Annotated in this window: 113 protein-coding genes and 5 pseudogenes (2 of these 118 only partly in view); 59 read left to right on the top strand and 59 right to left on the bottom strand. The window is 71.9% G+C overall.

The genetic code is table 11. The features are described 5' to 3' along the window. Together OG556_RS39340 and OG556_RS39335 are read right to left on the bottom strand one after the other, a co-directional pair. Positions 1-336, bottom strand: a pseudogene (locus OG556_RS39340) (amidohydrolase) (it extends 1,136 nt beyond the left edge of the window). A 202-nt stretch (positions 337-538) separates the two neighbouring features. Next, complete coding sequence (locus OG556_RS39335; RefSeq protein ID WP_331745212.1) at positions 539-1,759, bottom strand: hypothetical protein; 1,221 nt, start codon at positions 1,757-1,759, stop codon at positions 539-541. Positions 1,760-2,072: 313 nt separating this feature from the next. Between OG556_RS39335 and OG556_RS39330 the strand changes: the two genes are divergently transcribed. Together OG556_RS39330 and OG556_RS39325 are read left to right on the top strand one after the other, a co-directional pair. Next, positions 2,073-2,588, top strand: a complete 516-nt coding sequence (locus OG556_RS39330) for an AAA family ATPase (protein WP_331745210.1) — start codon at positions 2,073-2,075, stop codon at positions 2,586-2,588. 175 nt (positions 2,589-2,763) lie between these two features. Further along, positions 2,764-3,399 (top strand): hypothetical protein, encoded by a 636-nt coding sequence (locus tag OG556_RS39325; RefSeq protein WP_331745208.1) that lies wholly within the window; start codon positions 2,764-2,766, stop codon positions 3,397-3,399. A 146-nt stretch (positions 3,400-3,545) separates the two neighbouring features. Here the strand turns inward: OG556_RS39325 and OG556_RS39320 are convergent, their stop codons facing one another. Continuing rightward, entirely contained in the window at positions 3,546-4,100 is a 555-nt protein-coding gene (locus OG556_RS39320; protein ID WP_331745206.1) for a hypothetical protein, read from the bottom strand. 329 nt (positions 4,101-4,429) lie between these two features. Then, positions 4,430-4,978, bottom strand: a complete 549-nt coding sequence (locus tag OG556_RS39315; protein ID WP_371523150.1) for a TetR/AcrR family transcriptional regulator — start codon at positions 4,976-4,978, stop codon at positions 4,430-4,432. A gap of 159 nt (positions 4,979-5,137) precedes the next feature. Here OG556_RS39315 and OG556_RS39310 point away from each other — a divergent pair, with 159 nt between their 5' ends. Beyond that, positions 5,138-5,950 carry a leucine-rich repeat domain-containing protein gene (locus tag OG556_RS39310; protein WP_331745203.1) on the top strand — a complete coding sequence of 271 codons (813 nt, stop codon included), beginning with the start codon at positions 5,138-5,140 and terminating at the stop codon, positions 5,948-5,950. Positions 5,951-6,052: 102 nt separating this feature from the next. On the opposite strand, the gene OG556_RS39305 is transcribed toward OG556_RS39310, so the two are convergent. Next, entirely contained in the window at positions 6,053-7,600 is a 1,548-nt protein-coding gene (locus tag OG556_RS39305; protein ID WP_331745498.1) for an ISL3 family transposase, read from the bottom strand. Between the two features lie 207 nt (positions 7,601-7,807). Between OG556_RS39305 and OG556_RS39300 the strand changes: the two genes are divergently transcribed. Then, positions 7,808-8,551, top strand: coding sequence for a DUF6193 family natural product biosynthesis protein (locus tag OG556_RS39300; protein ID WP_331745201.1), 744 nt, complete (start codon positions 7,808-7,810; stop codon positions 8,549-8,551). 19 nt (positions 8,552-8,570) lie between these two features. On the opposite strand, the gene OG556_RS39295 is transcribed toward OG556_RS39300, so the two are convergent. Both OG556_RS39295 and OG556_RS39290 read right to left on the bottom strand, forming a co-directional pair. Beyond that, complete coding sequence (locus OG556_RS39295; protein WP_331745200.1) at positions 8,571-9,419, bottom strand: IS5 family transposase; 849 nt, start codon at positions 9,417-9,419, stop codon at positions 8,571-8,573. A gap of 246 nt (positions 9,420-9,665) precedes the next feature. Further along, positions 9,666-10,067, bottom strand: a complete 402-nt coding sequence (locus tag OG556_RS39290) for a DUF6368 family protein (RefSeq protein ID WP_331745199.1) — start codon at positions 10,065-10,067, stop codon at positions 9,666-9,668. Between OG556_RS39290 and OG556_RS39285 the strand changes: the two genes are divergently transcribed. Continuing rightward, on the top strand, positions 10,032-10,544 hold the full coding sequence (locus OG556_RS39285; RefSeq protein ID WP_331745197.1) for a DUF5959 family protein: 513 nt from the start codon (positions 10,032-10,034) through the stop codon (positions 10,542-10,544). The genes OG556_RS39290 and OG556_RS39285 overlap by 36 nt on opposite strands. Positions 10,545-10,550: 6 nt before the next feature. Here the strand turns inward: OG556_RS39285 and OG556_RS39280 are convergent. The 8 genes and pseudogenes from OG556_RS39280 to OG556_RS39245 all read right to left on the bottom strand — a co-directional run. Beyond that, positions 10,551-10,901 (bottom strand): annotated as a pseudogene (locus OG556_RS39280) (transposase); the annotation flags it as partial. Positions 10,902-11,133: 232 nt separating this feature from the next. Then, on the bottom strand, positions 11,134-12,528 hold the full coding sequence (locus OG556_RS39275; RefSeq protein WP_331745196.1) for a M14 family zinc carboxypeptidase: 1,395 nt from the start codon (positions 12,526-12,528) through the stop codon (positions 11,134-11,136). Positions 12,529-12,688: 160 nt separating this feature from the next. Further along, positions 12,689-13,603 (bottom strand): transglycosylase family protein, encoded by a 915-nt coding sequence (locus OG556_RS39270; protein ID WP_331745193.1) that lies wholly within the window; start codon positions 13,601-13,603, stop codon positions 12,689-12,691. Between the two features lie 37 nt (positions 13,604-13,640). Next, a complete protein-coding gene (locus OG556_RS39265) occupies positions 13,641-13,964 on the bottom strand; it encodes a hypothetical protein (RefSeq protein WP_371523147.1) in 324 nt (107 codons plus the stop codon). Next, the gene (locus tag OG556_RS39260) at positions 13,961-14,764 is read right to left on the bottom strand and encodes a hypothetical protein (RefSeq protein ID WP_331745191.1); all 804 of its coding nucleotides are present in this window, start codon (positions 14,762-14,764) and stop codon (positions 13,961-13,963) included. Before OG556_RS39260 ends, OG556_RS39265 begins: the two co-directional genes overlap by 4 nt. 105 nt (positions 14,765-14,869) lie before the next feature. After that, positions 14,870-16,117: a hypothetical protein gene (locus OG556_RS39255; protein ID WP_331745190.1), complete on the bottom strand. Its 1,248-nt coding sequence runs from the start codon at positions 16,115-16,117 to the stop codon at positions 14,870-14,872. 169 nt (positions 16,118-16,286) lie between these two features. Further along, positions 16,287-16,628, bottom strand: a complete 342-nt coding sequence (locus tag OG556_RS39250) for a hypothetical protein (protein ID WP_331745188.1) — start codon at positions 16,626-16,628, stop codon at positions 16,287-16,289. A 7-nt stretch (positions 16,629-16,635) separates the two neighbouring features. Beyond that, on the bottom strand, positions 16,636-16,770 hold the full coding sequence (locus OG556_RS39245; protein WP_331745187.1) for a hypothetical protein: 135 nt from the start codon (positions 16,768-16,770) through the stop codon (positions 16,636-16,638). 339 nt (positions 16,771-17,109) lie between these two features. On the opposite strand from OG556_RS39245, the gene OG556_RS39240 reads away from it, so the two are divergent. Both OG556_RS39240 and OG556_RS39235 read left to right on the top strand, forming a co-directional pair. Continuing rightward, positions 17,110-18,081 carry a helix-turn-helix transcriptional regulator gene (locus OG556_RS39240; RefSeq protein WP_331745185.1) on the top strand — a complete coding sequence of 324 codons (972 nt, stop codon included), beginning with the start codon at positions 17,110-17,112 and terminating at the stop codon, positions 18,079-18,081. A gap of 167 nt (positions 18,082-18,248) precedes the next feature. Next, positions 18,249-18,983, top strand: a complete 735-nt coding sequence (locus OG556_RS39235) for a DUF4232 domain-containing protein (protein ID WP_331745184.1) — start codon at positions 18,249-18,251, stop codon at positions 18,981-18,983. A gap of 28 nt (positions 18,984-19,011) precedes the next feature. Here OG556_RS39235 and OG556_RS39230 read toward each other — a convergent pair whose 3' ends face one another. From OG556_RS39230 to OG556_RS39200, 7 genes are all read right to left on the bottom strand, one after another. Beyond that, positions 19,012-19,440, bottom strand: coding sequence for a lasso peptide biosynthesis B2 protein (locus OG556_RS39230; protein WP_331745183.1), 429 nt, complete (start codon positions 19,438-19,440; stop codon positions 19,012-19,014). Continuing rightward, positions 19,437-19,694, bottom strand: a complete 258-nt coding sequence (locus OG556_RS39225; RefSeq protein WP_331745182.1) for a lasso peptide biosynthesis PqqD family chaperone — start codon at positions 19,692-19,694, stop codon at positions 19,437-19,439. The genes OG556_RS39230 and OG556_RS39225 overlap by 4 nt, the downstream gene beginning before the upstream one ends. After that, positions 19,695-21,527, bottom strand: a complete 1,833-nt coding sequence (locus OG556_RS39220) for an asparagine synthase-related protein (RefSeq protein ID WP_331745181.1) — start codon at positions 21,525-21,527, stop codon at positions 19,695-19,697. It lies immediately after the preceding gene. Positions 21,528-21,538: 11 nt separating this feature from the next. Continuing rightward, positions 21,539-21,679 (bottom strand): lasso RiPP family leader peptide-containing protein, encoded by a 141-nt coding sequence (locus OG556_RS39215; RefSeq protein ID WP_331745180.1) that lies wholly within the window; start codon positions 21,677-21,679, stop codon positions 21,539-21,541. A gap of 281 nt (positions 21,680-21,960) precedes the next feature. Continuing rightward, positions 21,961-23,187 (bottom strand): cytochrome P450, encoded by a 1,227-nt coding sequence (locus tag OG556_RS39210; protein ID WP_331745179.1) that lies wholly within the window; start codon positions 23,185-23,187, stop codon positions 21,961-21,963. Further along, positions 23,168-24,376: an acyltransferase family protein gene (locus OG556_RS39205; protein WP_371523143.1), complete on the bottom strand. Its 1,209-nt coding sequence runs from the start codon at positions 24,374-24,376 to the stop codon at positions 23,168-23,170. The genes OG556_RS39210 and OG556_RS39205 overlap by 20 nt, the downstream gene beginning before the upstream one ends. A gap of 250 nt (positions 24,377-24,626) precedes the next feature. Continuing rightward, the gene (locus OG556_RS39200) at positions 24,627-25,601 is read right to left on the bottom strand and encodes a WYL domain-containing protein (protein WP_331745176.1); all 975 of its coding nucleotides are present in this window, start codon (positions 25,599-25,601) and stop codon (positions 24,627-24,629) included. Between the two features lie 90 nt (positions 25,602-25,691). Between OG556_RS39200 and OG556_RS39195 the strand changes: the two genes are divergently transcribed. Next, positions 25,692-26,297 carry an NIPSNAP family protein gene (locus OG556_RS39195; RefSeq protein WP_331745175.1) on the top strand — a complete coding sequence of 202 codons (606 nt, stop codon included), beginning with the start codon at positions 25,692-25,694 and terminating at the stop codon, positions 26,295-26,297. 182 nt (positions 26,298-26,479) lie between these two features. Here the strand turns inward: OG556_RS39195 and OG556_RS39190 are convergent, their stop codons facing one another. Then, the gene (locus tag OG556_RS39190; protein WP_331745174.1) at positions 26,480-27,526 is read right to left on the bottom strand and encodes a glycosyltransferase; all 1,047 of its coding nucleotides are present in this window, start codon (positions 27,524-27,526) and stop codon (positions 26,480-26,482) included. A gap of 329 nt (positions 27,527-27,855) precedes the next feature. Here OG556_RS39190 and OG556_RS39185 point away from each other — a divergent pair, with 329 nt between their 5' ends. Both OG556_RS39185 and OG556_RS39180 read left to right on the top strand, forming a co-directional pair. Further along, on the top strand, positions 27,856-28,464 hold the full coding sequence (locus tag OG556_RS39185) for a helix-turn-helix domain-containing protein (RefSeq protein ID WP_331745173.1): 609 nt from the start codon (positions 27,856-27,858) through the stop codon (positions 28,462-28,464). Further along, positions 28,461-29,771: an MFS transporter gene (locus OG556_RS39180; protein ID WP_331745171.1), complete on the top strand. Its 1,311-nt coding sequence runs from the start codon at positions 28,461-28,463 to the stop codon at positions 29,769-29,771. Before OG556_RS39185 ends, OG556_RS39180 begins: the two co-directional genes overlap by 4 nt. A gap of 51 nt (positions 29,772-29,822) precedes the next feature. Here OG556_RS39180 and OG556_RS39175 read toward each other — a convergent pair whose 3' ends face one another. Both OG556_RS39175 and OG556_RS39170 read right to left on the bottom strand, forming a co-directional pair. After that, a complete protein-coding gene (locus OG556_RS39175) occupies positions 29,823-30,140 on the bottom strand; it encodes a hypothetical protein (RefSeq protein ID WP_331745170.1) in 318 nt (105 codons plus the stop codon). A gap of 244 nt (positions 30,141-30,384) precedes the next feature. Beyond that, complete coding sequence (locus OG556_RS39170) at positions 30,385-30,969, bottom strand: GNAT family protein (RefSeq protein ID WP_331745168.1); 585 nt, start codon at positions 30,967-30,969, stop codon at positions 30,385-30,387. 189 nt (positions 30,970-31,158) lie between these two features. Between OG556_RS39170 and OG556_RS39165 the strand changes: the two genes are divergently transcribed. The 3 genes from OG556_RS39165 to OG556_RS39155 all read left to right on the top strand — a co-directional run bounded on the left by OG556_RS39165 (position 31,159) and on the right by OG556_RS39155 (position 32,708). Then, positions 31,159-31,533 carry a hypothetical protein gene (locus tag OG556_RS39165; RefSeq protein WP_331745166.1) on the top strand — a complete coding sequence of 125 codons (375 nt, stop codon included), beginning with the start codon at positions 31,159-31,161 and terminating at the stop codon, positions 31,531-31,533. A 215-nt stretch (positions 31,534-31,748) separates the two neighbouring features. Then, positions 31,749-32,234: a hypothetical protein gene (locus OG556_RS39160; RefSeq protein ID WP_331745164.1), complete on the top strand. Its 486-nt coding sequence runs from the start codon at positions 31,749-31,751 to the stop codon at positions 32,232-32,234. Positions 32,235-32,567: 333 nt separating this feature from the next. Further along, on the top strand, positions 32,568-32,708 hold the full coding sequence (locus OG556_RS39155; RefSeq protein ID WP_331745163.1) for a hypothetical protein: 141 nt from the start codon (positions 32,568-32,570) through the stop codon (positions 32,706-32,708). A 77-nt stretch (positions 32,709-32,785) separates the two neighbouring features. Here the strand turns inward: OG556_RS39155 and OG556_RS39150 are convergent, their stop codons facing one another. Then, positions 32,786-33,547 (bottom strand): TetR/AcrR family transcriptional regulator, encoded by a 762-nt coding sequence (locus tag OG556_RS39150; RefSeq protein ID WP_331745162.1) that lies wholly within the window; start codon positions 33,545-33,547, stop codon positions 32,786-32,788. Positions 33,548-33,645: 98 nt separating this feature from the next. On the opposite strand from OG556_RS39150, the gene OG556_RS39145 reads away from it, so the two are divergent. Next, the gene (locus OG556_RS39145; RefSeq protein ID WP_331745161.1) at positions 33,646-34,509 is read left to right on the top strand and encodes an NAD(P)H-binding protein; all 864 of its coding nucleotides are present in this window, start codon (positions 33,646-33,648) and stop codon (positions 34,507-34,509) included. A gap of 279 nt (positions 34,510-34,788) precedes the next feature. Here OG556_RS39145 and OG556_RS39140 read toward each other — a convergent pair whose 3' ends face one another. After that, positions 34,789-37,464: an MXAN_6230/SCO0854 family RING domain-containing protein gene (locus OG556_RS39140; protein WP_331745160.1), complete on the bottom strand. Its 2,676-nt coding sequence runs from the start codon at positions 37,462-37,464 to the stop codon at positions 34,789-34,791. Positions 37,465-37,836: 372 nt separating this feature from the next. On the opposite strand from OG556_RS39140, the gene OG556_RS39135 reads away from it, so the two are divergent. Continuing rightward, positions 37,837-38,079 carry a hypothetical protein gene (locus OG556_RS39135; RefSeq protein ID WP_331745158.1) on the top strand — a complete coding sequence of 81 codons (243 nt, stop codon included), beginning with the start codon at positions 37,837-37,839 and terminating at the stop codon, positions 38,077-38,079. A gap of 225 nt (positions 38,080-38,304) precedes the next feature. Then, positions 38,305-41,103: an SdrD B-like domain-containing protein gene (locus OG556_RS39130; protein ID WP_331745156.1), complete on the top strand. Its 2,799-nt coding sequence runs from the start codon at positions 38,305-38,307 to the stop codon at positions 41,101-41,103. Positions 41,104-41,264: 161 nt separating this feature from the next. Here the strand turns inward: OG556_RS39130 and OG556_RS39125 are convergent, their stop codons facing one another. Beyond that, on the bottom strand, positions 41,265-41,840 hold the full coding sequence (locus OG556_RS39125; RefSeq protein ID WP_331745154.1) for a hypothetical protein: 576 nt from the start codon (positions 41,838-41,840) through the stop codon (positions 41,265-41,267). 195 nt (positions 41,841-42,035) lie between these two features. On the opposite strand from OG556_RS39125, the gene OG556_RS39120 reads away from it, so the two are divergent. Further along, the gene (locus tag OG556_RS39120) at positions 42,036-42,539 is read left to right on the top strand and encodes a helix-turn-helix transcriptional regulator (RefSeq protein WP_331745152.1); all 504 of its coding nucleotides are present in this window, start codon (positions 42,036-42,038) and stop codon (positions 42,537-42,539) included. A gap of 106 nt (positions 42,540-42,645) precedes the next feature. Here OG556_RS39120 and OG556_RS39115 read toward each other — a convergent pair whose 3' ends face one another. The 9 genes and pseudogenes from OG556_RS39115 to OG556_RS39075 all read right to left on the bottom strand — a co-directional run bounded on the left by OG556_RS39115 (position 42,646) and on the right by OG556_RS39075 (position 53,112). Continuing rightward, positions 42,646-43,248, bottom strand: coding sequence for an ATP-dependent Clp protease proteolytic subunit (locus OG556_RS39115; protein WP_331745151.1), 603 nt, complete (start codon positions 43,246-43,248; stop codon positions 42,646-42,648). 1 nt (position 43,249) lies between these two features. Then, positions 43,250-43,888: an ATP-dependent Clp protease proteolytic subunit gene (locus OG556_RS39110; protein ID WP_331745149.1), complete on the bottom strand. Its 639-nt coding sequence runs from the start codon at positions 43,886-43,888 to the stop codon at positions 43,250-43,252. Positions 43,889-44,122: 234 nt separating this feature from the next. After that, positions 44,123-46,057, bottom strand: coding sequence for a PIG-L family deacetylase (locus tag OG556_RS39105; protein WP_331745147.1), 1,935 nt, complete (start codon positions 46,055-46,057; stop codon positions 44,123-44,125). Positions 46,058-46,487: 430 nt separating this feature from the next. Next, positions 46,488-47,789, bottom strand: coding sequence for a nucleotide disphospho-sugar-binding domain-containing protein (locus OG556_RS39100; protein WP_331745145.1), 1,302 nt, complete (start codon positions 47,787-47,789; stop codon positions 46,488-46,490). Between the two features lie 221 nt (positions 47,790-48,010). Beyond that, positions 48,011-50,083: a glycoside hydrolase gene (locus OG556_RS39095; RefSeq protein ID WP_371523142.1), complete on the bottom strand. Its 2,073-nt coding sequence runs from the start codon at positions 50,081-50,083 to the stop codon at positions 48,011-48,013. Positions 50,084-50,200: 117 nt separating this feature from the next. Next, entirely contained in the window at positions 50,201-50,812 is a 612-nt protein-coding gene (locus OG556_RS39090) for a transposase (RefSeq protein ID WP_371522728.1), read from the bottom strand. Continuing rightward, positions 50,707-51,258 (bottom strand): annotated as a pseudogene (locus OG556_RS39085) (winged helix-turn-helix domain-containing protein); the annotation flags it as partial. The pseudogene OG556_RS39085 and the gene OG556_RS39090, both read right to left, overlap by 106 nt. A gap of 211 nt (positions 51,259-51,469) precedes the next feature. Further along, entirely contained in the window at positions 51,470-52,216 is a 747-nt protein-coding gene (locus tag OG556_RS39080) for a tRNA-dependent cyclodipeptide synthase (protein ID WP_331745143.1), read from the bottom strand. A gap of 200 nt (positions 52,217-52,416) precedes the next feature. Further along, positions 52,417-53,112 (bottom strand): TetR/AcrR family transcriptional regulator, encoded by a 696-nt coding sequence (locus tag OG556_RS39075; RefSeq protein WP_371523141.1) that lies wholly within the window; start codon positions 53,110-53,112, stop codon positions 52,417-52,419. A gap of 106 nt (positions 53,113-53,218) precedes the next feature. Between OG556_RS39075 and OG556_RS39070 the strand changes: the two genes are divergently transcribed. The 9 genes from OG556_RS39070 (at position 53,219) to OG556_RS39030 (ending at position 64,063) form a co-directional block, all read left to right on the top strand. Continuing rightward, positions 53,219-54,262, top strand: coding sequence for an NAD(P)-dependent alcohol dehydrogenase (locus OG556_RS39070; protein WP_331745141.1), 1,044 nt, complete (start codon positions 53,219-53,221; stop codon positions 54,260-54,262). 98 nt (positions 54,263-54,360) lie between these two features. Further along, positions 54,361-55,347, top strand: coding sequence for a sensor domain-containing protein (locus OG556_RS39065; RefSeq protein ID WP_371523140.1), 987 nt, complete (start codon positions 54,361-54,363; stop codon positions 55,345-55,347). After that, positions 55,344-57,302 (top strand): DNA/RNA non-specific endonuclease, encoded by a 1,959-nt coding sequence (locus tag OG556_RS39060; RefSeq protein ID WP_331745138.1) that lies wholly within the window; start codon positions 55,344-55,346, stop codon positions 57,300-57,302. Before OG556_RS39065 ends, OG556_RS39060 begins: the two co-directional genes overlap by 4 nt. 53 nt (positions 57,303-57,355) lie before the next feature. Next, positions 57,356-58,489, top strand: a complete 1,134-nt coding sequence (locus tag OG556_RS39055; RefSeq protein ID WP_331745137.1) for a hypothetical protein — start codon at positions 57,356-57,358, stop codon at positions 58,487-58,489. Between the two features lie 230 nt (positions 58,490-58,719). Beyond that, entirely contained in the window at positions 58,720-58,983 is a 264-nt protein-coding gene (locus tag OG556_RS39050; RefSeq protein ID WP_331745136.1) for a hypothetical protein, read from the top strand. A gap of 94 nt (positions 58,984-59,077) precedes the next feature. Further along, positions 59,078-60,523, top strand: a complete 1,446-nt coding sequence (gene gndA / locus OG556_RS39045; RefSeq protein WP_331745135.1) for an NADP-dependent phosphogluconate dehydrogenase — start codon at positions 59,078-59,080, stop codon at positions 60,521-60,523. 126 nt (positions 60,524-60,649) lie between these two features. Further along, positions 60,650-62,413, top strand: coding sequence for an amidohydrolase (locus OG556_RS39040; RefSeq protein WP_331745134.1), 1,764 nt, complete (start codon positions 60,650-60,652; stop codon positions 62,411-62,413). Between the two features lie 114 nt (positions 62,414-62,527). Then, a complete protein-coding gene (locus OG556_RS39035; RefSeq protein WP_331745132.1) occupies positions 62,528-63,268 on the top strand; it encodes an SDR family oxidoreductase in 741 nt (246 codons plus the stop codon). A 231-nt stretch (positions 63,269-63,499) separates the two neighbouring features. Continuing rightward, the gene (locus OG556_RS39030; RefSeq protein WP_331745131.1) at positions 63,500-64,063 is read left to right on the top strand and encodes a hypothetical protein; all 564 of its coding nucleotides are present in this window, start codon (positions 63,500-63,502) and stop codon (positions 64,061-64,063) included. A gap of 117 nt (positions 64,064-64,180) precedes the next feature. On the opposite strand, the gene OG556_RS39025 is transcribed toward OG556_RS39030, so the two are convergent. Further along, the gene (locus tag OG556_RS39025) at positions 64,181-64,423 is read right to left on the bottom strand and encodes a hypothetical protein (RefSeq protein WP_371523139.1); all 243 of its coding nucleotides are present in this window, start codon (positions 64,421-64,423) and stop codon (positions 64,181-64,183) included. A gap of 337 nt (positions 64,424-64,760) precedes the next feature. Here OG556_RS39025 and OG556_RS39020 point away from each other — a divergent pair, with 337 nt between their 5' ends. Beyond that, positions 64,761-65,432: a hypothetical protein gene (locus OG556_RS39020; protein WP_331745130.1), complete on the top strand. Its 672-nt coding sequence runs from the start codon at positions 64,761-64,763 to the stop codon at positions 65,430-65,432. A 120-nt stretch (positions 65,433-65,552) separates the two neighbouring features. Here OG556_RS39020 and OG556_RS39015 read toward each other — a convergent pair whose 3' ends face one another. Further along, positions 65,553-68,348, bottom strand: coding sequence for an AAA family ATPase (locus OG556_RS39015; RefSeq protein ID WP_331745494.1), 2,796 nt, complete (start codon positions 68,346-68,348; stop codon positions 65,553-65,555). Between the two features lie 197 nt (positions 68,349-68,545). On the opposite strand from OG556_RS39015, the gene OG556_RS39010 reads away from it, so the two are divergent. After that, on the top strand, positions 68,546-69,106 hold the full coding sequence (locus OG556_RS39010) for a TetR family transcriptional regulator (RefSeq protein ID WP_331745129.1): 561 nt from the start codon (positions 68,546-68,548) through the stop codon (positions 69,104-69,106). 52 nt (positions 69,107-69,158) lie between these two features. On the opposite strand, the gene OG556_RS39005 is transcribed toward OG556_RS39010, so the two are convergent. After that, entirely contained in the window at positions 69,159-70,559 is a 1,401-nt protein-coding gene (locus OG556_RS39005; RefSeq protein WP_331745128.1) for an FAD-dependent oxidoreductase, read from the bottom strand. 609 nt (positions 70,560-71,168) lie between these two features. Here OG556_RS39005 and OG556_RS39000 point away from each other — a divergent pair. From OG556_RS39000 to OG556_RS38990, 3 genes are read left to right on the top strand one after another with little or no spacing between them, the layout of a single operon-like run. Further along, positions 71,169-71,852 carry a trans-aconitate 2-methyltransferase gene (locus OG556_RS39000; protein WP_371523138.1) on the top strand — a complete coding sequence of 228 codons (684 nt, stop codon included), beginning with the start codon at positions 71,169-71,171 and terminating at the stop codon, positions 71,850-71,852. After that, positions 71,849-72,868: a terpene synthase family protein gene (locus OG556_RS38995; protein WP_331745126.1), complete on the top strand. Its 1,020-nt coding sequence runs from the start codon at positions 71,849-71,851 to the stop codon at positions 72,866-72,868. The genes OG556_RS39000 and OG556_RS38995 overlap by 4 nt, the downstream gene beginning before the upstream one ends. Then, the gene (locus OG556_RS38990; RefSeq protein WP_331745124.1) at positions 72,852-74,171 is read left to right on the top strand and encodes a cytochrome P450; all 1,320 of its coding nucleotides are present in this window, start codon (positions 72,852-72,854) and stop codon (positions 74,169-74,171) included. The genes OG556_RS38995 and OG556_RS38990 overlap by 17 nt, the downstream gene beginning before the upstream one ends. Positions 74,172-74,250: 79 nt before the next feature. On the opposite strand, the gene OG556_RS38985 is transcribed toward OG556_RS38990, so the two are convergent. After that, positions 74,251-74,901, bottom strand: a complete 651-nt coding sequence (locus tag OG556_RS38985) for a dihydrofolate reductase family protein (protein WP_331745123.1) — start codon at positions 74,899-74,901, stop codon at positions 74,251-74,253. 133 nt (positions 74,902-75,034) lie between these two features. Next, a complete protein-coding gene (locus tag OG556_RS38980) occupies positions 75,035-75,916 on the bottom strand; it encodes an EamA family transporter (RefSeq protein WP_331745492.1) in 882 nt (293 codons plus the stop codon). Positions 75,917-75,985: 69 nt separating this feature from the next. Here OG556_RS38980 and OG556_RS38975 point away from each other — a divergent pair, with 69 nt between their 5' ends. Continuing rightward, positions 75,986-76,897, top strand: coding sequence for a LysR family transcriptional regulator (locus OG556_RS38975; protein ID WP_331745121.1), 912 nt, complete (start codon positions 75,986-75,988; stop codon positions 76,895-76,897). On the opposite strand, the gene OG556_RS38970 is transcribed toward OG556_RS38975, so the two are convergent. Beyond that, positions 76,898-77,368, bottom strand: coding sequence for an NUDIX domain-containing protein (locus tag OG556_RS38970; RefSeq protein ID WP_331745120.1), 471 nt, complete (start codon positions 77,366-77,368; stop codon positions 76,898-76,900). Further along, a complete protein-coding gene (locus OG556_RS38965; RefSeq protein WP_331745118.1) occupies positions 77,365-78,114 on the bottom strand; it encodes a helix-turn-helix transcriptional regulator in 750 nt (249 codons plus the stop codon). Before OG556_RS38965 ends, OG556_RS38970 begins: the two co-directional genes overlap by 4 nt. A gap of 390 nt (positions 78,115-78,504) precedes the next feature. Here OG556_RS38965 and queC point away from each other — a divergent pair, with 390 nt between their 5' ends. The 14 genes from queC (at position 78,505) to OG556_RS38895 (ending at position 88,519) form a co-directional block, all read left to right on the top strand. After that, positions 78,505-79,215 (top strand): 7-cyano-7-deazaguanine synthase QueC, encoded by a 711-nt coding sequence (queC, locus tag OG556_RS38960; RefSeq protein ID WP_331745117.1) that lies wholly within the window; start codon positions 78,505-78,507, stop codon positions 79,213-79,215. Then, complete coding sequence (locus OG556_RS38955; protein WP_331745115.1) at positions 79,212-79,613, top strand: 6-carboxytetrahydropterin synthase; 402 nt, start codon at positions 79,212-79,214, stop codon at positions 79,611-79,613. The genes queC and OG556_RS38955 overlap by 4 nt, the downstream gene beginning before the upstream one ends. Further along, positions 79,610-80,323, top strand: coding sequence for a 7-carboxy-7-deazaguanine synthase QueE (locus OG556_RS38950; protein ID WP_331745113.1), 714 nt, complete (start codon positions 79,610-79,612; stop codon positions 80,321-80,323). Before OG556_RS38955 ends, OG556_RS38950 begins: the two co-directional genes overlap by 4 nt. A 244-nt stretch (positions 80,324-80,567) precedes the next feature. Continuing rightward, the gene (locus OG556_RS38945) at positions 80,568-81,266 is read left to right on the top strand and encodes a reverse transcriptase domain-containing protein (protein WP_371523137.1); all 699 of its coding nucleotides are present in this window, start codon (positions 80,568-80,570) and stop codon (positions 81,264-81,266) included. Positions 81,267-81,277: 11 nt separating this feature from the next. Next, a complete protein-coding gene (locus tag OG556_RS38940; RefSeq protein WP_331745109.1) occupies positions 81,278-81,841 on the top strand; it encodes an SUMF1/EgtB/PvdO family nonheme iron enzyme in 564 nt (187 codons plus the stop codon). Then, positions 81,838-82,281, top strand: coding sequence for a hypothetical protein (locus OG556_RS38935; RefSeq protein WP_331745107.1), 444 nt, complete (start codon positions 81,838-81,840; stop codon positions 82,279-82,281). Before OG556_RS38940 ends, OG556_RS38935 begins: the two co-directional genes overlap by 4 nt. Beyond that, positions 82,266-83,315 carry a glycosyltransferase family 2 protein gene (locus OG556_RS38930; RefSeq protein WP_371523136.1) on the top strand — a complete coding sequence of 350 codons (1,050 nt, stop codon included), beginning with the start codon at positions 82,266-82,268 and terminating at the stop codon, positions 83,313-83,315. Before OG556_RS38935 ends, OG556_RS38930 begins: the two co-directional genes overlap by 16 nt. Then, on the top strand, positions 83,312-84,259 hold the full coding sequence (locus OG556_RS38925; RefSeq protein WP_331745103.1) for a radical SAM protein: 948 nt from the start codon (positions 83,312-83,314) through the stop codon (positions 84,257-84,259). The genes OG556_RS38930 and OG556_RS38925 overlap by 4 nt, the downstream gene beginning before the upstream one ends. Then, positions 84,256-84,813, top strand: coding sequence for a phosphoribosyltransferase (locus OG556_RS38920; RefSeq protein WP_331745101.1), 558 nt, complete (start codon positions 84,256-84,258; stop codon positions 84,811-84,813). The genes OG556_RS38925 and OG556_RS38920 overlap by 4 nt, the downstream gene beginning before the upstream one ends. After that, positions 84,810-85,943, top strand: coding sequence for a glycosyltransferase family 4 protein (locus tag OG556_RS38915; RefSeq protein WP_331745100.1), 1,134 nt, complete (start codon positions 84,810-84,812; stop codon positions 85,941-85,943). Before OG556_RS38920 ends, OG556_RS38915 begins: the two co-directional genes overlap by 4 nt. After that, complete coding sequence (locus OG556_RS38910) at positions 85,943-86,806, top strand: 5'-3' exonuclease H3TH domain-containing protein (protein WP_331745098.1); 864 nt, start codon at positions 85,943-85,945, stop codon at positions 86,804-86,806. The genes OG556_RS38915 and OG556_RS38910 overlap by 1 nt, the downstream gene beginning before the upstream one ends. Next, positions 86,803-87,420, top strand: coding sequence for a PIG-L family deacetylase (locus OG556_RS38905; protein WP_331745096.1), 618 nt, complete (start codon positions 86,803-86,805; stop codon positions 87,418-87,420). The genes OG556_RS38910 and OG556_RS38905 overlap by 4 nt, the downstream gene beginning before the upstream one ends. Before the next feature lie 51 nt (positions 87,421-87,471). Continuing rightward, positions 87,472-88,062: a GTP cyclohydrolase I FolE gene (gene folE / locus OG556_RS38900; protein ID WP_331745094.1), complete on the top strand. Its 591-nt coding sequence runs from the start codon at positions 87,472-87,474 to the stop codon at positions 88,060-88,062. A 34-nt stretch (positions 88,063-88,096) separates the two neighbouring features. Next, positions 88,097-88,519, top strand: a complete 423-nt coding sequence (locus OG556_RS38895) for a hypothetical protein (RefSeq protein WP_331745092.1) — start codon at positions 88,097-88,099, stop codon at positions 88,517-88,519. 147 nt (positions 88,520-88,666) lie between these two features. On the opposite strand, the gene OG556_RS38890 is transcribed toward OG556_RS38895, so the two are convergent. The 4 genes from OG556_RS38890 to OG556_RS38875 form a co-directional block, all read right to left on the bottom strand. Next, positions 88,667-89,389, bottom strand: coding sequence for a class I SAM-dependent methyltransferase (locus tag OG556_RS38890; RefSeq protein WP_371523135.1), 723 nt, complete (start codon positions 89,387-89,389; stop codon positions 88,667-88,669). A gap of 260 nt (positions 89,390-89,649) precedes the next feature. Next, positions 89,650-90,246: a leucine-rich repeat domain-containing protein gene (locus OG556_RS38885; protein WP_331745088.1), complete on the bottom strand. Its 597-nt coding sequence runs from the start codon at positions 90,244-90,246 to the stop codon at positions 89,650-89,652. Positions 90,247-90,524: 278 nt separating this feature from the next. Beyond that, on the bottom strand, positions 90,525-91,928 hold the full coding sequence (locus OG556_RS38880; protein ID WP_331745489.1) for an SMI1/KNR4 family protein: 1,404 nt from the start codon (positions 91,926-91,928) through the stop codon (positions 90,525-90,527). A 171-nt stretch (positions 91,929-92,099) separates the two neighbouring features. Further along, the gene (locus OG556_RS38875) at positions 92,100-92,729 is read right to left on the bottom strand and encodes a TetR family transcriptional regulator (RefSeq protein WP_331745085.1); all 630 of its coding nucleotides are present in this window, start codon (positions 92,727-92,729) and stop codon (positions 92,100-92,102) included. Between the two features lie 68 nt (positions 92,730-92,797). Between OG556_RS38875 and OG556_RS38870 the strand changes: the two genes are divergently transcribed. The 3 genes from OG556_RS38870 to OG556_RS38860 all read left to right on the top strand — a co-directional run bounded on the left by OG556_RS38870 (position 92,798) and on the right by OG556_RS38860 (position 96,499). Next, positions 92,798-94,321, top strand: a complete 1,524-nt coding sequence (locus OG556_RS38870) for an FAD-dependent monooxygenase (RefSeq protein WP_331745083.1) — start codon at positions 92,798-92,800, stop codon at positions 94,319-94,321. 98 nt (positions 94,322-94,419) lie between these two features. Continuing rightward, positions 94,420-94,998 carry a TetR family transcriptional regulator gene (locus tag OG556_RS38865; protein WP_331745082.1) on the top strand — a complete coding sequence of 193 codons (579 nt, stop codon included), beginning with the start codon at positions 94,420-94,422 and terminating at the stop codon, positions 94,996-94,998. Positions 94,999-95,122: 124 nt separating this feature from the next. Then, a complete protein-coding gene (locus OG556_RS38860; protein ID WP_331745080.1) occupies positions 95,123-96,499 on the top strand; it encodes a hypothetical protein in 1,377 nt (458 codons plus the stop codon). A 68-nt stretch (positions 96,500-96,567) separates the two neighbouring features. On the opposite strand, the pseudogene OG556_RS38855 reads toward OG556_RS38860, so the two are convergent. Next, positions 96,568-96,714, bottom strand: a pseudogene (locus OG556_RS38855) (short-chain dehydrogenase); the annotation flags it as partial. 147 nt (positions 96,715-96,861) lie between these two features. Here OG556_RS38855 and OG556_RS38850 point away from each other — a divergent pair. Next, positions 96,862-97,290 carry a DUF4240 domain-containing protein gene (locus OG556_RS38850; protein ID WP_331745078.1) on the top strand — a complete coding sequence of 143 codons (429 nt, stop codon included), beginning with the start codon at positions 96,862-96,864 and terminating at the stop codon, positions 97,288-97,290. 134 nt (positions 97,291-97,424) lie between these two features. Here the strand turns inward: OG556_RS38850 and OG556_RS38845 are convergent, their stop codons facing one another. Further along, on the bottom strand, positions 97,425-98,540 hold the full coding sequence (locus OG556_RS38845) for a hypothetical protein (protein ID WP_331745076.1): 1,116 nt from the start codon (positions 98,538-98,540) through the stop codon (positions 97,425-97,427). A gap of 50 nt (positions 98,541-98,590) precedes the next feature. On the opposite strand from OG556_RS38845, the gene OG556_RS38840 reads away from it, so the two are divergent. Genes OG556_RS38840 through OG556_RS38830 form a run of 3 tightly spaced genes read left to right on the top strand, consistent with a single transcriptional unit; the run spans position 98,591 to position 100,193 of the window. After that, the gene (locus OG556_RS38840) at positions 98,591-99,184 is read left to right on the top strand and encodes a hypothetical protein (protein WP_331745074.1); all 594 of its coding nucleotides are present in this window, start codon (positions 98,591-98,593) and stop codon (positions 99,182-99,184) included. 42 nt (positions 99,185-99,226) lie between these two features. Then, positions 99,227-99,676, top strand: coding sequence for a transposase (locus OG556_RS38835; RefSeq protein WP_331745071.1), 450 nt, complete (start codon positions 99,227-99,229; stop codon positions 99,674-99,676). Between the two features lie 40 nt (positions 99,677-99,716). Continuing rightward, a complete protein-coding gene (locus OG556_RS38830; RefSeq protein ID WP_331745069.1) occupies positions 99,717-100,193 on the top strand; it encodes a hypothetical protein in 477 nt (158 codons plus the stop codon). Between the two features lie 279 nt (positions 100,194-100,472). Here OG556_RS38830 and OG556_RS38825 read toward each other — a convergent pair whose 3' ends face one another. The 4 genes from OG556_RS38825 to OG556_RS38810 form a co-directional block, all read right to left on the bottom strand. Further along, a complete protein-coding gene (locus OG556_RS38825; RefSeq protein ID WP_331745067.1) occupies positions 100,473-101,165 on the bottom strand; it encodes an SDR family NAD(P)-dependent oxidoreductase in 693 nt (230 codons plus the stop codon). Between the two features lie 102 nt (positions 101,166-101,267). Then, complete coding sequence (locus tag OG556_RS38820; RefSeq protein ID WP_331745064.1) at positions 101,268-102,104, bottom strand: helix-turn-helix transcriptional regulator; 837 nt, start codon at positions 102,102-102,104, stop codon at positions 101,268-101,270. Positions 102,105-102,300: 196 nt separating this feature from the next. Continuing rightward, on the bottom strand, positions 102,301-102,537 hold the full coding sequence (locus OG556_RS38815; RefSeq protein WP_331745061.1) for a DUF6296 family protein: 237 nt from the start codon (positions 102,535-102,537) through the stop codon (positions 102,301-102,303). 85 nt (positions 102,538-102,622) lie between these two features. Beyond that, positions 102,623-102,952, bottom strand: a complete 330-nt coding sequence (locus tag OG556_RS38810) for a helix-turn-helix domain-containing protein (RefSeq protein WP_331745059.1) — start codon at positions 102,950-102,952, stop codon at positions 102,623-102,625. Between the two features lie 382 nt (positions 102,953-103,334). On the opposite strand from OG556_RS38810, the gene OG556_RS38805 reads away from it, so the two are divergent. Continuing rightward, positions 103,335-105,509, top strand: coding sequence for a catalase (locus OG556_RS38805; protein ID WP_331745055.1), 2,175 nt, complete (start codon positions 103,335-103,337; stop codon positions 105,507-105,509). Between the two features lie 32 nt (positions 105,510-105,541). Here OG556_RS38805 and OG556_RS38800 read toward each other — a convergent pair whose 3' ends face one another. The 4 genes from OG556_RS38800 to OG556_RS38785 all read right to left on the bottom strand — a co-directional run bounded on the left by OG556_RS38800 (position 105,542) and on the right by OG556_RS38785 (position 108,788). Continuing rightward, positions 105,542-106,351 (bottom strand): YhjD/YihY/BrkB family envelope integrity protein, encoded by an 810-nt coding sequence (locus tag OG556_RS38800; protein ID WP_331745053.1) that lies wholly within the window; start codon positions 106,349-106,351, stop codon positions 105,542-105,544. Between the two features lie 264 nt (positions 106,352-106,615). Further along, positions 106,616-107,041 carry an ATP-binding protein gene (locus OG556_RS38795; protein WP_331745050.1) on the bottom strand — a complete coding sequence of 142 codons (426 nt, stop codon included), beginning with the start codon at positions 107,039-107,041 and terminating at the stop codon, positions 106,616-106,618. 77 nt (positions 107,042-107,118) lie between these two features. Beyond that, on the bottom strand, positions 107,119-107,547 hold the full coding sequence (locus OG556_RS38790; protein ID WP_331745049.1) for a hypothetical protein: 429 nt from the start codon (positions 107,545-107,547) through the stop codon (positions 107,119-107,121). Positions 107,548-107,792: 245 nt separating this feature from the next. Next, on the bottom strand, positions 107,793-108,788 hold the full coding sequence (locus tag OG556_RS38785) for a SigB/SigF/SigG family RNA polymerase sigma factor (RefSeq protein WP_331745486.1): 996 nt from the start codon (positions 108,786-108,788) through the stop codon (positions 107,793-107,795). 291 nt (positions 108,789-109,079) lie between these two features. On the opposite strand from OG556_RS38785, the gene OG556_RS38780 reads away from it, so the two are divergent. Both OG556_RS38780 and OG556_RS38775 read left to right on the top strand, forming a co-directional pair. Beyond that, positions 109,080-109,403, top strand: coding sequence for a plasmid stabilization protein (locus tag OG556_RS38780; RefSeq protein ID WP_331745047.1), 324 nt, complete (start codon positions 109,080-109,082; stop codon positions 109,401-109,403). Positions 109,404-109,413: 10 nt separating this feature from the next. Continuing rightward, complete coding sequence (locus OG556_RS38775; RefSeq protein ID WP_331745045.1) at positions 109,414-109,662, top strand: hypothetical protein; 249 nt, start codon at positions 109,414-109,416, stop codon at positions 109,660-109,662. Here the strand turns inward: OG556_RS38775 and OG556_RS38770 are convergent. Beyond that, entirely contained in the window at positions 109,653-110,177 is a 525-nt protein-coding gene (locus OG556_RS38770) for an ATP-binding protein (protein ID WP_331745043.1), read from the bottom strand. The two genes, OG556_RS38775 and OG556_RS38770, sit on opposite strands and share 10 nt — an antisense overlap. 468 nt (positions 110,178-110,645) lie before the next feature. Here OG556_RS38770 and OG556_RS38765 point away from each other — a divergent pair, with 468 nt between their 5' ends. The 3 genes and pseudogenes from OG556_RS38765 to OG556_RS38755 all read left to right on the top strand — a co-directional run. After that, on the top strand, positions 110,646-111,032 hold the full coding sequence (locus OG556_RS38765) for a hypothetical protein (protein WP_331745041.1): 387 nt from the start codon (positions 110,646-110,648) through the stop codon (positions 111,030-111,032). Continuing rightward, a pseudogene (locus OG556_RS38760) lies at positions 110,972-111,148 on the top strand (class I SAM-dependent methyltransferase); the annotation flags it as partial. The gene OG556_RS38765 and the pseudogene OG556_RS38760, both read left to right, overlap by 61 nt. After that, positions 111,149-111,247, top strand: the start of a protein-coding gene (locus OG556_RS38755) for a hypothetical protein (protein ID WP_331745039.1). Its footprint extends 321 nt past the window's final position; the window shows 99 of its 420 coding nt (coding positions 1-99); the start codon lies at positions 111,149-111,151; its stop codon lies off the right edge, out of view.

Below are 111,247 nucleotides of genomic sequence, written 5' to 3'. Positions count from 1 at the left end.
CTGCCCGTCCGGGACCCGGCCGACGGCCTCCCGCACCGCCTCGGCCACGTCCGCGAGAGAGGACACGGCGGGGTGGCCGAGGTGGAGGGAGAGCGGCGGCGACGCCGTGCCGAAGGCGCATCCGTGCAGATGCGAGTCGTTGATGCCGGGAAGCAGTGTCGCCCCCCGCAGATCGACGACCCGGGTGCCCGGTCCGATGAGCGGTGCGACGTCCTCGCGCCCGCCGACGGCACTGATGAGCCCGCCGGTCACCGCCAGGGCCGAGGCGACGGAGAACTCCGCGTCGACCGTAACCACGTGTCCGTCGAGGAACACCAGGTCCGCATACGTGTGCACAGAAAGGCCCCTTTCGAAGACCGGGCGCACCACGGCCGCCCGGAAACACTCTCCCGAGGACTATGGCCGTGCCTCCGCCCCTCGCACATCGGTCATCCCACCGATACGCGCTCCTCCGGTGGCGGGGTGACACCCCGTGCCCTATCCGACCCGACGCGGTTCGGGTCGGGTCGGGTCGGACAGGCACGGGGCCGTGCAGGGGCTACATGGTCCAGCGGATGGTCAACGGCTTGCCGTAGCCCGCGAGGCCTCGGAGGAGGAGTTCACCCAGGACGATTCCGCTGTTGGTGACGAAGAGCGGCATGGAGTACGGGAAGTCCTTCGACCACTCGGGAAGCGCGATGACGGACCCGTCGGGGTTCCAGCGCTGCGCGTGGAGCTGGGCGCGGGCCGGCCACGGGTCGCTGGTGTACCCGACGACGACGCCCTGGTCGTTGATGCCGGTGGCGACGCTCGTGACCGTGGTCGGCGCGAGCGGCAGAGGCGTGCCGTCGACGGCCCAGCGCGCTGCCTGTCCTCCCAGGCCGCCCACCACCGTGCCCGCGTTGTTCACGGCCGTCGCCTGGCTGCCCGCACCCAGGTCGGAGACGGCGCCGGCGGCGTTCCAGACGAGGGCGTGGTCCACGCTCGGCTCACCGCCCGGCCGGCCGGCCCCGATCACCACGCCGGAGTCGGTGATGCGGGCCGCGCTGCTGGTCACGTACCCCGCCGGCACGTCGAACGCGGTGACGGTCCCGTCGGGGCTCCACGCCACCGCCCGACGGGAGGCGAGACCGCCGGCCGGGTACGAGTAGCCGACCGCCGTACCCGAGCTGTTGACGGCGACGGCCTCGCTCTCGGTGTCGCCCGGCAGCGGCGGCAGGGCGACGGGTGCACCGCTCGCCGGCCACGCGACGGCGTGCTTCGTGTCCGCCGCGCCCGCCGCGCCCCAGGAGGACCCCACCGCGGTGCCGTTGTCACCGATCGCGGCAGGAGCCGCCGTCGTGTCGCCGGGCAGCGGAAGCATTTCGGTCGGCGTGGACGGGGAAGTCCATCGCACCGCGTGCTGCCGGCCCCCGACCTGCGCGGCGGAAGTCCCCACCACGGTACGGGCGTTGTTGATCCCGACCGGACTGCCACCGGCGTCCCCCGGCAGCAGTGTGAGTGATTCGGTCGACCAGTCCGCCCTCCAAAGCAACATGTACGTCCTGATGTTGTCGTTATGGGCGAGGTCCCCCACGATGACGAAGGAGACGCTGTCCCCGTTGCCGTTGGCCGCCTTGAGCTCACTGGAGTAGGTACCGGGCTCGATGGGCGGCGACCCGACCGAGATACCCCCGGGGTAGGGATCGGCGGCCGCCACCGGTGCCGAACCCACGGCCAGGGCCGCGGCCGTGACGGCGGCGACGGCCGCCGCGACTGTGCGAGAGGTGCGCTTGCTCATGGGTGTGCAGCTCCTGTCTCTCGTTGACGTCACGGAGGCACCGCCGAGCCGATGGCACGCCGCTTCCCCGCCCCCGTGCCGCGCACCAGTCTCCGTCAGCCCGGTCGCGACGCGCAGCCCGATCGGTGATTTGCCCCCGACCGGTTCGTCGCCGGATCAACGCGAACTCGCCGACAGGACAAGCGTGTTGCGACACCGGGGGCGGCTCGCGGCCGGATCATGGGGGACGAGGGGCAGGTATCCCACTATATGGTCGCCTGGGCACTCGGGATCCGGGGTACCGGTCATCGACGGAAGCGGGGCTGGAATCGTCATGGTCAGGTCTGTGGTGCGGTTGATCACCGGGGCATCGGGGGCGGGCAAGTCGACACTTCTGGGCCGGCTGCGGGAACGGGCCGTCACGGTGGTCGACTTCGACGAACTGCCCGACGAGGACGGTCGGTTGCTCGGTATCGACATCACCTCCCCGGACGCGTCCGGCATCTGGCCCGACTACAACCGCCTGTGGGTGCGGATCGCGGGCATGCTCGCGCGGGGAGGCGGGCCTGTCCTCGTCTCCTGTCCCCTCACCCCGGCCGAGTGGGAGGCCGCCGCGGCCGATGTGCCGGACGCCCCGGAGGTCGTCTGGGCGCGGCTGGACTGCACGGACCACGACCGCCGCGTCCGGTTGGCCGCCCGCGGCTGGAGCGCGGAGCAGGTCGAGGAAGCGCTCCAGGACGCCGACGAACTGCGCGGACTCGTCCCCACGGCCTTCAGCAGCTCCGACCGTGCCCCGGTGGAGGTCGCCGAGGACGTCCTGCGGTGGATCACCGGCTCCCCCGACGCCTGATCCGGCGGCGATCGGAGCCGACTCCCCCTCCCCCGGCCGACTGACGGGTGTCAGGTGCCCGGGGTCGGGTGCCGGGTGTCGGGGGTCGGGTTGACGAGATCGTTCGTACTCGGGAGCATGTGTCGCCGCGTGCGTGCGCGGGTGTGTGCAGACCGGATTCGTGGGGTGTGGGGTCATGAGGTTCGTGGTGTCCGAGCGGTGCGTGGGACGGGTCGGGCTGGCCGTCGGCGCGGCACTGGTGTTGGCGGCCTGCGCGGCAGGCGGGGGCGATGCAGCGTCGGCCGGTAGGCCGGGGGCCGCCAAGTCGGCGTACGGCCCGGGCCCCACCGAGGCGGTCGACTCCGGCAACGCCGTCAACTCCGTCAGGGCCGCGTTCGACAAGGCCGGCGCGCCCGCGACCACCCTCTCGATCACGGAGGGCGAGGTCGGCGAGGTGGGTCCGCACGGGACGATCACCTACCCATCGGTGACCAGCTGCCTGGTCGTCACCGTCTACCTGCGGGACGGCGGCAAGGTCGGCGGCCATGTCAGCCTGTTCCAGGTCCCGGGGAAGTACTACTCGGACGAGGTCCTGCCGGCCATCAAGCGTGCCGTCGGTGGCCGACGGGTGGCGTCCGTCGACGTCAGCGGGGCCGTCGGGGCCTGGAACCCCTCGTACCTCCAGAAGGCCATCGAGCGGTACACCGACGGGTCGGTCCCCGAGCCGACGGGCGACGCGAAGGCGATCGGTGACGCGGTGGCCAGGATCCTGGGCGGCAAGCGCGGGCAGGTCACCGTCCAGGACGTGCCGGACGGCGACATCGTCAGGTGAGCACCACGTCGACGGCCCGGCCCCGTACGCGAGGCGAATGACCACGGCCCGCGCGCCATGGCCTCCGAGGAGAACACTCCGACGGGGCACCGACCACCGGGGCGCGGGCCCGGCCTTCGGCGGGACGGGACACCCGCCGGCTCCGCTCAGAGCGCCAGTTCGACCAGGCCTGCGAGCAAACCGACCACGATGCCCAGGACCACCACGGCCGTAAACCCGATGAGGAGACCGACCACCAGGGTCATGAACTCCGGGGCCTCACCACGCCGGACACCGACCAGCAGCCAGCCGGCCGGCACCGCGCCCATGACGAGGGCCATGCCCGCGCCGATGCCGTACTTCACGGCGGGCGCCGACGACGGCTCGTAGGCCACGCCCCGCACCAGCCGCACCGGGAGCCGGGTGCCGGCCCGGTGCTTGCCGGCCGTGCCGCTCACCACGATCGGGCGGGCCTCGTCGGCGGAGGCGCCGACCGGCGTGAACTGCCCCTGGCAGTCGGTGCCGTCGCTGTTGCCCTCGCTGTCGGACACCTCGTAACAGTGGTCCACCAGCACCACGCCGTCCGGCGGGCCCAGCCCCATGGCCGCGCCGATCCGCTCCGCGCTCAGCCACCAGGCCAACCACACCGCCCCGGTCAGGAGCGCCACCGCCAGCAGCCCCGCCACCGCGCGCACCGCCACCCGCGCTGCCACACCCCACACGCCGCCTCCCCGCGCACGCACCACCGCCGCCCCCCGTAGTTGCTGCCGCGCCCACCGCCCCACCGCGAAGCCGCGCGAACCGAACGGACCCCACAAGCCACGCGAGCCACGCGAGCCGCACGAGCCGCGCCCGTGGTGCAGGTTCTGCCCGACCGCCGGGACCGGCGCGGCCAACTGAGGATGTCAGCAAGGGAGTTGACACGCAATGCCTCACCCGGGCCCGGCGGCACCCGACGCCGGTGAGCGGCGCGGCGCCGGACGAGCGCGCCCGTGCGTACGCGGAGGCGGTGCCGACGTGGCGGAGGCCGCGGCCCAGTCCGCTCCTCTCCTCAGTTCGGCGCGGGCGCCGCACCGTCGAGGACGAGGTCGATGATCCGCCGGCTCGCCCGTTCCGGGTCCAGCTGGTCGGTGCTGCCCGATGCCATGCGGGCGAGGAGGGGGGACACGAGCAGTTCGGAGACCAGGTCGAGGTCGATGTCGGGGCGGATCTCGCCTCGTTCCACGCCGCGTCGCAGGACATGGTTCATGGCATTCCGGCGGGGAGCGACGATCTCCTCGAAGTAGCGGCTGTGCAGCCGCGGGAAGGTTGCGGCCTCGGCGTTGAGAGCGCGCAGCATGCTGCTGGCCCGTTCGTCGACGACGCGCTCGGCCAGGGCCCGGAGAAGGACCGCGAGGTCGGCGCGGGTGTCGGCGTCGACATCGGCGTCGGCATCGGCGTCGGCCGGCAAGGGCCGCGGTTCGTTGATCGTCTCCAGCACGTCGAGGTAGAGCTCGTCCTTGGTCTTCCAGCGCCGGTAGACGCTGTTGCGCGAGACACCGGCCTGCTTGGCGATGGTCACCAGCGACAGGCCGCTGAGGGTGGCGCCCGAGGCGACCATGCCGAGGACCGCATCGATGATGGCCGTGTCGGTGGCGGGGTCACGCTGCCGGCCGCCGCGGCGGCTGGGGAGTTCCGGGCTCTGGCGCTGATCTTGTGATCGGGCCAAGCCGCAGGCCCCACTGATCCGTCTCGCCCGCGTCTTCGTATCTTTGGTGCCATGGCGAATGAAGCAGAGCCGGCATCGCACACCAATCGGTGGGGCAACACGGCGAATTCGGTCCCGGGCAGCAGCGAGTCCTACCGGGACGTCTGCACGTGCTTCGACCAGGGCCGGGTGAGCAACCGGCGACGGGTGGGCTTCCACAGTGAGCGTCAGGACACATCTTCGCCGGCCTGGCAGCATCTCCTGGCGCTGATCGAGGAAGCCGCCGCCGACGGACGGGAGGTGTTTCGGCCGTTGGTGGAGATGAGTCCCCGAGAGCGACGTCAGATCGTCACCCTGCCGCCCAGCATCGCGAAGCTCACCGCCGTCAAGCAGTTCATCCTCTACGGCAGCAATCTGGTTCGGATCCCTCCGGAGATCGGTGCCATGAGCAGCCTGCAGGAATTTACCCCGTACACCTCCTACCGACTGCACTGGTTCCCGTACGAGCTGATCAGGTGCCCGAGCCTGAAACGCAGCACTGTGAGCACACGCGCTCTGTACGGCAACGAGAAGCTCCGCCCACCGTTCCCCCCGCTCCAACCTGGCGGCGTGGAGACCGCAGACCTCAACCTCGACGACGTCGACCCCGGAGAATGGGGTGCTACGGCACTCCGAAGGTGCAGCGCGTGTGACCGGTCGCTGGAGGGAACCAAGATCCACCAGGCATGGATTTCGCTGCGGGTTGCCACCGACGTCTTGCCGCTCCTGGTCAACGCCTGCTCCGCAGCCTGCCTGCAGATCCTTCCCAAGCCTCCCGAGGACTACATTCGGACCCCACACACGGGTGGCCCCAGACTTGCCCAACCCACTGCTGACTACGCCTGACTTCCCATCATGCCAGCGAGCTGCGGCTCAGCTGCCGGGTGCCGGCCCAGGTCGACATCCGGGCCGTCACAAGATCAGCGCCGATCCTGTGACGTAGTCGGGTCAGGGCATCAAGAGTGCACGCTTGCGGAGGAAGTCAAGGTTGGCTCGTCCGAATCCTTGCCTTTTGAGCAGTTTCACCCTTGTGACCTGCCCCTCGACCTGTCCAGAGCTCCAGAGCCCGGCCGTGACGGCGTCGATGTCGCGGCTCAGTCCATTGACGAGGGAGTGCAGGGCGGGCAGGTCGTCGGCGAGGACGCGTTCCATCCAGGCGGGCAGTCGGTCGCGCCGCAGGTCGCGCATCATGGCGGCGAAGTCGCGGACGTGGTGGGTGACGGCGTCGAGTTCGGGGCAGCCGGCCTGGATCTCCTTAAGGTCGACGGCATCATCGGCTGTCAGGTTTGCGGGGTCGATCATGATCCAGCGGACGATGCGGCGGGGCCGTGGAGCCGGGCGGGGCACGGGTGGTGCGGCGGTGGTGGCCTCGAAGGGGCGGAGGTAGCGGCGGACGGTCTGGATGCTTCCGGCGAAGCCCAGGGTGACGATCTCCTGGTGGAGCTCGGCCGTGTTGTGACAGCCCTCGTTCCACCGCTGGTGGAGGTAGGGCTTGTACTCGTCCAGGATGGTGGAGCAGTTCGTCGCTTTGACCAGCAGTTCGTCAATGCTGGTGGCGCGCGCGAAGCGGCGCACGGTGGACCGGTCCAGCTGCAGTGTTCGGCAGATGTTCTCCAGCGTGCTGCCGCCCTCCCGGAGGTGTCGCACGGCGGTGTGGCGTTCCTTGGTCCGGGTCACCAGGCGGCGTTCTCGTCCGCAGACGTCGAGCATCCCCGCATCCGGTGCCGACTGAGGGGGCGTCAGCCAGATGTCGTCGCTGGTCGGTGAGGCAGCCGGTACGCCATTCTCGAATACGGTCCGGACGCAGACGTGGCGGGAGGAGACGGTCTTATCCACGGCCTCGCCGAGGTTGTGCCACAGATGCCAGGCGTCGGCGACCTGCACCGCTTGCGGGGCTCCGCCGCGGGCGCCCTCGGCATAAGCCCCGGCCCGGTCCCTACATATGATCTCCACTTCCGGATGGCCCTTCAGCCAGGCGGCCAGCGGTTCGGCATCCCGGCCGGGCAGCACGTCCACCGGGCGGCGTGCCTCCAGGTCCACCAGGATCGTGGCGTACGAGTCGCCCTTGCGTAGCGCGAAATCGTCGACACCGAGCACGCGGATCTGTCCGACGGGACCTTCCGGCGTGGCACGGACCAGGCGTAACAGGGTGTCCTTGGCTACACGCAGGCCCAATACCCCGGCCAGACGGGCGCCCGCGCGTCCGGCCAACGCGAGAGCGATCGAGGTCAACTGCTCACGCGCCAGTGGGGTGTACCGGGCATGCGGGCTGGTCAGCCCCGTGATCTGCTCGGCGAACGTCACCGCCCGACACGCCGGGTTCGGGCACTTGAACCGCCGAACCAGCAGCTCGATCACCACGCTGGTACCACCGACCGCGGCATCCGCGAGCCGTCGCATGTGCCGGCCGTGCACCCGGTCCGACGCACTACCGCAGTGCGGACAGTCCGCACCCGCCGAGCGGGCTCGCGCATGCATCGTGACCGCCCCGGCCACAGCCCGCTCGACCAACTCCACCACGACACCAGCGAGATGAGGGAACAGCACCTCGAAGCTCCGCGAAGAACACGCGAGCCATAATCACCGCTGTCACTGACATCGGCAGCGTCACAAGATCAGCGCCAGAGCCCGTTTTCCGCCTCCCTTCCAGCCACCTATGATGGCCGACCCCGCGCACCACACCGGCATGAGGATCGGAACGTCATGAGCCGCGAACCAAACCCAGCCGTCCTCTACCCGGACGTGGCCGCCCACGGCAGCCTGGCCGCAGCACTCCAAGCCGAAGCTGCGGCCCAAGGCATGTCCCTCCCCCTGGTCGTCACCTCGTCCGATCCACTGCGTCATGCCACGATCACCAGTGTCGTCCCGCATCGACACTCGTCCTACGTCGCGGCGTGGCATCACGAGCGGACCTGGGCCTTCTGGGGCTCGTCCAACGACAGACTCATGATCTGCGGCAGCACCGAAGACATACGCGAACTTCCCCAGGTGATCCGAGGCTGGGCCGAGGGGGCCAGCCTCGACGAGATCAGGAAGACCGCGACCTTCGACCTCCTGACCGGTCGTTTCGAGGTGCCCGACAACAACCCCGCCGACGTCATCGCCTCGGAGTGGCAGTGGCTGCTGAAGGAGGCCGATCGCGCCGACTGGCCGCAGTACCAGGCGCTCGTCGAGTCCGCCCACGCCGAACCGAAGCTCCGCAGGCTCTACCCCTACACCAGCCACTGGGCTCTGGGTTTCGCCGAGAAGCCTGACGGCCCGTACACCCCGTCCTTCGTCTCCATCGGGTCACCCCACGGAGCCGGCGACTACACCATCAGAGAGTGCTGGAACGGCCCCGCCCTCCACCACGTCACCACAGCCGCCGAAGCGATCGCCATCGCCGTCGAACGGATCCCCGCCGACCTGCTCCAGACGTCTTCCGAGCACCCTGTGCGAGGCTTCTGAGAGGGCGTTCGATACCGATTTAGGCTTCCGCAGGCGATTTCGGGCGGAGGTATTGCCCGATTTTGTCGGGGCTGGCGGTCAGGCGAGTGGTCATGGAGTTGACCATGGCCCAGTGGATCATCGAGCGTGACCGCTCCGGCAGTTCCTCGTAGTCGCGATGGAGCCGCCGGTACCGGGACATGATCCCGAAGGTCTGCTCGACCCGCCAGCGGATCGGCTGGACGACGAAGCCCTTCTGCTCCTTGTCGCGGGCGACAACCTCGACGTCGATGGACAGAGCGGCACCGTACCTGACGACGGCGTTGTTGTAGCCGGCGTCCACCCACGCTTTGGTCACCGTGGGCCACCTGGAGGCGAGGGTGTCCAGGACCTGTTTGCCGCCGGCGGAGTCCTGGACACCCGCGGCAGTGACGATCAGCACCAGGAGCAGGCCCAGGGTGTCGGTGGCGATGTGGCGCTTGCGGCCCTTGACCCGTTTCCCGCCGTCGTAGCCCTGGCTCTCCGCTGGGGCGTTCGGCGAGGCCTTCACCGACTGGGCGTCGATGACCGCGGCGCTCGGCAGGATCCGACGGCCCTTCTTCGCCCGCAACTGGTCACGGAGCGTGTCGTGGATCTGCTCGGTGGTGCCGTCGCGCTCCCACTCCTTGAAGTAGCCGTAGACGGTGGTGTGGGGCGGGAAGTCGTGCGGCAGATAGCGCCAGGCGATGCCGGTCCGCGCGACGTAGAGGATCGCGTTGACCACTTCACGCAGTTCGGTGGTCGGCTCGCGCCCTTCGGCGCGAGCCGACCTCCAGCGCAGCAGCATCGGCTCCACGAGCTGCCACTGATCGTCCTTCAGGTCCGAGGGGTACCGGCGTCGTTCCGTCACAGTCGATCCATACCGCTGACACGGGCCCGGCCGCTACAGGATCCTGGAACAGCGTCCGTGCCGAGCCCGCGAAAGCCGGACAGTTGGGGGGATTACCCTATCGAACACCCTCTGAGAGCGACATCAGCCACCCAGAAGGTGGTCAGGATGTCAGCAGGACTCGTTTCCGCAAGAGGCCGGGCTGGCTTCGCCCTCCTGCGGAAACATGTTCTGCTCGCATCCTGAGCTGATCAAAGAACTCGCGGATCACGTGAGTAGCCGGAATCCGGATTGCTTTGACCATGCCCTGAGGAATTCTGCGGAGCCATACACAGCCGGCCACGGCCAGGTACCCGTCGTCGTGGCGACCATCCCCGGAAGGCCGTCCACGATCGCTCTCTGCCCCTGGGCCAACTCGGCGTTGGCGACACCCCCGATCACATCCATAATTGCCACGGTCAGCAAGGCGGTCGCGATGTGGTCGATCGGCTCGTTGGCAAGAGCGATGACATCGACCGCATGCGTTGGTGTGAAGCCGATGAGAGCTTCCTGATCGACCTCGTCGGGGTGCTCAGCCTCGAAGATCGACTCGTCGCCGACACCAGGCCCCATGAGCGAGACCAGGAACGGCCGATGGCCATCGACTTCACCGGCGTCCGTAATGCCCAAGCTCTCCACCTGGAGCTGGATCTCGTACTCGCCGACGAAAGGGCAGCAATGGGCGACAGGTCACCGAGGGAGCTCATCCACCTCGCTGATGACGAGGGGAACAGCGTCACGGTCAACGTTCTGGGACGTAACCTCAGGTGGTCCGCCGGGCTCGACGCCGAGATCGTCGTCAAGACGCCCTTCGTGTCCGGCCGCATCGACCTGGTGTTGTCCGTTTCGAAGCTGGAGAGCTGGACCGACGCACTGGACCGGCTCGACGCCGGCGAGGACGTTGCGTGGATGGAGATGAGCAGAGGGCCGTCCATCTTCATCCAGCTCACCGGCGAGCGTGACTGTCCGGAAGTGGTCGTAGAGGACGAGTCCAGATCCATGGTCACTGTGCGGGTCCCGCTCGTCCCGCCGGACGACTGGATCGCCGACCATCGCCAGCGTCTGCGCCAGGTGATGGATCACTGGGTTCCGATGCTGTCGAGGTAGGAAGACAAGCTGCCGCCGGCAGATGAGTGCGCATCCGAGAGTGAGGAAGGCTTCGTAGATGCGTCGCGGATCTCCCAGCGGATCCGCAGACGGCGAGACCAGCGCAAGTGGGCGAACCAGCGGTCTACGAGCCGGCGTTGAGTGCCGAGTCCGGAGCCGTGAGAGGTAGCGCGTCGGGCGATCACCGGCTTCACCCCGAGGGCCCGGACGAGGCGGCGGTCCTTGTCGTGTTCATAGCCGCGGTCGCCGAGCACGATCTCCGGGCAACGTCTGGGGGCGTCCGCGCCTGCCGCGTACCGGCGGCACGACATCGAATAGTGGGATGAGCTGGGTGACGTCGTTGCGATTGCCGCTGGTCCGGATGCCGCTTGTGCCCGGGATGCCGAACCCGACGCTCGACCTTGGACAGCAGTGGCTCGACCACTACCCACAACTCGTCATCGACGTTTCACGGCTTCGGTCGGGCCATCCCGCACCCCCGGATCAACGCTCCCGGGGTGCTCCAACCGCCTCGGAGGTCATTTCGTTAGGAGTTCTGAGGCGGCTTCGGCCAGCGGCCGCAACCACGGTGCCGAAGAGACAGAGTGCTCTACCGATCGGGCCGGGCGCCGGGCATCGTCGGGTGGCTGAGCGCCACGGCGGCCTGGACGGTGTTCGCCTGGTGCTCTGCCTGGCGGGCGACGGGGAGCCAGGTCGGCTGGAAGCGCCGCTGGTACTGGGCGCACCAGGTCTGGAGGAGGTGGTCGAGTCGGGCGGTGGCCGGTGTGGTGGGGGCCTTGGCCGCCTCGGCGGCGCGGCGGAGCAGTGCGGCCGCGCGGACCGGGATGCGGTGGGCCCACAGTTCGATGCCGACGAGCTTCGCCTCCGTCATGGGCGTCGGGTGGAGGAGGCGCTGTCCGGCGGCCCGCGGGTCCCATTCGTGGGCCAGTTGTCGCGCTGCCGTCAGCGGCGTGCGCGCGGCCCGGAGCAGGGCGGTGTCGTCCAGGTGGGGCAGAGCTTCGTCCAGCAGGTCGGTGAGCAGGCGGCCTCGTTCCCGGACCTGGTCGGCGCAGGCGGTCAGGCGCGCGTGGGGGTCGTCGGCCGGGCGGGTGTCCCCGAGGTGGGCGCTGGCCCAGGCCGGCGTCTCGACGATGACCGTCTCGCCGCCGTAGCGCTGGGGGGCGAACCAGGTGGTGGCGCGGACACCTCCTGTCGCCTGCTGGGGCTGGGCGGGGTGAGGTTGGTCGAGGTGAGGTCGGTCGGCGTGAGGTGGCGCCAGCATTCCGGTGCTGCTTTCCTGCTGGTCGATGTGGTGCGGCGCCATCATGAAGACGCCCGGGCCCGCTTCGCGCAGCCAGAAGGCGTCGTAGGGGCCGGTCTCGACCGGGATCCCGAGTCCGGCGGCGGAGGTTGCGAACGGCTCGGCGAGGCCGGCCGGATCGCAGGTCGACTGGAGGAAGGTCCCGCCGACGTCGGCGCTGTGGAGGGAGAACTGGAGGGACGGCCGGAGGTCGTCGATCAGGTCGAGGAGGATCCGGCTCTCGGGAAGTCTCCCGCCGATCGCCGGCGCCCACTCGGGCTGTTCCTCGGCGGCGGGACGGAAGTAGTGCTCGAAGTACTCGGGCAGGCTTCGGGTGCCGGCGCCGACCGCTGCGAGGCGTGCCCCGTCGGGGTCGAGGCAGAGCAGGAAGTTCCAGGTCACCGCCTGGTGCAGGGACGGCCGCGCGAGGACGCGGTGGGCCAGTTCCACGATGCCGGCGCGGCCGGAGAACTCGTCGGCGTGCGCGCCCGTCACGATCAGCACGTCGGCGGTGGCGGTGGCGCGGCCGATCGTCAGGAGCACCAGCGGCCGGCCGGCGCGGGATGTCCCGACGGTGCGCACGCGGCAGAGTTCCGGGTGTCTGGCGGCCAGCAGGTGTGCTGTGTCGGCGAGTTCTTCCAGCGTGGGGTACCGGTCGTGGAGCAGGACCGCCCTGCCGGCGCTGGTCGACGTATCGGTCAACATCGGTGCCCTCCCTTGTCTGACCGTCCAGTCTCGCGCCAAAAGCGGCGGCCCGCACCCAGTGGTGCAGGCCGCCGCCCGGTGTGTGCGGCGTTGTCAGGCCACGGTCCTCAAGGCCCGCCGTCAGCCCCGGGTCGCGTCCGGGTGAGCCGGTCGGGAGCGGTTACCAGCTTCCCTTGAGGGGGATCCAGCCCGGGTTGCCGAACGTCGTGGTCACGGCGGCGGTGCTGTTGTCGTTGCTGAGGTAGAACGTCGCGGTGGCCGGGTCGTAGCCGCCGATGCTGTCCTTGCCGGAGCCGTTCCAGTCGCCGACGAGGGGCTTCCAGCCGGGGTTGCCGAACTTGGTGGTCACGGCGGTGGTGCTGTTGTCGTTGCTGAGGTAGAAGGTCTGGGTGTTCGGGTCGTACGCGCCGATGCTGGTGACGCCGTCGCCGTTCCAGTCACCGACCAGCGGGGTCCACCCCGGGTTGCCGAACTTCACCGAGCCCGCGACGGTGCTGTTGTCGTTGCTGAGGTAGAACGTGGCAGTGGCCGGGTCGTACGCGCCGACGCTGGTGACACCGTCGCCGTTCCAGTCGCCCACCAGCGGGATCCAGCCCGCGTTGCCGAACTTCACCGAGCCCGCGACCGTGCTGTTGTCGTTGCTCTCGTAGAAGGTGGCGGTGGCCGGGTCGTACGCGCCGATCCGGTCCGAGTACGGCTTGGCGTGGTCGGTGCTCAGGCCCGCGTTGCAGCTGGGCCAGGCGCCGGGGCCCTGGCCGGCGAGGATCTTCTCCGCTACGAGGATCTGCTGCTTCTTGGAGGCGAGGTCGGGCCGGGAGGCGTAGGCCAGGCCGCCGTAGGCCTTCCAGGTGGGCAGTGTGATCTGCAGGCCGCCGTAGTTGCCGTTGTTGGTGTTGATGCTCCAGTTTCCGGTGCTCTCGCACTGGGCGACCTTGTCCCAGGTGGCCACCGAGGCGGCTTGGGCCGGTGCCTGGGAGGCGACGGACAGGACGGCCGCCCCCAGGGCGACAGCGGCGAGCGAGCGGGTACGACGGGTGTGACCGGTCTGACGGGCGGTCGACTTGTTCTCAGGCATGCTCGACTGACTTCCTTTCGTGTGGGTTGGGGGCGGACTACCAGCGGCCGGCGATCGGGACGTCGCCGGGGCTGCCGTAGACGAAGCTGGTGGCGGTGGTGCTGTTGTCGTTGCTGAGGTAGAAGGTCTGGGTGTTCGGGTCGTACGCGCCGATGCTGGTGACGCCGTCGTTGTTCCAGTCACCGACCAGCGGGGTCCAGCCCGCGTTGCCGAACTTCACCGAGCCCGCGACGGTGCTGTTGTCGTTGCTCTCGTAGAAGGTCTGGGTCGCCGGGTCGTACGCGCCGATGCTGTCCTTGCCGTCCTTGTTCCAGTCACCGACCAGCGGGATCCAACCCGGGTTCCCGAACTTCGCGGTCACGGCGGCGGTGCTGTTGTCGTTGCTGAGGTAGAACGTCGCGGTGGCCGGGTCGTACGCGCCGACGCTGGCGACGCCGTCGTTGTTCCAGTCGCCCACCAGCGGGTCCAGCCCGCGTTGCCGAACTTCGCCGAGCCCAGCGTGGAGCCCGCGTTGTCGCCTTCGTAGAAGGTCTGCGTGGACGGGTGGTACACGCCGGCCTTCGTGGCCCGGGTCTGGACGTCGTCGACGATGTTCTTGTAGCGCAGGGCCTTGTACTCGTTGTTGGGGTGCGAGTCGAGGGTGCCGTTGATGGAGGCGCCGGTGACGTGCTTCACCGAGGTGGACCCGAAGGAGTAGTACGAGAAGGTGGTGTGCGCGGCGTCGTCCCACTTCTCGAAGAGGAGGACGTGGTTGTAGTAGCTGTTGAGGACGTCTCCGGCCTTGAGCTCGCTGCGCGGGATCTCGTAGGTGTAGGAGTCCGCGATGCCCTGGGTGTTGGGGTTGGGACTGGCACCCAGGTGCCAGGCCATGGAGACGTAACCCGAGCAGTCCGTACGGTAGTTGCGGCCGCTGGAATCCGGGTACGAGCCGCCCTGGCTGTAGGGGATCGACTTGCCCAGCCAGTACTGCGCCCGCTGGATGACCTCGCTACGGGTCACCTTGCCGTCGATCGAGGACGAGGCGGAGACAGCGGCGGTGATGGTGGCCGTGGCCGCGTGGGCCGCCGTGGTGGTGACGGCGGTCGCGACTATCGCGCCGGAGGCCGCGAGGGAGGCGGCGAGGGCGACGTGGGCGAGCCTGGACAGCGTGGACGAAGGCATGGCGGAACTCCTCTTGCCGGCTGCGGGTACGCGTTGCTGGTTTGCGAGTTCGAGACGGCATCGCATCGGATGCCGGAAGGCGTTGTACGGGTGCGGCGGCGCCGGTCACCAGCCGCCGGTGATCGGGGTGTCGCCGGGGTTGCCGAAGCGGGCGCTGTAGATGACCGTCCCGGAGTCCTTGGCCGCACCGAAGAAGTCGGAGGTGTCGGGCCGGTACACACCCACCTTGTCGGTGCCCGAGCCGTCCCAGTCACCCTTGATCGGCACATCACCCGGGTTGCCGAACATCACCTTGTGATCCACCGAACCAGAAGTGGTGGAGTCGGTGAGGTAGAACGTCTGGTCCGAAGGACGGTACACACCGACGGTGTCCTTGCCGTCGCCGTCCCAGTCACCCACGATCGGCTTGTCGTCCGGATTCCCCATCTTCACGGCGTACGACACCGTGGCGTTGTCGTTGGAGAGATAGAACGTCTGGTCCGAAGGACGGTACACACCGATGGTGTCCGTCCCGTCGCCGTCCCAGTCCCCCGTCACCGGCACATCACCCGGGTTGCCGAACTTGCGCGCCTGCGCCACCGACCCGTTGTCGTTCGACAGGTAGAACGTCTGGTCCGAAGGACGGTACACACCGAACGTGTCACCGTTCTTACCGTCCCAGTCCCCCGTCAGCGGCACATCACCACTCGCCCCGAAACCCGAGTAACCAGCCAACCCACCACTGGCGTTGCTGATGTAGAACACCGACTCACCCGAGCGGTACACACCCGCGGTGGAGCGCGTCTTCGAGTCGTCGACGATGTTCTTGTAGCGCAGGGCCTTGTACTCGCTGTTGGGGTGCGAGTCGAGGGTGCCGTTGATGGAGGCGCCGGTGACGTGCTTCACCGGGGTGGAACCGAAGGAGTAGTAGGAGAAGGTGCTGTGGGCCGCGTTGTCCCACTTCTCGAAGATCAGGACGTGGTTGTAGTAGCTGTTGAGGACGTCGCCGGCCTTGAGCTCGCTGCGCGGGATCTCGTAGGTGTAGGAGTCCGCGATGCCCTGGGTGTTGGGGCTGGCGCCCAGGTGCCAGGCCATGGAGACGTAACCCGAGCAGTCCGTACGGTAGTTGCGGCCGCTGGAATCCGCGTACCAGCTGCCCTGGCTGTAGGGGATCGACTTGCCCAGCCAGTACTGCGCCCGCTGGATGACCTCACTGCGGGTCACCTTGCCGTCGATCGAGGACGAGGCCGAGACGGCGGCGGTGGCCGCGTGGGCCGCGGTGGCGGTGACGGCCGTCGCGGCTATCGCACCGGAAGCGGCGAGGGAGGCAGCGAGGGCGACGTGGGCGAGCCTGGGCAGCGTGGACGAAGGCATGGCGGAACTCCTCTTGCTGGTTGCGGGTTGCGAGTGCGTGACGGCATCGGATGCCGGACAGCGTCGTGCGGGCGCAGCGGTGGTGCGGACGCAGCGGTGGTGCGGGTTCAGTCGCGGTGTGCTCAGTAGCGGCGTGTTCTGCCGCGGTGTGTTCAGCGGCGGTGTGGTCTCAGCAGCCGGGGAGCGCCGGCGGCTGGTAGCGCCGGCGCATCAGGGGTGAGGCCTGGTGGCCTCGGGCGATCAGGACGTGGGCCCGGCTCAGGGTGTCCTGGTCGGCGGCGGGGTCGCGGCTGGCGAGGTAGACGAGCAGGTCGACGCGGTCGGTCTCGCTTCGGACGGTGATGTGCTGGAGGCCGTCGTCGGGGCGGGCGTGGGCCCACAGGACGGCGCGGACCTCGGCCGCCTCACCTGCCTTGTCCACCTCGGCCACCTCGGCCACCTCAGCTGCCTCGCCGGCCGGGACCGGCCCGGCGTTCTGCCTGCGGTGCAGGGCGGCGTAGATGACGTCCATCCGCGGGTCAGCCGCCCCAGCCGAAGCTGGCGTTGACGGCGGTGTCCGGGGTGCTCACCGACAGGACGGCGGGGGCGGCGAGCAGCGCGCCCAGCGAGATGGCGATGGCCGCGGCGGCCTTGGCGAGACGGTTCTGGATCACGATCGACTGTCCTCAACTGTTGCTGACACGAAGGGATTTCTCCGATCGGTGCGTCCCGCGGTCGACGCTCCGTCCGGCTGCCGTCCGGGGCTGTCGTCCTGGCGGCGATCACTAGCTTTGCCGGTCGGGGGGCGGCTCGGAAGGCCTTGCGGGTGTCGCCAACCGGCCTGTCCGACTCCGGACATGCAGTCATGGACATGACGAAAACCAGATGACGCGGTCCGCCTTCGAGGGCGGAGATTCGACCTTGAGGGCCGTGTCATCCCATGAAAGGATCATGAAGCTTCGTGTGCTGTCACAGCCACGAGAGGCCACGGATCATCACACAAGGGGGACACCATGTTGCAGGCGCTTGGACTATCGGCCCGCGCCGAGCAGGTCTACCAAGCCCTGCTCGACCACCCCGCCGACGACGTCGAAGCGATAGCCGGGCGCTGCGCGACCACCGCCACCCAGGTCCACGACTGCCTCGACGAACTCGGCGCCCTCATGCTCGTACGCGCCTCCGCCGACCACCCCGGCCGGATGCGCGCCGTCGACCCGGCCGTCGGCCTCGCCGAGATGCTCGCCCGCCAGGAAGCCGACCTCGCCGCCCGCCAGGCCGCCCTCGCCGCGTCCCGCGCCGCCGTCACCCGCATGGTCGCCGAGCGCGCCGAGCACCACGCCGCCCACGGCGAACGCCTGCTGGGCATGGACGCCGTCCACCACCGCCTGGAACAGATGAGCCGCACCACCACCACGGAAGCCCTCAGCAGCCAGCCCGGAAACCAGCGCCCCGAGGACCTCGACTCCTCCCGCCCCGGCGACGCCCGCGCGCTCGCCCGCGGCATCACCATCCGCACCCTCTACCAGGACTCGACCCGCCACCAGCCGCACGTCACCGGGTACGCCCACTGGCTGCTCAGCCAGGGCGGCGAAGTCCGCACCGCCCCCACGATCCCCCAGCGCATCGTCATCGCCGACCGCCGCGAGGCCCTCGTCCCCATCGACCCCGAGGACCACCGCAAGGGCGCACTGCACGTCACCGAACCCGGCATCCTCACCGCCCTGCTCGACCTCTACGAGCAGGCGTGGAACACCGCCGTCCCGCTCGGCGCCGCATTCCCCGGCGACCCCACCACCGGACTCACCGCCACCGAGCGCGAACTGCTGCGCCTGCTCGGCAACGGTCTCACCGACGACACCGCCGGCCAGCGCCTGGGCATCTCCTCCCGCACCGTCGGCCGCCACATGGCCTCCATCATGGAGCGGCTCAACGCCAGCAGCCGCTTCGAGGCCGGCATCAAGGCCGCCCAGAACGGCTGGCTCTGACCGGCCTGAGCGCGCCGTGTCAACCCGCAGCTCCCCGATGGATTGTCACAGTCCCGTCCTCGCGATGTCCTGGTGATTGTGACGCCGTGCCTGCCACCAAAAAGTGCTGACCGACCGTCATGGTGGGTGTCCAGCAAGCCAGCACGCACTGTCATCGGGGAGCCACCATGTCCGTCCGCCGCCGTCGCCCGCTGCTCGTCACCGCCGTCCTCGCCGTCGGCGCCGGACTCGTCCTGACCGCCTGCGGGCCCGACAACACCGACCAGGCCGCCGGCCCGAAGGCCTCCCCCACCACCGCGGCCGTCACACCCGCCCCCACCGGCGCGGCCCCCGCAGCCGGGTCACCGACCGCCCCGGCCACCGCGGCCGCGTCACACACCCCCACCAGCGCGCCTCACACGCCGTCCGCCTCCACCAGTGCCCGGCCCGGCGGCGGCAGCGCCCCCGCCGACGCCACCCCCTGCGACATCAACAACCTCTCCATCCACGTCACCGCACGCCCCGGAGCGCCCAGCCAGCGGGTCATCGAAGTCCACAACACCGGTGCCAAGGCCTGCAGCCTCAGCTCCTCCCCCGGCGTCAACCTGGGCAACTCCACCGCCCGCGACCAGAGCAACAACATCCGGCCGGTGCTCGCCAGCGGCACCCTGCGCTTCCCCGTCCCCGCCGGCCAGAACGCCTACGTCGTGATCGACCTCAACCCCAGCGGCGCCACCACCGGCACCACCCCCGACATCAACGAAATCAACGTCCTCGCCGACCAGGACGACACCAACATGCCGCTCGCCGCCACCCACAACTTCCCGCTCACCCCCGACACCCGCGTCCTCAACCCCCACATGGGCAACTACCGCGCCACCGTCGCCGAGGCCGTCACCTCCATGGCAGCCGCCGGCAAGTGACCCCGGCGCCCCCAGCGAGGCCGCGAGGTCACGGGCCCGGCCGGTGTTCCGGTGCGACGGTGATCAGCGGGTGGAAGTGGGCGAGTTCGGCGGGCTCGTCGACGGGTTCGCCGTCGGCCTCGATCCACGCGTGGGCGCGGAACGGGGCGGTTCGCACGCCCGTGCGCCAGGTCGGCCAGGTGCCGCGCGTGCGGCACAACAGCGCTGCGGCGATGGAGCGTTGGAGACACCCCTGGCCGGCGCAGCGCATGCTGAGGGCAACCACGGCCTGCCGGGCGGCCAGGGCCTCGGCCCGGCCGGCGGGGCGGGCGCCGCGCCGCAGTGCGCTCATCAGCCGGCGGATCCGGGCCGGGGGGAGCCGTTCGACCAGCCGGGCCGCGCCGATCGCCGCGAGCACGGCCGGCCGCAGGTGCCAGGGCGGACGGCCCACATGGTCGGCGTGCGCGTGCAGGCTCATCCGGTGACCAGCCCGGCGGTGCGCAGGCTCTCGTGCAGCCGGTCGACGTCGGAACGTGCCCGGGCCGCCGTGACCGGGAACCGGCCGCCGAGGTCGGCGGCGATCTCGTCGGCGGTCCGGTCCTCCAGCAGGGACTGCAGGATGAGCAGCCCGGTGCGGTTCAGCTGGAAGTAGCGGCCGGAGCGTTCGTCCAGGACGACGGCGCCGTCGTCGGTCGGGGTGAGCGTCACGTCGGGGCGCAACCGGGTGGCCATTCAAGCTCCTTGAACGGTGGTCGGGGAAGCGGGGCGCGGGCTCGCCCCGTGGGCGCGCAGCCAGTGCTCGCAGGCGAGCGTCGCGTCCAGGGCCGCGTAGGAGGTGCCGGGCGGGTACAGCCCGAGGCAGGCCTGCCGGAGGGCGTCGGGGTCGACCAGTCCGGCGCGGGCGAGGGCGCTGTCGTCGATGAGCGCGGCGAGTTCGGCGCGGTGGCGGGCGAGCCCCTGGTGGGTGTCCGGGCTGAAGTCGCCCTTGCCGGTGCGCCGGAGGAGGTCGGCCGGCACGTCGGGCGCGACGGCCTCGGTGAGCAGCGGCTTGTACGCGAAGGGCGTTCCGCGGGTGGCGGGGTCGGCGGCCAGGCAGGCGTCCAGGACCCGGTCGTCCAGGAAGGGCACGCTGTACGGCGTTCCCGCGCGGGCGGTGGCGTCGATCAGCTGCCGCATGGCCGCCGCGCTGTGCCGGACCATGCGCAGCGCCTGGTGCTGGGCGTGCTCCGGCGCCAGCGGTTCCGAGCCCTGGGCGGCCCGCAGCTGTTCGCGTACCAGTTCGGCGGTCCGGGCGGTGGCCCAGGGCGGCAGCCGGGGTGTGATCCCCCAGCCGAGCAGTTGGGTGGTGCGCGGCGGGTCGGGGTGGGTGAGGCGGTCGGCGGCGCGGGCGAGCCAGGCCGGGTACGGCCGGGGGTCGGTGAGGGCGCTCAGGGCGTCCGGCAGCGTCCAGCGCAGGCGGGCCCGGTGTCCGCGCAGGTGGCGGGCGGCGGTGGCCGGGTGCCGTGGGGCGACGGTGCGCAGGTAGGCGGGCAGGGCCTGCAGTACCTCGTCGCCGCCCTCGCCGCTGATCCGCAGCCGGGCGCCGTGCGTCGCGAGCAGCCGGGCGACGGCTTCGTCGCGGGCCCTGGTCCGGGTCCAGGCGAACGGTTCGTCGCCCTGTGGTCCGGGTGTGTCGATGTCCGCGAACATCGCGGGAACGTCCTCGGCCGCCAGTACGAGGCGCCGGCCGGGCAGGTGGTGCGTGGCTCGCTGCGCCCAGGCGGCGTCCTCGTGGTGGGGGTCGACGGAGCCGATGGTGACGGTGAGCAGTTCGGCCGGGCCGGTGGCGGCCAGGAAGCACAGGGGTGTGGAGTCCAGTCCGCCGGAGAGGTCGGCGGCGATGAGCCCGCCGTCCCTGGTCCGGGTGTCGACGGCCCGGTGCAGGGCCTGGCCGAGCGCCGTCGCGGCTTCGGGCCGGGCGCGCCGCGGGGCCGGCGGGTGCCAGTGGGCGAGGGTGCGGGCGGGGCGTCCGGGGGCGAGCACGGCCGCGTGGTTCGGCGGCACGGCGGTGACTCCCGGCCACAGGGGCAGCGCGTCGACGGGGTGCGGCAGCGGGTCGGCGAGCCTGAGGGCGAGCCGGTCGAGGGACGGGGCGAGGCCGGCGGCAGCGGCCAGGACGTCGGCCCGGTCGGACAGCACGGGGACGCCGTCGACCTCGGCCAGGTGGAGTCGGCGCAGTCCGGACAGCGAGCCGCGCGCGGCCACGGTGCCGTGCACGGTGGCGAGGAGATGGAAGCTGCCCGCGAGGTCGCCGCCGAGGGCGAGCACGTCCCGCGGGTCGCGAACGCGTTCGGCATGGCGGCGCAGGCGCTGCGGGTCGGCGTCGGAGGTGCCGAACACGGCCAGCGCGACCGGTCCGGCCTGGACGGTGACCGGTTCGTCGGCCGGCCAGTGGCCGAGGATCCAGGGACGCCCGCTGGGGTGGTGCAGGGCACGGCACTCGGCCGTGCCCCACACCGCGGCCGTCGCGGCCCCGGCTTCGGTGTCCGGAAGGACCACGAACCAGGTCCGCGGGTGACCGCTCATCGGCCGGTTCCTCAGGGAGCGAGGTAGTAGCCGTGGACATCGGACTGGTTGCCGATGTCGAAGCCCCGGGTGAGGTCCGCGAAGTCGCCGAGTTCGATCAGCATCGGGGGCTCGTACACGTCCTGCGTCGGGGGCTCGTACACGTCGGTCATGACGATGTCCTCTCGTTCACAAGGAATGGGACGCGATCACCGGCCGGTCGAGTACAACTCTTCTCTGCCGACTCCCCGATGGACAAGCGGTGCCGGAGGCTTCGGCCGGAACCTGACGGTCTCCCACCTGGGGGGCCGGGGCCGCTGCCGGGGCTGCCGGGCACGTGAGTGCCGGTCCGCGCGCACGGAGGGCGGAGGGGCTGGATCCGGCCAGTGGGGAAGGCGGGAGAAGGCGGGCCCGCCGCTGGCGTGGCCGCCGCGAGCTCTTGAAGCCCCGGGCGTCACCAGAGGACCGGCATGCTCCGCAGGCCGAAGACGATGTCGTTGTGCTTGAACGCGGACGGCGCCAACGGCCCGGCCAGCCGTAGCCCCGGCATGCGGCGCAGCAGGGTGGCCAGCGCGACCTGCAGCTCGATCCGGGCCAGCTGCTGGCCGATGCACTGGTGCGGACCGAACCCGAACGCCAGGTGTGCGCGGGGCGGTCGGCGCAGGTCGACGGTGTCCGGGGCCGGGAACACCTCCTCGCCCCGGTTGCCGGACGGGATCGCGGCGACCAGCCAGCTCCCCGCCGCCACCTCGGTGCCGCCGACGGTGACGTCCTCGGTGGCGTACCGCAGCAGCCCGAACTGGATCACGGACAGGTAGCGCAGCAGTTCCTCCACGGCCGTGCCGATGGTGTCCGGGGCGGCCCGCAGCGCGGCCGTCCGCTCCTGGTCCGCCATCAGCACCAGGGCGCTGAGCGCGATCATGTTGGCCGTCGACTCGTGCCCGGCGACCAGCAGCAGTACGCCGAGCGTGGCCAACTCCGCTACGGTCGGGGGGTTTTCGGTCGCCTCGCCGCGGACGATCAACCGGCTCAGCAGGTCGTCCTGCGGCTCGGCCCGGCGCCGGACGACCAGCTCGCCGAGGTAGCCCTCCAGCCGTCGGGTGGCCGCGTCGCGGGTCGCCGCGTCGGCCTCGAAGCCGATCAGCACCTCGCTGTCGCGCTGGAAGGACTCGTGGCCGTCGTAGGGCACGCCGAGCAGCTCGCAGATCACCAGCGACGGGATCGGCAGCGCGAAGTCCCGGACCAGGTCGGCGCTCGACCCGGTGAGCATCGCGTCGACGTGCCGGTCGGTGATCCGCTGGACGGACGGTCTCAGCGCCTCCATCCGCCGCATGGTGAACTCGCCGATCAGCAGCCGTCGCAGCCGTGCGTGCTCTTCGCCGTCCAGCTGGATCATCGAGCCGGGGGCCGGGTCGCACCGGTCGTAGGAGGGCAGCATGTGCATCGATCCGGCGCCGCGGGAGCTCAGCCGGGGATCCGTGAGCACGCTCCGGATGTCCTCGTGGCGGCTGACCAGCCATGCGTCCATCCCGGCCGGGCAGCGCACCGGTGACACCGGCGCGTGGGCGCGCAGCCGGGCGTAGGTCTCGTCGGGGTCGAAGGGGCGGGAGTCCGGCCGGGTGACCGGGAATTCGGGGAGTCCGGAGGCTTCTGATGCCTGGTCAGGACTGGGTTTCGTCATGGGAGGCGGCTCCAGGATGACGGAGGGAGAGCTCATCGCGCCGACGCGTACGGGACCGACGCGTACGGGGCCCACGCGCAGGGGGCCGGCCGTCCTCGCGGACCGGGGCGGGTCCGGCGCGGCGGCCGCGTGGCCGGCTGAAGCGTCGGACCGCCGGGCGTTCGACCAGTGTGTAGAGGGCCGCCGCGAGGACGAGGCTGATCGCGACGGTGAGCAGGATGTGCACCAGCCGCGTCGACGCGGCGCCGCCCGCCGCCCCGCCCGTGGCGTGCACGCCGTCGATCGGGCCGTACTGGATGACGAGGTAGTGCACGAGGTAGAGGGCGAACGAGATCTCGCCGAGCCACACCATGGTCCGGCCGCTGAACGGGGTGCGTGCGGTGCGTACGTCGGCCGCGGCGCCGGCCGCGATCAGCAGGGCGAGTGCGGCCGCGGTCGGTCCGGCGCAGAGGCGGAACACGCCGGGCAGCTGGGACTGGACCACCACACAGGCGAGGGTCAGCAGGAACGCCGGCGTCATGCCCAGGCGGATCCACTTCCCCGAGATCACGATGCGCGCCATCAGGATGCCGAGGACGAATTCGAGCATCCGGGTGAAGGGCAGGCTGTAGGCGAACCAGGACTGCAGCTCGGCGATCGCCGGGTCCCATGAGGTGGCCGGCCGGGTCGGCAGCAGCTGGGCGGCGAAGGGGACGGCGATGATCGCGATGGCGACGCCCGCCGCCCACGACCACAGCCGCTCCGGCCGGATGCGCCCGATGAAGCGGATGAGCCAGGGGAAGGCGAAATAGAAGACCAACTCGCAGCCGAGGGTCCAACTCGGCACGTTGATTCCGGTCAGCCCGCCGAGGGCGTCGAAATCGGGAATCCAGGGCTCGATCAGCAGCAGCGGCGGAATCGTGTTGATCGCCATGATCGGAACGCCCGCGGCGGCCATCAACGCCACGGTGGCCGTGAAGGTCGTCAGGTGGTTCGGAAGGATCTTCACCAGGCGTCGGCGCCAGAACAGTGGGGCGGTGTCGTTCGGGTCGGCGACCCAGGTGAGGATGAAGCCGCTGAGCACGAAGAAGAACGCCACCCCGACCGGTCCGAGGGTCGTGATCAGGTACGGAAGACCGGGGTGTATCGATCCGACGATCTGACCGGCCAGGTGGGATACCAGCACGGCGAACGCCGCGATGAACCTCATACCGGTCAGCGACGGCAGGCGACTCGGACGAGCGGACGGTTCCGGCGACTGCATCACCGCTTCCCTGTCGATGACGATATCCACGACACCAAGGCCTCGTGTGGAATCCGAGCCTGTGCGCAGAGTGTCCTGTGCGCAGAGTGTTTGGGCCACTATCAAATGGCCCCGCCGGAACGGTCAAGCGGATTTTCTCGATGCACCGCATCGCCTGTCTTCCAAGACGCAGGGCAGGGAGGGGAATTCACCCGCGTCAGGCCCCGTACCGGTCGGCGAGTGCGCGGGCGGTCGCGGCCAGCCGGGCACGCAGCTCCGGTGGTTCGAGGACCTCCACGTCGGTGCCCAGTCCCAGGAACTCGTTGTGGGCGTGGCCGAGGGACTCGATGGGCACGGACGCCCTGGTCCAGCCGTCCGCCTCGACCACCCCCGAATCCGCGACCGCCCGGTCGAACGTGCGGCCGAGCTGCTCGCGGCCCCGGGTGACACCGCGCGGCGACAGTCGCACCGTCGCCTCCGCGGTGTGCAGCCCGGCATGGAAGTCGGCGAGCCGGTCCCGCCAGTGTGCGGCCAGGTCGAAGCTCGCCGGAATCTCGAACTCCTCCTCCAGTTCCCGCAGTTCGAGGATCTGGTCGACCCGGTACGTACGCGGGGTGGCACCGTCCGCGGCAGCGACCAGATACCAGCGGCCGGCCTTGAGGACCAGTCCGTACGGCTCCAGCCGCCGTTCCACCTCGGTGGGCGCCTTCCACCGCCGGTAGCGGACCCACACCCTGCGCCGGTCCCAGAGCGCGGCCGCGACGGCCGCCAGGTGCGGCGTCTCGTCCACGTCCCCGTACCAGCCGGGCGCATCGAGGTGGAAGCGCTCCTGGATCAGCCCGGCCCGCTCGCGGAGCTCCGCCGGTAGGGCGGCCCGCAGCTTGAGCTGGGCGGCCGCCAGTACCTCGCCCAGGCCCAACTCGGCCGCCGGGCCGGGCAGTCCGGCCAGGAACAGGGCCTGCGACTCGTCGGCGGTCAGGCCCGTCAGCCGGGTGCGGTACCCGTCGAGCAGCTGGTAGCCGCCGCCGTGGCCGGCCTCGCCGAACAGCGGGACCCCGGCCGCGCCGAGCGCTTCGAGGTCCCGGTAGACCGTGCGGACCGACACCTCCAGCTCGTCGGCGAGCTGCTGGGCCGTCGTCCTTCCCCGGTTCTGGAGGAGCAGGAGCAGTGAGATCAGTCGGCTGGCGCGCACGACTGCCAGTATCCACTGACAGGAGGTGTCAGTGGACCGGTCCTAGCCTGCGGCCATGATCGATTCCGACTTCCAGTCGCAGGCCGCCTCGTGAGCATCGTCGAACTGCGCCAGTACACCCTGCACCCAGGCACCCGCGACACCCTGGTCGCCCTCTTCGAGCGGGAGTTCGTGACCGGACAGCAGGCGGTGGGCATCACCGTCGGCGGCCGGTTCCGGGACCTGGACGACCCGGACCGCTTCGTCTGGCTGCGCAGCTTCCCGGACATGGCGTCGCGGGCCCGAGCACTGCACGCCTTCTACTACGGGCCGGTCTGGCGGGAGCACCGAAACGCCGCCAACGCGACGATGGTGGACTCGGACGACGTCCTGCTGCTGCGCGGCCCGGGCTTCACCGCCCCGGCCGACGCCGGGCCGGTCGTCGCGACCATCTGCCACCCCCTGGACCCCGCCGCCTTCGCCGACCACTTCGAGCGGCACCTGCGCCCGGAACTGGCCGCCCGGACCCCGCCGTTGGCGGTTCACCGCACCGAACACGCGGAGAACGACTTCCCCGCCCTGCCCGTACGGGCCGGCGAGGACGTCCTGGTCTGGTTCACCACGGGCGACACCGCCCCCCTGCCGGACCTCTCGGCACACCTGCACTCCGCCCCGCAGCAACTGCGCCTCTCGCCCGTGCCGCAACACTCCCGCTGAAGCCTGTCGCACAGGGCCGTGGGTGGGCAAGCCGACGTCCGGCCTGACCTGCTGCTTCACCCGCCGGGGACGGGGTCGTGCGAGGTGGCGACGGCCTGCACCACGCCGGTGCAGGCCGTCGCCCCCGCTTTCGGGCCTTTCGGGCCGGTGGCCGGCGGGAACGGAGCAGTCCGGCTGGAGCGCTACGAAGCGGCCGGCGGTTCCACCCTGGCGTGCGTCTCCGGCGGCACCGGGAAGCGCCTCAACAACTCCTCCATCCAGGCGGCCGGATGGGTCGCGGTCGCCGCGCCACCGGGGAGGGCACGCGCTCTGCGGATGCCCTCGATCAGTGCCTCGACGGCGGCCCGGGTGGTGTACCGGTCGGCGACCCACTGACGGCCCGCCCGCCGCACCTCGTCCTGGCCGGGCAGGTCGAGCAGCTCAAGGGCCTTGTCCGCCAACCGGTCCGTTTCGAGCTCCGGGATCCGCCACGCGGACGGCGAGTCGAACAGCTCCGCTCCGCCGCCGGCGGCGTAACCCGTCACCAGGCAGCCGCTGGCCATCGCCTCGGCCGGCGGCAGTCCGAAGCCCTCGCCCTCGGGCGCTCCCAACGCGATGAACACCGACGTGTCGGACAGGACGCGAGCGACCTCCTCGTGGGGGACCGCGTGGATGTCGTACAGGTCCACGCCCTCGGACCGCGGGTCGGCGTGCAGCAGACGGCGGAGCAGCGTGGTCTCGATCGGGCGCTTGCGGGACATCCACGCGATGCGCCGAACCCGCTCGGTCGACGCCGGTCGGAACAACTCGGTGTCGATGACGTTCGGCACCAGGTGCGGTTCGAACTCGGGCAGGGCGCGGCGGAACATGTCGACGCCCGCCTTCGAGATCGTCCACAGAGCCGGCCGGTCCGACCAGCCCGGATACGGGCCGGGGTCGGGGCAGGTCAGGAAGTTGACGTAGTGCCCCTGCGAGTAGATCACCTTGTGGCCGCCGGGCGCCGGGTCGTGCCCCGGGACGACGCTGACCTCGTGCAGCACGAGCACGTCCTCGGGCCCGAGGTCCAGGGTCATGCCGGACAGCGTCGGCACGTCGTCGTCGAACCACGTGTAACGGAATCCCGGCGTGGGCGTCCAGCGGAACGCCTCGACGCCGACGGCCCGCAGCAGCGAGACCTGCTGGTTCAGCACCCGGATGCCGCCCAGCGGGAACTGGAACTCGAACGACGCGTAGATCACCCTGCCGGTCACCGTACCTCCTTGAGAAACAACGATCGGCGGGACCGGACCACGGGGGTTACGGGCGTGGGCAGTTGGGCCAGGGAGGCGGCGTCGCCCTCCCGGGGCCGTGGAGCAACGTCCGTGCACAGCAACTGGGCCTGGCCCGTACTCATACGCCCAGGGTGTCAGCAATGCCCCCGCATGTCACCGCCCCGACGCCGCCGGGGGCAGAGGAGTTGGACGCGGACACGGAACCCCCTCGTTGCCGGCACCGGAGATGGCGCTGACGACAGGACCACGAACAAAGCCGTCGACGTGAGAGTTGACTCTCACGAATTATGAGAGGAAACTCTCACGTCATGGCCCCCAATAATCGCCTGGGCGATATCGAGATCACCGACCCCCAAGCCATGCGGGCCTTGGCGCATCCGGTGCGGCTGGCGATCCTCGACCACCTCCACCGACACGGGCCCTCGACCGCGACACAACTCGCGCCCGACGTGGGAGCGACGCCGTCGGTGACCAGTTGGCACCTGCGCCACCTGGCGAGCTTCGGGCTGGTCCGCGACAGTGAGCCCGGCCCGGACCGACGCCAGCGGCGGTGGGAAGCCGTGGCACGCGGCTTCCGATTCGAGGCGCCGCAGGACCCGGCCGATGAAGAAGGCCGGTCAGCCGCGCGGGTGCTGTCGCAGCAGATGTTCCTGCGCCACGCAGACCTCCCGAGCCAGTGGGCCGCCGAGGTCGAACCCGAACTCGACCCGGAATGGCGCAGGTCGGCCGGGCTGGCCAGCACCCGCGTCGTCGTCTCGGCTGAGGAACTCGCCGCCATCGAGGACGGGATCGAGCGCCTTCTCGCGCCGTACGTGACTCGCGACCCGGACGAGCGGCCCACGCAGGCCCGCGGCGTCCGGCTGATGCGCTACGTCCTGCCGGAAGGCGCCGCGGAGCAGGCCGGGCAGACGTCGTGAGCGACCCTGACCAGAGTGCCGCGATATCGCTGTGGCGGGATCGGCGGTTCCGCCGCTTCTGGGCCGGTCAGTCGGCCTCACAGTTCGGCGACAGGATCACCGAACTGGCCCTGCCCCTGATCGCCGTCGGCACCCTGGACGCCTCGGCCGACCAGGTGGCGTGGCTGACCGCGCTGGTCTGGACGCCGAACCTGCTCGCGATCTTCCTGGGGGCGTGGGTCGACCACCGAGCCCACAAGCGCCGTCTGATGATCTTCGCCGACCTGGCGCGCGCCACAGTACTGCTCAGTGTCCCGGCGGCCTGCCTGTCAGGGTCGGTGACGCTGGGGCAGTTGTATGCGGTGGCACTGCTGACGGGCGCGGCCGGGGTGCTGTTCAACACCGCCTATCCGCCGTTCTTCGTGCGCCTCGTGCCGCGAGCGTCCTACGTCGACGCGAACAGCAAGCTCAGCGCCAGCCGGTCGGCGTCGTACATCGCCGGCCCGGCCATCGGCGGCGTTCTGGTCCAGGCGCTGACCGCACCCGTCGCCGTCGTCGTGGATGCCCTGACCTTCCTGGTGTCGGCGCTCCTGGTCGGTCGCGCCTCGGTGGACGAACCGCCTGCCGTCTCCGGCGCTGCGGCGGCACCCCCGCTGTTGCTGCGCGCCCGAGAGGGGCTGTCGTTCGTGGTCCGCCACCCGGTACTGCGGGCGGCTCTCGGCTGCGCGGCGACCGTCAACTTCTTCACCTTCGTCGCGGGCAGTGGGCTGATCGTCCTGTTCGCCAACCGGAGCCTCGGGCTGTCGGCGGGAGCGATCGGCATCGCATTCGGGATCGGCGCGACCGGTTCCCTCCTCGGCGCGGTGTCCGCCCCGAAGGTCTCGCGACGGTTCGGTGTGGGGCGCAGCATCGTCGTCGGCGCGGTGCTGTTCCCGGCGCCGATCGCCATTGCCGCCGCCGCAGGCGGCCCGCTCTGGCTCCGTGCCGGCGCCTTGGCCGCAGTCGAATTCCTGTCCGGCTTCGGCGTCATGCTGTTCGACATCAACCTCAACTCCCTCCAGGCCACGGTGATCCCCGACGGCATGCGCAGCCGCGTGGCCGGCGCGTACAGCACGATCAACTACGGCACGCGCCCCGTCGGTGCCATCGTCGGAGGGCTGCTCGCGTCCTCCGTCGGCCTGAGGGCGACGCTCCTCGTCGCCGCCGTCGGCGGAGCCCTGTCACTGCTCTGGCTCCTGCCCTCACCGATACCCCGCATCCGCTCCCTGGCGCCGGACGGCGCCGCGGATGCCGACGGCGCGAACGGCGAGCGGCCGATGCCTTGTTGACCGGCCGGACGTGGCCCGGCCAGGATCCGAGCGGGGTAGGAGAGGGTCGGTTCATCCCGCCTGAGACAGTGCGGCGATCCAGCTGCCGTCCAGAAACTCGGCAGGGACCTCGTCCTCCCACGGATCGATCCCCCGGCGTTCCAACTCGTCGAACCACCGGTCCCGCTGCGACTCCGGCAGACGCCGGCCGCACCAGGGGCAGAAGTCGATCCTGACGCGCGAGGTGCCGCCGTCATGGATGATCAGCCCGTACTCCTGGAACCTGGCGCTGAAGCCGACCAACGCGTCCGGGCAGGCAGAGGGGTCATCGTGCTGCCCGCAGGGCGCGTTCACGCGGCTGTTCATCGCCTCGCAGCAGTGGTTGGCCATGGCCTCGGCTTCTCGTCGATCGGTACCAGGAGCAGCAGTAGATCACGACCTGTGATGATCGCCGAGTGGCAGGTGGAGACCTGGCTGACGCGCGGTGGACCCGGCTGGAACTGTCGCCGGCCGGGCGCCGAGTTCCCTGGCACGACCGACGAGCCCTCCGTCAACGTCACCCGCTCCCGCCTGGGACGACTCGTTCGTCAGGGACTCCTCGACCGATCCGGACGCAGCCGCCACCGGAAACGGACTAGCGTCGCACTTCGTGGATCGGAATCGGCACAACCGCCGGCCGCCACTCCCTCCTGAGCAACCCGAACACCCACGAGTCGGACACCTCGCCGTTCACGACGCAGTCCTCCCGCAACGTCCCTTCACGCACGAACCCGAGCTTCTCCAGGACCCGGGCGGATGCCACGTTGCGCGTATCGGTCTCGGCCTGAACGCGGTTCAGGTCCAGTGCGTCGAATGCCCACTGCAGCACGGCGGTTGCGGTCTCCGTCGCGAAGCCGTGGCCCCACATCTCCTCGCCGAGGCAGTAGCCCAACGACGCGCTGCGGTAGTCCGGGTTCCATCCGGTCAGACCGCACCAGCCGACGAAGGCCCCGTCGGAAGCACGCTCGACGGCCACCCGTGCCCCGGTGCCTTCGTCCGCCATCCTCCGGCACATCGCGAGGAAGCGCTCGGCGCGGGCCTGTTCGGTCCACGGCGGGGAGTCCCAGTAGCGCATCACATGGGTGCTGCTGTGCAGCGCGAAGAGGGAGTCCGCGTCGGCCTCGGTGAAGGGGCGCAGTCGCAGGCGAGCGGTGTGCAGGACGGGGGTGGTCAAGGTCATGCGCACCATCTTGTGTCCTCCCGGGCAGTCAGAACACCGAATATCCCTTACGGCGCAGGTGGCAGCCGGACGGGAGGAAGCGGAGGCCCTGGTACCGGCGGCCGTACACCGTGCGGCGACCCCGGATAATGGCCGTGGCCGCAGGCCGGCGGCGCCGGCGGCCTCGATCGATGGAGAGGCGGAGGACGGATGACCCTGAAGGAAGGCCGGCGCGTCAGGTTGGCCGAGGATCTCGGGATCGGTGAGGCGGTCGCCGGGGAGCCCGGGGCCGTCGTCGGGTTCCTCTCGCTGGGATCCGGGCTGGAGGGCACCGTCGAGCGGGTGGACGGGGAACTCCCGGAGAGCCATGAGGTTCGCGAGTACCAGCGGCTCAAAGCGCTGTTCGAGGACTACGGGCACACCATGCCGGTGGCGAGCCGCGAGCGCCTGGAGGCGGAGATCGCCGCGCTGGAGCCGCAGTGGACCGCGCACCGGGAACGGGGGAACCGGGTGACGGTCCGGGTCCGGCTGGACAACGGCTTCGTCCTCGACGGGGCGGACCAAGGCATCCTCACTCCGCTGTGAGGGGGGACGTCTCCGGGGCCTTCGTCGGGACGGGCGGCCGCCCAGGTGCTCCTACACCGCGCCAACTGACAAACGATGGACAGGCGTTGCGAACGGTGCGGTGAACGGCGCGGGCAGCCTCGTCCATCGTTTGTCTGTCGGTGCGGCGCATCGTTCACCACGGCGCGGGACACCGCCCGCGCCACCCACCGAAGGCACACCGAATCGAGGGAACCATGCGTACCTCCGCACGCTTCGCCGCGCTGGCCGCGGTCAGCGCCATCGGGCTCGGCACCATCGCCACCGGCACCGCCCAGGCCGCCCCGGTCACCTCCCAGGCCACCGTCCAGGCGGCCCGGAGCACCACCGTCCACCTGCACAACGGGACCGGCTGCGCGCTCTCCCGGACCAACTATGGTCTGTCCCACGGCATCTGGACGCAGGGCCAGGAGCCGCCGCAGACCCTGGGGAACACCGGCGACACCACCTTCCAGTCGGAGAGCAACGGCTTCCTGACCGGCACGGAGGGCTGGGCGACGTTCACCACGTACGGCTGCGAGGAAGGCTGGCGCAACAACAACACCGTCGCGCTGCACTGGGCCAACCCCTACACCGGTTCCAACAGCTACGACGAGAACGGCACCAGCAGCGTCTTCCGCACCACCCGTGAGAGCGGCTCCGGCGACAACGCCGACGTCTACTGGGGCGTGTGGAAGAACTGATCCCGGCCGTCGGGCACCGCCAGGGGCGGGCAAGTGCCGCCAGATAGTCCAGGATCTGTCCGGCCCCCGCCCCCCGGCGCCTGTGTCGGGTGATCCGGCGCCTGTACCGCCGCACCGCTCGTCGCACGCCGCCGTGTGAAAAGCATGCAAAGCATGAAAAGACGGTGCCCCACCACTGGGTGCCGAACGGCCCGGGCCGTTCGGCACCCGCCGGCCGGCACCGCCGGGAGGCGGAGGAACCCGGGAACACCTCCACCACGTGCTCACCGCAGCTGCCGTAGCAACCGCCGGGCGCCGCACCAGTCCCCCCCGGCCCGGCAATTCGATGGCGCGATGCGCGACGACGTCACCGCACTCGCGCACGCGGTCCAGGCCCAGGTCAGGGAGGGTGCGTTGGAGGCCGCCCGGCAGCTCCTTCCCGCCGAGCGCCCCTATCCGGCGGGCGACGAACTGCTGAACCACCTGCGCGGCTGAGCTGGCCCCGAGCGCACGGGACCACGGGGTCTCCGGCGGCCGCCCCACCCCGTCAGGAACGTACGAGCCGTCGGTGATCAGCCGTCGGCGGCGAGGCGGTTCAGCCACTCCCCGAGCAGCTGCTGCTCGGCGCCGCTGAGCGTCGTCTGTTCGGGCAGTGCGGCGCGCAGGGCGCGGGCGGCTCCGGCCGGGCCCGGTTCGTGCACGGCCGGCTGCCGGTTGGTGACGGCGGCGACCATGCACTCCCGGAGGGTGGTCAACAGGGCCGGGTCGCGCCGCTCCTGGGGCAGGGACAGCCAGGTGAGCACGGCGCCGCGCGCCGTGGCGTGGATGATCTGGGCCGCGAGTTCCTCGTCGACGCGGAGCCAGCCGCCGGCGGCGAGGCGCCGGATGCGGCCCATCAGGATCTCCATGCCGGCCTTGAAGGCGGCCGAGGTGGTCCCGGCGGGTTCGGTGTACATCAGCGTGTACAGCGCGGGGTTGGCCAGACCGAACTCGATCGCGACGTCCCAGCCCGCTCTCAGGTCCTCGATCGGATCCCGAGGGTCGGGGTCGACGTGTTTGGTGGCGAGGAACGCGGCGAAGCCGTGCGCGGCCACCGCGTCGAGCAGCCCGTCCTTGTCGCCGAACAGCCGGTAGATGGCCGGCGGCTGCAGGCCCGCCGCGTCGGCGACCGCGCGGGTGGTGACCGCGTCGCGGCCCCCGCGGGTCAGCAGGCCGATGGCGGCCTCGATGACCCGCTGCCTGGTCTGCTCCCGGCCCGGGGACGCGGTGGCGGACTCAGCAGTGGACGCGGTGGACGCGGTGGCGCCGTCCCTGTCGCGTGAAGGCGATGGCATGAATCAACGATACCGCATCACTGGTTCCACCGATATTATCGGTGATACGTTGAATGTGTTTCCACTGGAACCACCTCGTCGCGACACGGGAGCACACCATGATCATCGTGACCGGAGCCACCGGACAGCTGGGGCGTCAGATCGTCGAGAGGCTGCTGACGCGCGTACCGGCGGCCCGCATCGGCGTCAGCGTCCGCGACCCCCAGAAGGCTCAGAACCTCGCAGACCAAGGGGTACGGGTACGCCAGGGCAGCTTCACCGACGCCGCCGGCCTCGCGCACGCCTTCGAGGGCGCCTCGCAGGTCCTCGTCGTCTCCGTCGACAAAATGGGCGAGGAGTGCGTCAGGCAGCACCGCACCGCGATCGAAGCGGCCGTCACGGCGGGCGCCCGTCGCATCCTCTACACCAGCCAGATGGGGGCCGGCGCGACGTCGCACTTCCAGGCCTGCCGCGACCACGCCGCCACCGAGGAGGCCCTGCGCACCTGCGGCGTGCCGTTCACCTCGCTGCGCAACGGCTTCTACGCCGCCAGCGCGGCGCACTTCCTCGGCGACGCGGCGCAGTCCGGCCGGCTCGCGCTCCCCGCGGACGGGCCGGTCGCCTGGACGGCGCACGCCGACCTCGCGGACGCGGCCGCCGCCATCCTGGCCGACGAAGGCCGCTTCGACGGCCCCACGCCGCCGCTCACGGGCCGACAGGCGCTCACCTTCGACGACATCGCCGCCATCGCCACCGAACTCACCGGCCGCACCATCACACGGACCACCGCCCCCGACGACCGGTTCCGCACGCAGCTGACAGACCAAGGCGTCCCCGCGGAAACCGCCGGCCAGTTGCTCGGCATCTTCGCCGCCAGCCGCGCCGGCGAGTTCGCCACCACCGACCCCACCCTGGCCGACCTGCTCGGCCGCGAGCCCGTCACCCTGCGCACGGTGCTGCGCGAGCACCTGTCCGAAAGCTGATCCGCCCAGGGCACCGGGCGCCGGATGCCGGATGCCGGTACCCGGCCCTGGCCGCTCGGCGCGCTCGGCGCGCTCGGCCGGACCAGTCACGGGAACACGCCGACGGAGGACAACGGCGTGTTCCCGTGACCGGGATGCCGCTACGCCCGCTGGTGGCCGGGTCCACGACTCCGTGGTGCAGCGCCACCGGACCGGACGGCCCAGTCCGGACGGCCCAGGACGGTGCCCGTGCGGTGTGCCGGCCGACGAGCGTGCTGCTGACCCCGGCGCCCACGTTCGTCAGGCCCGCGGCGCCAGCCCCGCCACCAGGTCTCCCGCCGTCAGCCGTTCCAGCTCCTCGGCCGCGGCGTCCACCGGCCCCGGGTAGAGCCGGTACAGCGCCCCGGACAGCTTCTCCGGCGCCGGCACGTCCCCGTCCACCAGCGCGACGAACGCCCGCTGCCCGTCCGGAAGTGCGGCCGAACCGGCGCCGTCCTCGTCCCGCAACGCCCGCAGCCGCGCCGCGAACGCCCCGACGCCCTCACCGCCTCGACGCTGCCACCGCCGCACGGCGCCGCCGTCGCGACCGCGCACGTGCACCTCGTCGCTGCCCGCCGCCGCCCGGGCGCAGGCGACGTCCCACAGGGTGGCCCGGTTCTCCGGGCCGAAGTGGGCGAGCACGTCCCGGCTGAGCGCGCCGACCTCGGCCTGGTGCCGGTAGACGCTGTGGTAGCCGCCGTCGGCGCCGGTGTTGAGGTCGGTCCAGGTGTACCGCCGCTCCGCCAGGTCGACGATCATCGGCACGGACACCTTGGCCTCCCCCACCAGGTCCAGCCGCTGGCGGACCGTCCTCGGGTGGTAGTGCGTGCCGCCGGACGGCGTCGCGCCGAGGTCCATGAAGCCGGCGAAGGCCTCGGTCAGCTCCTCGAAGGCGACGTCGTTGTAACTGAACACGATCACCACGGCGTACCGGGAGCCGCCCGCCGCGAGCCGGGCGAAGTCCAGGTCGACGAACTCCGTCGCGCCGTTCGGCGGCGGCGCGGACACGTAGTCGCCCGAGTGCACGGCGGCCCGGTCGCCGTGCACCAGGTTGGTGTAGTCGCACAGCCCGCTGAACCGCCACTGCTCGTCGTACAGCGCGACCGAGAGATCGAGGTCCACCCGCAGGTGCTCCGGCTGCATCCAGTGCACGAACAGCCGCAGCCGGTCCCCCTGCGGCAGCCGCAGCCTGCTGCCGCGCGGCACGCAGACCAGGGTCTTGGCGGCGGCCCGCTCGGCGAACGGCGCGACCAGGTCGACCAGCCCCTCGTCCAGCAGCGCCAGGTCATAGCGTTCTCCGCCGCTGCGCCGCAGCAGCTCCGCCTCGATCAACCCGCAGACCGGGGAGCCGAGTTCGTCGGGCACAACGGTGCCGTGGTCCTCCCGGGAGTACGCGAGCGAAACCGTGCCCCGGGGGAAGTACAGCCGCCGCTCACCCGCGTTGCGGGCCCCACGCAGCCGCCCGTACGCGCCGAGCAGCGGCCCGGGGGCGACCCGTTCGAGCGCGGCACCGACCGTCTCCAGCAGCTCCGGCGGCAGCGCGGCACCGGGCGCGACGGTGGCGTGCACCCGCAGCACGTGGTGCAGCCGGCGGACCAGTTCGCCGGGCCGTCCGGCCAGAACCCGCACCGCGCCGAGGGCATCCCCAGCCGCCAGAAGGCTCTCGACCCGCCCGGCGAAGCCGGTGAAGGCGAGCCTGACGCGCTCCCGGCCCGGCTCCCCGCCGGTGACCACTCGCAGCGGTGCGGGCGGCTCGGCGAACTCCCGGCCCACCTCGTGGGAACGCAGGTCCGTCTCCCGCAGCAGCACGAACGCGGCCGTCACCCCGGGGAAGCGCCGCCGGTGCTCGTACGGGTGCAGCAACTCGCCGGCGCGCAGCCAGGCCGACCGGTGCCGGCGCAGGTCCTCGGCGAGGGCGACGGCGGAGAGGCCCTCCAGGATCTCCAGCAGACCCTTGCGCAGCGGCCGTGGGAGATTGCGCAGCCGCAAGCGCCGCGCGGTGCCGGGCAGCAGGTCGGGTACGGCGCCGGACCGGGCCCAGAGCAACCGCAGCACATCGGTGGCGGTGTCGATCCGCTCGGCCAGGACGGGCAGGGCGGCCGCGCCTTCGCGCTCCAGCAGGGCGGCGAGCACGGTGGCCTTGGTCTCACGCAGCGGGATCCGCTCGGGCAGGCGCTGCGCCAGGTCCGCCGGCGCGTGGGCGAGCAGCGCGGCGAGGTCGTCCCGGTCCTGCGGGGAGAGCGGGGTGCGACGGGCCAGCAGCCGATCGAACTCGCTCATCGCAGCGGTGACCTGGTCGGCGGTGATCAGCCGCAGCGGGCGCAGGGCCTGCTGCCCGCCGAACTCTTCGGCCGCCTTGCGCCCGGCCGGATTGTCCTCGCCGAGGTAGGTGCCGGCGTCCAGCGGGGTGCCGCAGAGCGGGCACCGGGTGCCCCGGCCCTCGGCGAGCAGGCCGTCGTGGCAGGGCACGCAGAGCAGGTGTGCGCAGGGCGCGAGCGCGCCGATGCCGGCCTCGGCACCGCGCCGACCGCAGTGCGCGCACGGCTGGCGGGGCTGGTTGAGCAGGAACGCCCTGATCTGCCGGGTGTAGAGGACGTGCGCGTGGTCGGGCACGGCGTCCGGGAACCGGCGGAACAAAGGGAGGTGCTCGCGGTCCGCGCCGAGCAGATGGTCGATCCTGGCGAGCAGCCCGTCGCCCAGTTCGGCGAGCCGGACCGGCGCCAACCGGGCCAGGGCGGTACGCAGTCCGGTGGTCAGCACGTAGCCGCGCCGGACCAGGTCGGCGTCGAGGGCCACCAGCCCCCGGGTGCTCCACGGGTCGGCGGAGGGCAACAGTTCGCCGGGGGCCGCACAGACGGCGCCGCGCCGGCGGAGCAGGAAAGAACCGAGATCGAGATCGATGGCGACGTCGAAGGGAGCCGTGATGGCTCGGGGCATGCGGAGAGATCCCCCCACGGAGGCGGAAAGAAGAAGGGGGCGGAGAGGGGACGCGCTGCAGGTGTCGAGGAGGAGTGGAGAAGGAAGCGCGTCGCGGAGCCGCCGATGTGTTCACCGTAGCCGGGCTCTCCCCCGGCTGCCCACCGATTATTTTCAGCCGCTCCGGAGCAGGAAGTCGGACCAGTCCTGGGCGGCACCCGCCACAGCCCGAGTCGGAGTCAGGAGATCGAGCGCATGATCGATTTCTTCAGTAGGTTGACGGGCCGACACACGCACACGTGGCGCTCCGCGCGGAGTGACCGCACACGGGGGAGCGTCCGGCAGGCTGTGAGGCGGTCTGCCGGGCGGAGCTCCCAGGGGATGGAGAGGGAGATGGCAGGTAGTCAGGAATCGCACAGCGCGGTATTCGTCCTGCTGGCGGACGGTGAGCCACCGGCACCAGGGGAGAACCCCGGTGGGGAAGGGCTGGCGGGGCTGATCGTCGCGGTCCTGGAGCGGGTGGGCTGGACCACTGGCATGGTCGTGCTGGGAGTGCTGGCCGTCCTCGCCGGGGGCGCGTGGATGTGGGGCCGGGCGCCGAAGGCCACCGGCGAGGAGAGGCCCCGGGTCCGATAGGGCGGCGTCTTCCTCCCCAGGCCGAGATCCTTCGGGCGGCGGATGGCGCCACCGCGCTCCGGGCGCCGGGATTTCTCCTGCGGTACGCGAACTTGTGCGGTCGTATCCGAACTTGATGCGATTTCCAGCCCTTCACCTGTCACACACACCGGTGAATGCGCCCCGAAACCAGGACGTGGACGACCGGTCGTCGCTTCTCCTGGGGGTCCTGCCCGGATCGGGCAGATGTCCGCCGACCATGAGAGTGGGGATCAGGTGGGGACGAGAAGGAGAAGGAAGGGCGTCGCGCGGGCCGCGGTGCTCGCCGCCGCGCTGTGCGGCGGCGGGGCGCTGACGGCGCCGGCGGCGTTCTCGCAGACGGAGGACGGGACGGTGACGGTCCGGGTGATCCGGGCCGTGGACTCCTCCGGGGTGTGGACGCCCGCGCTGGAACCGGGGCTGGCGGGCGTGAAGGTGACGCTCACCGGCGAGGAGCGGGCCCACGTCGAGGGCACCACCGGGGCCGACGGGACGGTGACGCTGACGCCGCCGCGGAGCCGGGAGCACGGCGGCGGCGCGTACCGGGTGCAGGTGGTGAATCCGAAGCCGGGCGTGCTGTTCCCGGCGTTCGCCTCGCGGCAGGGGCTGGACGGCGCGCCGAACCAGCTGAGCTCCAACGAGGAGTTCGTCGACCTCTCCGGCGGCAGGAACGTCTCGTACACCACCGGGCTGTGGTACCCGGGGGACTACTGCCAGCAGAACGCGCCGCTGGTGACGACCTGCCAGAACACCACCTGGGGAGGCGGCGCGCAGCGCACGCTGGTGTCGTTCCCGTACCGCGCGCGCGGCCAGGACGGCGTGGACGTCAACGTCACGAACCTCGCCACCGACGCGCAGACGGGCACGCTCTACGGCATCGCGTGGAACAAGGCCGACCGGCGGATCTTCTCCTCGGCGGCGGCCAAGCGCACCACGGACTACGGCCCCGGCGGCGCCGGCGGCATCTACGTGACCGACCCCGCCCAGGGGCGGACCACGCTGTTCACCACCGTCCCGGACGCCGGCGGCACGGCGCACGGGCCGGGCACGGACGACGCGTTCCTCGTCGCGCCGGGCAAGGAGAGCCTCGGCGGGCTCAAGGTGACGAACGACGGCAGGGACCTGTTCGTCGTCAACCTCAACAACCGCACGCTGTACCGCTACGACGCGACCGCGCCGACGGCCGCGCAGCCGAGGGGCGTCTACCCGATCCCGGACCCGGGCTGTGCCTCGGCCGGGGGCTGGCGGCCGTTCGGCCTGGGCCTCCAGGACGACGTCGGCTACCTCGGCGGGGTCTGCTCGGGCGAGTCGACGGGCAAGGCCTCGGACCTGCGGGCGGTCGTGCTGCCCTTCGACCTGGCCACCGGCCGGTTCCGCGCGGCCGTGCTGGACCAGCCGCTGGACTACCCGCGCCAGTCGACCGTCGGATCGGGCCCGTGCGACGGCGCGGGCTGGTTCCCGTGGACGAACACCTACCCGACCACGCAGAACGGCCAGACCTGCGCCGGTTTCCGCGCGCAGCCGGAGCCGGAGCTGGGCGAGGTCGGCTTCGAGACGGACGGCTCGATGCTGCTGGCCTTCCGCGACCGCATGGCCGACCGGGCGACGGGCCAGTCGGGGTCGGGCGCGGCGGTGGGCGAGGTGCTGTCGGGCGGTGACCTGAACAAGGCCTGCCTGAGCGGCGGCACCTACGTGCTGGACGCCAACACCGGCTGCGGGCTCTCGCCCCGGGGCACCCGCTTCTTCGACACCAGCCGGATGGGCGTCCACCACAACGCGGCCTACGCCGGGATGGCGCTGTCCAAGGTCGAGAACACCATCGGGACCTCCGGGTTCGACCCCAACAGCACGGCCTTCGGCTACGGCACGTCGTTCGTCCAGCGCGACGGCAGGCAGGACCCGGCGTTCGGCCTGCGGCTCAACCCGGCGAACGTGCCCGCGCCGTTCGGCAAGGGCGCCTCGATGGGCGACCTGGAGGTGCTCTGCGACCAGGCGCCGCTGCAGATCGGCAACCGGGTCTGGTACGACGCCGAGCACAAGGGCATCCAGAAGCCGGGCCAGCGCCCGGTGGAGGGCGCCACCGTCCACCTGTACGACGGGCCGGGGAAGCTCGTCGGCACGGCGCGGACGACGGCGCGCGGCGAGTACTACTTCGACGACTCGAACGTGGACGGCGGGCTCAAGCCGCACACCAAGTACACGATCCGGCTGGACAACCCCGCCGACTTCGCCCAGGGCGGCCCGCTGTACCAGTGGGTGCCCACCCGGCACGACGTCGGCGACAACCCGTTCATCAACTCCAAGGGCGTCGTCCCGCCGGGCGCAACGTTCGCCGAGCGGGAACTGACCACCGGCGGGCCGGGCCAGGACGACCACACCTTCGACTTCGGGTTCCGGCCGCAGGAGGGCACGCTGACCCTGGTCAAACACGACCAGGACGGCAAGCCGCTGGCCGGGGCGACGTTCCAGCTGTGGCGCTGGAACGGCGGGCCCGGCTGGCCGCAGACCACCGGCGGGCACAAGGATTCGCCGGTCGGCGATCCCTGCGTCACCGGGGCGGACGGCATCTGCCGGATCGTCGTCGGGCCGGGGACGTACTACTGGGTGGAGGTGAGCCCGCCCGACGGCTACGCGGCGCCGGCCGTCGCGATCTTCGGGCCGCTGGTGCTCACCTGCGAGACCCTGGACGACGGGATCACGGTGACGGTCGTCAACCGGCTGCTCCCGTCGTTCGGTTCGGGCGCGAGCCCGTCGTCGCCGGATGCGGTCTCGACCCCGTCGCCGGCCCCGTCGCCGAGCCCGACGTCCTCGGTGGCGGCGGTGGCGGCGGTGACGTCCTTGTCGCCGCCGTCGCCGAGCGCCGGGCCGTCCCGGCCCAGCAGCGCGCTGCCGACCACCGGGGCGGGCAGCGTGCTGCCGCTCGGCGTGACCGGTGCGGCGGCACTGCTGGGTGCGGGCGGCGTGCTGGTCGTGGTCGCGCGCCGACGCGGGGCGCGGCACACGTAGTGGAACCGGGCCGGGCCCGTGGCGAGTTCGACGGCCACGGGCCCGGCCCCGGGTCACCGTCCGGCCACTCGGACGCAGGGAGCTGACCGCCGGGCCACCGGGCTGGTGCGGTGAACGGCTCGGCCGTCGCTCGTACGGGTGACGGCCGAGCCCGGATCGCGTCAGCCGTCGGGTGGGATGCGGATGGCGAGGCTGCGGAAGAGGTCGTGCACGCTGTCCTCGGCGTACAGGACCTTGCCGTACACGACCTCGGCGACGCCTGCGGGGTCGACCTCGTGACCGGCCGCTGCCGCCCAGGACAGTGCGTGCTCCAGCGCCTCGGTGCGGTCCGCCTCCCAGCGGGCGGTGACCACCTCGACGCATTCCTGCCACTCGGCTGCGGTGAGCTCCTCGTCCTCCTCGCTGACCCCGAACTCCTCGAACACCCCGGACTCCACCGCCAGGCGGACGTTGAGTTCCGCACTCCACAGCTCGCCGCCCGGGGCGCAGCCGCGCACGATCGCGTAGTCGCTCATGACGACCTGGCACACCAGGACCGGCGCACCGAGCGCGTCGGCGGCCTGCCTCACCTGGCCGTCACCGATCTCCTGGTCCGCATCGAGCCGCAGTCTCATCACCCGCCAGCCGTCGGGCCCGTCGGTCGGCTCGTACAGAGGCCTCTTCTCCGGTGGAAGGTCGAACAGTTCCGTCACCGTCCGGTGCGTGCGTGCGAGCACGATGTACCCGTTGAAACCCATCAGCCCCACCCCTCGGGAGTACTCGGTGGCGCCAAGCTATCCGGCCCGACCGACAGCCCCGAACTCGGTACCGGTGACCACCAGTCCGCGCGACGGGCAACAGGGGCCGCCGCGATCGGCGGCGCCCCGGGCGGCTTCACCCAGGGCAGAACGCCACTCCCTTCCCCCCGCGCCCCGGATCCCTAGGCTGGAGGGGTGAGCACTCATGCGCCGAACGAAGCCCGCGTCATCCCCCTGCGCCCGCACACCTCGTCGCCCGGTTCCGGCGGGGCGACCCGCGCCCCGCAGCGGTCGGCGGGAGCGTCACCGGCACCCGCGCCCGCGCCCGCGCCGAGGGAACCCCTGTGGCGCGACCTCGTCGGCGACGCGCTGCGCCGCGAACGGCTCGCCCAGGACCGGACGTTGAAGGACGTGGCGGAGGCGGCCCGGATCTCGATCCCGTACCTGTCGGAGCTGGAGCGCGGGCGCAAGGAGGCCTCCTCCGAGGTCCTCGCGGCCGCCGCCCGGGCCCTCGGACTCGGCCTCGCCGACCTGCTCTCGCTCGCCCAGGACGAGCTGACCCGGTACACCCGGAGCCAGGTGGGCCGGAGCCAGGTCGGCCTGGGCGGGGTGGGCCGGGGCACGGTGGGCCGAAGCCGGTTGGACCGGAGCCGCACGTCGCCCACGGCGCAGTACGACGGGCTCTGCCTCGCCGCCTGACCCGGCCTCTCCGGGCCCGACCCGGCCTGTCCGGGCCGGGCCTGGCCCAGCCGAAGGCCGGTACGACGGTGGTGCGCCCCGCCGTACCGGCCACGGCCGCGCGGAGTCAGCCGAACGCGAGCCGTCGGCTCAGCACCTCGTCGGCGAGCCCGTAGGCGACGGCCTCCTCGGCGGTGAACACCTTGTCCCGGTCCATGTCCGCCCGCAGCGTCGCCACGTCGTGGTGCGTGTGCCGGGACAGCACCTCCTCCACCTGCGAGCGGGTGCGGACCATCTCCTTCGCCGCGAGGCTGAGGTCGGACACCGTCCCCTGCCGGCCGCCGCTGGCCGGCTGGCCGAGCAGCACCCGCGCGTGCTGGAGCACGAACCGCCGCCCGGGGTCTCCGCCGGCCAGCAGCACCGCCGCCGTCGACGCCGCCTGACCGACGCAGAACGTGGAGATCGGCGCCTGCACGAACGTCATCGTGTCGTAGATCGCCATCAGCGAAGTGAACGATCCACCAGGCGAGTTGAGGTAGATCGAGATCTCGCGTTCCGGGCTCTCCGACTCCAGGTGCAGGAGCTGCGCGATGACCACGTTGGCGACCCCGTCGTCGATCTCGGTGCCGAGGAAGATGATCCGCTCGTTCAGCAGCCGGCTGAAGACATCGTAGGAGCGCTCGCCCTGCGCGGTCCGCTCGATGACGTAGGGAACCGTGTACGACCCCATGTCACAGCCCCATCCGTCGGCGCGACGCGGCCGGGCGGATGTCGGCGACCGACTCCACCACCCGGTCCACGATCCCGTACTCCCTGGCCTGCTCGGCCGTGAACCAGCGGTCCCGGTCGCCGTCCCGCGCGATCGTCTCCTCGCTCTGCCCGGTGTGCTCGGCGGTGATCCGCTCGATGGCCTTCTTGGTGAACTGGAGGTTCTCCGCCTGGATCTCGATGTCGGCGGCGGTGCCGCCGATGCCCGCCGAGGGCTGGTGCATCATGATCCGCGCGTTCGGCAGCGCGAGCCGCTTGCCGGGCGCCCCCACGGTGACCAGGAACTGGCCCATGCTGGCGGCGAACCCCATCACCAGCGTCGAGACGTCGTTCGGGATGAGCCGCATGGTGTCGTAGATGGCGAGCCCCGCGGTGACCGACCCGCCGGGGCTGTTGACGTACAGGCTGATGTCGGTGCGCGGGTCCTCCGCCGACAGCAGGAGCAGCTGCGCGCACACCCGGTTGGCCGACACGTCGTCGACCTGGGTGCCGAGGAGGACGATCCGCTGGGCGAGCAGCTGCGCCGCGAGGTGGTCGTCGAAGCGGCTGGGCGGCGTGCCGCCCTCCTCCGCGCGGGGCGCGAGCGTGGTGAGGGGAGTCATCCGGTCTCCTTGTCGAGATGCCGAGGCGTCGAAGTGTCGAGGTGTCGAGTCGAGGTGTTGGGGCGGGCTTGCCCTCGACTCCACTCTTGACCCCGGGAGACCTCCGGATGCGTTTTCTCTGCCCGCCGCAGATTCGCCACGGGCAGACTCGGGCAGACACGGGCAGAGGCGACGGCCCGGGCCCGGCTGCGGCCTGCTCGGGGCCCAGCCAGAGCCGGGCCCCGAGCAGGACCGTCAGAGCGGCAGGCCCTGCCAGCCGCCGAAGCTGGTGGGCGTCGTGCCCGCGCGGTAGTAGACGCGGCCGTCCGAACCGATCGCGAACACGTGGAGGACGCCGCCGCCGTCGACGAGCGCGGCCGGGTAGTCGAGGACGGTGCCCCCGAGGTCCTGCCAGGTGCCGTAGCCCGAGTTCGGGGCGGTCTGGGCGGTGGTGCTCACGCCGCCGCCGCGGTTGCGCTCGAACAGGACGACCCGTCCGCCGACGGTGGCCGCCGCCGGCTCGCCCACTCCCCCATGTCCGCCGAGGGGGGCCGGGGACTGGCTCCACTCGCCGCCGGGCCGGGTCTGGTAGCTGACCAGCATCGCGCCGGTGCCGACCTCGCGGTAGGCGAGTTCGATGCGGCCGTCCTGGTCGAGCGCGGCCTTGGGCGGGCTGGCCGGCCGGGCGCCCGGGACCGGGTTCGGGCCGCCGAAGGCGCCGTTCGGAGCGGTCTGCCACCAGCCGAGGACTCCGGTGCGGGTGCTGGCGAACACCTCGATCGCGCCGACGCCGTTGCGGATCGCGGTGACCGGGTCCTGGAGGTCGGTGCCGCCCAGGTCCGTCCACGTGCCCGTCCACACCCCGCCCGGGGTGGTCTGCCAGATGCAGCTGAGGCCGCCCCCGCCGTTCTTGACGAACAGTTCGAGCCGCCCGTCCTGGTTGGCGGCCACCACCGGCACGCCGACCTGGTCCTCGTTGCCGAGTCCGGTGTTGGGGTTGCCGTGGTCGGCCCAGCTGTTCCACCACCAGCCGTTGGGCGCGCCCTGGGGCAGGGAGATGATGTGGTGATCGGTCAGGCGGCGTGCGAAGACCTCCAGCCGGCCGTCGGCGTTGGTCCCGACCGCGATGCCCGGCGCCAGCCGCCCGCCCGGGTCGGCCATCCGCACCGGACCGCCCCAACTGCCGTCCCCCTGGCGCCAGTACGTGTAGAGGGCGCCGGCCCGGACGACGAAGACCTGCGGCCGGCCGTCCTGGTTCAGCCCGGCCCAGGAGGTACCCCGCGACCAGCGGTAGTACATCCGGGAGAACCAGGCGTCGGAGTAGTTCCCCGAGTGGTCGTGGCCGGCGTACTCGGAGACGAACACGCCCTTGGCGCCGGTCGTCGCCGGGTCGAGGTTCACCGGGGAGTCGCTGATGTTGTAGTCCCGGTAGTTCACCTGGATCAGCCCGCCGCCGTACAGCAGGGCCGCCTGGCCGGCGAACTTCGCGGCGGAGACGTGGTCCGAGTGGTCGCCCGAGTATCGCCTGTCCGGGAGTTCGTCCTGGGCCCGGAGCACGGTCGGCTGGTACGTCACCATCAGCTGCCGCAGCACCTCGACGACGTCCGCCGCCGTGTAGGTCGACGGCCCGGACAGCGGGCTGCCCGCCGGGACGACCGTGGTGTCGGTGCCGCCGGCCAGGACGGCGCCGAGCCCGGCGTCGTGCAGGTTGAGGAAGATCAGGTGCACCTGGCGGTCCTTGAGGACGTACCGTTCGACCTGCTTGCCGGCGACCGTCCACGCCTCGACCGTCCAGTGCCCGACCTCGTCGGTCGCCGGGTCGGTGTCGCCGACCCCGGCCATCCGGGAGTAGGCGTTGACGGCGCCCATCTGCCGGTTCCAGGTGCGCAGCGGCTCGCCGGCGGTGTCCCAGCAGACCGTGGCGCACGGGTCGCCGGTCGCGTTGCCCGCGGTGACGAACACCGTGACGGACGGGGTGCCGAGGGCGATCGCGTTGGACAGGTCCGGGTTCATGAACAGGATGTCGTCGTCCTCGTGCGCGACGACCTGCATGAACAGCGGCCCGGAGGCGGTGGCCGGGGCCGCCCCCACGGCCGCGGCCGCGCGGGTCGCGGTCCCCTTGGCCAGGACGGGCGCGGCCAGGGCGGTGAGCGCGACGGAGGTGAGGAGTTGTCGTCGTCCGATTGCCATGTGATTCCCCCCAATTCGAGATCGGCATGTGATCACGCCAGGAGGAGGTTAGCGCATTGCCGGGCGGAAATGCCCGGGCCGCATCGGGTGAATTGCCCATGGGGAAACGTCAATTGACGTTCAGTCAAGTCACTTCGTTCACTTCCTGCCCATCGGAAGCATGTCCGGAAGGTCCCGTTCCCGCACAGATGGAATCGGACCAGCGGGTGGATGAGACGACAAGCCGAGGCCGGCCTTGTACGGCCGAGCGGGCCATGGCGGGCATCAACGTCCGCTGAGCCCGCCACGCTCGCGCGGTCGGGAGCTCCGGCTGCCCGGACGACGAGATCGCCCACGGCCGGAGAGACCGGGGCCCGGGGGGGCGGGAGGCCGGGGGCGGCTCCCCCCGGCCGGTCGATCCTGCCGGGCACCCGGCGGCGCCCCGCGGCGGTCAGCCGAGCGAGTCCACCAGTTCGGCGATAGCCGTCAACGGCTGGTGGGCCGCGAGTTCGGCGGCCAGGTCGGCGGCGTTGGCGCGGTAGGCCGGGTCGGCCAGGACCCGGTCGACGGCCTCGCGCAGCTCCGGCTCGCCCGGGCGCCCGGTGCGCAGGTCGACGCCGACACCGCGCCAGGCCACCCGGGCGGCCACCTCGGGCTTGTCCTCGCTGCCGCCCGCGACCACCAGCGGCACCCCGAAGGCCAGCGCGGTGTGCACACCTCCGTAGCCGCCGTTGCTGATCAACACGTCGGCGTGCGGCAGGAGCCGGTCGAACGGCAGGTAGCCGGCGGCCCGCACGTTGTCCGGCAGGCCGCCGAGCGCCTGCGCCAGCAGCTCGGGCCCGTCCGGGCGGACCGTGGCCGCGACCACCAGCAGGTCGGCGCGGTCGGCCAGCGCCCGCACCGCGGGGACCAGCAGCTCGGTCAGGTCGTCATTGGCCAGGGTGCCCTGGGTGACCACCACGACCGGGCGTCCGGAAGCCAACTCCGGCCACCATTGCGGCAGTTCCACCTCGCTCCGGTTCTGCGGCGCCAGCGCGCCGATGTAGCGCAGCGAGGCCGGCGCGTCGCTGCGCGGGTACTCGAACCCCGGGACGGTCAGCTGCAGGTAGTGGTCGGGCCCGGTGACGGCGGCGTTCACCCGGGGCCCCGGCGGCAGCTCGGCCCCGACCCCGGCGAAGACCTCGGCCGCGTACTGCCGCAGCGGCTCGCCGCGCAGCGCCGCCTCGGCGTTCAGCTCCCGGTTGCGGGCCAGCCCTTCCGGTCCCGCCTGGGGCGCCAGCGCGAGCCCGAAGGGCGCGGTGTCGACACTCTGCAGCATCGGCGGGGACACCCCGATGCCCACCACGGCCGGCCGCTCGCCGCGCGGATGGGCCAGCGCCAGAGCCACCGCGCCGTGGAAGAAGCAGTCACCGAGCACGGCCGTGGCCGGGAACTCCGCCAGCAACGCGCGCAGCGCCCGGTACTGCGCGGGCACCGGGTCGATGAAGATGTTCCGGGCGTCGAAGGCCAACCGCTGTGGCCCGGGCGGCAGTTCGGCCCGACCCGGGAAGGAGTCGTTGATCCGGCGGTCGTCGAAATCCGCCTCCGGCGGCAGGGCGACGAAGCGTGCCCCGGTCTCCTCGGCGGCCTCCGCGAACCGCACCCCGCCGAGGAAGACCACCTCGTGCCCGCGCGCCACCAGGTCGGCGGTGATCGCCAGCATCGGCGCGGTGTGCCCGTGCGCGGGCATGGCGGCAGTGATGATCCTGGACATGTGAAACCCCCCATAGTCGTTCGTCGGCCGGTCCGTGCACACCCCGTGGTCGTCCCCCCGTGCACCCGGCCCACCGCGCAGGCTAACCCACCACGCCGCGTCCGCCCGACACCGACGGCGGGGCGGCGCGGCGGGGCGGGGCGGGGCCGGTGGGACGGGCGGGGGTGCCCGTCCCACCGGCTCGTCACCTCGTCAACTCGTCAGCTCGTCAGCCACGGTCGTCAGGAGACCACGTCAGCCGGGCAGAGCCGCTGGGTGCCCGGGCGCCCGCGCACGGCGGCGTCCACACAGCCGCCCGGCAGTCCGTCGTGGACGGTGGTGCCGAAGTTGGCGGTGACGGTCAGCGCGCCGTCGCCGAAGACGGTCCGCTGCACCAGGTGGTCGCCGGTCAGCCAGCGGAAGGAGCTCAGCTGTCGGGTGCCGGCCGCCTGATGCAGCGGCGCGAAGTACTGCTGCAGGGCGGCCAGTTCCCGCAGGTTCTGCCCGTCGTGCGGGTCCTTGTCGCTGAGCACGAAGTTGAGCGGGGTGTTGTAGAGCATCGCCAGCAGCGCACGCGTGGTCTTCTGCTCCGGCAGCTTGCTGAAGGGCAGTTCCCAGCGTTCGACGTTGACCAGCGAACCGTGCAGCGCCGTCTCGTACAGCGGCACCCGGTACTTCGGGTCGTACATCGCCTTCAGGGCGGCGGCCACCCGGGCCTGGTGCTCGGGCTTGAAGTCGGTGGTGCGCACCGGCTTGAAGAAGGTGGCGGCGGCCTGTTCCGGGGCGTAGCCGCCCCAGGCGCCGTCGTCCTTGGGGTCCTGCGACCCGTTGTCGAAGTGCCCGGACTCCATCGCCCACAGCCGCCCGTCCACCGGGGTGCCCGAGCCGTGGTCGAAGGCCAGCACCTGGTTGGCCCAGGAGCCGGCGGACTCCGAGCCCAGGACCAGCGGGGCAGGCCGGCCCGTGGACGCGTCGTACGAGCCGTCCGTCAGGCGCCGCATCCGGGCGAGCCGGTTGGCGCGGTCCTCGTCCATGGTCATCGCGTGGCCGGGGTCGAAGTCCCGGAAGAGCTCGCCCGCCGCGTCCACGTCGAGGAAGTAGCTGTCGGCCCCGTTGGCGACCAGCGAGCGGGTGCGGTCCGCGAGGTGGTGCTGCTGCGGCTCGGCCTGTTCGAACGCCTGCGAGCTGAGGTAGCAGCCCTTCTTGTGGAAGCCGGGTTGCGGCGTTCCGTCGGCCCTGAGGACGCAGAACCGGGGGTAGACGTCGTCCGGCCAGACGGAGTTGGGGGACGAGTCGTCCGTCTTCTGCTGGCCGTTGGCGAAGGAGTCGTAGGGCCCGACCAGGTAGCCGGCGGCCTCGGCGGCCTTGACGTCCTCGCCCGTCATCGGGGAGTCGTCGGAGTCGTAGCCGAGCCAGAGCCGGGAGACGCCCAGTTCCTTGAGCCGGTCGAGGTAGGCGGGCCGGCGGGCGCCGCCCCAGGCGTAGGCGTGGAAGGCGCCGAGCAGCTTCGCGGTCTGCGGGTTCTGCTTGATCTTCTCGCTCAGGCTGCCCAACTGCCCGTGCTCCGAGAGCCAGTTGCGGTAGTCCACGGCCGGGGCCACCGGGGAGCCGTCGGTGAGGGAGAAGGCCACGGTGTAGGCGCCCGTGCCGTTGCCGGCGGAGAATCCGTGCTCGGCCGTGGCCCGCAGCCGGCCGTCCTGGGAGGCGAACGTCAGCGACGTGCCGATGTCGGTGGGGACGATGTAGCTGACGCCGGCCCGGGCGGAGCGGAGCGTGTAGCCCCACATCGGCATGGACAGCTGCGAGCTCAGCTCCTGCTCCTCGCCGACCAGCGCGCCGTCGGAGGAGTTCCAGAACGGGTCGTCGACGGGAACGGACAGCCCCTCGCCGCGCGGGAGCTGGACCTCGGCGGCGGCCGGGTCGGTGGCGGTCACCGGCCACCGCACCGAGGTGTCGCCGCCGCTCCCGGTGGGGGCAGTCCCGGGGAGGGCGGTCCCGGTGAGGGTGACCAGCAACCGGCCGTGATCGGCGCGGGCTTCGGCCCGCAGGCCCTTCTCCGGATACGACCAGGCGGCGCCGTTCGCCGTCCTGACCGGGGCGCTCGCCCTGCCCAGCCCCTGGGCGGCCGGATCGGACAGCAGGACCACCCGCCCGTCCTCGGTCCGGGCCTCGGCCCGCAGCGTGGCCGCGTCGATGGTGGCGGTGCCGCCGCGTACCGGCACGTCGACGCGCCCGTCATGGACCCGCACCCGCATCGGCGAGGCGGAGCTGTCGGAGGCGCTCGCCACGGTCGCGGACACCAGCGCGGTGGCCATGGCGAGGACGAGAACGGCGCGCGGAACGTGCCGGCGGGCGGGGCCCGCAAGGGATGACGTATGAGTACCGGTGTGCATGACACAGTGATACGGAGGACTCCTACTGACTTCGGCGTTTCAGGGTGATGGTGGTGGCAGGTCCAGGGAGAGGCCGGTCCCGGCGAGGAAGCCGTCGAGGATGTCGGGGCGGTACTGGAGCCGTTTGAGCCGGTTGCGGACGAGGGCTTCGAGACGGTCCACGGCGACCGAGGAGAGGTTGGCCAGGCTGTGCTTGACGTGCGCCCAGAGCCACTCCACGGGGTTCAGGTCCGGCGCGTAGGCGGGCAGGATGTATACGGTCAGCCAGTTCCTGGCGGCGACCAACTCGCGCATCACGTGGGAGACATGGGTGTTCAGCCGATCCCAGACCAGCACGATCGGCGCCTTCACCAGATGGTGGATTCCGTCGATCAGGCCGATGTAGTCGCGCTCGGACAGGCTCCGCCGCTCGCCCTTGCGACCGGTGTGCCGCCGGATGCGGTGGGACAGCCTGGTCCGGGAACCCGGCCGCACGGCGATCAGCCCAGCGACCGAGACACGTCCGGAGCGGCTGCCGGAGACCTTCACGACAGGGGTGATGCCCCGCCGTCCCCAGGTGCGTCCACGGGGCGGCCTGCGCGTGAAGCCGGCCTCGTCTTCGAAGCAGACCCACCCGTCGCAGTCCGCCCGGGCTCTTTTACCTCCGCCCAGGTCACCTCCGTCCACGCGGTCACGGCCTGCTCGTCACGTTCCGCGGCCCGTCTCGCGGGCATCTGCGGAGTGAAGCCGAGTCTGTGCATCAGCCGTGTAGCGCCCGAGACGCTGTACGAGACGTGAAACGTCCGCCCGATCAGCGTGGCCACCCGCGAAGCAGTCCACACCTGGTCCTCCACCCAGCCGTGTGCGGCCGGGCCCTGGTCCAGATACGCGGCGAGCTTCTCCAGGCATCGCGGGGACAGGCGGCACCGTGACCCACCCGGGCCGCGTGATGCCAGCGCCTCGACCCCGCCGTCGCGCCACAACTGGTGCCACTGGTAGGCCGACTTCACACTCACCCGTAGGCGCCGGGCCACCTCTGCCGGCTTGACCTCCTGCTCGAACAGCTCGGCCGCCTGCATCCGCACCGTCTCCCGGCGCAGCCGTCCTGAGGCGGTCAGCCCGCCCCCATCCGCGTATCTCACACACCATCGGATACAGCCACCACACCGAACTCGTCAGGCAAACCAGGACAGTTCACCCTGGCGCGCCGAAGTCAGTAAGAAGTCCTTAAGAACCGACCATTGACCACTGGTCACGCTGACGGCACCCCGGCTCGGCCATGGCCTGGGCGTGCCGGTTCGGCGGAGCGCTCGGTGACGAGGGACGCCGTCAACGCCTCCGCAGATCGAGCGAGACGACGGTCAGCCGACGCAGTTCCTCCGGAGCGTCCGGGTGCCGCCCGTCGGTGATCTCGGAAAGGGTGCCGAACGAACCGGGGTAGACCATGACAGAAAGTCCTTCCTGGACAAGGCACGCGAATATTGCCGACTCCTCCAGAAAGTACTGTGCGGACATTTCGACCCGCCTCTCCAGGTCGGCCTCGGCAACTCGGCCGGCATACCTGGCGTGAAAGCGCCGCCCGAACGCATCCACGGACTCCCGGAATTTCCGGTCGGCCCGGTGGTAGTCGGTGAGGCTTCGATGGTGCTTCGCGTAGGAATCCCACTGCTGCACTTCGGAGCAGCGCAGGAACGTGAATTCGGTCTGCCCGCGTTCGGCCGCGAACAGGGCCCGGGTGTCGGCGATGAAACGGTCGCCCAGGGCCAGCGCCCGGGAGAGCGCCTCGTCCTCCGGCAGGCCCCGGGTGGACGCCAGGGTGATCCGGTGGATGCTGTCCCCGACCAGCACCGTGCAACGGGGGAACCGCCCGGCTGTCCAGCGGAGCATCGCGGCGAGTTTGTCCGGAGCGAAATTGCCGTTCTCCAGGCTGACGCCGAGGAAGCACTGCCCCTGATCCGCCAGTGCGGTCCGCCGGGCCGGAGGGGAGACCGAGTCAATACTCGCCTTGTAGGAGGTTTTCGGTCGATTCTCGGAAATTCCTGATACGCCGACAGGAGTCTGTTCGTAAGGAGGCATGCCAAAACCCCTCCGGGCTGTCGGACGAGTGAGCGACTGATCGATACGGGTTCGACGTTAGATTTCGCCTGACCGACCGTCAAATTGCTTCAACTTACCTACGGCGCAGGGGCAGTGAGGTATGGGTGTGCCAGTTCCCCTGACCTTGGCAGACAGTCGATGACACCAGGGTCGGCCGTCACGGGGGCCCCGGCGGCCCGTCAGCGCGCGGCTCGTCCGAGGCCGTCGAGGATGAGGTCCAGTCCGAAGGTGAACTCGTCGCCGTAGGCGTATCCGGGGCGCATGACGTGGGCGGTCGCGATCTCGACCAGGTACGGGTACTCGTCGGCGCCGAAGCCGCTCACGATGGAGTCCGCCAGTTCGGCGGTCTCCTCCGGGGAGTCGAAGGGCAGGGTCTTCTCCTGCAAGGCGAACCCGTAGATGTAGCTGTCGAGCACCGAGACGGCGTGGGCGGTCAGGGCGAGGGAGAACCCGGCGCGACGCAGGCAGCCGAGGACGGCGTCGTGGTGACGCAGGGTGGCCGGGCCCGGAGTCGACCGTGACTCCATCAGCCCGATCGCCCAGCGGTGGCGGGACAGCGCGAGGCGCAGGGAGATCGCCCGCTGCCGCATCGCCTGTCGCCAGTCGTCGCCGGGCACGGGCGGTTCGACCTCGCCGAAGACCAGGTCGACCATGCCGTCGAGCAGGTCCTCCTTGTTGGCCACGTGGTTGTAGAGGGACATCGCCTCGACTCCGACGGCCTCGCCGAGCTTGCGCATGCTGAGCGTCTCCAGGCCCCCGGCGTCGGCCAGTTCGACGGCGGCCCGGAGCACCCGCTGGCGGGTGAGGGTCGCCCGGGTCGGCGGCGGCGTCGACTGCGCACTCTGGGTCGGCTTCGGGTCGGTACGTCGGGGCACGGTGGACGGTCGCTTCCTCTGGTGGCCTGCCATCGTTGCGAGCTTACGCCGTAAGTGCTGTACTTACAGCGTAAGTGAGCGCCAGCGGAGACCGGGAGCAGCGACGATGCGGGACACGGGTGAGCCGACCGCGACCACCAGCGGGAGCAGCAGCGGGGCGGGGACGATGGCGGCCGTCGTCCAGGAGCGCTACGGCGCCCAGCCGGAAGCCGTGCTGCGCACGGCGCGCCTTCCCCGGCCCGGCCCCGGACCCGGCGAGGTACTGGTCCGGGTGCACGCCTCCAGCATCGACCGGGGCACCTGGCACCTGATGGCCGGACTGCCGTACGCGGTCCGGCCCGTGAGCGGGTTACGCCGGCCGAAGCTCCCCAATCCCGGCCGCAACCTGGCCGGTGTCGTCGAGGCGGTCGGCCCCGGCGTGACGGGGTTCGCCCCCGGCGACGAGGTGTACGGGACGGCGGCCGCCGCGTTCGCCGAATACGCCGTCGCCCGCCCCGACAGGATCGCCCCCAAGCCGGCCGCGCTCACCTTCGAGCAAGCGGCGACGGTACCCGTCAGCGCGCTCACCGCACTCCAGGCGGTACGTGACAAGGGCGAGGTCCAGCCGGGCCGACAGGTCCTGATCACGGGAGCCGCCGGCGGCGTGGGGACCTTCGCCGTCCAACTCGCCCACGCCCTCGGCGCCCTGGTCACGGCCGTCGCGAGCACCCCCAAGCTCGACGCCGTACGGGCCCTGGGCGCCGACCACGTGATCGACTACACCCGCGAGGACTTCCTCGCCGGCCCGCGACGCTACGACACCGTCATCGACATCGCGGGCAACCGCAGCCTGCGCGACCTGCGCCGCGCCCTCACCCCCCGGGGCAGGCTGGTCATCACCGGCGGCGAGACGAACGGCCGCTGGCTCGGCGGCACCGACCGGCAGCTCCGCGCGCAGCTCCTGTCCCCGTTCACCGGCCAGCACCTGGGCACCTTCATCGCCTCCGAACACGCCGACGGGCTCCGCGACCTGACCACACTCATCGACGCGGGCACCCTCAGCCCCGTCGTGGCCCGCGTCTACCCCCTCACCGAGACCGCCGCAGCCGTCCGCCACCTCCTCGACGCCCGCGCCACCGGCAAGGTGGCACTCACCCTGCCCGCCGAATGACCAATTCCTGGGCACTGACCGACAGTTCGCGGTTTCGGCGAAATGCTCAGACGGTCCTCAAATCCGACCGGAAGGTCTTGCCCCACTGCGCTGGATGAGTGACGGTATGTACCGGCTTCGTTTACAGAACGCAACCTGAGTCGCCCGGATGGCGGCGTGTCGTGGGGGAGATCAGCGTGGCCGAAGACGCCGACTACATCATTTCGCCACCGACGGGCCCGGGCGGTGATGGCCCGGCAGGCGCTGGGGCGGCCCATTCTGCTGGGCCGCCGCCGGCATCCGGCGCGACGCCGTCGCCGTCGCCGTCGCCGTCGCCGTCGCCGCAGTCACAGCCGCAGCCTCAGTCGCCGCCGGTTCCGCAGCACGCGCCGACGGTAGGCCCGGGCAGGCCCCGGCTCGCCCGGGTACCGCGCCACTGGCAGCTGATCGTGGCCGCGGTCGTGCCCTGCCTCGTCCTGGCCGGCGTCGGGTGGTGGTTCTGGCCGCAGCAGCCGACGAGCCTGCCGCCGCACGTGGCCGCGGGTACGGTCCAAGCGGACCTCGTGAGCCCTGACATCGTCAGTCGGCTGGCCGGGACGACGCTGGTCGCCGGCCCGCAGTCGAACCGGCCGCACGCCCCGCTCGCCGTGTCGCCGTCGGAGTGCGCCGTCGCGGCGGGGCCGACGACCCAGTCGGTCTACGGGCAGGCGTGGACCGCGTTCCTGTCGGCGACCTACCAGGACGCGGGGACCACGGGCGCCTACACCGTGAACCAGGTCATCGGCGTGTTCCCGGACGGCGAGAAGACCGGCGCGGCCTTCCAGGCGCTCACCGACGGTCTCGCCAAGTGCCCGTCCTCGACGGTCACCGACCAGGCCGGTCGTACCGCGAAGTGGGCCTACACGGCCCACCCTCCGACCGAGGTCGCCGTGGCGTGGACGGCGGCGCAGGACGGCGCACAGGACGGCGGCGCGCAGTGGGCCTGCCACCACCAGGCGCGGGTGAAGGGCACGAGTCTGGTCCAGGTCGCCGTCTGCCAGGCGGGCGACGGCCAGTCGACCACCGCGAAGCTCGCCGACGAGCTCACCGGGAAGGTGAGCGGATGACCGCGTCCCCGTACGGCCCGGCCGCTCGCCGCCGGCGAACCGTACGGACGACTGCGCGGACGGCCGTACGAACGGCTGCGCGGACGGCCATCCGGACGGCCGTACGGCGCGTCGTCCTCCTGGTGCTGGCGGCCGTGCTGGTGCCGTTCGTCGGCGCGGGGGCGCCCGCGTTCGCGGCCACCGGCGCTGCGGCCGTCCTGGCCCAGTCGGGCGGCGTCGCTGTCCTGGTCCCGTCCGGGGACGTCAGGGCCGCCTCGGCGCAGCTGGTCCGGGAGATCGAGGACTTCAACCGGCAGGAAGCGGAGATCGCGCAGCAGGCGAAGGCCGTGGTCGCCGAGGCGGAGCAGATCACCAAGGATGCCGCCGCCCTGCGCAACGACACCGCGGCGTTCGAGGCCAAGGCCACTGCCGCGAAGCAGAAGGCCGGCAGCTTCGGGACGCGCGCGGCGGCCCTGGCCTCCAGGATCGACGCCCACAACAACAAGCCGCACACCTTCCAACTGCCCGCGCAGGCCGCCGCGTCCAGCGCGTACGACGCCGAGGCGAGCGAGTTGAGGAGCGAACAGGCGCAGCTCCAGGCCGAGAAGGGCAGTCTGGAGAGCGAGCAGTCCCAGCTCGGGCAGGAGGAGTCCAAGCTCGGTTCCAGGCAGTCCCAGCTCAGCGCCGCCGCCAAGGCCCAGGAGGCGAAGGCCAAGGAGCTCCAGGCCAAGGAGCAGCAGCTCCAGCCCCGGGCGCAGCAGTTGCTCCAGCAGATGGCCCAGGCCACCCAGAGCCTCGCCGACAATCCACCGGACCCGGCGGCGGCGATGGACCAGGGCGGTGACGCGGCCGCCCCTCCGCAGCACCGCGCTCAAGCCCCGTCCCCAAGGCAGAACCAGAGCCAGAACCAGGGTCAGAGCCAGTCCCAGAGCCGGAGGCGGGGGGTCGACACCGTCGACACCTCCGACGCCGCCGGCACCGCCGACAGCCCGTACCAGCAGCCCCGGACCTCCGCCCTGAGGGCCTACGCGAAACAGGCCGGCACCACCGTCGACATGCGCCCGGGCACGGCGTACCTGCTGCCCGAGGCCGTCGGGCAGCTTCCCGCCGCACAGGCGGCGCAGCTCGGCAGCCCGTCCATCGCCTACGACGGGCTGGTCCGCAAGCCCGACGGGAACTACACGGCCCTCCAGGTGCAGACGCCGGGGGCCGCCGCGGCCCCCGCCCTGGAGGTCTTCAAGACCGCCATGAACCGCCGTGGCAAGCTCGTCGCGTACAAGGCCGGAGTGAAGCTCGTCATCGACGAGATCAAGACCGTCCAGCCGGCGCCGGAGCCCCCGGAGACCGGCCCCGGGAGCCCGTCGCCCTCCCCTTCCGGCAAGGCCGCCTGCCTGACCCAACCCCGGGGCAGGCCGAGCGGCAGCGGATGGATCCTCAACACCGAGCAGTCCGTGCCCAGCCGCAACCGGAGTGCGGGCCCGAGCCCCTCCGGCACCCGGGCCCCCGCGCCGGCCACCAGGGCCGGCAAGGCGGAGGCCTGCCTGACGAACCCCCTGGTCAAGGGGGACGAGGCCGACGGCAACATCACGGGCTGGGAGGACGCGAACGCGCAGTCCCCCGGCGGTGGCCTCGCCCGCTGCCACCTGATCGCCAACGTCCTCGGGGGGAGGGGCAGTCACAAGGAGGACTGGATCAACCTCGTCCCGTGCTACCAGCTCGGGCTGAACATCAAGGGGATCAGCATGAGGATGTTCGAGGCCAGGGTCCAGAAGGAGGTGAACGCGCTGTCCGCGGACGGGAACGCCGCCGTGTACTACGTGGTGACGCCCCTCTACCGGGACGACAGCAGCACCATCCCGTGGGGCGCGAGCATGAGCGCCACGGTCCAGCTGCCCGACGGCACGTCGCTGCCCGTCTTCAACGAGCAGACCCTTCTGAACATCCCCGAGAACGGCGGGCCCAGTCTGGGGAACTGAGACCGGGTAACTGGGGGCCGAGGAACCGGAACCGGTACGGCTGGGAGGCCGACATGACCCGCACCACCCCGCCGAGGCCGGACGACATCGTGGCGGCCTTCCCACAACTGGCCCCGCTGGCCCGGACGGCGACCCGGCTGCACCCGCGGCCCGGATCGCCGTCCCCGCGGGAGAGCTCGGTCGGAGGTCCACTGCTGTGGCCCGCCGCCGAGCCGTGGCCGCACTGCGAGGGCACGCACCGGGTGCCGGCCGTGCTGCCGGCGACCTCCCCGGCGGATGTCCGGCTGTTGCGCGGGATCCGGGCGGCCGCCCGGGCCCGGCCACCGGGCGCCCGCTCCTACACCCCGCAGGAGCACGCCGTGCTGGCTCGGGCCGGCGCCGGCCGCCCGTGCCCGCAGGGGCCGGTCGCGATGCTGGCCGTGGCCCAGCTGTACGTCCGCGAGGTGCCCGACCTGCGTCCGCCCGAAAGCGCGGACCTGCTCCAGGTGCTGTGGTGCCCCTTCGACCACCCCTTCGACCGCCCGTTCGACGACCCCTTCGACCGCCTCTGGGGGAACATGCCGAGGACCGAGCTGTTCTGGCGGTCCGCCACCGCGGTCGGCGAGGTCCTCACCGCGCCTCCGCAACCGCCCGCGATCCAGTACGAGGACTACCTGCCGCAGCCGTGCCTGGTCTCCCCCGAGCAGGTCACCGAGTACCCGCTGGCGGCGGAGCTCGACCCGGACCTGCGCGCGCAGGTCCGGGCGTGGAGCGCGCGGCGGAAGACCGGCGCGGAGCCGGGCAGCGCCTACGACGGGGCGGAGGACGGGTACTACAACTGGGAGCTGTCCGTCGCCCCCGGTTGGAAGGCCGGCGGCTGGGCGCCCTGGAGCTTCACCGATCCCGCTCCGCAGTACTGCCGCGCCTGCGGCTGCCGGATGGCCCCGATGCTGACCATCGCCACGAAGGAGCACCGCGCGGACGTCCACAGCTGGATCCCGTACGAGGACCGGGACGCCGCGAACCGGGACGCCACGACCTGGGCCGCCGCGAACCGGGACGCCACGACCTGGGCCGCCGCGAACCGGGACGCCGCCCACCCCGACCCGGCGACGCCGACCATGATCACCATCGGCGACGGGTACAACCAGCAGATCTACGCGTGCCCGGCCGCCCCGGACCACCCGCACGCCGCACTGCTGCAGTAGCCGACCGGAGCCGCCGCGCTGCGCCCGGGCCGACGCCCCGCGACCCGAACGGAGCATGCCGCGCCCGGAAACTCGGCCGCCCCGCCGCGGGCGACGGGCGGCGGGAAGCGGCCGCGCCGGTGCGTGGACGTCGAGCGGCTGGTGGGGCGGTCGCGGACGCGGATCGGCAGAATCGAGGTGTGGGGGCGGCCCCGGCTGCGCCGCAGGCGGTTACGTGAGAGGACCATGCCATGCCCGACTTCCACCCGAAGCACGATCATCTGATCGTCAAGCCGATCAGGGTCTCGACCCCGCAGGACCCGGAGACGTGGACGGGCGAGGTGGTGGCGGTGGGGCCCGGCCGACAGCTGGGGAGCGGCAAGCCGCACCCGGTGGACGTCAAAGTCGGCGAGAAGATCCTCTTCAACAGGCTCTCCGGTTCGGAGATCCGAGTGGAGGGCGAGGAGTACGTCGAGCTTCCCGAGGACGAGATCCTCGCGCTCTCCGCCGAGTAGTCCCGACAACCCCGACAGCCCCGAACCGCTGTACCACCGTGCCCCCGAAACCCCGAGACCCCGAGACCCCGAGACCCCCTTGGAGATTCCCGCCATGACCGAGCAGGCACCGGCCCGGATCGGCGTCACCGGATTGGCCGTGATGGGCCGCAACCTGGCCAGGAACTTCGCCCGCCACGGCTATCGGGTGGCCGTGCACAACCGCACGCTGGCGCGGACCACGGCGCTGCTGGAGGAGTTCGGGCACGAGGGCGAGTTCGTGGCCGCCGAGACCACGGAGAAGTTCGTCGCGGCCCTGGAACGCCCCCGCCTGATCGTGATCATGGTCAAGGCCGGGGCGCCGACCGACGCGGTCATCGACGAGCTGGTGCCGCTGCTCGACGAGGGCGACGTGGTGGTGGACGGCGGGAACGCGCACTTCCTCGACACCAGGAGGCGGGAGGCGGCCCTGCGCGGACGCGGCCTGCACTTCGTGGGCAGCGGCATCTCCGGCGGCGAGCAGGGCGCCCTGGAGGGGCCGAGCATCATGCCCGGCGGCACCCCGGAGGCCTACCGGGTCCTGGGACCGCTGCTGGAGGACATCGCGGCCAAGGTCGACGGCAAGCCCTGCTGCGCCCACGTCGGACCGGACGGCGCCGGCCACTTCGTCAAGATGGTCCACAACGGCATCGAGTACGCCGACATGCAGCTCATCGCCGAGGCGTACGACCTGCTGCGGCACGGCGCCGGACTGCAACCCGACGCGATCGCCGAGGTCTTCCGGGCGTGGAACGGCGGCCGCCTGGAGTCCTACCTGATCGAGATCACCGCCGAGATCCTCGCCCACACCGATGCGGCGACCGGGAAGCCCTTCGTCGACATCGTGCTGGACCAGGCCGAGCAGAAGGGCACCGGCCGCTGGACGGTCCAGAGCGCGCTGGAGCTCGGCGTGCCCGTCAGCGGGATCGCCGAGGCGGTCTTCGCCCGGGCGCTGTCCGGCAGCGTGCCGCTCCGGCAGGCCGGCCGGGGACTGCCCGGCCCCACCGAGACCTGGCTCGACAGCGCGGCGTCGGACCGGTTCGCGGACGACGTCGAGCAGGCGCTCTACGCCTCCAAGATGGTGGCCTACGCCCAGGGCTTCAACCAGATCCAGGCCGGCAGTGCGGAGTACTCCTGGCAGATCGACCCCGGTGAGATGGCCGCGATCTGGCGCGGCGGCTGCATCATCAGGGCCCGGTTCCTGGACCGGATCAGGGCCGCGTACGAGGCCGACCGGGAGCGTCCCACGCTGCTGACCGACGCGCACTTCCGGGAGGCGCTCGGCTCCGCGCAGTCGGCCTGGCGACGGGTCGTCTCGGCGGCGGTCGAACTCGGGGTGCCCGCCCCCGGCTTCGCGACCGCGCTCGCCTACTACGACGGCCTGCGGGCGGGGCGCCTCCCGGCCGCACTGGTGCAGGGCCAGCGGGACTTCTTCGGCGCGCACACCTACCACCGCGTCGACCGGGACGGGACCTTCCACACCCGCTGGGAGGTCGAGGGCCGCCCGGAGGAGCAGCGCTGAGACACCCGCAACCACCGTGCGGGAGCGGCATCCGGACAGACCGGCGCCACAGAAGGCACAGAAGGTGATTCCGCAGTCACCACGGGTAGGAGCGAGGCGCAGACCACCTACCGTCAGGAGACCTCCATGGCCCAGCAGGCCGACCTCATCCTCCACGGCGGCGAGATCGTCACCGTCGCCGAGAACAGCGGAAGTGACGCCCGGCCCCCAGAGGCCGAGGCCCAGGCCCAGGCCGTAACCGTGGCCGAGGCCGTGGCCGTCAAGGACGGCACGATCGTCTTCGTCGGCCCCCGGCAGGAGGCGCTGGACCAGTGGCGCGGCCCGCACACCGTCGTACGGGACCTCAAGGGCCGCGCCCTGCTGCCCGGCTTCGTCGACGCGCACGGGCACCTCGGCGGCATCGGCCTCCAGGCCACCATCGCCAACCTGCTGGCCGCGCCGGACGGCGACGTCACCGGGCTCGACTCGCTGAAGGACAAGCTGCGCGCCTGGGCCGGGAGCACGGTGGGCGCCGACTCCGAGTGGATCGTCGGGTTCGGGTACGACGACGCGATGCTCGCCGAGGGCCGCCACCCCACCCGCGACGACCTCGACGAGGTGTCCACGGACCGCCCGGTGCTCGCCATCCACCAGTCCTTCCACCTCGGCGCGGTGAACAGCCTCGGCCTGGAACGGCTCGGCTACTCGGCCGCCACGCCCGACCCCGAGGGCGGGGTGATCCGGCGGCGCGAACTCGCCGTCCCGCCCGCGTACGGCGAGCCCGACGGGGTCCTGGAGGAGAAGGCGTTCACCCCGGCCTCGGACCTGGCGCTCAAGGGGCTGCCGGAGCGGGAGCTGCTGATGCTGTTCATCACCGGCGCGGCCACGGCGGCGAGCTTCGGCTTCACCACCGTGCAGGAGGGCGGCACCACCCTCGACAACCTCAAGGCGCTGCGGGACACGGCCGCCGCCGTGCCGTTCGCGGTCGACGTGGTCGCGTACGTGAAGGCCGGCGAGGCGATCTCCTCCGCGCTGGACGACCCGATCGGGGTGAGCGACGAGTACGTGGACGGCGTCCGCGTGGCCGGGGTGAAGCTGGTGCTGGACGGCTCGCCGCAGGGCCGCACGGCGTGGCTCACCGAGCCGTACCTGACGCCGCCGGCCGGGAAGCCCGAGGACTACTGCGGGTACCCGGCGGAGCCGGACGGCGCGGTGGTGGACAAGCAGGTCAGCACGGCGGTCGAGCGGGGCTGGCAGGTCCTGGCGCACGTCAACGGCGACGCGGCGATCGACCAGTTCCTCCGGGCGGTCGAGGCGGCCGGGCCGGGCCGGCGCCCGACCGTGGCCATCCACGCGCAGACCGCCCGCGAGGACCAGGTCGAGGCGTTCGCCCGGCTGGGGATCGTGCCGTCCTTCTTCTCCATGCACACCTACTACTGGGGCGACTGGTACCGGGAGACCGTCCTCGGCGAGGAGCGGGCGGCCACCATCTCCCCCGCCCGCTGGGCGCTCGACCGCGGCCTGCGCTACACCTCGCACCACGACGCGCCGGTGGCGCTGCCCGACTCGATCGCCGTGCTGTCCAGCCAGGTGACCCGGCGCACCCGAACCGACGGGGTCGTCCTCGGGCCGGAGCAGCGGGTGTCGGCCCTGGAGGCGGTCCGCGCGATCACCCTCGACGCCGCCCACCAGTACGGCGAACAGGACCGCAAGGGCAGCATCGAGGTCGGCAAGCTCGCGGACCTGGTGATCCTCAGTGCCAATCCGCTGACGGTCGACCCGGAGGCGATCCGCGACATCGAGGTCGTCGAGACGATCAAGGCGGGAACGACCATCCACCCGCCGGCACCCGCCGCCCGGGCCGCCGCGACCCCGGCCACCGCGCCCACCCCGCAGTGGGGCTGCTGCTGAGCGTCCGGGGCCGGGCCGGGGAGCCCCCGACACACGTATTCCGACACGAGACGAGGGCGTAGAGCAATGGTGTCAACCACGCAGCAGGGGCGCTTCGTAGGCAAGGCGGCCGTCGTGACCGGTGGGAGCCGCGGGATCGGCGCGGCCGTCGCCCGGCGGTTGGCTGGCGAGGGCGCGGCCGTGGCGATCGGCTACCGGGGCAACCAGGAGGCCGCGGACGCGCTGGTGGCCGAGCTCGCCGCCGCGGGCGGCCGGGCGATCGCCGTCCGGGCCGACATCGCGGAGCCGGAGCAGATCGCGGCGCTGATCGAGCGGACGGTGGCCGAGTTCGGGCAGTTGGACGTGGTCGTCTCCTGCGCGGGCATCGAGTACTTCGGCGCGCTGGAGACGATCACGCCGGCCGACTTCGACCGGGTCTTCGCGGTGAACACGCGCGGGCAGCTGTTCACCGTGCAGCACGCCGCGCCGCACCTGCGCGAGGGCGGCCGGATCGTGCTGACCTCCTCGGTGAGCGCCCGCAAAGCCGTCTTCCACCACACCTTGTACGCGGCCAGCAAGGCCGCCGTGGAGTCGATGGTCCTGAACCTCTCCGCCGAGCTGGGCACGCGGGGTATCACCATCAACGCCATCGCCCCGGGCGGGACCGACACGGACATGGCCGCCGAGGTCGCGCCGCACTACGTGCACCCCGACCTGGCCGGCACGCAGGACCTGGCGCGGCTGCTCGGCACGCTGACCGCACTGCGGCGGCTGGCCCGGCCCGAGGAGGTGGCGGCGGGCTACGCCTTCCTCGCCTCCGACGACGCCGCCTACATGACCGGCCGCACCCTCCGACTGGACGGCGGGACGTTCTGAGCGCCTCGCGCGGACCTTCTCCGGGGAACCGGACGTCAGGAAACCGGGGCCGGTGACGCTGGCGGGCCGGCGGGGGCGGCGCAGGCGGGAAGCTGCCGGTGGATCTGCCGATCGGCGACGCGGCGCGGACCTAACGTTCGGTGCGGCGCCGGACGCAGCGGGGCGGGCGCCGCAGGAAACCCCCGCTGGCTCGTCAACTCCGCTGTCCCCGGAAGGACTTCAAGCCCACCCATGTCCAGACTCCGCTCCCGGGTCGCCGCCCTGGCCGCCCTCGCCACGATCGGGTTCGGCGCCCTCACCACGGGTACCGCCGACGCCGCCCAGGCCGCCGCCCCCGCCGCGGCTCCGGCCGCCGTGACCGCCGCGCCGTCCGAGCCCACCCACATCCCGATGAACAGCCTGCTGAACCGCGACCAGGCCTGGTACTCGCCGAACGGCCACATCATGCTGGCCATGCAGGGCGACGGCAACGTCGTCCTGTACCGCGACACCACCCCGATCTGGGTCGCCAAGGGCGCCATCCCCAACGGCAACGTCCTGGTCATCCAGGGCGACGGCAACCTCGTCGTGTACTCCGCCGCCAACACCCCGCTGTGGGCCAGCAACACCGGCGGCAACCCCGGCGCCGAACTGGCCGTCTACAACGAGGGCGCGATCGCCGTCCAGCTGAACGGCAAGATCCTGTGGACCAGCGCCCCGTCGACGCCGACCCTGCCCAAGTGCCCGCCGTGGGGCCCGCCCTACCCGGGCCAGGTCACCTGGCCGTGGTGCCCGACCTGGCCCTTCCCGAGCTGACCCCACCCCGGACACTCACGCGACCGGCCCGTGCCCCCGCCGCCCGAACGGCGGCAGGGGGCGCGGGCCGGCGCCGTGACGGCTGACCGGCGTACAGGCTCCCTCGTCGCCGTCGAGTCACCGTCGAGTCGCCGTCGAGTCGCCGTACAGCTTGTACACCGAGCGGGTGACACTGTCGGGCACCATGCGGTCCTCCTGACCGGAGATGAGCAGCAGGAGAGCCCCGCCACGCGTTCCCGGTGTCCACCCTCCGGCGCGGGTGAGCCGCGCCGTCCCCACGCCTCCCAGGTCGGACAGCAGGTGACGCGAGGAGTGCGCGGCCCGCCCGGTGAGCGCCGGGGCGTCGGGGTGTCGGGGCATCGGGGCGTCGGGGCGTCGGCGGGTACCCGGCGCAGGTGTGTGCGGGAGCGGAAGGGACCGGGGTCGTCCATCGGTGCCCACGGCGGAAACAGTCGAAGTGACTCGACGTCGCCGAACGATGTCCCCGACCACGTCGCCCCGGCCGGGTCGCCGACCGCGCGATGCCCTGTCGACGCCGCCCCGCCGCGTCGATGCTCCCTGACCGGCCGTCAGGGAGGGTCGGGAATGGTACTGCACGGCCCCGGGGGAATGCCGCACACTGCCCGCACCCTCCTCCACGGAAGCTCCGGCGTGGGTACCATGCGCAACGTCATCCATTACTAGGGAGTGAACGGTTGTGACCAGCCAACCAGCCAGCACGCTCCGTACGCGGCTCGTCGATCAGGCCGCATCGGATCTGGAAGAGAACCGTCGGCGTCAGCAGGAACTGGCCGAGGAGGCCAGGATGCTGAAGCAGGAGGAAGCCCTCCTGGTCGACATCCTCCAGCTCGCCGAACGGTACGAGGGCCTGTCGGAGCCCGCGTCCCTGCCCGAGCAGGCGCAGGACGAGCCCGTGCTCACCGGGGCGAAGCGACGCCGGGCGTCCGCTTCGGCCCCCGCCCGCACACCCGCGCCGCGCTCGCCGCGTTCGGCACGGACGGGGAAGTCGGCGAAGACCGGGAAGCCCGGGAAGACGGGGAAGCCCGGGACCACGGCGCGGACGGTGCGGGCGGGGAAGCCGGCACGGGCCGCCGAAGCCGCAACCTCGCGTCAACCCCTGCTCGGAGAGCTCCTGTTGTCCCTGCTCAGCGGCCACGACGAACCGCGCCTGGCGAAGGAGCTGCGGGAGGAACTGCTGGCGAAGCACCCGGACCGCGCCCCCACCCCGCAGGTCGTGCGCAACACCCTGGAGTCGCTCGTGGCCAAGGGGAACATCGAGCGCCACAAGCAGCAGCGGTCCGTGCTGTACACCCTCGCCGAGTCCGGCCGGCACGCGCTCGCGGCGCAGGACGACGCTCAACGGCCCTGACCTCACCTGCCGTTGATCACGGAAGGCCCTGATCCCGGGCCTCTCCTCGTTCGGCGCCCAGGAACGCCTACAGGTGTCCAACGGCCTCGCGCATGACAGTCACGTGTCTCACCGACGCGGTCACGTGACTGTCATACGTGTGAGAGAGTCGGCCGGACGGCGCTCCAGCCGCGCCTCCGGAGCATGCTCCTCCAGCCTGTTCAGGGCGTCCCGGAGGGCGACCCGCGTCGTGATGCCCAGCTTGGGGAAGATGCGGTACAGGTGGGCGCTGACGGTACGCGGGGACAGCCGCATCTGCTCGCCGATCTCCTTGTTCGTCAGGCCCCCCGCGGCCAGCCCGGCGATCCGGCGCTCCTGCCACGTCAGCGGGACCACGGTGTGCGTCGACGCGCGGGACGAGACGCCGGCCGCCCTCAGCTCGGCCCGGGCCCGCTCGGCCCACGCGACCGCGCCGAGCCAGTCGAACGCGTCGGCCGCCCGGGCGAGGAACGGCCGGGCCGCCGCACCGCCCTGGGCGCGTCGCACTCGGATGCCGCGCGCCAGCCGGATCCGCGCCAGCTCGAACGGGAACCGCTCCGCGGCCGGCTGGGATTCCGCGCACGCGTACGCCTCGGCGGCCTCCCGCTCGTCGGTGGCCGTCATCGCCAGGACCCCGTGGGTGATCAGGGCCAGCCGCGGGGAGAGGTCGGGAAGGCCCGCCTCCCGCGCGGCGAGCGCGTGCGCCCGGGCCTGCTCCGCGCGCCCGGTGTGCAGGGCCGCCTCGACGAGGTCGAGCAGGGTCCGCGAGGCCTGGTAGGCGTAGGGCCGGAACGTTCCCGGGGAGGTGATGCCGATGGCGTGGAGGTACGCGGTCTCGTAGTCGCCGTCGCTGAGCGCGGCCGTCGCCCCCGCCGAGTCGGCGAGCTGGGTCAGGAACCCGATGCCGCGCGGGCGGGCCCAGGCCTCGACCACCGCCTGGAGCTCGCGCGCGGTGTCCGTCCGTCCGCGCATCGCCGCGAGCTGGGCGAGGTAGGCCTGCGTCTGGTGGGCGAAGAGGTCGTGCCCGTGTTCGGCCGCCTGGCGCATCGCGCGCTGTCCGGTGCGCTCGGCGGCCTCCCACTCCCCGACCGCCATCTGGTCGAGCATGATCAGGTGCAGCATCACCATGCCGGTGGACACGGCACCGGTCTCCAGCTCACGGGTCACGACGCGCTGGAGGTAGGGGCGCAGCGGGCTCAGGAGGTCGAGGTGGTACGCCGACACGGCCAGGCGTGCGACGTCCCAGGGCTCCTGGTCCCGCAGGTCCGCCGCCGCCCGCTCCACCGGCCGGGACCAGCCGGCGCCGTGCCGGACGACGTCGCTCCAGGTGCTGCTGTAGATGCGCGCCCGCTCGCTGACGGTGTCGCCGAGTGAGGCGAGCAGCGCGTGGGTGCGTTCCCACAGGGCGCGGTCCGCGGCGTACTGGCTGACGGCGAGCAGGAGGGCCACCAGCCGGTCGAGCACCTCACCGGGCCGGTCGGCCCCGCCGTCGCGCAGCTTCTCGACCGCCGCGGCGATCTGACGGTGCGTGGAGCGCACGTCGCCGTCGTGGTACAGCCCCTGGTATCCGGCGGCCAGGACGGAGGCCGGGGATTCGTGGGAGCCCGGCGTGGAGTCGGCCAGCACGAGCCGGCACGCGTGGCCGAGGCGGGCCGCGTGCCCGGCGATGAACGCCGCGTCGCCGAGCCGCCTGGACCGGTCGGTGTGGTGCTCGCTCAGCTCGGCGGCGCGGGTCAGCCAGGCCACCGCCGTGAGGGCGCCGCCGCGCCGGGTCGCCGACTCGGCCGCGGCCTCCAGGACGCGGGCCACCTCCTCGTCCGGGTCGATGGTGGCCACCGCCAGGTGCGTGGCGCGGCGTTCGAGGTTCCCCAGGTGGATGTGCGCCAGTGCCCGGTGGGCGGCGCGCCGCTGGTCGGGCGTGGCGAGCTGCACGACGCTGGAGCGGACGAGCGGGTGCCGGAAGGCGAAGTCGCCGGTGGTCGGCTCGACCACCAGCAGGCCGCAGGCCACCGCCTCGTCGACGTCGCGCATCCGGTACCGCGCGGTCGGGGCCGTGCCGTCGCCGGGCCCGGCCGCCGCACCGTCGAGGGCGCCCTTCAGCAGCTCCGCCCGGACGGTGTCGCCCAGGTCGGCGATGCGGGCCCCGTAGACGTACTGGAGCCGCCGGGACAGCGACGCGCCGCGCGGGGCGTACAGGTCGTCCGGCGTCCGCCCGCCGGTGTGGGCCGCGGCGTGGGCGGGCAGCTCCAGCAGGGCCAGCGGGTTGCCCTGGGCCTGCTCCAGCACGAGCCGGCGCAGCTGCCGGCCCAGCGCCGGGTGGTGCCGGTCCAGCAGGCGGGCGGCGTCCCCGTCCGCGAGGGCCTCGACCGGGGCCTCCGGCAGCGCGGCGGTGTCGAAGCAGGAGGCGATGTCGGCGCGGATCGCCAGCAGGAACTTCACCGGGCTGCCGGCCAGTCGGCGGCCCACGAATCCGCAGACCGCCGCGCTGGAGTCGTCCAGCCACTGGCCGTCGTCGAGGACCAGGAGCAGCGGCTGCCTCGCGGCGGCCGACGACAGCAGGCCGAGCACCGCGATGCCGAGGGCCATGACGGACGGCGGCGTGCCCTTGACCTGGCCGAACGCGGCGTCGAGCACCGCGCGGGCGCCGCCGTCCAGTCGGGCCGCGTCGGCGAGCAGCGGGCACAGGAGCTGGTGCAGCCCGGCGTAGGGCAGCTGCGACTCCGCCTCGACTCCGGTGGCCCGGACCACGAGGTGGCCCTCCCGGGCCGCCAGCTCCGCCGCGTAGTCGAGCAGTGCGCTCTTGCCGACCCCGGTCTCTCCTCTGAGGACCAGGGGCTGCCCCTCCGCTGCCCGTACGAACGCGGACAGCTGCGCCCGCTCGCCGTCCCGGCCGACCATCGCCATGGAGGACTCCACGACCCGCTCCTTCCCCACCGACCCACAGGTTCGCGACCGCCGCAGCCCTGCGGGTCACGGGGAGCGGGACCCGGGTGACGCACCGGAGCCGTTTTCAACTACCTGGTTAGTTGATTACAACCCGTCAGTAAGGATCGTGTCAAGTAAACGGTTAGTTAGCAGTGCGCTAGGCTCGGGGAATGCAGCGCGACGCGGAAGCCACCAAGCAACGACTCATCGCGGCGGGGCGGGCCGAGTTCGCCGCCTACGGGCTGAACGGCTCCCGCGTCGACCGGATCGCCGACGCCGCGCAGTGCAACAAGGCGCAGATCTACCACTACTTCAAGAGCAAGGTGGGGCTGTTCGAGGCGGTCTGGAGCGGCGTCGTCGAGCAGATCGTCGGGAACGTGCCGCTCGACGTGGACGACCTCCCCGGGTTCGCGGCCCATCTGAGCGACGTCTACGCCGAGTACCCGGAGCTTCCCCGGCTGATCACCTGGCAGCGCCTGGAGCGCGGCGACGAACCGCCCAACGAGTTCGCGGTCGCCGAGGTCCGGAACAGGAGTGCCGCGATCGCCGACGCCCAGGCCAGGGGCACGGTGTCGGCCCGGTTCGAGGCCCGGGTCCTGTTCGCCCTGATGGTCCACCTCGCCACGCTGTGGCCGGCGAGCAACCCCGAGATCCTGGTGGTGGCGGACGTCGGCGACCGCGAGCAGCGCCGCGAGACCGTCCGCCGGGTGGTCGCCGTACTGACGGACTGACCCGGAGGGCTCGGCTCGACCTGCCGCCCGTCGAGGGAGAAGCGTCACCGCCTCAGGTCGCCACGGGCAGGTCCAGGACCCGGCGCGCGGCGCGTTCCCCGGTGGCGAGCGCGGAGTTGGTGGTGCTGTAGGCGAAGTGGTCCCCGGCCAGCTGGACGGGGGAGGTCGGATCCAGGCTCGCGGTGAAGGCGGCGAGGTCCCGGTACCCGCCGGCCGGGCGGGCGAGGACCGCGTTCTCCCAGCGCTGGACGACGGCCATCTCCCGGTGGTCGTCGATGTGGGCGGCCAGACCCGGCATCACCTCGCCCACGGCCGCGCGGGCGTCGGCGATCACCGTGTCGTCGTCGAGGGCCATCCGGGCGGCGTTCCAGTGGTGCCGGAAGATCAGGGTGACCAGGCCCCGGCCGGCGGGGGCCCGGCCGGGGCCGAGGTTGTGCTCGTACAGCGCGACGCACAGGTCCGGGTGCTCCCGGCGCGGCACGGCGACGCCCAGCGCCGTCTCGGCGGGAGGCCGGCGCAGCCCGAAGGTGACGTGGACGTCGCTGGTGTACCGGACCCCGTCGAGGTACCGGCGCTGGTCGTCGTCGAGGGTGGTGACGATCCGGGCCGCGGCCGGGGCGGGTACGGCCACGACGCAGGCGCGGGCCCGCTCCGTCCGCAACTCGCCGTCCCGCTCCCACACCACCGCCACCCCGTCCTCGTTCCCATCCCCGTCCCCGTCCCGGCGGACCTCGGTCACGTGGGCGCCCAGTTCGACGCGGGTGCCCGGGGCGCGCATCACGGGGGTGTCGAAGAGGCGTTCGGGAAGGCGTCCGACGCCGCCGTCGAAGGTGAAGCTCGCGGCCCCGAACGTGCCCCACATGATGCAGAAGGCGCCGACGGCGGCGACCTCCTCGGCGGGTACGAGGAACTGGGTGCTGCACAGGGGCTCGACCAGGTAATCCAGGAGCTCCCGGTCGAGCCTGCGCAGGGCGTGGTCCCGGGCGCTCTCCCCGTCGATCCCGGCGGCGCCGGACATGTCCTCCCAGCGCAGCCGGCGGCGGGCGGCCGCCAGGTCGCGCAGCAGGTTCAGCGCCTTGAACTTGGCGCGCCACCCGAGCAGTCCGGTCCGCAGGAGTCCCGAGGCCTCGACGAGGGAGAGCCGGTGCACCCGGCCCTCGCGCAGCACGGCCAGCTCGTCCGAACACGGGAGCATGTGCGCGGCGAGCCCCGCGTCCTCCAACAGCCGGATCATGGGCGCGTAATTCCGGGAAAGCCAGCTCGCGCCGCGGTCGACGCGATATCGGACGTCTCCGACCGGCACTTCGCGGGTGGACATCCGGCCTCCGACGTGGTCCTCCTTTTCGAACAGAGTGACGTCGCGACCGGCCTGGCGCAGCCGAAAAGCGGCGGCCGCTCCCGCGATTCCGGATCCGACCACGATCACGCGGTCCTCACGGTCCTTTTCGGCCATGCAACGCCTCCTCGGACATCCCGGTTCCCCGGGTTTCTTTTTCGCGTGGGCAGAAACACTCTGGGACGGCGCGGAGTTGTCCGTCAACCCCGCCGGATCTCCCGCGACAAGGGCCACCATGGCGCTCCCGTCAGCGGCTTGACGCCCCGTTGACACCCGTGGACAGCGGTGTTGAGATCGATGCGGATCGAGGGCGGCGGCGGAGCGCCGCCGTCACCGTGTCCACGGCCTCCCGCCCGAGAAACCGCGAGAAACCGCGGGAGACCGCGAGAGACCGCAGGAAACCGTGAGAAGCCACCAGGAGCCGCGAGAAGCGAAGCACGAAATCCGGTGCGCCGCACCGAACGGACTGGCGTGTCGCCAGGGGGCGGTACAACGGCGCTGATCCAATCGGCGAGGAAAAGGAGGTACCGCATGCGGAAGGAACCGCCGATAGAACGCGAACTCCCGGCGTACGGGGACGAAGTCCTCGCCTTCGCCCACCCCGCGCAAATGGAACGCCTGAACGCCCTGGCCGATTTGTGCGATCCCGCGACGACCGGTGATCTGGCGCGTTGGGAATTACCGGCCCGGGCCCGTTGTCTGGAAATCGGGGCAGGGGCCGGGACCTTGGCCCGGTGGCTCGCCCGCCGTCACCCCGAGGGCGAGGTGACGGCCACCGACACGGACCTCCGCTTCCTCGCGGGCCTGCGCCACCCGGCCCTGCGGGTGCTGCGGCACGACGTGCGCACCGAAGGGTTCCCGCCCGGCACCTTCGACCTCATCGTCGCCCGCAGTGTCCTGTGCCACCTGCCCGATCGCGCCGCGCTGCCGGGGCGCATGGCGTCCTGGCTGAAGCCGGGCGGCCGCCTGTACATCGAGGACCCCTCGTTCTTCCCCTCCGCCTCCTCCCCCGATCCGGTCGTACGGCGTCTCGGGGCCGCCGTCACCACCACCCTGGCCAGCACGCTCGGCAGCGACGTGGCGGCCTGGGCCCGGTCGTTCCCCGCCCCGCTGCGGGGCCTGGGACTCGGCGAGGTGGGGATGCGGGTCCACTGCCCGACGCTGACGGCGGCCAACGCGGCGGGGCGGGCCTGGGCGCTCTCGATCGCCGACCTCCTGCCCGCGATGGCACGCTCCGGCGCCCTCGGGGAGGCGGAAGGGGCCGAGGCGCTGGCCCACCTGCGCCGCCCCGGGTTCGTCGACACGGCGCACGCGATGATCGCCATGTGGGGCGTGCGCCCGGCCCGGCATCAACCGGAGCAACAGACGGAGCGACGGGCGGCACAACGGTTGGAAACGGGAGCCGCATGACGATCGACGTGCTCAAGGGCTCCGCGATCCGGGACGTCCCGGCCCGCCACGGCGACCACGCCGAGACCGCCGACGCGCAGACCCTGCGGTGGGTGGAGGCCGCCGGTCTCTGCGAGACGCCGGCGGAGCTGCGCAACCTCGCGCGGATCCGCCCCGGGCTGTTGGCGGCGTGGTGCCATCCGCGGGCCGACCGGTCGGACAGCGCCCTGGTGGCGATGTGGATGGCCTGGCTGTTCCTCCTCGACGACCGGATCGACGAGGGCGACCTGGGGCGTGACGCCGATCGCCTGGAGGCACACCTGCACGAGCCGCTCGGCGTCGTCTCGTACGGGTCGGCGCCCGCCTCACCGATGGGGCGGGCCCTCGCGGAGATCGTCGAGCGGGCCTCGGACGCCATGCCCGACGCCTGGGTCCTGAGGTTCCGTCGCCACGTGGCCGACTACCTGTCCGGCTGCGTCTGGCAGGCCGCCCACCGCCAGGCCGGCCACGTCCCGCACCCGGAGGGGTTTCCCGCCTGGCGCCGGGCCTTCGGCGCGATCATGCCCTCGTTCGACCTCGTCGAGCGGACGGACGGCTGCTTCCTGCCCCCGTCCCTGTACTACTCCCGCCCCTTCCAGGAACTCCTCGTCGCGGCGGCGGACCTGGTGTGCTGGACCAACGACCTGATGACGGTGGACAAGGAGGCCGCCCAGGGCGACCCCCACAACCTGGTGCTCGTCACCGCCCACCACGGCGGCATGGACCGGCACGCCGCCGCCCTCCTCGTGACGGACGCCTTCGAGGACCGCCTGCGCGCCCACGCGCGGGCCCGCCGCGAACTCACCGGCCTCGCCCGCGCGCTCGCCACGCCACCCGCCCTCCGGCGGCAGGCCGACCACTGCGCCGAGGCGCTCCTCGACTGGGCCCGGGGCCACCTGGAATGGGGCCTGGGCACGCCCCGGTACCGCACCGGAACGACGACAACCGCGCCTGCGCCTGCACCCACGGGAGAGGACCGCCATGCCGACACCCCCTGACCCCACCGGCCGCCGCCCGCCCCGGGTGCCGGGCGCCGTCCCGCTCCTCGGGCACGCGCTCCGGCTGGCCAGAGCGCCGCTGGCCTTCCTCGACGCCCAACGCCGGTACGGGGACGTGGTCGAGTTCCGCATCGGCCCCCGGCCCGCCTACCTCCTCAACCACCCCGACCTCGTCATGGCCCTGCTGACCGGGCCCGGGGGACGCTTCGACCGCGGCGAGATCTTCACCAAGTCCCGCCCCCTGTTCGGCACCGGCATCGCCGTGGCCGACGGCACCCACCACCGGGACCGCCGCCGCGTCGTCCAACCCCTGCTGAGCGCCGCCCGCCTGCCCGGATACCTCGGCACCATGGCCGAACTCGCCACCGCCCGGGCCGACTCGTGGCACCACGGCCAACGGATCGACCTCAACGCCGAGATGGCCGAACTGACCCTGAACGTGGTGGCCGCGACCCTCTTCGGCCGTCCACTCCCCGCCGGCGCCGCCTCCGTCGTCCACCATGCCCTGCCGGTCGTCGTGGCCGGACTGGGCCGCAGGGCCTACGGGCCCGCCGCCGCGTTCCTCGACCGGCTGCCCGGCGCCGAGCGGCGCAGCTACCGCACCGCCCTGAACGACCTCCACGGCGTCGTCGACGCCCTCATCGACGCGGACCCGCACAACGCCGGCCTGACGCACCTGTCGGCCGGCGCCGACCGGCGGCAGGTCCACGACGACGTGACCTCCCTGCTGGTCGGCGGCTCCCACACCAGCGGCGCGGCCGCCGCCTGGCTGTTCATCCTCCTCGCCCGCCACCCCGAGCTCCGCCGCCGGGTCCGCGAGGAGGTCCGCCGGGTCGTCGGCGACCGCCCCGTCGAACCGGCGGACCTCCCCGCGCTCGTCCTCACCCACCGCGTCGTCCAGGAGACCCTCCGGCTCTACCCGCCGATCTGGCTGTTCCCCCGCCGTACGCGCAGTGCGGTGGAACTGGGCGGCCACCGACTCCCGGCCGGGGCCCAGATCTTCTACAGCCCCTACGCCCTGCACCGGGACCCGCGCTGGTACCGCAACCCGGGCGCGTTCGACCCCGACCGCTGGGACCCGCAACGGCACCCCGCTCCCCCGCGCGGCGCCTACCTGCCCTTCGCCGCCGGTGTGCACGGCTGCCCCGGCGGCGACTTCGCCCTGGCCGAGCTCACCCTCCTGACGGCGGCGGTCACGGCCGCCTGGCAGGTGGACCCGGTCCCGGGCAGCCGCCCCCGCCCGATGGCGGCGGCCACCCTCGGCCCCGCGCCCCTCACCGCGACCGTGACCGCTCACTCCTGAGCCCGCCCCTGAGCCCGTCCCTGAGCCCGCCGTGGGAGGCCGACGCCCGGGCGTCGGCCTCCCAGGGCGGGCCCTCACGTCACCTCCGCCAGAACAGGTGGTGCGTCACCCCGCTCGGGCTGGGCACCACCTCCAGGTGGAACCGATCCAGCAGCTCGTCGGGGGACTCCCAGAGCCGTAGCCCGGGGCCGAGCTCCACCGGCGACACCGCCACGTGCAGGGTGTCGACGAGGTCGGCGGCGAGGAACTGCCGGATGGTACCGACCCCGCCACCGAGCCGGACGTCCTTGCCCTCAGCGGCCTCCCGCGCCCGGGCCAGGACCGTGGCCGGGTCGCCGTCGACGAAGTGGAACGTGGTGTCGGAGAGCGTGAACGACGGCCGCTCGTGGTGGGTCATGACGAACACCGGAGTGTGGAACGGGGGTTCGTCACCCCACCAGCCGCGCCACTCGTCGTCCTGCCAGGGCCCGCGCTGGGGCCCGAACTTGTTGCGGCCCATGATCTCGGCACCGATGTTGCGCGCGAAGTCCCGCGTGAAGCAGTCGTCGAGGCCCCGGCTCCCCCCGGGAGCCGTCCGCATGGGCCAGCTCGCCGTGGCCCCGGCCCAGGCGAACAGCCTCTCGGGGTGGTCAAGGCCGAACGGCCGCTCGAAGCTCTGCTGATCGCCGGCACCGGCACCGACGCCGTCACTGGAGACGTTGAAGTTCATGACTCTGAGCAGTTGGTCCACGTGTTCCCTCGTCAGGTCTCGTCGTCGCGTCACCGTGCGGCAGGGCGCCGCACACCATGACGTCGCAGCGGACCCGGCCGAATCGACATCGGCCCGAATCTTCTTCTCGATCTTTTTCTCGGGGCCCTGCCGATCACTCGGGGACGGTAGGGGCGGCGGTGACGGCGACCGCGTTCGCTCCGACGATCACCAGCATGGCGAGCCAGGACGCCGCACCGAGGTGCTGGCCGAGCACGACGAGGCCGATCAGCGCGGCGAAGACCGGGTTGACGCTCATGAACACGCCGAAGAACTGCGTGGGCACCCGCCGCAGCGCCAGCAGGTCGGCCAGGAAGGGCAGGGCCGAGGACAGCACGCCGGCGGCCAGCGCGCAGGCCAGGGCGGCGGCGGTCGGGGGACGGAGGCACAGCGCCACGATGCCGACGGGAAGGTAGAGCGCCCCCGAGAGCGCGGCGGCGGCGGCCGAGCCCTCCAGCCCGGGCAGGCGGCGGCCGACGACACGATTGAGCAGGATGTAGCCGGCCCAGCACACCGCCGCGAGCAGGGCCAGGGCGATGCCCGGGTAGTCGGTGGAGGGCGAGGGCCGGGCCACGACGACCACCGCGGCCGCGGCGGCCACCGCACACAGGGCGTCGAGGCGCCGGCGCGAGCCGGCCAGGGCCACCGCGAGCGGACCGAGGAACTCCAGGGTGACGGCCAGCCCGAGCCCGATGCGGTCGATGGCCGTGTAGAGGGACAGGTTCATCACGGCGAACACCACCGCGAGCCCGAGGACCGGACGCCACTGCGCCGCCGTGAACGACCGCGGCCGCGGCCTGCCGACCGCCCACAGCATCCCGGCGGCCACCCACTGGCGGACGGCCACCACGCCCGCGGGACCGATCACCGGGAAGGCGAGCGCCGCCATCGAGGCTCCGGTCTGGTTGGACAGGCCGGAGCCCAGCATCAGCGCCACCCCGGCCAGGCGCCCGTCGCCCTGGGCGGTGACGCCGTCGTGAGAACTCTTCAGCTCCATGTCCTCCACGGTGGAGCCGGCGCAGCCATACGCAAAATGCATTCACCGACCCATTGATACGCTGGGCGTATGGATGAGCGACGGCACAGTCCCGCCGATCTGGAACTGAAGCACCTGCGCTGCCTGGTCGCCATCATCGACACCGGCAGCTTCACCGACGCCGGCCCCGAGCTGGGCCTCTCCCAGGCCGCCGTCTCCCGCAACCTGCACGCCCTGGAACAGTTCCTCGGGGTACGGCTGCTGCACCGCACCAGCCGCACCATCGCCCCCACACCGGCCGGCGTACGGGTCCTCGCCCGCGCCCGCGCCCTGCTCGCCGGCGCCGACGACCTGGTCGCGGAAGCGACCGCCGGCCACGCCCTACTCCACCTCGGCCACGCCTGGTCCGCCTTCGGCCGCCACACCACCGACTTCCAGCGCCGCTGGCACGAGCGCCACCCCGAGGTCGAGCTCCGCCTCGTCCGCCACAACTCCCCCACCGGCGGACTGGCCGAAGGCATGTGCGACCTCGCCGTCGTCCGCGCCCCGCTCGACCTGAAGCCATGGTCACACGCCCTCATCGGCCACGAACACCGCATCGTCGCACTCGCCTCCGACGACCCGTGGGCCCGCCGGCGCAGCATCCGCCTCGACGAGATCCCCGCCCGCACCCTCGCCATCGACCGCCGAACCGGCACCACCGCCCTGAACCTGTGGCCCGAGGACCAGCGGCCCGCCGTCATCTACACCCACGACATCGACGACTGGCTCGCCGCCATCGCCACCAGCCGCTGCATCGGCGTCACGCCCCAGGCCACCGCCGCCCAGTACCGCCGCGACGGCATCGTCTACCGCCCCCTGCGCAACGCCGCCCCCGTCCCCGTCCACCTCATCTGGCGCCGCCAGGACCCCCACCCCGCGACCCACGCCGCCGTCGCCCTCGCCCTCGACCTCTACCGCGAGAAGCAGGACTCCCCGCCGCCCCCACGGAGCCGCCGCTAATCAGCCGAGGTAGGGGGACGCCTCGTTCCGGAAGCCGTGGGCGAGCCGCAGCCTGGTCGTCGGGGCCATGTCCAGCGCTTCCAGATCCTCACGCGGCACCCACCGGACCTCGAACGACTCGGAGCTGGCGCTCAGTTCGCCACCGACCGGCCGCGCCCGGAAGCACAGGGAGAACTCCTGCCGGACCTCCCCGTCGGAGAACTCGATGACGTGGCCGGGGTCACTGTACGTACCGACGAGACCGGTGACCTCAACCTCGATACCCGTCTCCTCCCACACCTCCCGGACAACGGCCCCCGGAAGGTCCTCACCGATCTCAAGAACTCCGCCCGGCATCCCCCACCGGCCGTTGTCGGAACGCCTCTCCAGCAGGAGTTCGCCCCGGTCGCTCACCACGAACGCGGTGACAGCGGGAACGATCCGCTGGGCCTTCGGGGCGTTGGGGTCGTCGAAGTAGTCGGTACGGCTCACGATGCCTGCCTTGGTAGGGGAACAGCACTCGCCCAGACCTTTTCGAAGCTGTGCTGGTAGGTCAAGGCCAGCTGGGCGCCGGCAACACGCCTCAGATGGAGCACCGGAGCGAGAGGGGCGCTCACCCCGTAGATCTGGGTGTTGACGAGCACCTCGTCGTCGAACCTGTACAGGGAGTTGTGCAGCGTGGACCGGTGGGCCCGGAACTCGATGCCGGGCGTCCCGTAGAGCGGCCGGTAGAGCTTCATCACCTCGCGCACCTTGTAGGCGACGCCCGCGCCGATCTCTTCCTCCTCTCCCCGCCGGGCGACCTCCGGGCTGTCCGGGTCACCCAGGAGCATACGGACGCGAACCCCCGATCGCGCCCGCTCGGCGAGGATTCGATGCCATCGCGGGTTCTCGGCGAGGTGCACGCCGGCGTGGACCAAGACCCCGATCTCGATGGTGGCGCGCTCGGCGAACTGCAGCCACAAGTCCGGTGGCACGGACGAACGGTGGGGGTAGACGTGGACGATCTCAGCGTCGGCCTCGTCCAGGCGCTGCGTCTCGGACTTCGCGTCCGGCCAGAGGTAGTCCTCATCGATCTGCAGCTTGGCCGCCGCCGCCTGCCGGTGTCGCCGGTACGGTTCGCGGTTCTTGAGGATCCAGCGCTCCACGGTCTTGGCGTCCACTCCGCAGTGCTCCGCCAATCCCTTCTCGGTGACCCCGCGGATGACGAGAGCCGACCGGAGACGTTCGTTCGCCATCGCGCTCCCGGGTGGGACGTCTTGGGACGTACTGAGGCCTCTGGACGATACAGAGGACGTCCCAAGACGTCCAGCTCAGCTCTGATCATGTCCCGTGTCCTCCAGGCATTCTGATTCCCGACCAGCTCGGCCGGTTGAATCGGCTCTCCCGCGGTGCGACTCGTGCATGTACGTCGTGTGTGCTTCGCGTCCGCAGCCACCCAGCTCCTCTGCCCCACCCATCCGACAGCAACTCCGCCCCAGCTCGTCAGGGGCGAGGTGCCCGCATCCACACCGGTCTGGGTCCGTCCATGCGTTGCCAGCCCGCTTGCCGGGCCCAACACGGACGTACGACAACCGGACTCACTCCGACCTCCCGACAGCGGAGGACTACGAGGAAGACGTATGGAGATGACTGAACACGCTCCCCCGCAGCACACGGTGGTGATCGCCTCCGGTGGACTGGACAGCACCACCGTCGCCTACTGGACCGCCGACGCCGGCAGTCGGCTCGCGCTGCTCTCCTTCGACTACGGGCAGCGCCATCGGAAGGAACTCGACTTCGCACAGCGAGCCGCCGGCCGCCTCGGTGCACGCCACGAGGTAGTCGACCTGAGCGGGCTCGGCCGCCTGCTGGCGGGCTCGGCGCTGACGGACCCGGCTGTCAAAGTGCCCGACGGCCATTACACCGCCGAGAGTATGCGCAGCACCGTGGTACCGAACCGGAACGCGATCATGCTCTCGATCGCTGTGGGTACGGCGGTCGCTGCGGGAGCCGATGCGGTGGCGTTCGGCGCCCATGCCGGCGACCACGCCGTCTACCCGGACTGCCGCACCGAGTTCTTCGACGTGTTCGCCGAGGTCGCCCGGGTCGGCAACGAGGGGTTCATCGCCGAGGGCTTCCGGCTGCTGGCGCCGTTCATCGACCAGACGAAGGCGGACATCGTGAGGGTCGCCGGTCAGGTCGGTGTGCCGTTCGCGGACACCTGGTCGTGCTACCGCGGCGGTGAGCTGCACTGCGGGACGTGCGGGACGTGCGCCGAGCGGATCGAGGCGTTCGTGCTCGCCGGGATCGAGGACCCGACCGAGTACGCCACCGCGCCAACGGGGGTGGCCCGATGAACGGCGTCGTCGTGCCCGGCCGGCACCGGATCGGGAAGACGTTCCGGTTCGAGGCGGCCCACTCCCTGCCCGACCTGCCGGAGGGGCACCAGTGCGCGCGGATGCACGGCCACTCCTACGCGGTGGAGTTCGTCCTCACCGCCGACCGGCTGGTGCCGCCCGGCTTCGTCACGGACTTCGGCGACCTCACCCCGGTGAAGAAACTCATCGACACCACCCTCGACCACCGGACGCTGAACGACGTCCTGCTGGTCGCGCCGACGTCGGAGAACCTCGCCGCCTGGCTGGCCGGCTGGTTCGTGGAGCACGTGGAGCCCTCGCTGCCGGGCCGGCTGGCGTCGGTGCGGGTGTCGGAAACGGCGAGCAGCTGGGCCGAGTTCGTGCTGGAGGAGCGGTGAGCGTTCTGGGCGGTGAGGTCGCCGGCGGCAAGAGCCTGCTGGTGGCGGAGTGCTTCGGACCGACGTTCCAGGGCGAGGGCCCCAGCATCGGGCAGCAGTCCCTGTTCGTCCGGCTGTCGCGGTGCAACCTGCACTGCCCCGGGTGCGACACCCCGGAGACGTGGGACTGGAGCCGGTTCGACCCGCGCGAGGTGTCCACGCGGCACGGCGTGGAGGACCTGGCAGCGTGGGTGATGGCCCGCTCACCGCGGCTGGTGGTGGTCACCGGCGGTGAGCCGCTCCTCCAGCAGCCCCAGCTCGTCGACCTGGTGCAGTTGCTGTCGAGGCGGCGGGTAGAGGTGGAGACGAACGGCACCGTCGTCCCGCGGCCGGAGCTGGTCGAGTCGGTCGCGGCGTTCAACGTGTCGCCGAAACTGAAGGCCTTCGCCGCGCCCCGGGACCGGCGGATCATCCCGGCGGCGCTGGAGGCGCTGGCGGCCTGCAGCAGGGCTCGGTTCAAGTTCGTCGTCCACGAGGCCGCCCAGCTCGACGAAGTCGCCTCCCTGGTCGAGACGTTCTCGCTTCCCGACGTCTGGATCATGCCGGAAGGAACGAGCAGCGAGAGGGTCCTCGGCGGAATGCGGGAGCTGGCGGACGAAGTCCTGGAGCGCGGTTGGAACCTCACCCCGCGACTGCACACGCTGCTCTGGGAGGACGAGCGTGGCCGGTGAGGACAACAAGGCGCCTGGACGGCGCGGTCGTTCCGACTCCCCGAGGCCGCGCGTGTTGGGTAGCGGCCAAGTACTTGGTGCGGAGGAGAGCGGGATCCTGCATGCCGTCCAGGCACGGCCCACTATAGCCAACTCCCGCTCCCCGCGCGCCCATTCGCTGATGCCGTTCCTCGTCGAACCCCGTCACCTCAAAGCCGCCGCACGGGCCTGTATGCGCCGGGCCGGATCACCGGGCGCCGACGGAATGAGCTGGGCACAGTTCCGGCAGGGCATGGACGGCCGGCTGGAGGCTTTGGCCGAGCACCTGCGGACGGGCTCCTGGACGTCGGGTCCGCTGCGCGAGGTGGCGATCACCACGTACACCGGCAAGACGATCCCCTCGGTGATCCCGACGGTGACCGACCGGGTCGTCCAGCGGGCGATGCGGGGGGCGGTCGAGCCGGTACTGGAGCAGCGGGCGTTCGCCGACTGGGTCTCGGGCTACCGGGCTGGACGGAACCGGATCACCGCTCTGCGCGACTCCGACCGACACCTGCGGGAGGGCTTCCGGTGGGTGGCGGACGTGGACGTGCGGCGGGTGTCGGAGGGTTCGACCGCGGCCGAGGTCACCGACTGGCTGGCCGAACACGTGGCGGACGGCTCCTTCCTACGACTGTTCGAGCGGGTGCTGGAGCCGCTGCCGTGTCCGCTCGTCCCGGGCACGGCGCTCGCGCCCCTGCTGATCAACCTGCGCCTTTCCCGCGCGGACGCACGGCTGACGGGGCTGCGAACGGTGCGGTTCGCGGACAACTACTGCGTCTTCTGCGACAGCACCGAGCAGGCCGACGAGGCCCTCGGAGCCATCACCGGGGCATTGGCACGCTGCGGGCTGCGCCCCAACCTCGCCAAGTCCAAGGTCTGGACCGGCGTGAACGCCGAAGACCTGTTCCTGATCGCCGGATGAAGAGGACAGCGATGACGACGAACCTGGCCGGCCACGCACTCGTGTGGGTGCCTGTGCCGGGCGGTGTGTGCCTGTTCGGCGACCGGCAGAAGCCATTGCGGGTGGTCGACCTGGAATGGACGGCGACGCCCGTCACGCCCGCCCAGCTCGGGCTCGCCCCGGACCACCGGCCGCTGGTCGGGGTCGCCCACGCGCAGGCGGCCCGGATCGCCGCCGACCTGGGCGGCCGACTGCCGCTGTCGAAGGAATGGGAGTGGGCGGCCTCCGGCACCGAACGCCGCCGGTACCCGTGGGGCGAGGAGGAGCCGGCCGAGGGACGGGCGAACCTGCGCGACTCCTGCGGACGGCTCACCCCGGTCAGCTCCCACCCCCAGGGTCGGACCCCGACCGGCCTGTGGGACATGGCGGGCAATTGCTGGGAGTGGACCGCCTCGAACACCATCGGCGATGGTTTCGTGATTCGCGGCGGTTCCTACAACTCCCTGCCGCTGTACGCCCGGTGCACGTTCCTGAACGCCGCACCGGCCGAGTCGACCTCGGCGGGCATCGGCTTCCGGGTGGTGCGAGCGGCGTGATCGGCGACCTCGTGATCGCGGGCTGCTCGCGCCGCAAGGCGCCGGGGACCGGCCTCCTGCCCGCCCTGAAGCGGTACGCCGGAGGCATCGCCCCTCAGCTGAACGCCCGCTTCGCCGCTTACCCGCAAGCCCGCAGCCGGATCCGCTTCCTGTCCGCCGCCTACGGCCTGGTCCATGCGGACGACCTGATCGCCTCGTACGACCAGCGTCTCGGCTCCGACCGGGTCGAGGGGCTGCGCCTGATCGTGGACAGGCAGCTGCGGCGCGACTTCGCCGCCAATGGTGTCCCCCAACGGGTGCTGCTGGTCCTCGAACCCGACTACCTGGTCCTGCTCGCCGATCTCCTGGCCCTGCCGGAGCGCCCAGCTCTGCACTGGATCTCCGACCCTCGCGGCTGGCCCCAGGCCGCCGCCGTGCTCGACGAATGGAGGTGGCCGTGATGCGCAGCCTTGCGGACACGCTCAAGACCCTGGCCAACGCCCACCGGTACTTCACGACCGGGTTCACCACACGCACCAGTCTGGGCTGGCACCAGCCGACCCCTGCGTGTGCCGCCACCGGCCGGGCGCTGTCGGTCGTGATTCCGGCCCGCAATACCGCCTACGCCTTGCCGTCGGTACTGGACGCGCTAGCTGCCCAGCAGCACGCCGCCGACGTAGAGGTGATCCTGGTGGACGACGCCTCCACGGACGCGACGTTCGACATCGCCCGCCGCCACCCGGCGGTCACCACCGCGGTGCGCCTGGCTGAGCGGCGCGGCTCGGCGGCGGCGCGCAACACCGGTGCCCGCCTCGCCCAGGCTCCGACCGTCCTGTTCGTCGACGCGGACATAGTGCTGCCTTCGCACGTTTTCGCCGACGTCGCGGCGCGTGCCGCTGGCGACACCGTGCTGACCGGGTTTCGGCACAACGTCACCTACCAAGCGTTGCCCTGCGGCGGGCCGCTGCTGCCTGAGGGGCCTCCGCTCCTCGCGGCCGATCACCGCGTCACCTGGACGCCTCCGGTGGGCAAGGCACTACCGTACTCGGGCATCACGCTCACCGAGGAACTGGACGGGCGCCCGCTGGATGCCACCAACGACTTCCAGAACCTCGGGTACGGGCGGTTCTACTACGACTGGGACCTGCCGAGGATGGCCGTCACCGCGCTGCTCGCCGTTCCGCGCGAGCAGCTGGTGGACGTCGGCGGCTTCGACGAGGAATTCGGAGCGCGGGGCTGGGGCATGGAGGACACCCACCTCGGTGCGGCCCTGATCGCCACCGGATGCCTCGTCATCCCGCTGCGTCAAGCCGTCGGCTTCCACCTCGACCCGCCGGACGCCGCCGCCCAGTGGCAGACCAAGCTCGCCTCCTGGCCCGCAACACTCGCCCACTACCGCCACCTGCTCTCGCTGCCAACACCCACCGGGCGCGATCACGCCTTCGCCACCGCCGCCGACAAGCACCTGACAGACGCTGAGGTGATCACCCGATGATCCGCGCATTCGCCGTAGCCACATTCGACAGCACCACCGTCGTGCACGACCCGGCGGTCGGCACCAACCACCTTCCGCCCCAGCCGATCCCCGCCGGCTGCATCGCCTTGGACGACCAGCAGGTGGCCGCCTGGCCCGAGGCCGCCCCCTCCACGCTCGCGCTCGAATACCCGCTGAGCATGTGCTGGTCTCCGATCGTGCGCTGCAACCTGGACTGCCCGCAGTGCCTCGACGACAAGAGCGTGCGCGAGTCCACCGCGGCCGAGCGGCGCATTCTCGCCGGCCACATCGCCGCCTCGGGGATCCTGGGCGTGGACATCTCCGGCGGCGAGCCGCTGCTGCTGCGTGACCTGCCCGACCTCGCCCTCGCGATCCGCCGCCAGGGCACCAGCGTGGTCAGCTGCACCACCAACGGCTGGCACCTCGCCCGCCGCGCCGAGGAACTCGCCGACGCCCTCGACGCGATCCGCGTCTCCCTCGACGGCGCCACCGAGGCCACCCACGACACCTGGCGCGGCCAGGACAGCTACCGGCGCGCCGTCGCGGGCATCCGCGCCGCCGTCGACGAAGGCCTGTTCGTCCAGCTCCAGATGGTCCTCATGCAGTCCAACAAGCACGAGGCCCAGGAATTGCTGGACCGCGCCGCCCAACTCGGCGCCGGCGGAGTGACCTTCCTCCAGATGCTCCCCATCGGCTCCGGCGCCGCCCTCGCCGCCGAACAGATGCTCACCGACGAGCAGGCCCAGGAGACCGTCGCTCCGCTCACCGTCCCCGACGGCGTCCGGGTCCGGCTGCGCACCCGCACCAGCGCGGGCGGCTTCACCGTCCTGCGCGCCGACGGCTACGCCTGGCGCAACACCCGAGGCGCCACTGGCATCTCCGCGTCCGTCCCCGTCACCGGACCGGCCGACCTGTGCCTGCCCACCTCCGGGAGCACCTCGTGACCGACACCCCCTACGCCGAGCGGCGGGTATTCGCACAACGCGTGCCGTTTGCCCCGACGAACTACCAGTGCTTCGACGCGGCCCGGATGATCGCCGAGTCCGTCGTCGGGATCGACCAGGATGTCTCCTGCGTGATCGGCATCGCCTCCGGCGGGATCAAACCGGCCCGCCTCATGGCCGACTACCTCAAGGTGCCCTTCCACTCCGTCACCGCCAAGCACAACAAGAGCGACGCGCCGTTTCAGCAGGCCACCGGCAAGGTCGAGGTCCTGTTCGCGGACGCGCTGCCCGAGCGCTTCACCGGGACGGTACTCCTCGTCGACGACATCGCCGGCACCGGAGCGACGTTTGCCGCCGTCGCCGATGCGCTGAGCCACCGGCTCGACGACGACGCCGAGATCATGACGGCGGCGCTGTTCCGCAACCAAGGCTGTATGCATAAGCCCGATCGGTGGGCCTGGACCGTCAACGACTGGGTCGTTTTTCCCTGGGAGACACCGCACCACGGCCAGACCCACCCCGTCCCGACGCTGCGGTGGGTGAGCGCCCGGTGATCACCCGCCCCGCCGCCCGCGGTGTCCTGCTGGTCCTCATCTCCTGGACCCCGGACGCCCCGGCCGGCATCGAACGCGCGACGGCCGCGCTGGCCCTCGGCCTCGCCCAGAACGGCCACCGGCCCGTCATCGCCACCGCCGCACCCCAGCCCGAAAGCCCCGACCTCCCCGGCGTCACCATCGCTCGGCTTCGCCTCGACGACGTGCACTTCCCCTGCGACGACGACATGTTGCGCCGGGCCATCATTTACCAGGACACCACGCTGACCCGGCAGATCCGGGACCTGGTGACCGAGCACCGCATCGACACCGTCCTGTTCACCGACGCGCTGTGGGGGCTCGGCCGCCTGCGCGGCGACATCCCCGGCCACGTCCGCCGAACCCTCGCCGCCCACGTCAAGCCGCACCCCCTCGACGCCGGGCCCGCGCTCGCCCGCGCCAGCCGTGTCCTCGTGCCCTCTGCGGTCGTCCGCGACGAGCTGGCCGGCTGGGACCCACGCAACCTCCGCGTCGTCCCCAACGCGCTCCTACCCGACCCCGCCGTGGTCCCACCCACGCCGTCCCGGCGAGAGGAGCTGCGCCGCAGCGGCCCGGTGCGCATTCTCGCACGGCTCGGGCCTGAGAAAGGCGTGCTCGACCTGCTGAAGGCCGCCTCCGGATGGAGCCGACCGATCGAAGTGGCCCTCGCCGAGGCCGGATTCGAGGCCAACGCAGGGTCGCAGTCCAAGCTCCTCAACAGCTGCCGCAAGGCGGCCGCCCGCGCCCCGGGTGTCCACCTCCGCGGAGCGCTGGCCTGGGACGAGGTACTGCCCTGGCTCGCCGGAGCCGCCGTGGTGATCGTCCCCAGCCACAAGGAGACCTTCGGCCTGGTGGCGCTGGAGGCGATGAGCGTCGGCACCCCCGTCGTCGCCTACCGAGTCGGCAACCTGCCCGCCCTCATCGGCCCGACCGGCCACGGCGACCACCTCCTCGTCGACCACGACGAAGGCCCGGCCGCCCTCCACAGGGCGACACAAAGCCTTCTGGAAGATGACATACTGTACGCCGCGACTACACAGACCGTGTATCGGCGAGCGGCCCAGTTCAAGCCCCGCCGAATCGCTGACTTCTTCCTGGAAGCGGTGTCGTGATGCCCGAAACCCCAGCAACCCCTGCCCCGTTGCTGCTCGTCGACGGATTCAACCTACTGTGGGCCGGCACCTTCGGCTTCCCCGCACCGATCCACTCCCGCGACAAGAGCCGCGAATTGACCGGCCTGTTCGCCTTCTTCGCCCTGCTGCGCGCCGCAATCCGTGACGATGTCGACGTCGTGGAGCCCGAGGTCCTGGTCGTCTTCGACGGCGAGCACGGCTCCGCCGAGCGCACGGCCACCGACCAGGAGTACAAGGCGAACCGGGAGGCGACACCAGAGGCGCTCAAGCCGCTGCAGTTCCTCGCGCCGGTCAAGGACGGCCTGGACGCGCACGGGATCCGGTGGGCCGAGGTCGAGAACGCCGAGGCCGACGACGTCATCTCCACCCTCGCCACCCAGACGGCGGCCTCCCGGCCGGTCCTGATCATGTCGCGGGACATGGACTTCTACCAGCTCCTCGACGATCGCGTACGCATCCTCAACCGCTCCCGGAAGTCGGCCCAGCGGATCATCACCGCCGACGAGGTCGTCACCCGGTACGGTGTCACCCCCGCCCAGTGGCCGGCCTTCCGCGCCCTGACCGGCGACAAGTCCGACAACATCCCCGGTGTACATGGCGTCGGCCCAAAGGCCGCCTCCGCCCTGCTGCATGACGGCATGCGGCTGCGCGACCTGCCCGGCTCCGGACGACTGACCGGCGCCAAGGGCACCGCGATCACCACAGCCTGGGCCGACGTGCTGCGCTGGGAGGCGATGATCACGGTGCGCCGCGACCTGGACGTGCCCATCGCCCCCAGCGGCCAGGCGAGCCCCCAGCTGCCGAAGCCCGCCGAGGTCGTCGAGAAGCTCGGGCTGTGGTGACCGGTTCCGTACCGGGCTCGGTCCTGGCCGCCTTCGCGCACCCCGACGACGCCGAGCTGTGGGCCGGCGCCACCCTCGCCCTCCACGCCAAGTACGCCGCCGTCACCATCGCCGTCCCGCACCGCGACGAAGTCCGCGACGCCGAGGCCCGCAAGGGCGCCGCCGCCCTCGGCGCCGACCTGCACCACGCACCCCGGCTCGACCACGCCTCCGTGCAGCAACTACTGCTGGAAAAGCGGCCGGACATCGTCATCACCCATCCGCTGGGCGACGTTCACCCCGAGCACCGGGCGGTGGCTGCCGTCGTGCTCGGGGCCGTCCCCGAGCCCCGGATCGCCACTGGCAGTCCGAACCGCTTCTACACCTGCGACACCTACAACTCCCTCACCCTCGACGGACCGGTGCACGCCGACGTGATCGTGGACGCCACCGCGACCTTCGACACCAAGATGGCCGCGCTGCGCGAGCACGCGAGCCAACCGATCGAGCAGCACTTCGGGCCCATGGCCGAGAACCTCGGCCGACTCTGGGGCGCCCGCATCGGAACCCGGTACGCGGAGGCGTTCACCGCCGTGCCGATCCTCGGCTGCCTGCCGGGCGCCACCCACCTCTGACGCTTGGCTCCAGCAGCCCCTGTACCGTCAACTCACCCCAAGGGGACGACCATGACGTCCATACCCGAGCAATCCACGCGCCGGCCCGTCGACCGTCCGCGCGTCGAAGCGCTCGCCCGCGAGCTACTGCTCGCCCTCGGAGAAGACCCCGACCGCGACGGCCTCAAGGACACGCCCCGCCGGTTCGCCGACTGGTGGACCGAATTCCTCGACCACGACCCCGGCAGGCTCAACACCACCTTCCAGACACGCCAGTACGGCGACTTCGTCCTACTGACCGGCATCGAGGCATGGAGCATGTGCGAACACCACCTGCTCCCCTTCCGCCTCGACGTCTCCATCGCCTACGTACCGAACACCGACGTCCTCGGCCTGTCCAAGCTCGTACGGTACTTGGAGGCCCACACCCACGCCCTCCAGCTCCAGGAGCGCATCACCCACGACGTCGCCCACGACCTCGCCAAGGCCGCCGGCACCGACGACGTCGCCGTCTTCACCGTCGGCGATCACCTGTGCATGAGCATGCGCGGCGTCAAGGCCGCCACGGTCCGCACTACCACCATGTGCCGGCTCGGCCGCACCGAGAGCGACCCCGACCTGGCCACCCGAATCGAACGCCTCGCGCTCCCCGTCCGCGCGTAACCGCCTCCCGCCCTCAACGCACCAGGAACCGATCTTGCCTGTCCACACCTTCACCCTCACGGCCTCACTGGGCACCGACACGGCTGCGGCCGAGGTCTGGCAGCAGCTGAAGGCCTCTCCGCCCGTCGGCTGCACCTACGACTCCGAGGTCTTCACCCAGACCCCCGGACTGCGCTGCGAGCGTGAGGCACCCACCCGGTTGGAGGGCGTCTTCGCCGTCGTCGGCGAGGTCCACACCACCCACAGCCTCCTCCTCGACGACCTGGGAGTGGAGAAGCTCTCCGAGTGGATCGGCGACGGTGAGGACAAGCCCGACAGCCTCTCCGGGATCCATGCGCACGACACCGCCGCGCAAGCCCTGCTCCTGGCGATCGACCGACTTCGGCGTCTCGGCCACAGCGCCGACGGCATCAAGGCTTTCACGGACCTGGTCCTCGGCAGACCTCGCACCACCTGATCACCAGGCCATGGACATACCGGCGTTGCCAAAACCAGCTCATCCGCCCGAATCGATGCCACGCTGAAGAAACTTCAGCAGGCCCTCCGGGAAGTAACCCGCGTCAACGCTTCCAGGGCTGCTCACGGCGCTGCCTGTGTGGGTCCCTCAAGAGCTGGTCAGCCACAGCGCTTTGTACTGGATCTCGGGGTGCCGGTGGTCTGCTGTGGTGAAGCCAGCCGGCCTGTGGCCGAAAGATCTGAGCAGGTCCTGCACTGTGTTCTGGTCTCGTTCCTCGTTGTAGACGCCGATGATCAATCGGCCGCTCGGGGCGACGACCTGGTTCAGCAGATGGGCCACATACGCACCGCACAGGTCTGCCGGCACATAGTCCAGACCAGTGCGGACGGCATCGAAGCGACGCGGCGGCTTCCAGCCCATCGCGTTGGCGGTCCAGATCCGATGCGCCCACTGCGGGCAGCGGGTTCGGGGGAGGTCGGCGAGGGCCGCGGAGATCTCCACTCCGTACGGTTCGATGACGGTCCCGGCCTCGGCGGCCCAGTCGGTCAGGCTCTCCATCAGGTGCCCGTTGGCGCATCCGACATCGAGGAAGGTTCCGCCGTGGGGCGGGAGCAGGTCGACGAGCAGACCTCGGGCTTCTCGCCAACGTGTCTCGTCGCCGCTGTGGCCCGACTGGGCCCGCGGATTGCCGCCGTTGAGGTAAGCCGGTTCGATGACGTTCAGGACAGCGGCGTGCCACTCGGTGCCCGTGATCTCGCCCACCTGGTAGGCGTCGTCGATGGGCACCAGATCTCGCCAGCCTCGCTCCTTCGCACTCGCGATGTCCTCAGCTTCGTGACCGCCCGGAGGGCGTCGCGTGGTGGGGACCATGCCTGATCCTTCCCTGTTCGGTGACGATGGTGCGATGGCAATACGGCTGACGTTCAGCCCTCGGCCCCCGCCTGCTGAAGCACCTCGCACGACCCAGCACCTCCACCGACTGACCGTCCGTACCCTGCCGGCCCTCCGACCACCGGAGTTGCTGCTGTCATGGCCACCACCCTCCCGCCCTCGCGGAAGTGACAGCGGCACCCCAGCAAGGCCGCCTCACCATCCCAGGCACCGGAGGTGCTCAGGGCTGCTGGGACTTCTCACCACTCGGCCGCCGGCTGGACGACGGTGGGGCCGCCGCGGTGGACCGTGGCGACATGTTCGCGGGCCGGGGCGGGCAGCGCGTCGACACACGTCCGGGAGCAGGCGTTGACCAGCAGGGGCAGGACGTCGGTGGCGACCGGAAGGGAGATCCACACCTGCCACAGGTCCGCGAGCTCGACGTGCCGTGCGCAGATACTGCAGGACCGGACCGCCTCCGCTCCCCAGATGTTGGGATCCAGGCGCTCGGGATCGTGCCGTGCCGCGTCCGGCGTTCTCGGCGCGAGCGACGGGAAGTGCGGGCGGTACTTGGAGTTGCCGTACAACGCACGGCTGCTGACGGTGCTGCGGACCAGCTTCGGGCACCGCGTCAGCTCGTACGGGAGCCAGTGCAGGCGGTGGGAGGTATACGGGGTGAACTCCTCCAGACTCTCCATCGCACCGATCTCCGGCGGGATCCGGACCAGGTTGCTGCCGTACAGCACCAGGTGCCGGACAGCGGTGAGCTTCGCGACGGTCGGTGGCAGGGTGATGACCTGGCGCCGTTCCTCGGCGGTGAGTTCGACCAAGGGCTTGAACACTTCGCGGCCGTCCACAGCCGCCTCTTCGATCAGGGCAAGGAGTCGCAACCAGCCCGGCGCCTCAGTGTCCTGGCGTTCAGGATGGAACGCCACGGGCGGCTGCGGAGTCGACTCGCCCGTCCCCAGGCACGCACACCGATCCCGATCCGCCGTCTGTCCGGCCGGGCCTACGGCCTCCGCCCAACAGTTCCCGAAAACGCGCGGATCCCCACCCTCACTCATGATCCGTACCCTATCTTCCGTCCCATGGCGGCACGAGGCCTGGCAGCGTCCCCCAGGTGTGGCAGGCACGGCTACGGCAGGGGGCCGAGGTCGCCTTCGATGACGGTCTCCATGATCAGGGGGCGTTCCCAGAGGGTGAGGAGTTCGTTCGCGAGGGCCATGATCGGGCGCAGGTCGTGGTCGCTCGGGGCCTCGATGGCGGCGGCCGACAGGCCGCGCGGGACGGCGCCGGCGTCGAGGAGGCGGCGCCAGTCCTCCGGGGTCAGCTCAAGGAACTCCAGTCCGGTCAGCCGGGCGACCTCCCGGGGGTCGGTGAGCGCGCCGGGGCCGGCGTAGAGGGTGCGGAGCCGGGGCAGCCCGACGAGAGGGGTCAGACTGACCGGTTCGCCGCGCCACCCTCCGAGGGTCAGGACCTCCAGGTCGGGGTGGGCCGCCGCCACAATGCTGTCGGGGGCCTCGCCGTGGAGCCTCGCCACCACTGACGTCAGGTTCCGGCTCCCGCCGGAGTACCAGCTCCGGTCCGGGTCCCGCACCAGGTCGGTGAGGGACTCGGCGAGCAGGCAGGCGCCGACGCTCCGCTCGTGGTCGAGGACGATGAGCTGCCCTATGTGGCCGCCAGGACCGGGGGTCAGGTCGACGACCACCAGGTCCCCGCCGCCGGTGTCGCCGATGACGATCCACCCGGGCGAACCGACCAGGTCCTGCACGGCGGCGTCGGGCGAGGTCACGCACGCCTCCGTCGCCGCGTGCTCCCAACGGAACGAGGAGCGCGAGCGGTCGGCGATGACGAGCCCGTCCAGGGAGTTCAGCTCGAAGCCGAGCGCGTCGCCGACGCGGTCGGACGCCTCCCAGCGTGCCTCGGCGTCCTCGTCGTTCTCCGTGTGTTCCCACCACCGCGCGGCGGTCACCCGGTAGAGCACCTTGATCTCCTCGGGCAGCGCCACACCCAGGCGGGCCTCCGCGGCGGCGATCTCCTTCTCGGTGGCGCCGGTCTCGTCGGGCATCCGCTCGCGCAGCGTCCGCTCCAGCGCCGCCAGGTCCACGGACGGCGCCGGCCTCGCCCCGGGCACCGGCTCGGGCAGGCGCCGCCACGGCTCGGGCACCGCGCCCTCGACCAGCGTGAGCGCGCCCGGGTGGGCGTTGCCGATGCCCGGGTCGACGGCCCGACCGTGGTCGAACAGATGGAGCACCGCCTGCCCGCTCGGCGGGATCTCCGCGGCGAAGGCGACATCGCCGATCCCGGCCTCGGTGAGCGCGGCCCGGACGCGGTCGATCGCGTCGTGCACCTCCTGGTTGTCGGACACCAGCATGGCTCGCCCGGGCCCCGGGAACCGCATCCTCACCGGCACGCTCCACCCCTGCCTGCCGATCAGCCCCGCCACCTCGCTGCCCGGCACGGCGAGCGCCTGCGCGTGGTCCGTCCGCAGGAGCCGCAGCAGGGGCTCCCAGGTCGCGAAGTCGTGCAGCGAGGACAGCGAAGACGACGGGGACGACGACGGGAGCAACGAGGGCCTCCAGCAGATCCGGTGATCACGGCAGTGGCGATTATGACGCTCACCACCGACAGCCCGGCCGGCCCGGCCAACGGGAACGGCCGCACCGCGCCGCACCGGACGCCGAAAGCACCTGGTCACCGCACCCGGGCCCTACCCGTGCTGCCCCAGTCCGTCGCGCAGCAGGGCGAAGGCCCGCTCGGCGGCGCGGACGGCCTCCGGGTAGTGGTCGTCGGCGGACGTGCCGTCGGCGAGGCGTTCCTGGTTCATGACCGCCAGTTCCCGCTGCACCACGATCACCTGGGTGGCGACGAGACGGGCGTCGAGCGGGTCGACGCCGGCCTCCAGCAGCGCCTCGGCCAGCTCGTCGCTGCCGCGTGCCGCGTAGCGGATCATCCGTGCCGCCAGGCTCTCGGTCTGGACGATCATGCGGAGGAAGGCCATCACCTCCGGGTCGTCGCACAGGCCGGTGTTCGGGTCGCGGCGCGCCAGGCCGTCGAGCACGGCCGCGCGCAGCGCCTCCAGCGGCGGCTGACCGGCCGGCCGGGCGCGCACCGTCCAGGCCGCTTCGTTCTCGTGGTCGGCGAACCGCTGGAGTACGAGGTCTTCTTTCGTCGGGAAGTACGCGAAGAGGGTCCGGCGGGAGACCTCCGCCGCCTCCGCGATCTCGGTGATCGAGACCTGGTCGAAGCCCCGGTCGAGGAAGAGGCGGATCGCCGTCGCCGCGATCGTCTCCCGGGTGCGTTCCTTCTTGCGTTCCCGCAGGCCCATCTGCTGATTCATGCACTCAGTCTACCTTGTGGTAGACTGAGTGCAGAATTGCACCCAGTTCCGTCTTTCGGGAGGTCATCGTGCGAACCGAGGTCATCGTGGTGGGGGCGGGCCCGACCGGGCTGATGCTGGCCTACGAGCTGACGCTGGCCGGAGTGCCGGCCGTCGTCGTCGAGAAGCAGCGCACGCCCAGCACCCAGTCCCGGGCGGGCGGGCTCCAGCCGCGCACCGCCGAAGTGCTCGACCTGCGCGGGCTGCTGGAGCCGCTGCTCGCGCAGGGGCCGTCCGACAAGACCACCGGCGGGCACTTCGCCACCCTGCCGGTCGAGCTGGACTGCCGGCCCTGGCGCACCCGGTACCCCCACCCGGTCAACGTTCCGCAGGTCCGGCTGGAGGCCCACCTCGAACGGCTCCTCGGCGAGCAGGGCGTGCCCGTGCTCCGCGGCCACGAGGTGACGGCGGTCGCGCAGGACGCGGAGGGGGTCACGGTCGCGTGGCACGCGGACGGCGCCCCGGGCGGCGGTGGCGCCCCCGACGGCGGTGAGGCCCGCGGCGACGGCGAGACCCGGGGCGGCGACGGCGAGATCCGCGGCCGCTACCTCGTCGCGTGCGACGGCGGGCACAGCACGGTCCGCCGGCTGCTGGGCGTCCCCTTCCCCGGCCGGGAGCGCCGGATGTCCGCCGTGGCGGCGGACCTCACCCTCGCCTCCCGGTCCGAGGCGGTCCCCACCGAGCGCAAGCACTTCAGCCAGTACACCCGCGTGGGCGGCGGCTTCCACTCGATCCTGCACCCCATCGGCCCGGACCTGTACCGGATGCTGTTCGGCAAGCTCTCCGGACAGGGCCCGGACCGCGAGACGCCGGTCTCGGCCGACGAGGTCCGCGAGGCGCTGCACGCCGTGTACGGCCCCGACACCGAACTGGGCGAACTGCGCGCCGCCTCCCGGTTCGGCGACGCCGTCCGCCAGGTCGAGCGCTACCGCGAGGGCCGGGTGTTCTTCGCCGGGGACGCGGCGCACATCCACATGCCGATCGGCGGCCAGGGCGTGAACCTGGGCCTCCAGGACGCGGTCAACCTGGGCTGGAAGCTCGCCGCCGCGATCCGCGGCTGGGCGCCCGACGGCCTGCTCGACAGCTACCACGAGGAGCGGCACCCCGTCGCCGCGCGCGTGCTGCGCCACACCCGGGCCCAGGCCGTGATCATGAACCCCGGCCGGGACGAGGAGCTCGGCACGGTCCGCGAGCTCGTGACCGAGCTGCTGGGCCTGCCCGACACCAACCGGTACGTCTCCGGCATGATGTCCGGCCTGGACCTCCGGTACCCCGGCGTCGGCCCCCGGCTGATCGACCTGGACCTGACCACCGAGGACGGCCCGACCCGGGCGAGTCGGCTGATGTGCTCCGGCCGGGGCCTGCTGCTCTCCCTCGACGGCAGGCGGCGGTCGGTCGGCGACCGGTCCGACCGGGTCGAGCACGTCATGGCGAAGACCGACGAGGACGTGGACGGCGCCGGCGCCCTCCTGGTCCGCCCCGACGGCTACCTCGCCTGGACCGACACCGACGGCACGCCGCTCGACACGGCCCTCGCCCGCTGGTTCGGCTGAGGCCCCGGCGGGTTCGTCGGTACGCCGTAGCTCACGGTGCACCGACGAACCCGCCATTCTTTCTGGAGCATTCGATCCAGATAGGCTACGGTGAAACCATGGCAAGGACCCGGGAGTTCGACACCGAGGCGGCGGTGAGCCGCGCGATGGAGCTGTTCTGGACGCGCGGCTACGAGGCGACCTCGGTGCGCGACCTGACCCAGCACCTGGGGATCGGGCAGGGGTCCCTGTACGCGGCGTTCGGCGACAAGGCCGGCCTGTACCGGGCCGCGCTGGACCACTACCGCGCCACCCTCGCGGCGGATGCCCTGCGCAGCCTGGAGGAAGGGGCGGACGCCCGCTCGGCGATCCGCACGATGCTGATGGAGCGGGTCCGCATCGCCGCCGAACACGGCGGCCGGGGCTGTCTGGCGGTCAATGCCGCCTGCGAGCGCCTACCGGGGGACTCCTCGATCCGGCGCACCGTGCGGGACATGCAGGATGCCAGCCGGGACGCGCTCGCCGAGGTGCTGCGGGTCGCGGCGGAACGGGGTGAGATCGCGGCGCGGCACGACCCGCAGAGCCTCGCCGCCTTCTTCGTCACCTTCCTCAACGGGCTGCTGGTCTCCTCGAAGATCACACCGGACCCCGACGCCCTCGCACCCGTCGTGGAGGTCGCGCTGACCGCCCTCGACTGATTTTTTCATGCCCGCAATCTGTATCGAACGATCCAGATAAGGCGTCGGACCCCGCAGTCGGCGCTCCAGTTCTGCTCCATCGAAATGCCCCATCGCAACGCTCCATCGACACTTCGGAGGACCCGTGCCCATCGCACCCACCCCGAGTACGCCCGCCCTCGGCGGCAGCCGCTGGAACACCTTCCCCGCGGCCGGCACCGCCCTGACCGCCCGTGAGTTCTTCACGGCCACCGAGCCGCTGCTCCAAGGCGTCATCGATGACAACGCCCTCACCGCCGCCGACGGCGAGGTGCTGGAGACCCAGATCCGCGCGACCCTCGCCCTCGGGACCCGGGAGACCTCCCTGCCGCTGGCCGTCGGCCCCGGCAGCGCCCCGGCCGCTCGCGAACTGGGCGCGCAGGCCGAGGAGATCGGCCGTGAGCTCGCCTCCTGGGCCACCGCGGCCCTGAAGCGGCTGCTCGCCGACCGGATCGCGCTGCCCGCCGGCCCGCTGGTCGTCCGCAGCCACTGCTACGGCCACCTGCTCACCCCTCCCGCGACCGACCTGCTCCTCGGCCGCCGTGGCGGACCGGTCACGATGCAGCTCTACAACGAGTGGCTGCACCAGGTCGTCCTGCTGCGAGACGCCCTGCTGCCCTTCACCAACTGGCAGGATGTCCCGCTGCTGATCACTCCGACCGGGCTGCGGCACATCGAACCGGCCCGGGACGCGTTCCTCACCGAACTCCTGGTCCGCCAGATCCGGCACACCAGCATCGTGGCCTTCGCCCGCCACGCCGTCACCGGCACCCCCATCACCCCCGGCACCCCCAACGCCTCCGGCCCGGCCGGCTACGGCTTCGAGGCGAGCGGCGGCACCGCCCTGCCGGCCGTCCTCGACCAGCCGCCCCTGACCGCCCCCCGATACCTGCTGACCTGGCGCCCCGACCCGGCCGCCGACGAAACCGTCACGCACGTCGCCGAGTTGCGGGACTACTACGCCGCGCCGCGCACCCTCGTCGAGCACCTGCCGCCCGCCACCGCCACACCGGGGCCCCTCACCGGCCGCATCACCGCCCGCGTCGTCGCCGGGCCGGTCGCTGACGGGGCCCGCACCGCCACCATCGAGCTCACCCACGACGGCGCCACCGCCCACGTCGACCTCGGCCAAGCCCTGCGCGGCCACCGCTTCGCCCACCGGCCGGACGGCGTCACCAGCGCCGCCGCGCTGCCCGCCGACGCACCGGCCGCCGACCCGCCCGCCGCCACGGACCTGTGGACGGCCCTGCGCGCACCGGGGCTGGTGTGGACGGAGGCGGGCGACGCCGTCCTGGACGCCACCGGCCAGGGCGACCTCGTCGTCCTGGCCCTGCTCGGCCGCCTCTACCCCGAGAACGTCACCCTGAACCCCGCCGACCGTCCCGTCACCCACCCCACCGACCACCCCACCGACCGGGCAACCGCCTCCGGCAACGGCCCGAGCCGGCTGGTGGCCCGGATCGACCCGCCGCAGACCAACTGACACCCGCTCCACCTCGAACGGACCGCCCCTCGGTAGCCGACGCCCGGCCACCGAGGGGCAGGTACGGGTCAGCCGGCCCGGTAGCGGGTGGCGAGTTCGGGGCTCTGCGCGCCGAACGCCGCCAACTCGGCCCGGAAGACGACGTCGAGGAGGCTCGTATCCTCCACGCCGGGCGCACAGACGACCTCACCGAGTTGCAGGCCGCACAGCGCCGCTTCTCCGGACTACGGATGTCGGCCGGGTGAGGGCATGATCCCGGCGCAATTCGGCTTGCCTCCTGTGCGGTGGCGTTCCACGCGCCGGGGGCCGGCGGGGTCGTACCGCTAACTGGACTGTCACAGCCGTCGTCCATGCTGTCCGCCATGAACGAGGACTCCTTTTGGCAGCTCATCAACGAGTGCAGGCCCACCGGGGCCGATCCGGATTCGGAACAGCTCGCCGCCGCTCTGGAGGCCAGGCTGATGAACGGCCCGCTGCCAGCAGTCGTGGGATTCGCCGAGCAGCTTTCCTGGGCCCTGTACCGACTCGATCGCAAGGAGTACGGCACCAGGGTGTCGGGTGATGCGTTTCTCTACACCCGCGCTGCCGTCGTGGCCGCCGGTCGAGACGAGTACGAGGCGGTGCTGAACGACCCCGCCCTGTTCCTGCCGTACGCAGACGGCTTCATCTGGGCTGAGCTGCTGCTGTACGTCCCGGGCACCGCCTACCAGAGCCTGACTGGCCGTGAATGGGATCGCGACACCCGTTACAACTATGAGTCGTACTCCAACACGGAAGGTTGGGCGGACTAGGACCTCTCTTTCGGATCTTGTCGAATCAGCGCGGCATCGGGCGGCCGGGAAGACCGGAGTGAGCACGCCTGAACGTCTGCGTGGAACGGGAGAGGGGCCGGCGTCGACTGGCTGATCGGCTTCTGGACGCGAGGTCAGCCGTGGTACTCGAAGTCCTCGATGCAGAAGCAGGCCGCGCTGACCGAGGTGTCCCCTGCCCGCTCCGCCCGTGCCCACACCTGAGAGTCGCCCGGGCCGATGTCCCCGCCGCAACCCATGCGCAGGTCCAGGCCGCGGTCCTGGATGTAGCGGATGATGTCCGCCTCGACGGCGGAGGGCTTGCGGCCGATCAGTTCGATGCCGTAGAGGGACACCAGGGGGCCGCTGCGCCCGTGGACGCTCACCCGGACCAGCGCGGAACCCCTGCCCGCCTGCGACGCGTAGGAGTAGTGCGCGCTCACCCCGGCCCGGGCGTAGTACTCCTTGCTCACGTGCCACTCCTCGGGAGTGCCCTGGTCCTCCCAAGGGCTGCCCACCGGGAAGGGGTGGTGGCCCCGGCTCTCGGCCGGCACCTCGCCGTCCAGGGCGGCCGACACCTGCTGCGGACTCATCCCGAAGCGCAGCGGACCGACTCCCTCCAGCGGGGTGCAGTACCAGCGCGGACGGTCCTCGGCGTCTGCCACCAGCCACGGCCCCGCATCGGCAGGCTCCTCGTGCAGCCCGGGCCGGTCGCCGACCGGCCCGGCGTTCCAAAGGTCTTCGGCCCATTCGGGGCCGGTGGCCAGGAGGCCGGTGATCATCGTGTCCCGGCGCTGCGGGTGCCCCTCGGGGGCCAGGCCCCATTCCTGCGCGACGTCCAGGGAGACGCCCCAGTCCGGCACCTCCGCCTCGCCGTACCGGTTCACCCTCGCCTCGGCCCGCTCCTCCAGGGCGAGGCGGCGGAGGTCCGCGCTCGCCTCGGAGGGTGCCCTGGCGACCAGCTCGACCTCCCCCAGACGCACCAGCGGGCCACCCACGGCGCTGATCGCCACCGCGGCCAACCGCGGGCCCGGCCCGTAGAACGCGGTCAGCCCGGGCTCGTCATAGCGCTCGCCGGCCATCCGGTTGGCCTCAGCACTCCAGCCGCCCTGGAACCTGACGGAGTCGCCCTTCTCCCCCAGCGCATCCTGGACCTGCTGCGGGTCCATCCCGAACCGCAGAGGCCCCACTCCCACCAGCGGGTCCAGCACCCACCGCTGCCGGTCCCCCTGCTCCCTGTTCCACCAGGCCACGCGCCCTCCCGACCGGCTCTACCGATGACCTTTCCGGTCACCCTAGGCGCGTGCGCCGACAACACCGCAACCACCCGACTTCGTACAGGGCGAACCGACCAGCCTGGCTTTGTTCACGAGAACGGGTTCTGGCTCGCAAGGCATCCCGGCATCGAGGTCGTCTGCCGCGACCGGGCCCGTTCTTCGCCGAAGGCGCCCGGACCGGCGCCCCGCAGGCTGTCCAAGTCGCGGATCGGTGGCACCTCTGGCACAACGTCAGCGAGGCCGCCGAGCGATGCGTCACCCGCCACCGCACCTGCCTGCGGACCGTCGTTCCCGAACCGGACCAGCCGCCCGAGGAGGAGACGTCCAACGCCGACCAGCCACCCAAGTCGCACTGGCCGACCGGCCACCGCTTCGCCGACCGCACCCGGAGCACCCACGCCACCGTCCACGCCTACCTGGCCGCCGGCCACAGCCGACGAGCCATCGCGCGCCAACTCGGCATGACCTACCGGACCGTCAAGCGATACGCCGACGCCACGACGCCGGAAGAGCTGTTCAAGGGCCAGTGGCAAGGCAGGCCGAGCAAGCTCGACGAGTTCAAGCCCTACCTGGACCAGCGATGGTCCGACGACGGCTGCACCAACGCCTGGACACTCTGAGAGGAGATCACCGCGCGCGGCTTCCGCGGCAGCTACCAGACCGTGCGGGCCTACATCTGCCCCAAGCGGACCTCGACCCAGCCCGTCCAGCCCCGGCCACCGTCACCGCGGACCGTCGCCGGATGGATCCTGCGACACCCCGACAACCTCCCCGAAACCGACCACCTCCAGCTCAAAGCCGTCCTGGCCCGGTGCCCCGAACTCGACGCCCTCACCGGCCACGTCAGGTTCTTCGCCCAGATGCTCACCGGGCGCGAGGGCGAGCGGCTACCGCAGTGGCTCGAAGCGGTCCGACGCGACGACCTCCCCGGTCCCCACACACTCGCAACCGGACTCGAACGCGACCTGGACGCCGTGATCGCCGGCTTGACCCTGCCCTGGAGCTCCGGCGCGGTCGAAGGCCACGTCAACCGCATCAAAATGCTCAAGCGCCAGATGTACGGCCGCGCAGGCTTTGATCTCCTTCGGAAACGCGTCCTGCTGGCAGGGTGACTCCTTGCCGCCTGCTCCAATTCGTGACGATCATGGTCACATGACTCATGAGCAGGAGCGGGACGACATAGCCCACGCGGACCGTGGAAGGCGGCCGAGTTGGACCGAGGAGATGGCCCTTCAGACGGTCGACTCAGCTGGTGCCATTCGCCATGTCACCGTCTACATCGGCGCCCCCTCCGCTGCCCTCATTACGCTCATCGATGCCGATTCATGCACGGAGATCAGCGGTGCTGACTACCTCGACTGCCTTACCCAGGCTCGGCGGCAGCTGGAGCAAGAGGGACGACGGCTCTGCTGCCAGGGGGCCCGCCCCAACGTGCACCCGTCGGGACAGCTACGACAGTTCACAAACGGACGGGAGGCATACGTCCACCCATCAGACGCCGCAAGCGGCATTTCTGAGACCGCCGACATATTCGCGCCGGCACTCCCTGAAGATGTCGTCCGGCTGGACGAACAGCGGGCAGCAATCCTGGCCTCCTGGAACGCCCGGAGCAGAACCAACCCGATCTGAACACACTTGCCGTTCAGTCACTGAGCGTGCGCCTCAACAGAACTCGTGCCAGAGCCACAATTCAGACGACACGTGCCAATCGCGACCAGGTCAGGCTACGCCGGTGCGCCAGTCGGCGACGGCGAATTGGACGACCTCCCCTTGGGCCGACGGACGGATCCGTCTCCGCCGCGAAGCCACTCCGGTGCCCACCAGGTCCCACCAGGTCCCACCACGAGTGGCCGGGGCGAGACCCCGCCGGTCAGCTGTGTGACCCCGCGGTCACGGCGGTCACCACGGTCACCACGGGACGGGGCCCTCCTCCTCGAAGAAGCCTCCGGTGGGGCCGTCGGGGGCGATGGTGGCCATCCGGACGATGATCTTGGCACACTGCTCGGCCGACACGGCGCCGCGGGGGTTGAAGTCGGTGGCGGCGGACCCCGGGTGGACGGCGTTGATCCGCATGGTCGGGAAGGCGTTGGCGTACTGGACGGTGATCATGTTGACCGCGCTCTTGGACGAGCAGTAGGCCACCATCGGGAAGGTCGCCTCAAGGCTGGCGGGGTCGCTGCAGCGGGTGAGGGAGCCGCCGCTGCTGCTGACGTTCACGATGACGGGGTTGTCGGCGGCCTCCAGCAGCGGCAGGAAGGCGTGGGTGACACGGACCAGGCCGAAGACGTTGGTCGCGTAGACGGTCTCCAGGTCGTCGGCGGTGATCTCGGCGGGCGGGTTCCACCTGCCCGAGATCCCGGCGTTGTTGACCAGGACGTCGAGCCGGCCGGCCTCCTCGCGGATCAACCGCGCGGCGGCCTGGACGGACTCCTCGCTGGTGACGTCGAGCTGCACGGCTCGGGCGCCGATCTGTTCGGCGGTCTCCCGGCCGCGCTTCAGGTCGCGCGCGCCGAGGTAGACGGTGTGCCCGGCCGCGGCCAGTCGGCGGGCGGCCTCCAGGCCGATCCCGCGGGTGGCTCCGGTGATGAGTGTGGTCGTCATGGGGTGCTGTGAAGGCGTCGGGCCCCTCGTGTACGCGGGGCTCCTCACGCCTTCACCTCCTTTCCGGGTGGGTGGAACCGCACGGTCGCGCCGTGCGCGTTCCTACGGTGTGCTCAGGGCTGTGAGCCGTTGCCTGCTCTCCTCGTCGGCGGCGGGCATGACCGCGAGGAACTGGTCGCGTTCCTGGGCGACGGTGAGGACCTGCCAGTCCAGCCGGACCTCGCCGACGACCGGGTGCAGGATGCGCTTGCTGCCGAAGCTCCTGCCGGAGACCCGGTACGTGGTCCACCAGTGCTGGAAGTCGGAGTCCCCGGCGCTCAGCTCGGCGACCAGTTCGGCGAGCCTGGGGTCGCTGGGGTAGCGGCCGGCGTCCATCCGCAGGTAGGCGACGCACTCCCCCGCCGACAGGTCCCAGTCCGGCACGCGCTCGCGCGTCCGCGGGTCGAGGAACGTCAGCCACAGGTAGTTGCGGTGCTCCTCGGGGACCGCGGCGAAGTCGAGCAGCAGCTCGGCTGCGAGGTCGTTCCAGGCCAGGACGTCCATGAACCGGCCCAGGACCACGGCGGGCGTGGTCCTCAGGTCGGCCAGTACGGCCAGCACCGCGGCGGGCACGACCTGGTGCTGTGAACGCCGCTGTCGGCGGGCCGGGGCCAGGTCGGCCAGCTGGCGCAGGTAGTCACGCTGGTCGTCGTCCAGCAGCAGGGCGCGGGCCAGCGCGTCCAGGACACTGCCGGACGGCGCGGGCAGCCGGCCCTGTTCGAGGCGGGTGTAGTAGTCCACGCTGATCCCGGCCCGCCCGGCCACCTCCTCCCGGCGCAGCCCGGCCACCTTGCGCGACCGTTCGTACGCGGGAAGTCCGACCTGTCGGGGGGAGACCTCGGCGCGCCGGGCACGCAGGAACGTGGCGAACTCCCGGCGCTTGTCGTTGTTCGTGCTCACACCGGCCACTGTGTCAGGGCGCCGCGCGAGCTGGGAGGACATGTTTTTCCCTGGAAGAACGTGTCCCCCCAGCCCCACGACCATGGGTGGAGCGGCCTGCGGCAGGACGGTTTCAGGCGCGGCGAACACCCCCACCCACCTCCGCAGGGGTGACCAACGGGGTCCACCAGTGGTCCACCGGCGACCCGGAGTGCGGTCAGGGCATGGGGACGGCTTCCAGGCAGGGGTGGATGGTTCCGTACTCGGCCGGTGAGGCGAGGACTTCCGCGGTGGTGCCCCGGATCTGGACACGGAACAGGCCGGTGGCGTCCTCGTAGACGGGCTCGTGCGCGGGGCCCAGTTGGTCGGTGAGGTGCACGATGACGGTGTGCGCTGCGGCGTGGGCACCGGGCACGCCGGGCAGGGCGATGGCGTAGCGGCGGACGGGGTCCATGGTTCTCGGCTTGCGGTGGTGCGGGGTGGCCCGCGTGCGGTCAGGGGTCTGCGTTCTGGGTGTGCGGGGGGGGGCGGCGGGGCGGTCAGCGCAGCAGGACGGCCAGGAGTTCCGCCAGCGTCGGGCCGCTGTCGGCGGGGTGGCGCAGCTGCTTGCCGTCGATGACGCGGTAGACGTTGGAGCGCCCGACCCGGTGGTGGCTGAGATAGCCCGCCGTTTCGAGGTCGACGATTATCCGCTGGACCGCTCGCTCGGTCAACAGGCAGCTGGTCGCGATGTCACGCACCCTGATGCCCGGGTCCCGGGCGATCTGCACCAGGACGCGCGCGTGATTGGTCAGGAACGTCCACTGGCGCCCGATTGCCTGCTGTGCTTCGACGCCCTCAGGACAGGGCGATCGCGTTGGCTGGTACATGAGAGGAGTTCGCGCGCTCCTTCCCGCTCTTCGTGGTCGCGGCGCGGTCCCGCACAAGGCCTGCCTCCGCTCGCCGGTCTCCTTCCTTGTGGTCCTCCCGCAACAGGACGACGGCATCGTTCGACATTGCTCGTCTCCTCACTCAGAGGCTTCCCCTCTCGCCCCGGGCGTGTCCCCCGATGCCCCTCGGCCAAACACCTCGCTCAAACAGCTTGCTCGAACACCGCGCGCCTCCGCCCGACACCGCTGACCTCCTGCTGCGGCACCGACGGCCGCTCGCGCACGGTTTGCCGGGCCACCCATCGGGCAGCCGCCCCGCCGACACGAGCCGGGGGCCGACGGCCCGGCCGCCCCGCGCCGTTCCCAGGACGGAGATCGCGACATGCCTATCAACCCCGAAACCCCCCAGCCCGAGCCGCCCGCCGGCCCCGACCCCGGCCCCGACCCCGACGCCACGGACACCACCGACGCCAAGGACGCCAAGGACGCCAAGGACACTGCACTCGACGCCTTCCGCGCCCCGGACCCGGACGGCCCGCTCACCACCGACCAGGGTGTGCGCGTCGACGACACCGACAACTCGCTCATCGTCGGCGACCGCGGCCCCACCCTGCTGGAGGACTTCCACCTCCGCGAGAAGCTCACCCACTTCGACCACGAGCGCATCCCCGAACGCGTGGTGCACGCCCGCGGCGCCGGCGCCTACGGCTTCTTCGAACCGTACGAGTCGCTCGCCGGGTTCACCTGCGCCGACTTCCTCCAGGAGGCCAGGCGCCGCACCCCGGTGTTCGTACGTTTCTCGACCGTGCAGGGCCCGCGCGGCTCCGCCGACACCGTACGGGACGTCCGCGGCTTCGCCACCAAGTTCTACACCCGGCACGGGAACTACGACCTGGTGGGCAACAACATGCCGGTGTTCTTCATCCAGGACGCCGTCAAGTTCCCGGACTTCGTCCACGCGGTGAAGCCCGAACCGCAGAACGAGATCCCCACCGGCGCCTCCGCGCACGACACCTTCTGGGACTTCTGCTCGCTCCAGCCCGAGTCCACCCACATGCTGATGTGGGTGATGTCCGACCGGGCCATCCCGCGCAGCTACCGGATGATGCAGGGCTTCGGTGTGCACACCTTCCGCCTGGTGAACCGGGACGGGCGCGGCACGTTCGTCAAGTTCCACTGGCGGCCGCGGCTCGGCGTCTGCTCCCAGGTGTGGGACGAGGCCCAGATCACCGCCGGGCGGGATCCGGACTTCCACCGCCGGGACCTGTGGGAGGCGATCGAGGCGGGGGCCTTCCCCGAATGGGAGCTCGGTGTCCAACTGGTCACGGCGAAGGACGAGTTCGCCTTCCCCTTCGACCTGCTGGACCCCACGAAGCTGATCCCGGAGGAACTGGTGCCGGTGCGCCCGGTGGGGCGGATGGTCCTCGACCGCAACCCGCAGAACTTCTTCGCCGAGACCGAGCAGGTGGCCTTCCACACCGCCAACATCGTGCCCGGGATCGACTTCACCAACGACCCTCTGCTCCAGGGCCGCAACTTCTCCTACCTGGACACCCAGCTGATCCGCCTGGGCGGCCCCAACTTCGGCCAGCTGCCCGTCAACCGCCCGCTGGCCGATGTGCGGACCAACCACCGCGACGGCTACGGCCAGCAGGTCGTCCACCCGGGCACGAGTTACGCACCGAACTCGGTGGGCGGCGGCTGCCCGTTCACCATGGGCGGCGGCCACCTGCCGGAGGGGGTGTTCCAGCACTACCAGCAACGGGTCAACGGCAGGGCGATCCGGCGGCGCAGCCCCAGCTTCGCCGACCACTACAGCCAGGCCGCGCTGTTCTGGCGCAGCATGGCGGACTGGGAGCAGCGGCACATCACCGCCGCGTTCGCGTTCGAGCTCGGCAAGGTGGGCGACGAGGAGGTGCGGCGCCGGATGGTCGGCAACCTGGTGCGCGTGGACCCCGGCCTGGCGGCGGAGGTCGCCCGGCGCATCGGCGTGCCCGAGCCGCAGCCGTCGCCCGAGGACCGGGCGGCAGCGAAGAGCGGCGAGGCGGCGGGCCCCCTGGTCTCCCCGGCGCTCAGCCTGGAGAATCTGCGCGGCAGCGGCATCCGTACCCGCAAGGTCGCCGTGCTGGCCGCACCCGGGGTCGACGGCGGCCAGGTGCGGGCCGCGCACGAGCGGCTGGGCGCACAGGGCGCCGTCGTGGAGACGCTGGCCGCGCACGGCGGTCACGTGGCCGCCCGTGGCGGTGACCCTCTGCCGGTGGACCGCCCGCTGCCCACCACCGCCTCGGTGCTGTACGACGCGGTGGTGGTTCCGGACGGCGCCGGGCCCGCGCTGGCCGCCGATCCGGACGCCGTCCGCTTCCTCGCCGAGGCGCTGCGCCACGGCAAGCCGGCGGCGCTGCTCGGCTCCGGCGTCGACCTGGCCCGGGCGGGCGGTTACGACGCGCCCGGGGGCCTGGCCGGCGTCACGCTCCACGACCCGCAGGAGCCGGCGGATCCGGCCCTGTGGGAGGGCTTCGCTCAGCTGGTCGAGCAGCACCGCTTCCCGGAGCGCTGACGCCGCACCGGCCACCCGGCCTGGCTCCGGCGCTACGGCGTGCGGCGGGCCTGGACCACGGCGCGCCCGGCCAGCGCGCCGCCGTAGACGGTGTAGCCGACGCCGATCAGCCACGACTGGACGATCAGCACCGTCCCGACCGTCCCGTAGGAGACCGCGTTGGACACCAGCAGCGGCGCGAAGACCAGGCGCGAGAAGAGCCGCAGGCCCGCCAGCGCCACCATGGTCGCGACGGCTCCGGGCAGCAGCTGCCTCGTCGGGACGCGTCCGGCGAGCAGCAGGTGCTGGAGCCACCAGAACAGCAGGAGGCCGCCGACGGTCGTGACGGCGATGCGGAAAGAGGGCTGGACGGCCGAGTGGTGCCAGGGCATGCCGCTGGAGGCGGCCAGCACGATGTACCCGATCAGCCCGGCCAGGCCGAGGGTCTGGCGCCAGACGGCGTGCCACGGGCCTCGGTCGAGCTCCCACACCCGCTCGTAGACGCCCTGGACGGACGCCATCAACGAGACCCCGAAGACCGCCAGCGCGGCCAGGCCGAAGCCCGTGGTCGTGCTGAGCACCTGGCCCCGGGAGGAGAAGAGCCGGTGGACGGCGTCGGCGCCCGGCCCGCTCAGGCCGAGGCCGTCGGTGATCCACTCGGAGATCCCGCTGCCGCGCGCGGGGAAGGCCGCCGCGATGACGATCAGCAGCGGCACGAGGGTCACGAAGAAGAGCGCCGCGAAGGCCATCGAGCGCTGGAGCAGTTCGATGGTGCGGCCGTGTTCCCACACGCCGACGACGGCCGCCCGCAGGACCTGCCACCAGCTGCGGGCGATCGCCGTCAACCGGCTGCGGCCGCGCACGCCGCTCAACCCAGGACGCCGCACGGCGACGGCAACGACAACAACGAGGGGAACGGAGACGGTCGGTTCACGGCCACTGGATCCTCGCTCTGCTCGACGCCCACGGGCGGACCTGCCCCGTCAGAATGCCACCGCGAGGGGCGCGTCCGACGCTCCGACGGCACGACCGGCGTCCGGCGCCGCCGGGTGGCCGCGCACGGGCACCGCTCCTCCCGGACGCAGAACACCCGCCCGGCAGGCACCGGGCAGGCGCCGCCCAGGCCGTCAGCTCTCGGGCAGCCGCAGGTCACACCACACCGTCTTGCCCGGCCCCGACGGGTGCCAGCCCCAGCGCAGGGTGAGCCGACTCAGCAGGAACAGGCCGAGGCCTCCCGATTCGTCCGGAGGGTGCGGGGGCCGGGGCAGCGGCGGGCGCGGGCTGGCGTCGCTGACCTCGATCCGCAGCCGGCCGGTGGCGCGGATCAGGAGCAGCGTCCCGGGCTCGCCGGCGTGGCGCAGGGCGTTGCCGACGAGTTCGGAGACCAGCAGCACGGCGTCGGCGACCAGCAGCGGGTCGCCGACGTCGGCCAGGAAATCGGCGGTGAAGGCCCGGGCATCGGCGGCCGCCCCGGGGTGGGCCCGGAGCGGCAGCCGCTGCGCCCACGACCTCGTGGGGAACGGGCGTCCGGCGGAAAGCCGTGGTCCGGTCATACCGTCGCGTCCTTCCCCGGCCCGGTGAGGGGCCCGTGGTCGTCGTGGGATCGGCTCGGGGGGGGCGTCGCGGCGCCTCAGTGGCCGAACAGATGGCGGCGGCGGCCGCCGCGCGGGGGCTCGACCGGCAGACCGACGTCCTGGCCGCCCTGCTGGGCGGCGCGTTCCTCCGGCGGCGCGGGCTGCTCGCCCTCGTCGGACCGGAGGGACCGCTCGGGCGGGTCCGGCCGCACCACCGGTTGGGACCGCTGGTGGACCGCCCGGTGCGCGGCCGGCCGGACGTGGCGTCGGGCCCGCCGGGCCGTCAGCACCATCAGGGCCAGGCCCAGGCAGAAGAGCAGGGCGAGGGCCAGCCCGGCGAGGAAGATGCCCAGGGCGTCGAGTGCCGGCAGGTGGATGCCCAGCACCGTCGCCTGGTAGTCGGGCCCGCCGGAGAGGTTGTCCGCGATCAGCAGTCCGGCGAAGGCACCGGCCGCCGCCATCAGCAGCAGTCCTAGCAGCAACATGGGGAGTCCTCTCCGTCGTTCGGTTCCGGTCGCCCCCGCAGGGCCGCGCCTACCCGGGCGGGCCCGCGCCTAACGCCGCGCTTCGCGGGCCCGCTCCCGCTCGGGGCGAGGGGCTGTCGGGGCGAGGGTGCCGTCGAACGCGGTGCTCCTCCTTCGTCACGCTTCACCACGCTTCGTCCATGGCGGCCCCCCGCAGCGCGGCTATCCGCTGCGGGGGGCCGGAAACGCCCGGGGGGGGAGGTGATTCAGCGCGGCGCCTCGGGTTCGGCGGCTCCCTCGTCGGCCGTTGCGCCGTCGGCCGCTCCCTGGGGTTCGGCCGGACCGGCGGGTTCGTCCGCCCAGCCGGGCGCGTCGCGGTCCTCCAGCTGCTCGCGCAGGCTGGTGAGGGTGGCGGTGAGCAGGCGGGAGACGTGCATCTGGGAGACGCCGATGCGCTCGGCGATCTGGGACTGGGTCCAGCCGTCCCAGAAGCGCAGCTTGAGCACCGTCTGATCGCGGCACGACAGCCGGGCGAGCAGGGGGCGCACGGCGGTGCGGAAGTCCGCGAGTTCGATGCCGGGGTCGCAGGCCCCCATGCGGTCGAGCATGGCGCTGCCGCTCTCGTCGAGGTCCTGCTCGCGCGCCGCGTCCAGCGAGTCGGGCCGGTAGACGCGGCCTGCGACCAAGCCCTCGGTGGCCTGCTCGACGGTGATGTGGAGGTCCTCGGCGATCTCGTCGGGGTGCGGGAGGCGGCCGAGTTCCTGCTCCAGCCGGTCGGATCCGCGGGCGACGGTCAGGTACAGCTCCTGCATGCCGCGCGGGACCCGGACCAGCCAGGAGGTGTCGCGGAAGAAGCGCTTGATCTCACCGGCGATGGTGGGGATGGCGTAGGTGACGAACTCGACGCCACGGTGCGGGTCGTAGCCGTCGACGGCCTTGATCAGGCCGATCGTGCCGACCTGGAGGATGTCGTCCATGTCCTCGGCGCGGTGGCGGAAGCGGGCGGCGATGAAGCGCACCAGCGGCATGTTGAGTTCGATGATCGTGCCGCGCACGTAGCTGTAAGCGTGCGTTTCGCGGGCGAGTGCGGCCAGGCGCTCGAACAGCGCGTCGCTGAGTTCGCGCGCCTCGTACTTGCCCATCGCGCGCAGTTGCGCGTCCGTCGGGCGGGGTGGCACGTCCGTCGGGCGGGGTGGCACGTCGGGCGGGAGGCCGGACGGCGGGGCGGCCGTCCGGTCGGTGGGGCGACCGGTTTCCAGCATGGTGGACACGGTGGCTCTCTCCTGGGGCATCGGGGCGAACGCCCGGCGCCGCGAACGGCTCGCGCCGAACACGACGGGGCTGTTTTCCGGAGGACCTGGGCCCGGCTTCGTCGAGCGACGGTCCCGGTGGCACCCGGTGAGGGTGCGGACGCGACTGGCTGCGATCCACGGCCGCGTCATGCGTTTTCTACCCGACACACGACTTCCAATTCACGTTTTGGGTGGTTTATTGCTTTGTCTACGGGTACACGCGCTCGGGCAACGCCCTCCCGCCACGAAAGGAGCGCCGCCATGCCCCGAGGATCCAGCCCCAAACGCGAGCGCCAGTACGAGCACATCAGGGAGAGCGCGCTCGACCGGGGCGAGAGCGAGAAGCGGGCCGAGGAGATCGCCGCCCGTACGGTGAACAAGGAACGCGCCCGGCACGGCGAGTCGAAGACCGCGAGCCGCAGTTCGCTCCACGACATCTCCTCCGGCCGCCGCGGCGGGCAGCGCTCGCACACGGGGGCCCAGGGCCCGACCTACGACCAGCTCTACAACGAGGCCAGGCAGCGCGGCGTCAAGGGCCGTTCGAAGATGAACAAGCGCGAGCTGTCGCAGGCGCTGGGCCGTTGAGGAGGGTGTCATGACGACCACGCCCGCTGTGACGGCCACGCCGCTGATGACGACCACGCCGGTGATGATGACCGTCCCGGCTCCCCCGGGCCCGGACACCGAGCCGGTCCCCCACCCGAACCCCGCCCCGAGGCCGGGCGAGGACCCCGACCCGGCACCGCCACCGATCCCGCCCTTCCCCACTCCCGACCCGTTCCCGGGCCCCGGTTCCGACCCCGATCCGGCACCACCGCCCCAGCCGCACCCCGGTCAGGCCTGAGACCCCGCTCGGCGCTGGAGGACGCCTGGGGCCACCGGGGACGCGACCTCCAGCCAGACCAGCTTCCCCTTGCCCTCGGGCAGGCAGCCCCAGTCGCGCGCCAGCCGGTCCACCACCCGCAGGCCGTGGCCGCCGGGACGGCCCGGGTCCGCGAACGGGCGCAGCCGCGGCGCGACCGGGCTGGCGTCCGAGACCTCCACCCGTAGCCGCTCGCCGTCCCAGCCCAGCCGCAGCTCCCGGGGACCGCCGGGCGCGTGCAGGCACGCATTGGTGACCAGCTCCGACACCATCAGCAGGACGTCCTCCGCCGCCGCCAGCCGCCCGACATCCCGCGCGGGCAGCCAGTGCCAGGCGAGCAGCGCCGCACGGCTGAAGTCCCGGGACCGCCGGACCGCGCCCGCACTGCCGGCCAGCACGAGCCGCCTGATCCGGTCGGAGCCGCTCGACCCCCGGCCGGAAGCCGTCGCCGTCCGGCCGGAGTCCTTCGGCGACGCTCGTTCCCCGGGGCTCCTCATGCCGGGTTCTCCTCACCGGCCGGACGGACCGCCGCCCCGGGCAGGTCTGCCGCCCCCGGCAGGGCCGCCGACCCGTGCAGGGCCGGGCTCACCACCCGCTCCTCGTCCATGCCCCGCGTGTGCCCGCAGCCGCGGTGACTACACGTGTGAGGGAGCAGGAGACGATCACCATGACCACGCCGCAGGGCACCGACCGCGACGGCCCCGCCCCGCCGCGGACCGGCCGCCGGGAGCCGCCCGAGGAGCGGTCCCCGAACACCGGACGGGGCGTCTGTACGTGGCTGGCCGTGGGCCTCGCAGCGCTGCTGGTGTCGGCGTACTCCTGTAAGTGCTCCGCAGGGTACGGAGCTACGTGCACCGGTCTGGGCGGGTCCGCGAGGGGCCCGGCGCGAGGAGGCCGGTGCCGGGCGCGCGGGCCGGGTTCGGTGGGAAGGGCAGGCCTTGTAGCGGCGTCGTAGAGTGCTGCCCGTGCCCCAGCTTGAGATCTCCGACCTGATAACCGCCGCCGACCCGGCCAACGGCCAACGGTTGCCGGTACGGCGTGACGAGGTCGTCGAGCAGCTTCGCGCGAACGGTGACAGGCGAGCCGCGAGGATCGTGGCGGGGCTGCCCGCCGACCGGGACGGAGTCCTGGATGCGGGCGCCGTCGACCGCCTGCTGATCAGCGTGCACACCGAGCTCCAACGCCTGAGCGAGGAACTGCGCATCGGCGAACGCCTCGTGCACCTGCTCAACCCGCTCTTCACCGCCATCCGGGCCACCGGCCAGCCGGGGCCGTACCGCCTGGCTGCGGGCTGGGCTACCTGGTCCGCTGGCTGGCGGCCACCAACGCACTCGCTCCGGACGTCGAGCTGATCGGAGTCGACCTCAACGCCGCACTGGTCGGCGAGGCAGACCGCCTGGCCCGTAGCGAGGGACTCAACTGCCGCTTCGTCCATGGCAATGCCTTCGCGCTGCCGGAGCCCGCCACCGTGTACGTCTCCACCGGCGTGCTGCACCACTTCCCCGAGCCCGCGCTGAAGGACTTCTTCCTGGCCCAAGGCGCCTCCCCCGCCCTGGCGTTCTGCCAC

Origin of the sequence: Kitasatospora sp. NBC_01300 (genome assembly GCF_041435235.1) — a bacterium.
Lineage (GTDB): Bacteria > Actinomycetota > Actinomycetes > Streptomycetales > Streptomycetaceae > Kitasatospora.
This window is presented reverse-complemented; position numbering and strand designations above follow the sequence as displayed.

Bases quoted from the DNA above. Each gene is read 5' to 3' on its own strand.
- OG556_RS38805 (WP_331745055.1), top strand. From the start codon at position 103,335: ATGCCTATCAACCCCGAAACCCCCCAGCCCGAGCCGCCCGCCGGCCCC.
- OG556_RS39170 (WP_331745168.1), bottom strand. From the start codon at position 30,969: ATGACCTTGACCACCCCCGTCCTGCACACCGCTCGCCTGCGACTGCGC.
- OG556_RS39160 (WP_331745164.1), top strand. From the start codon at position 31,749: ATGCGTACCTCCGCACGCTTCGCCGCGCTGGCCGCGGTCAGCGCCATC.
- OG556_RS39220 (WP_331745181.1), bottom strand. From the start codon at position 21,527: ATGAGCGGTCACCCGCGGACCTGGTTCGTGGTCCTTCCGGACACCGAA.
- OG556_RS39330 (WP_331745210.1), top strand. From the start codon at position 2,073: ATGGTCAGGTCTGTGGTGCGGTTGATCACCGGGGCATCGGGGGCGGGC.
- OG556_RS39135 (WP_331745158.1), top strand. From the start codon at position 37,837: ATGGCAGGTAGTCAGGAATCGCACAGCGCGGTATTCGTCCTGCTGGCG.
- OG556_RS38925 (WP_331745103.1), top strand. From the start codon at position 83,312: ATGATCCGCGCATTCGCCGTAGCCACATTCGACAGCACCACCGTCGTG.
- OG556_RS38810 (WP_331745059.1), bottom strand. From the start codon at position 102,952: ATGTACCAGCCAACGCGATCGCCCTGTCCTGAGGGCGTCGAAGCACAG.
- OG556_RS39145 (WP_331745161.1), top strand. From the start codon at position 33,646: ATGATCATCGTGACCGGAGCCACCGGACAGCTGGGGCGTCAGATCGTC.
- OG556_RS39030 (WP_331745131.1), top strand. From the start codon at position 63,500: ATGTCCAGACTCCGCTCCCGGGTCGCCGCCCTGGCCGCCCTCGCCACG.
- OG556_RS39285 (WP_331745197.1), top strand. From the start codon at position 10,032: ATGGCCATCGACTTCACCGGCGTCCGTAATGCCCAAGCTCTCCACCTG.
- OG556_RS38790 (WP_331745049.1), bottom strand. From the start codon at position 107,547: ATGTTGCTGCTAGGACTGCTGCTGATGGCGGCGGCCGGTGCCTTCGCC.
- OG556_RS38930 (WP_371523136.1), top strand. From the start codon at position 82,266: ATGGAGGTGGCCGTGATGCGCAGCCTTGCGGACACGCTCAAGACCCTG.
- OG556_RS38990 (WP_331745124.1), top strand. From the start codon at position 72,852: ATGCCGACACCCCCTGACCCCACCGGCCGCCGCCCGCCCCGGGTGCCG.
- OG556_RS38850 (WP_331745078.1), top strand. From the start codon at position 96,862: ATGAACGAGGACTCCTTTTGGCAGCTCATCAACGAGTGCAGGCCCACC.
- OG556_RS39010 (WP_331745129.1), top strand. From the start codon at position 68,546: ATGCAGCGCGACGCGGAAGCCACCAAGCAACGACTCATCGCGGCGGGG.
- OG556_RS39210 (WP_331745179.1), bottom strand. From the start codon at position 23,187: ATGACGAAACCCAGTCCTGACCAGGCATCAGAAGCCTCCGGACTCCCC.
- OG556_RS38830 (WP_331745069.1), top strand. From the start codon at position 99,717: ATGACTCATGAGCAGGAGCGGGACGACATAGCCCACGCGGACCGTGGA.
- gndA (WP_331745135.1), top strand. From the start codon at position 59,078: ATGACCGAGCAGGCACCGGCCCGGATCGGCGTCACCGGATTGGCCGTG.
- OG556_RS39140 (WP_331745160.1), bottom strand. From the start codon at position 37,464: ATGCCCCGAGCCATCACGGCTCCCTTCGACGTCGCCATCGATCTCGAT.
- OG556_RS39115 (WP_331745151.1), bottom strand. From the start codon at position 43,248: ATGGGGTCGTACACGGTTCCCTACGTCATCGAGCGGACCGCGCAGGGC.
- OG556_RS39260 (WP_331745191.1), bottom strand. From the start codon at position 14,764: ATGCCTTCGTCCACGCTGTCCAGGCTCGCCCACGTCGCCCTCGCCGCC.
- OG556_RS39105 (WP_331745147.1), bottom strand. From the start codon at position 46,057: ATGGCAATCGGACGACGACAACTCCTCACCTCCGTCGCGCTCACCGCC.
- OG556_RS38980 (WP_331745492.1), bottom strand. From the start codon at position 75,916: ATGGAGCTGAAGAGTTCTCACGACGGCGTCACCGCCCAGGGCGACGGG.
- OG556_RS38940 (WP_331745109.1), top strand. From the start codon at position 81,278: ATGACGACGAACCTGGCCGGCCACGCACTCGTGTGGGTGCCTGTGCCG.
- OG556_RS39130 (WP_331745156.1), top strand. From the start codon at position 38,305: ATGTCCGCCGACCATGAGAGTGGGGATCAGGTGGGGACGAGAAGGAGA.
- OG556_RS39150 (WP_331745162.1), bottom strand. From the start codon at position 33,547: ATGCCATCGCCTTCACGCGACAGGGACGGCGCCACCGCGTCCACCGCG.
- OG556_RS39080 (WP_331745143.1), bottom strand. From the start codon at position 52,216: ATGCCTCCTTACGAACAGACTCCTGTCGGCGTATCAGGAATTTCCGAG.
- OG556_RS38910 (WP_331745098.1), top strand. From the start codon at position 85,943: ATGCCCGAAACCCCAGCAACCCCTGCCCCGTTGCTGCTCGTCGACGGA.
- OG556_RS39165 (WP_331745166.1), top strand. From the start codon at position 31,159: ATGACCCTGAAGGAAGGCCGGCGCGTCAGGTTGGCCGAGGATCTCGGG.
- OG556_RS38865 (WP_331745082.1), top strand. From the start codon at position 94,420: ATGGCAAGGACCCGGGAGTTCGACACCGAGGCGGCGGTGAGCCGCGCG.
- OG556_RS39185 (WP_331745173.1), top strand. From the start codon at position 27,856: ATGGCCCCCAATAATCGCCTGGGCGATATCGAGATCACCGACCCCCAA.
- OG556_RS39250 (WP_331745188.1), bottom strand. From the start codon at position 16,628: ATGGACGTCATCTACGCCGCCCTGCACCGCAGGCAGAACGCCGGGCCG.
- OG556_RS39310 (WP_331745203.1), top strand. From the start codon at position 5,138: ATGGCGAATGAAGCAGAGCCGGCATCGCACACCAATCGGTGGGGCAAC.
- OG556_RS38975 (WP_331745121.1), top strand. From the start codon at position 75,986: ATGGATGAGCGACGGCACAGTCCCGCCGATCTGGAACTGAAGCACCTG.
- OG556_RS39205 (WP_371523143.1), bottom strand. From the start codon at position 24,376: ATGAGGTTCATCGCGGCGTTCGCCGTGCTGGTATCCCACCTGGCCGGT.
- OG556_RS39005 (WP_331745128.1), bottom strand. From the start codon at position 70,559: ATGGCCGAAAAGGACCGTGAGGACCGCGTGATCGTGGTCGGATCCGGA.
- OG556_RS39225 (WP_331745182.1), bottom strand. From the start codon at position 19,694: ATGGCCACCCGGTTGCGCCCCGACGTGACGCTCACCCCGACCGACGAC.
- OG556_RS39300 (WP_331745201.1), top strand. From the start codon at position 7,808: ATGAGCCGCGAACCAAACCCAGCCGTCCTCTACCCGGACGTGGCCGCC.
- OG556_RS39025 (WP_371523139.1), bottom strand. From the start codon at position 64,423: ATGCCCCGACACCCCGACGCCCCGGCGCTCACCGGGCGGGCCGCGCAC.
- OG556_RS38965 (WP_331745118.1), bottom strand. From the start codon at position 78,114: ATGGCGAACGAACGTCTCCGGTCGGCTCTCGTCATCCGCGGGGTCACC.
- OG556_RS38775 (WP_331745045.1), top strand. From the start codon at position 109,414: ATGACGACCACGCCCGCTGTGACGGCCACGCCGCTGATGACGACCACG.
- OG556_RS38875 (WP_331745085.1), bottom strand. From the start codon at position 92,729: ATGAATCAGCAGATGGGCCTGCGGGAACGCAAGAAGGAACGCACCCGG.
- OG556_RS39230 (WP_331745183.1), bottom strand. From the start codon at position 19,440: ATGAGCCTGCACGCGCACGCCGACCATGTGGGCCGTCCGCCCTGGCAC.
- OG556_RS39015 (WP_331745494.1), bottom strand. From the start codon at position 68,348: ATGGTCGGCCGGGACGGCGAGCGGGCGCAGCTGTCCGCGTTCGTACGG.
- OG556_RS38815 (WP_331745061.1), bottom strand. From the start codon at position 102,537: ATGGACCCCGTCCGCCGCTACGCCATCGCCCTGCCCGGCGTGCCCGGT.
- OG556_RS38945 (WP_371523137.1), top strand. From the start codon at position 80,568: ATGAGCTGGGCACAGTTCCGGCAGGGCATGGACGGCCGGCTGGAGGCT.
- OG556_RS38890 (WP_371523135.1), bottom strand. From the start codon at position 89,389: ATGGTCCCCACCACGCGACGCCCTCCGGGCGGTCACGAAGCTGAGGAC.
- OG556_RS38825 (WP_331745067.1), bottom strand. From the start codon at position 101,165: ATGACGACCACACTCATCACCGGAGCCACCCGCGGGATCGGCCTGGAG.
- queC (WP_331745117.1), top strand. From the start codon at position 78,505: ATGACTGAACACGCTCCCCCGCAGCACACGGTGGTGATCGCCTCCGGT.
- OG556_RS38780 (WP_331745047.1), top strand. From the start codon at position 109,080: ATGCCCCGAGGATCCAGCCCCAAACGCGAGCGCCAGTACGAGCACATC.
- OG556_RS39255 (WP_331745190.1), bottom strand. From the start codon at position 16,117: ATGCCTTCGTCCACGCTGCCCAGGCTCGCCCACGTCGCCCTCGCTGCC.
- OG556_RS39275 (WP_331745196.1), bottom strand. From the start codon at position 12,528: ATGTTGACCGATACGTCGACCAGCGCCGGCAGGGCGGTCCTGCTCCAC.
- OG556_RS39270 (WP_331745193.1), bottom strand. From the start codon at position 13,603: ATGCCTGAGAACAAGTCGACCGCCCGTCAGACCGGTCACACCCGTCGT.
- OG556_RS39070 (WP_331745141.1), top strand. From the start codon at position 53,219: ATGCGGGACACGGGTGAGCCGACCGCGACCACCAGCGGGAGCAGCAGC.
- OG556_RS39125 (WP_331745154.1), bottom strand. From the start codon at position 41,840: ATGGGTTTCAACGGGTACATCGTGCTCGCACGCACGCACCGGACGGTG.
- OG556_RS39315 (WP_371523150.1), bottom strand. From the start codon at position 4,978: ATGGTCGCCTCGGGCGCCACCCTCAGCGGCCTGTCGCTGGTGACCATC.
- OG556_RS38955 (WP_331745115.1), top strand. From the start codon at position 79,212: ATGAACGGCGTCGTCGTGCCCGGCCGGCACCGGATCGGGAAGACGTTC.
- OG556_RS39325 (WP_331745208.1), top strand. From the start codon at position 2,764: ATGAGGTTCGTGGTGTCCGAGCGGTGCGTGGGACGGGTCGGGCTGGCC.
- OG556_RS38785 (WP_331745486.1), bottom strand. From the start codon at position 108,788: ATGCTGGAAACCGGTCGCCCCACCGACCGGACGGCCGCCCCGCCGTCC.
- OG556_RS39040 (WP_331745134.1), top strand. From the start codon at position 60,650: ATGGCCCAGCAGGCCGACCTCATCCTCCACGGCGGCGAGATCGTCACC.
- OG556_RS39215 (WP_331745180.1), bottom strand. From the start codon at position 21,679: ATGACCGACGTGTACGAGCCCCCGACGCAGGACGTGTACGAGCCCCCG.
- OG556_RS39235 (WP_331745184.1), top strand. From the start codon at position 18,249: ATGTCCGTCCGCCGCCGTCGCCCGCTGCTCGTCACCGCCGTCCTCGCC.
- OG556_RS39050 (WP_331745136.1), top strand. From the start codon at position 58,720: ATGCCCGACTTCCACCCGAAGCACGATCATCTGATCGTCAAGCCGATC.
- folE (WP_331745094.1), top strand. From the start codon at position 87,472: ATGACGTCCATACCCGAGCAATCCACGCGCCGGCCCGTCGACCGTCCG.
- OG556_RS39155 (WP_331745163.1), top strand. From the start codon at position 32,568: ATGCGCGACGACGTCACCGCACTCGCGCACGCGGTCCAGGCCCAGGTC.
- OG556_RS38995 (WP_331745126.1), top strand. From the start codon at position 71,849: ATGACGATCGACGTGCTCAAGGGCTCCGCGATCCGGGACGTCCCGGCC.
- OG556_RS39095 (WP_371523142.1), bottom strand. From the start codon at position 50,083: ATGGCCACCGCGCTGGTGTCCGCGACCGTGGCGAGCGCCTCCGACAGC.
- OG556_RS38770 (WP_331745043.1), bottom strand. From the start codon at position 110,177: ATGAGGAGCCCCGGGGAACGAGCGTCGCCGAAGGACTCCGGCCGGACG.
- OG556_RS39055 (WP_331745137.1), top strand. From the start codon at position 57,356: ATGACCCGCACCACCCCGCCGAGGCCGGACGACATCGTGGCGGCCTTC.
- OG556_RS39335 (WP_331745212.1), bottom strand. From the start codon at position 1,759: ATGAGCAAGCGCACCTCTCGCACAGTCGCGGCGGCCGTCGCCGCCGTC.
- OG556_RS39240 (WP_331745185.1), top strand. From the start codon at position 17,110: ATGTTGCAGGCGCTTGGACTATCGGCCCGCGCCGAGCAGGTCTACCAA.
- OG556_RS39175 (WP_331745170.1), bottom strand. From the start codon at position 30,140: ATGGCCAACCACTGCTGCGAGGCGATGAACAGCCGCGTGAACGCGCCC.
- OG556_RS39100 (WP_331745145.1), bottom strand. From the start codon at position 47,789: ATGTCCAGGATCATCACTGCCGCCATGCCCGCGCACGGGCACACCGCG.
- OG556_RS38795 (WP_331745050.1), bottom strand. From the start codon at position 107,041: ATGACCGGACCACGGCTTTCCGCCGGACGCCCGTTCCCCACGAGGTCG.
- OG556_RS39110 (WP_331745149.1), bottom strand. From the start codon at position 43,888: ATGACTCCCCTCACCACGCTCGCGCCCCGCGCGGAGGAGGGCGGCACG.
- OG556_RS39060 (WP_331745138.1), top strand. From the start codon at position 55,344: ATGACCGCGTCCCCGTACGGCCCGGCCGCTCGCCGCCGGCGAACCGTA.